Below are 112,650 nucleotides of genomic sequence, written 5' to 3' on the forward strand. Positions count from 1 at the left end.
ACGGCGGTGGGCTGGACGGTCGGCGGCGGCGTCGAGTACGCCTTCACCAACAACTGGACCGTCAAGGCCGAGTACCTCTACATGGATCTCGGCGAGGACTACTACAACAGCATCGGCGACAAGAGCGGCCTCACCGCGAACGTCGTCCGCGCCGGTATCAACTACAAGTTCTGATGCCTGCCTGAACGGTTCCCGTGCCTGGACAAGGGCTCCGATCCATGTGGTCGGGGCCCTTTTTCTTTGGCTTGATCGCCGCCGCCGTTCCGCCGCGCCGCCGCCCGGACGTTCAGCCCTGCGGGCGGGTTGCCTCGAAAGCAGGCACGCGCGCCGCAAAGCCGTCCAGCCATTCGACGAGCGCGGGGTGGTCGGTCCGCCAGCTTCCGGCGAAGCGCAGGTCGAGATAGCCGAGCGCGCAGGCCAGCGCGATCTCGCCGACATGCGCCGCGCCGGTGACGCCGCCGGCCGGCGGGGGCGAAGCCTCGAAGGCGGCAAGCCCGCGCGCGACCTTGCCCGCCTGATTGTCGATCCAGGTGGCGCTGCGCCCTTCTTCCGGCCGGAACCGGGCCTCGTAGACCTGCAGCAGGGCGGCATCCATGATGCCGTCGGCCAGGGCCTGCATCGTCAGCGCGGCAAAGCGCGGCTCCACGCCGGCGGGAATGATGATCCCGCCGCCGGCAATCGTGTCGAGATAGTCGAGGATGACGCGGGAATCGTAGATCGGGCCGCCTTCCTCGCGCAGCAGCACGGGGATCTTCCCGAGAGGATTCTGTTCGCGCAGCGTATCGGCCGGGTTGCTGGTATCGGCCGGCACGACATCGAGATGCACGCCGCACAGAACGGCGCCGATCTTGACCTTGCGACCGAAGGGGGAGGCGGGGGAAGAACGCAGCTTCATCGCGGCACGAGACCTTCTGGGGCGATATCGCCCCGCCGGCATTCGTGCCCGCGACGGCCCGCCCGGCCGGGACGGAGCGCCCGGCTTCGCGGCAGGCTTATCAGTCGGCCGGCTGGAGGTCGATGGCCTTGGGGCCCTTGCCGCGCTTGTCCGGCTCGACCTCGAAGCTCACCCGCTGGCCCTCGGCGAGCGTGCCGAGCCCCGAGCGGGTAACCGCCGAGACATGCACGAACACGTCGCGCCCGCCGTCATCGGGGCGAATGAAGCCGTAACCCTTCTCGGTGTTGAAGAACTTGACGGTACCGGTCGTTGCCATACGCCTGCTCCTTACCCTCGGATGGCCGCACCATCCGCCGGTTCCTTCGCTGGCGATTGTAAAGCAAGACCGATGCCGGATGATGACGGCGGGCGCCGTTTCAGCGTTCCGGCGTGAGCCAGCCGACCCGCACCCGCCCGGTGCCGTCGGTGGAAAGCGCGGGCGCGAGCGCGCCGAGGATGGTCCGCAGTTCCTCGGCGAGGGTGAAGGGCGGGTTCACCACGATCATGCCGCAGCCGCTCATCGTGTCGGCCTGGCGCACCGTGCGCAGGTCGAACTGGATGCTGAGCGTCTTGGGAATGCCGGCCCGCTCGATGTCCCGACGGAAGGCATCGACGGCGCGCACATCCTTGATCGGGTACCAGAGCGCGAAGATGCCGGTGGACCAACGCCGGTGCGCCTCGATGAGGCCCTGCGCCATCCGGTGGAACTCGCCCGCCTCCTCGAAGGGCGGGTCGACCAGCACAAGGCCGCGCCGCTCCCTGGGCGGCAGATAGGCATGCAACGCCTGCCAGGCGTCCGTCGGCAGCACCTTGGCGCGGCCGTCGCGGCCGACCGACTCGGTGAGCGCCGCCCGCACGCCGGGCTGCGTCTCGCAGAACAGCAGCCGGTCCTGCGGGCGGGTCAGCGCCTGCGCGATCAACGGCGAGCCCGGATAGTGGCGCAGATCGCGCGCGAGCGCCTCGTCGTCGGCCGCCGCCGGATTGACCGCGCGCACGGCATCGAGCCAGGGACCGAGCAGGTCGCGGATCGCCGGCGCGAGGGGCGCCCGCAGCACCGCGCCGATACCGCCTTCCCACTCCCCGGTGCGCCGGGCCTCGTCGCCGGTGAGGTCGTAGAGCCCCGCCCCGGCATGGGTGTCGATGACGCGGAACGCGGCATCCTTGCGTCCGAGATAGGCAAGGACGCGCGCCAGCACGACATGCTTGACGACATCGGCGAAATTGCCGGCATGGAAGGCGTGGCGGTAGTTCATGGCGGCTCTACCAGCCCCGGCCGCTCTCGCGCACGGGCGGCATCACGACGCTGGTCGCGCGGCAGGCGCGACGGTCCACCTCCGGGCAGGAGGTGAAGCCGAGCTGCCGGTTCATGCAGATGCGCACCTCGGTGAGGCGGCGCTTGTCGCATTCCACCGACATCATGTCCGGTGCGAGGCCCGGATTGGCGGCGCGGAAGGCGGCCTCCACCTCGCCGGGCGAGACCATGCGGTAGTCGTCGAGGCGGTGGAAGGGGGCGGGAATCGTCACCTTGTCGTAGGCGCGGCGCACCGTCTCGAAATAGCCGGTGGCGGAAAGCCCGGAGCAGGTGCCGTGCTTGCGCCATTCATGCAGCACGAGGCGGCGGCTCGGCATGATGTCGAGCACGTCGCGCAGCACCGGCTCGGGCACGTAGGGCGCCGGGTTGACGCAGGATTCCGGCCAGCCGCGCGTATATTGCGGCCACAGGCCGTGCACCACGAAGGCGAAGGGGCGCACCCGCGAGCATTGCGCCGGCTCGGCACGCTCGCCCATCGCCTCGCAATAGGTCGGCGACCAGGAGAGGGTGAGCACGTAGTAGTCGAAGCGGCCCGGCTCGCCCTTCTGCTGGGCGAGGGAGGGCGTGGCGCCGAACGCCGCCCCGAGAATCAGCGCGGCCAGCAGCAGCCGCGCCGCGAAAAGCAGCTTCACGGCTGGGCCATCCGGCAGTTCGGGGCGTAGGTCCAGGAGCGGTCGAGGCCGTCGACGCACCATTCGACGCCCCAGGAGAAGCCGAGGAAGCCGCCATCCTCGATCAGCGAATAGTAGATGCGGTGACGCTTGCCGTGCACCGCCTTCACGCCGCCGATCTTGCCGCCGACATACTGGCCGCCCGAATACTGGCCATCGGTGGCGGTGTTGCCGGAAATGACGACATCCGCCGAGCAGTAGCGGCGGGGCATGTACTGCTCGCCCCACGGACGGAAGGCGACTTCGCGGATGTGGTCGAAGCTTTCGATCTGCAGGGTCGAATCCCAGAAGCGCGATTCGGTGGTGGCGAAGTGGCGCTGGATGCGCGACAGCGCCGCCGGCGTGTCGCAGGCCGGCACCACGCCGCTGTAGTTCGGGCCGGAGAGCCAGAAGTTCTTCTCGAAGAAGTTCGCGGCTTCGGCGCCGCCGAGCGAGACGGCCAGCATGCCGACGGCGGCGAGACCGGAGATGGCCCGCTTGAACAGGCCCGTTGCACCCTTACCTTCGGCTCGCATTGCGCGTCTCCCCAACCTTGTGCCGGCGAAGATGCGTCGGCCCCGGCGCCGGGTCAATGACGGCGAGGCCACACCCCGCCGGATTCCGGCACCGCCTCCCGCCGCTCAGATGAGGCGGATGACGTAGAGCTTGCGCGTCGTCTCGACGACTTCCCAGATGCCCTTGAAGCCGGGCCGGATGACGAAATTGTCGCCCGCCTTCAACGTCACCGGCGCCTCGCCGTCCTCGTGCAGGATGGAGACGCCCTCGGTGATCGAGCAGAACTCCCATTCCTCGTAGTCCACCCGCCAGGCGCCGGGCGAGGATTCCCATATGCCGGCGAACAGCGCGCCGTCCGGCAGGGTCTCGAAATTCCAGGTGAGGTGACGCGGCGCGCCGGAGACGATGCGCTCGGGCAGCGGTTCGGTCTCCTCGGGAGCGCCGAGGGCGGAAGGATCGAAGCGGAGCAGGAACGACATGGCGGGTCACGCGGGATGAGGGCGAGGCCGCCGGGGCACGCAGCGCGCCCGGCGGCCTCGCGGAGGGTTCAGGAGAAGAAGCCCTTGATGGTGCCCCAGATGCTCTTGGCGGGCGCTTCGCCCGCGGCGGAGGCTTCCACCGGCCCACTGCCGGGCGTCAGCTCGGCCTTGGAGACGACGTCGGGGGTAAGCTCCTTGAACAGGGCGAGCTTGGCGAGGGTGGCGGGGCCGGCGAAGCCGTCGGCATCGAGGCCGTTGGCGGCCTGATAGTCCTTGACCGCCTTGGCGGTGCCGGCGCCGAACTTGCCGTCGGCGGCGATGCCGAGCGCGGTCTGCAGCTTCTTCACCGACTCGCCGGAGGTGCCGACCTTGAGGAGAATCAGCTCGTACAGGCCGAGGGCCGCGAAGGTGTCGGGGCCGGCGATGCCGTCGACCGAAAGGCCGTGCTCCTTCTGGTAGGCCTTCAGCGCTTCCTCGGTCTTCGGGCCGAACTGCCCGTCAGCGGGAACGCCGAGCTTTTCCTGAAGGATCTTCACCGGCGCGCCGGCCAGTCCCTTTTTCAGAATCGACATTGTCAGGTCTCTCCAACTGCGCGGGACGCCCACCCGTACCGCAACGGATCCACGGGCACAGCGCCCGTCGTCGTGGAACAGAGCACAGCTTGGCCGACAGGAAAATGAAAGATCGGTGGCGGGCTCCCTTTGTCCAACGCAGCACGCCGCTACCGCCGGCGGGCCACGGCGGTGGATTCGGAGCGGCGCGGCGGCAGCGGGTGGCAGCGAAGGCTTGCGAGCCCGTGCGTGGCGCCTTTGCGCGAACCGATTCTGCCCCCATATTCCGCGCATGGCCAAAGCAGCACGTCCCGGCGGGTTTTCCGAGCGCTCCCAGCGCGCCTTCGAGCCCGCGCAAGTCTCCACGCTCGATCCCGCCCTTGCCGAGAAGCTCGGCGTGGCGCCGACCTCGGGCGCCTCCGCCACCGTCGCCGCCCTGTCGGCGCTGATCGAGAGCGGGCGCCCGGAGGTCGACGGGCAGGTGTGGGTGCCCCACCGCCCGGCGCGGCCGGAGAAGTCCGAAGGCGGCGTCAAGTTCGTGCTGAAGTCGGACTACACGCCGAACGGCGACCAGCCGCAGGCCATCGAGGAGCTCGTCGCGGCGGCGGAGCAGGGCGAGCGCGATCAGGTGCTGCTCGGCGTCACCGGCTCGGGCAAGACCTTCACCATGGCCAACGTCATCCAGCGGCTGCAGCGCCCGGCGCTCGTGCTGGCGCCGAACAAGACGCTGGCGGCGCAGCTCTATGGCGAGTTCAAGAGCTTCTTCCCGGACAACGCGGTCGAGTATTTCGTCTCCTACTACGACTACTACCAGCCGGAGGCCTACGTTCCGCGTACGGACACCTTCATCGAGAAGGAATCGTCGATCAACGAGCAGATCGACCGCATGCGCCACTCGGCGACGCGCTCGCTGCTGGAGCGCGACGACGTCATCATCGTCGCCTCGGTGTCCTGCATCTACGGTATCGGCTCGGTCGAGACCTACGCCTCGATGACCTTCAAGATCGAGGTGGGCGAGCGCATCGACCAGCGCCAGCTCCTCGCCGACCTCGTGGCGCTTCAGTACAAGCGCACGCAGGGCGATTTCGGCCGCGGCACGTTCCGCGTACGCGGCGATGTGATCGAGATCTTCCCGGCCCACTACGAGGACCGCGCGTGGCGCGTCTCGCTGTTCGGCGACGAGGTGGAGAGCATCCAGGAGTTCGATCCGCTCACCGGGCAGAAGTCGCAGGAGCTAAAATTCGTCAAGCTCTACGCGAACTCGCACTATGTGACGCCGCGCCCGACGCTGATCCAGGCGATCCACGGCATCAAGGCCGAGCTGAAGCACCGGCTCGACGAGCTCAACGCGATGGGCCGCCTGCTGGAGGCGCAGCGGCTGGAGCAGCGCTGCACCTTCGATCTCGAAATGATGGAGGCGACGGGAAGCTGCGCCGGCATCGAGAACTATTCGCGCTGGCTCACCGGCCGCCTGCCGGGTGAGCCGCCGCCGACGCTGTTCGAATATGTGCCGGACAACGCCTTGATCTTCTGCGACGAGAGCCACGTCACCGTGCCGCAGATCGGCGCCATGTACCGCGGCGACTTCCGCCGCAAGGCGACGCTGGCGGAATACGGCTTCCGCCTGCCGAGCTGCATGGACAACCGGCCGCTGCGCTTCGAGGAATGGGAGGCAATGCGCCCGCAGACGGTGCATGTCTCCGCCACGCCCGGCAAATGGGAGATGGAGCAGACCGGCGGCGTCTTCGTCGAGCAGGTGATCCGCCCGACCGGCCTCGTCGATCCGCCGGTCGAGGTGCGCCCGGCCCGCACGCAGGTCGACGACCTCTTGGGCGAGGTGCGGCAGACGGCGGCGAAGGGCTACCGCACGCTGGTGACGACCCTCACCAAGCGCATGGCCGAGGACCTGACCGAGTATCTCCACGAGAACGGCATCCGCGTGCGCTACATGCACTCGGACATCGACACCATCGAGCGCATCGAGATCATCCGCGACCTGCGCCTCGGCGCCTTCGACGTGCTGATCGGCATCAACCTGCTGCGCGAGGGCCTCGACATCCCGGAATGCGGGCTGGTTGCCATTCTCGACGCAGACAAGGAAGGCTTCCTGCGCTCGGAGACCTCGCTGGTGCAGACCATCGGCCGCGCCGCGCGCAACGTCGATGGGCGGGTGCTGCTCTATGCCGACACCATCACCGGCTCGATGGAGCGGGCGATGGCGGAGACCGAGCGCCGCCGCACCAAGCAGGTGGCGTGGAACGTCGAGCACGGCATCACGCCGGAGAGCGTGCGCAAGGCGATCGGCGACATTCTCGAAAGCGTCTATGAGCGTGATCATGTCACGGTCGACGCCGGTCTCGCGGAGGAGGGCGCCACCTACGGCCACAACCTCGCGGCGGTGATCGCGGATCTCGAGAAGCGCATGCGCGCCGCCGCCGCCGACCTCGACTTCGAGCAGGCGGCAAGGCTGCGCGACGAGATCAAGCGCCTGCAGGCGACCGAGCTCGTCCTCTCCGACGATCCGCTGGCGCGGCAGGAGAGCGTCGACGACCGTACCGGCGGCTACAAGGGCGAGCGCAAATACGGGCGCGCCGCGAACCTTCCCGAGAAGAAGGGCGGCGCGGGCGGAAAGGCGGGGCGGCGTTCCTCGCCGGGCCATGTCTCCTCCGGCCACGAGGCGCGGGCCGACGAGGCGCAGGCGCGCTACGATGCCGATGAGACGTCCGGTTCCGCGTCGCGCATCATCCGGCCCTCGCTCGACGACATGGGCCCCGGCACCGACCGCACGGAGCCGCTCGGAGCGGAAGGCTGGACCCGGCCGGAGCGTCCCGATCCGATGACCAAGGGCTACCGCAAGGGCGGGCGTCGCGCGCCGAAGCGGTAAGGCTGCTGGTCGGCGCCCGCCCCGCCAATGCCGGCGAGGGAGCGAATTGACAGCTCCGGTGACGGAGCGTCCACTTCCTCCCGCCCGAATCCGGGTGGGGGGAAGTCATGTCCATCACTGAATCGATTTCGAGCGTCCTCGGGAAATACGCCACCTTCGCCGGCCGCGCCCCGCGTTCCGAGTACTGGTGGTGGGCGGTATTCCTCGTCATCGTCAACTGGGTGACGGGGCTGATCGATTTCGCGATCTTCGGCGAATACGCGATCTACCAGTATGGCGATGCCCGGCTGTTCACGCCGATCACCACGCTGGTCGGCCTCGCGCTCACCATTCCCACGCTTGCCGTGGCTGCACGGCGCTTCCACGACATGGACCGCACAGGCTGGTGGCTGCTGATCGGCCTGACCGGCATTGGCGGCCTGGTCATCTTCTTCTGGTTCATGTTCAAGGGCACCGAAGGTCCCAACCGTTTCGGGCCGGACCCGCTGGCGACCTGACGGCAACAAAAAAGGGCGGCTCGCGTGCCGCCCTTTCCGTTTTCAATGTGAGCGTACTCAGCCCTGCTGGATCGCGGTGAGCTTCCATTCGCCGCCGGGCGTACGGACGAAGGTCCAGAACTCGACGGCCTGCTCCTTGCGGTCGGGATCGCCCAGCACGACGCGGCCGGTGGCCTTGTCGAGGGTGACGTCCTTCAGCTCGTAGCGCATGGCGACGGTGGCGTATTCGCTGCTGCCTTCCGACCAGGCTTCCGAGAGATCTCCCTGCAGGAGCTTCACGTCGGTGACGCGGTTCTCCAGGCCCTCGCGGTCGAGTTCGTCGAGTTCCTCGCCCATATAGCCGGCCATTTCCGGCGTCAGCAGGCGGAACAGCGTCTCGCGGTCGCCGCGGCCATAGGCGCCCTGCACCTCGCCGAGCAGGCGCTCGAAGCTGTCGAAGTCGGAGCCCTCGAGCTGGAGCGGCCGGCCGCGCGGGCCGGTGTCGAAGCCGGCGCGGGGCGCTGCCGCGCCGCTCGCGCCATTGCCGCCCGCCGCACCGCTCGCCATGCCGCCGCCGTTCAGCGCGTCGCGCGCCATCGGGTCGGGGCGTCCGCCGCCGGCATAGGACGGCTGGTTGCGTGAGCGCAGCCAGCCCATGACCAGACGCACGACGATGAAGATCAGCGCGATCTGCAGGAGCAGGCCGAGCAGGCCGGAAAGGCTGCCGAGGCCGGAGAAGAAGCCGGAGCCCATCAGCAGGCCGAAGATGCCGGCGCCGAGCAGGCCGCCCATCAGCCCGCCCATGAAGCCGCCGCGGTTGAAGAAACCACCGGGCTGGGCGCCGGGCGCGCGGGTGGCCGGCGCGCCGAGCTGGTTCTGCGGCGTGGCCGAGCGCTGCATCGGCTGGGCGGAGGGGGCGGTCGGCGTGGGGGCCGGGGTCGACCAGGTGCGCGAGCCTCGGCTGCCGAAGCTCATGCCGCGGCCGGCGCGAGCCTCCGCGAAGTCAGTGGCGACGAGCACGCCGACGGCGAGGAACAGCGCGCCGAGCACGACGCGAAGGGCAGCGGGACGCGGACGCAGGGATCGCAATGGAAGAGCCTCTCTGGATCGTTTCGCGCGACCCGCCTCGTTCGACGTGCCGCAACGTCATCCATATGGGGAGAGGCGGGGGGAATGCCACCCCGAAAAATGCCGCGCCGGACAGCGGCCTGCCGCAGCGCTTGAGGAAAAGGCGCGGCGGGCGGTTTCGACGGGACACACAATCCCGTGAGGCGCGGCGCGGGTAGCGTCGCGCGAAGGGCGCGCCGGCGGATGGACCGGCGGTCGGAACCTCAGAAGCCGAGCTGAGACTCGATGGCGGCGATGGAGCCGACCGGGGCGTTGGCGCTCTGGCCCTTCTTCTCGCCGGCATCGGCGGGACGCAGGGCGGCGACGGTGGCGGGATTGGCGAACGCACCACGGGTTTGACGCTGGGCGGCGGGGGTCTGAACCTCGCTGCGGTTCATGACGGTAGCCATTTCAAAGTCCTTCCTGTTACGCATACGCGTCGTTCGGTCGAAACCGGCCTTCCGGCCGTTCCTCATCGGCACCGTTCAGGGACGATGCCGCGTGTCTATGGTTATGAACCCGTAACTCTGAATCTTCCCTGAGCACGCCGTTCATGCTGGCGGGCATTTCGTTCACAATCGGGGCGACCTTGGGGCAATTGCTGAGATTTTCAGGGGCTGTGGCGCGGCGGCCTCACCTGCTCGGCAGGATATGACGCGCCGGGGCCGGGCGCATGGGCGCAAAAGGCGGCTCCGCCCATGGTCGGTCGGGGATAAAGCGCACGGCATGGGTGTCATCGGCGGCATGCTAATTGCTAAGTAGTGCCTACGACTAAAGGAGTGTCGCCATGTCCGTTGCCCTGACCATCGCCTTGCCCGATGCCGAGCTCGAAGCCGATGGCGATCTCGACCTGTCGCTGCGCGAGGACATCCGCATGCTCGGCCGGGTGCTGGGCGATACGCTGCGCGACCAGGAAGGCGAGCCGATCTACGAGCTGGTCGAGCATATCCGCCGCGTTTCCACCCGCTTCCACCGCGAGGAGGACGAGGGCGCGCGCCACGAGCTCGAGGCGATACTGAGCGATCTCGGCGCCGACCAGACGATCAGCATCGTGCGCGCCTTCTCCTATTTCTCCCATCTCGCCAATATCGCGGAGGACCAGAACGTCATCCGCCGCATGCGCGCGGCGGCGATGGGCGGGCGTGCGCCGGGGCCCGGCACGGTGGCGCGGGCGCTGGGGCGTGCCCAGGAGGCCGGCATTTCCCCGGCCGGGCTGCGCAGCTTTTTCGCGACGGCGCTGGCGAGCCCGGTGCTCACCGCGCATCCGACCGAGGTGCGCCGCCGCTCCACCCTGACGCACGAGATGAGGATCGCCGAACTTCTGGCCGACCGCGCCCGCCTCGATCCGACGCCGGAAGAGCAGGAGCTTGCCGCCGACGAGCTGCGCCGGCGGGTGCTGACGCTGTGGCAGACCAATCTGCTGCGCAAGACCAAGCTGACCGTGCTGGACGAGGTGGCGAACGGCCTCGCCTATTACGACTACACCTTCCTGCGCCAGCTCCCGACGCTCTACGCGGCGCTGGAGGACCGGCTCGCCGCCATGGAGGGCGGGACGCGCGAGGGGCCGGAGATCGCCTCCTTCCTGCGCATCGGCAGCTGGATCGGCGGCGACCGCGACGGCAATCCCTTCGTCACCGCCGACGTCACCCGCGAGACGCTGCGCATGCAGAGCGCGCAGGCGGTGCGCTTCTATCTGGAGGAGCTGGACGCGCTCGGCGGCGAGCTGTCGATCAGCACCATCCGCGTGAAGGTGTCGGACGAATTGCTGGCGCTCGTCGATGCCTCGCCCGACCTCTCTCCGCACCGGCGCAACGAGCCCTACCGCCTCGCCGCCAGCGCCATCGCCGATCGACTGCGCGCCACCGCCTTCCGGCTGGAGGTGGCCGATCTCGTCGGCATCACCGAGAAGCCGGCGGCGGTCGCCTATGCCTCCGCCGCCGAACTGCGGGCCGATCTCGACGTCATCGACAATTCGCTGCGGGCCCACAAGTCGGCCGCCGTCGCGCACGGCAAGCTGCGGGCGCTGCGCCGGGCGGTGGACTGCTTCGGCTTCCATCTGGCGGTGCTGGATTCGCGCCAGAATTCCGACGTGCACGAGCGTTGCGTCGCCGAGCTGTTCGAGGTCGCCGCGCCCGGCACCAACTACAAGGGCCTGCCCGAGGGCACGCGCGTGGCACTGCTGCTGCGCGAACTCACCACCGCCCGCCCGCTCACCTCGCCCTTCGTCGCCTATTCCGACGAGACGGTGGGTGAGCTCGCCATGCTGCGCACCTGCGCGCGCATCCACGAGATCTACGGCCGCGAGGCGATCCAGACCTGCATCATCTCCAAGGCCGAAGGGGTCTCGGACATGCTGGAGCTGGCGCTGCTGCTCAAGGAGGTCGGCCTCGTCGATCCCGCCGGCACGGCGGCGGTGAACATCGTGCCGCTGTTCGAGACCATCGAGGATTTGCGCAACGCCGCGAAGGTGATGGAGCAGATGTTCCGCCTGCCGGAATACCGCAAGCTGGTGGACAGCCGCGGCGGCGTGCAGGAGGTGATGCTCGGCTATTCGGACAGCAACAAGGACGGCGGCTTCGTTACCTCCGGCTGGGAACTCTACAAGGCCGAGATCGAGCTGATCGAGGTGTTCAAGCGCCACGGCGTGCGGCTGCGGCTGTTCCACGGTCGCGGCGGTTCGGTCGGGCGCGGCGGCGGGCCGAGCTACGACGCCATCCTCGCCCAGCCGGGCGGGGCGGTGCAGGGGCAGATCCGCGTCACCGAGCAGGGCGAGATCATCTCGTCCAAGTACTCCAATCCGGCGGTCGGGCGCGGCAACCTCGAAATCCTCACCGCCGCGACCATGGAGGCGACGCTGCTCTCCGGCGACGCGAAGGCGCCGCGCGAGGAGTACCTCACCGTCATGGAGGAGCTGTCGGAGGCGGCGTTCCGTGCCTATCGGGCACTGGTCTACGAAACCCCGCGCTTCGAGGACTATTTCTGGGAATCGACCGTCATCAACGAGATCGCGACCCTGAACATCGGCTCGCGTCCGGCCTCGCGCAAGAAGACGCGGCGGATCGAGGATCTGCGCGCGATCCCATGGGTGTTCTCCTGGGCGCAGTGCCGGCTGATGCTGCCGGGCTGGTACGGCTTCGGCACGGCGATCCAGTCCTGGCTGCAGCGCCACCCGGATGGGCTGCCGCTGCTTCAGGAGATGTACCGGGAGTGGCCGTTCTTCCGCACCCAGCTCTCCAACATGGACATGGTGCTTTCCAAGAGTTCCATCGCCATCGCCTCGCGCTACGCCGCGCTGGTGGAGGATGCGGAGCTGCGCGAGAGCATCTTCGGGCGCATCCGCGCCGAGCATCACGCATCGATCGACGCCCTGCTGACGATCTCCGAGCAGCCGGGGCTTCTCGGCTCCAATCCGCTGCTCGACCGCTCGATCCGCGCGCGCTTCCCCTATATCGACCCGCTCAACCACGTGCAGGTCGGCCTGCTGCGCAAGTACCGGGCGAACGACACCGACGAGAAGGTGCTGCAGGGCATCCAGCTCACGATCAACGGCATCTCGGCCGGGTTGCGGAACAGCGGGTGAGGGGGGCGAGCGGCGCCCTGCATCGTCCCGGCTTTCCGACAGGATCACCGTCATGCCCGGCCTTGGCCCGGCCATGACGTTGCTTTGCTGCGCCGTGCTCCCGGACCGTGGTGGAGCCGGAGAGCCGGGATCGTTTGACGATAGAGAATGGAAGATGATTCCGGATATTGCCTGACGGCAACTCCGGGATGACGCCGGCGGTGCCGGACTTTCGCCGAAGCCGGACTATGAGCATAATCGATCTCGACCGAGCTTCTCGAAAAAGCTGTCGCTGCCGCCCGTTCCCTTCTCCCCGTGGTGCAGGATGAAATCGCCCGCTCCACGCTGTTGCTTGCGGAAGAGGAAGCCGAGCTCGTGCCGCCGCCGGGGAGGCCGCGCGCGGGGCAGGACTGCTGTTCCCCGGCGCCGGCGTTGGATTATGCTGCACGTCGCACCACGCTTCCGCCGTTTCCTTCCGGGTCCGCCATGTATACGCCCCCCGCCTTTCGCGAAGACGACCCCGCCATCCTGCGCCGGATCATGCGCGAGACCCGGCTGGCGACGCTCGTCACCGCCACGGCCGACGGGCTGATGGCGACGCCCCTGCCGCTGTTCCTCGACGAAAGCGAGGGGGAGCATGGGGTGCTCTACGGACATCTTGCCAAGGCGAATGCGCAGTGGCGCACCCCTGTCGTCGGCGAGGCGCTCGTGCTGTTTTCCGGTGTGGACGCCTACATCACGCCGAGCTGGTACGCGGCCAAGGCCGAGCACGGCAAGGTCGTGCCGACCTGGAACTATGAGGCCGTGCACGCCTATGGCCCGGCGGAGTTCTTCGACGATCCGGCCCGGCTGCTTGGTGCCGTGACCCGGCTGACCGAGCTTCACGAGCAGGCGCGGGCCCTGCCCTGGGTGGTGGGCGACGCGCCGGAAGCCTTCATCGCCGCGCAACTGAAAGGCATTGTCGGCGTGCGGCTGCCGATTTCCCGCATCGAGGGCAAGCGCAAGATGAGCCAGAACCGCTCGGAAGCCGACCGCGCCGGCGTGGCGGCGGGGCTGGCCGGGAGCGAACGCCCGACCGAGCGGCAGGTGGCCGGGATGATCCCCACCCAGCGCGACTGACGCGGTGCGAGCGAAGACGATCGGCACACGCGGGAGAGCGATCACCCGGTGATCGGCGGCGTCGCCTCCGGCGGCAGGTTGGGCGGCACGCGGGCAAGGCGCAGGGCGGCCTTGATGAGGGCGGCGTTGTCCGCCGCTTCCTGGCCGTCCGGCAGGTGCTTGCCGTCTTCCAGTCCGATGCGGCTGTCCAGCTCGCGCATCAGGGCGTCCTGATAGAGCGGCCAGACGGTGGCCTCGTAGCCATGCTGGAGGACCGGGACATCGAGGCTGGCGCGGGCCAGCACGGTGCGGATGGCGGCGGCGATCGCCAGCCCCTCCGCCTCGTCCTGCTCGTTGATCTCAATGAGGATGCGCAGGCAGCGCCGGGCCTCGTCGAGCTTCACGAAGCGCTCGGCGTCGGCTTGCGACCACAGGCCGGCTTCCACGCCGATGCCGCGCGACAGGGCGAGCGCGATCATCTCCGGCGCATCCGCCTCGATCAGGTTCACCGAGACGTAGTCCGGCAGCACGGTCCAGCGCCTCACCGCCTCCAGCCGGCCGAGATCGCCCGACACGATGCCGGCATGGGTGGAGAGGCCGATCGGCGTGTCCGGCACGCGGGCGCGGACCGCCTCGAGTGCGGCCGCGACGCTGGTCGGATCGAGCGTCTCGGCGCCCAGCGCGTCGCGCGGATGCAGGTGCAGCTCGGTGGCGCCGGCCGCGACGACGGCCGCCGCATCCGCCGCGAGCTGGGCGGGGGTGAGGGGTGTCTGGGGATGGAATTCACGTGTCCGGGAGCCGTTCAGGCAGGCTTGCAGCATTGGCGGTCTCCTGTTCTGCCCGACATCAACCCGCGAGAAAGCCTTTCCGTTTCAGACGCTGCACGGCGCGTTCCAGCGCCTGGAGAAATTCCGAGCGGTCCCGGGTCGAGAAGGGGCGGGGGCCGCGGGTGATCTCGCCGGCCTCGCGCAGGTCCTGCATCAGGTTGCGGGTGGCGAGCTGCATGCCGATGCTCGAGGCGGTGAAGGGCTTGCCGGTCGGGCCGATGGCCTCCGCGCCCTTCGCCACCACGCGCGCCGCCAGCGGCACGTCGGCGGTGACGACGAGGTCGCCCTCTTCCACCCGCTCGGCGATCCAGTCATCCGCCACGTCGAGCCCGGCCGGCACGATGACGCGCTCGACCTCGGCGTCGCGCGGGACGGCGATGTAGCTGTTGGCGACGAGGAAGACCTTGATCCGGTGGCGGGAGGCGACGCGGTAGGTCTCATCCTTCACCGGGCAGGCATCGGCGTCGATATAGATGAGGATCGGCTTCGACAAAGTATTCCGTGTTCGGTTGTGGCGACGCCAAGCAAGAAGGGCTGCCCTTGCGGGCAGCCCTTCCCATGTCAGACCGCGGTCCGGCCCGGTAACTGCCTAGAAAGGCAGCGCGAAGTGTCGCATCACGCGGCACGGACCTCGCAAGAGGCAAGTGTCCAGGTCACGGATACCGACGACCGCAGATCAAGACGATCAGACACTGGATCACCTCCTTTCGATTGTTGACGACAATTGGAGATTAGACCGATTCGCGCATTCGTCACGCGTTCATTGCGGTGCGGGAGCCGAATCCGCTGTTCACTTCGCGTTACGGGCGGCAATCTCGGGTGTGCGCCCATGAGGAGAGGAAACGCCATGCGACAGGAACGGACCTGGCGGGAACGGGCCCGGTGGCAGCGCGCCGTCATGGCGGCGCCGGCAATCCTGCTGCTCTCCGTCCTGCCGCTGCGCGCGCAGCAGGCCTCCGACGCGCCGGCGCCGGAGGCGGCCTCGCCCGTCCTCGCCGGGCAGAAGACGGCGACCGGCCGGAGCTGGATGGTGACGGCGGCCAACCCGCTGGCCGCGCAGGCCGGCGCGGTGGCGTTGCGGGCGGGCGGCAACGCCATCGACGCGATGGTCGCGACGCAGCTCGTCCTCGGCCTCGTCGAGCCGCAGTCCTCGGGCCTCGGGGGCGGCGCCTTCCTTGTCTACTGGGACGCGGCGGCGAGGCGGCTCACCACCTTCGACGGGCGCGAGACGGCGCCGCGCGCGGCGACGCCGACGCTGTTCCAGGACGACAGGGGCGAGCCGCTCGCCTTCCTGCAGGCCATGGTCGGCGGGCGCTCGGTCGGCACGCCCGGCACGCCGCGCCTCATCGAGACCGTGCACCGGCGCTATGGAAAGATCGCCTGGGGCCAGCTCTTCCGTCCGGCCATCCGCCTTGCCGAGGAAGGGTTCGACGTCTCCCCGCGTCTGGCTTCCCTGATCGCCGGCGATGTCGAGACGCTGCGGAGGGATCTCGCGGCCCGCGCCTATTTCCTTGATGCCGACGGCGCTCCGCTCAAGGCCGGCACGCGGCTGAGGAACCCGGCCTATGCGCGCACGCTGCGGCTGCTCGGCCAGTACGGCGCCGATGCCTTCTATGGCGGCCCGCTGGCGCAGGAGATCGTGCGCGCGGTCCGCGAGGCCGCCAGTCCCGGCCTTCTGTCGCCGGGCGACCTGCGCGAATATCGGGTGAAGGAGCGCACGCCCGTCTGCGGCGCCTATCGCGGGCTAGACGTGTGCGGCATGGGCCCGCCGAGCTCGGGCGGGCTCACGCTCGGGCAGATCCTCGGCATGCTGGAATCCTATGATCTCAAGGCATTGGGCCCGAGCTCGCCGGAGGCGTGGCGGCTGATCGTCGACGCCTCGCGCCTCGCCTTCGCCGACCGCGAGCGCTACATGGCCGACGAGGACTACGTGCCGATGCCGACGAGGGGCCTGCTGGCGCGGGATTATCTCGGCGCCCGTGCGAGGTTGCTGGCCGGCGACGACGCGCTGCCGGAGGTCGCGCCGGGCACCCCGAAATGGGACCACGCCATGGCCGGGCCGCGGGCCGACGGGGCGGCGCCGGAGCTGCCCTCGACCACGCAGATCACCATCGTGGATGCGGACGGCAACGTGGTCTCCATGACCTCGACCATCGAGGCCGGCTTCGGCTCGCGGCTGATGGTCGGCGGCTTCCTGCTCAACAACGAGCTGACCGATTTCTCCTTCCGCTCGCAGCGCGACGGCGTGCCGGTCGCCAACCGGGTCGAGCCGGGCAAGCGGCCGCGCTCGTCCATGACGCCGACCATTGTTCTGCGGGAAGGCCGGCCGGTGCTGGCGCTGGGCTCGCCCGGCGGCAGCCAGATCATCGGCTATGTCGCCAAGACGCTGATCGCCCATCTCGACTGGGGCCTGAGCCTGCCGGACGCCATCGCCGCGCCGAACGTGCTGGCGCGCTTCGATGCGGTGGAGATCGAGCAGGGCAGCGCGGCGCAGGCGCTGGAGCCGGGGCTGCGGGAACTGGGCTTCCCGGTGACGATCGCCCCGATGACGTCCGGCGTGCAGGCGGTGGCGATCACGCCGGACGGGCTGGTGGGCGCGGCCGATCCGCGTCGCGAGGGCGTGGCGATCGGGGAGTGAGGCCCGCGCGGGCGTGTCGAGGTGCGGCCGGCGCCCGGTTCGTCAGTGGCTGATCATCCACGGCCGGGCCGAGGGGAAGCTCTTGGCGCCGGAAGCGGTGGTGGCGGTGCGGTTCTTCTTCGTGCGGCTCTTCATGCCGGAGCAGCAGGAGCAGCCGGAGGCGTGCCTGGCGCGCTCCTGCTTGGCCTTGTAGGCGTCGACGCTCATCGGCGCGTGGCTCGACTGCTCGTTGGTCGCGTGGGCGACCCTGCGTTCGCGCGACATGGAGGAGAAGTGCGGCGCGGTCAGCATCACGCGCGGTGCCATCGCGCCGCAATCCGGACAGGGCTGAGGGTCCTGATACTCGCTCATCGGCCGCAGCTCGGTGAAATCGCCGCACGTGTCGCACTGATATTCATAGACGGGCATGAGCGTTTCCTTGGGCGTTTCCACGACGGGGAAAGTGCGGGGCGACGCGAGCGTCGCCAAACCTCAGAAGGAAGAATGCGGGGCGACGCTTGGCGTCGCCAAATTCTCAGCAGGGAAGGATGCGGGGCGACGCAAGCGTCGCCCCGCGGGCCGGACTCAAGCGGGGGTCAAAGGTCCGGCGAGATCGGCATGTCGACCGAGCCATCGATGAACTTGGTCGGGCCGGCAGCCGAAGGCTTGATGTCGAAGTCGAAGATCTCGGTGGGCAGCCACAGCGTGGCGCAGGAATTGGGAATGTCGACCACGCCCGAGAGATGGCCCTGCACCGGCGCGACGCCGAGGATGGAGTGCGCCTGCGCGCCCGAATAGCCGAACTTCTTCAGGTATTCGATGGCGTTGAGGCACGCCTGACGATAGGCGACGTTGGCGTCGAGATAGTACTGCTTGCCTTCCTCGTCGACCGAGATGCCCTCGAAGATCAGGTAGTCCTTGTAGTTCGGGGTGATCGGCGACGGCTTGAAGATCGGGTTCTTGATCCCGTACAGCGCCATGCCGTCCTTGATCAGGTCGACCTTGATGTGCAGCCACGCGCCGAACATCTCGATGGCGCCGCAGAAGGTGATCTCGCCGTCGCCCTGGGAGAAGTGCATGTCGCCCATGGAGAGGCCGGCGCCGTCGACATAGACGGGGAAGTAGATCTTCGAGCCGCGCGACAGGTCCTTGATGTCGCAATTGCCACCATGCTCGCGCGGGGGAACCGTGCGGGCGCCCTCGGCGGCGACCTTGGAATAGGCGTCCGAGCCCTTGGCGAGCTTGCCCAGATGCGCGGTCTTCGGCGCCGGCGGGTTGGCCAGCGGGGGCACGCGGGTCGGGTTGGTGTCGATCAGCGCCTGCTCGCGCGCGTTCCAGGTGTCGAGCAGCTTCTGCGAGGGCAGGGTGCCGATCAGGCCGGGATGGATGAGGCCGGCGAAGCCGACGCCCGGCACGTGGCGCGAGCGGGTGAACATGCCCTCGTAGTGCCAGATCGACTTCTGCGCGAGCGGGAAGTGTTCGGTGAGGAAGCCGCCGCCGTTCTTCTTCGAGAAGAAGCCGTTGAAGCCCCACTCATGGCCCTTCAGCGTGCCGGCGTCGAGGATGTCGACCACCAGCAGGTCGCCCGGCTTGGCGCCCTTCACGCCGATGGGGCCGGAGAGATAGTGCACCGTCGACAGGTCGACGTCGCGGATGTCGTCGGCGGAATCGTTGTTGGCGATGGCGCCGCCCGTCCAGTCCACGGTCTCGACGATGAAGTCGGCACCGGGCTCGACCCAGGTGGCGATCGGAATGTCCGGGTGCCAGCGATTGTGCAGATATTCGTTCTCGGTGGCCGGCTTGGACAGGTCGACCGAAATCAGTGTCTCAGGCATGGCGAACTCCGTTCCCCTTGGGCTGCATGCGGTAGGTCGGAAGGGGCCGGCCCGGGGGCCGGACCCGGGTCTCAGACGGACAGGAACCGGGCGACCTTCGCCTCGTCGACGTCGGCGCGCTGGTTCTCGTGCACGATCTCGCCGTTCTCGATGACGAGCACGCGGTCGGCGATGTCGAGGGCGAAAGAGAGCACCTGCTCGGAGACCACGATGGACAGGCCGCGCTCGTCGCGGATGCGCTTCAGCGTGCGCGCCATCTCGCGGATGATCGAGGGCTGAATGCCTTCGGTCGGTTCGTCGAGCAGCAGCACCTTGGGCGCGGTGGCGAGGGCGCGGGCGATGGCGAGCTGCTGCTGCTGGCCGCCGGAGAGGTTGCCGCCGCGCCGGCCCTTCATCTCCAGCAGCACCGGAAACAGCTCGTAGATGTCCGGCGGCACCTTGCTCTCGCCGCGCGGGATGAGGCCGGTCTCGATGTTCTCCTGCACCGTCATGGTGGAGAAGATCATGCGGCCCTGCGGCACATAGGCGACGCCGTTGGCGACGCGCTCATAGCTCTTGAGCCGGGTGATGTCGGTCGGGCCGACAGAGACCGAGCCGCTCTTGGTCGGCACGATGCCCATGAGCGACTTCATGAGCGTGGTCTTGCCCATGCCGTTGCGGCCCATGATGGCGATGATCTCGTTGGGCGCGACGTTGAAGTTCAGCCCGTGCAGCACTTCGCTCTCGCCGTAGGAGACGTGGAGGTTCGAAACGTTCAGCATCCTCGCCTCCTCAATGGCCGAGATAGACTTCGATGACCTTGGGGTCCGCCTGGACCTTGGCCATCGAGCCTTCCGACAGGATCTTGCCCTGGTGCAGCACCGTGACCTTGTGGGCGATGTCCTCGACGAACTTCATGTCGTGCTCGATCACGATCACCGAGCGGTTCTTGATGATGGTGTTGAGCAGTTCGGCGGTCTTCTTGCGCTCGGACACGCTCATGCCGGCGACGGGCTCGTCGAGCATGAGGAGTTCCGGGTCCTGGATGAGCAGCATGCCGATCTCCAGCCACTGCTTCTGGCCGTGCGAGAGATATTCGGCGCGCTGGTCGAGCTGGTCGGCGAGGAAGATGGTCTCGGCGATCTCCTGCACCCGCTCCTTCACCGCGGCGTCGCGGCGAAAGGTGAGGGCGCCCGGCACCGAGCGGCCCTTGGGGTAGGAGATTTCCAGGTTCTCGAAGACGGTCAGGTCCTCGTAGATCGACGGGTTCTGGAACTTGCGCCCGACGCCGGCGCGCACGATCTCGTGCTCCTTCATCTTCGTCAGCTCGCGGTCCTTGAAGCGGATCGAGCCGGTGGTCGCCTTGGTGCGGCCGCAGATGAGATCGAGCACCGTCGTCTTGCCGGCGCCGTTGGGGCCGATGATCACGCGGATCTCGTTCTCGTCGACATAGAAGGACAGGTCGTTGACCGCCTTGAAGCCGTCGAAGGAGACGGTCAGCCCTTCCACCGCCAGGACGAAGTCCTTGTTCATGGCATCGGTGATGACAGAGGTGTTCATGGCACCGGCTCCTCTCACTCGGCGGCGGCGGGGGCGGCCGTCCCGGAGGGCGGCGCGGCGGGAGGCGTCGGAGTGGGCGGAGTGGCGGCCGGCGGCGTGGCGGCGGGAGGCGTCGCCGTGCGCTTGGCGGCGCCGCCGAACAGCGGGCCGAGATGCGGGGCGACGTAGGTCTGCCACAGGCCGGCGATGCCGTTCGGGAAGGCCAGCACCACGGCGATGAACAGGCCGCCGAGGCCGAACAGCCAGAGTTCCGGGAAGCTCTCCGAGAAGGAGGTCTTGGCCCAGTTCACCAGCAGCGTGCCGTAGACGGCTCCGAGGATGGACAGGCGCCCGCCGACGGCGGTGTAGATGACCATCTCGATGGAGGGCACGATGCCGACGAAGGAGGGCGACATGAAGCCGACCTGCAGCGTGAACATCGCCCCGCCGATGGCCGAGAGCGACGCGGCCAGGCAGAACACGAACACCTTGAAGCTGGCGACGTCGTAGCCGGAGAAGCGCACCCGGTCCTCCTTGTCGCGCATGGCGACGAGGATGCGGCCGAGCTTCGAGGACTTCACGAAATAGGCGACGAGGATGCAGGCCAGCAGCAGGCCGACGCACACGAAGTAGAGGACCGTCTTGGCGCTGTCGGTGCGGATGTCCCAGCCGTTCAGCGTGCGCAGGTCGGTGATGCCGTTGATGCCGCCGGTATAGCCTTGCTGACCGATGATCAGGATGGTCATGATCGCGGCGAGCGCCTGGGTGATGATGGCGAAGTACACGCCGCCCACGCGCCGCTTGAACATGGCGAAGCCGACGATGAAGGCGAAGAGGGCCGGCACCAGGATCACCGCGAGGGCGGTGAAGCCGAGATTGTGGAACGGCTCCCAGAACCAGGGCAGCGCGGTGATCTGGTTCCAGTCCATGAAGTCCGGAATGCCCGGCGTGGTCTGGATCTTGGTGTTCTCGACGCTGGAGGCTTCCAGCTTGAGGAACATCGCCATGCAGTAGCCGCCGAGCCCGAAGAACACGCCCTGGCCGAGCGAGAGAATGCCGGCATAGCCCCAGCACAGCACGAGGCCGAGCGCCACGAAGGCGTAGGTGAGGTACTTGCCGACGAACTGCAGGCGGAAATTGTCCAGCGCCAGCGGCAGGACGACGACGAGGACGAAGGCCAGGACGATGATGCCGATGATGTCCTGAGGTCGCAGGAAGAAGGTGCGGCCGGATGATTTGCTCATGTGCGCCTCCTCAGCGACGGACCTTGATGACGAACAGGCCCTGGGGCCGCAGCATCAGGATGATGACCACGCCGAGCAGCGTGAGGACCTTGGCCATCGAGCCGGAGAGGAAGAACTCCAGGGTCGACTGGGCCTGCGAGATGGTGAAGGCGGAGGCGATGGTGCCGAGCAGGCTCTGCGCGCCGCCGAAGACGACGACCAGGAAGGTGTCGACGATGTAGAGCTGGCCGGAGGTCGGGCCGGTCGATCCGATCATGGTGAAGGCCGAGCCGGCGACGCCGGCGATGCCGCAGCCGAGGCCGAAGGTGTAGCGGTCCACCTTCTCGGTATTGATGCCGACGGCGCCGGCCATGACGCGGTTCTGCACCACGGCGCGGACCTGCTTGCCCCAGGCCGACTTGTACATCAGCAGGGCCACGGCGACGGTGATGGCGATGGTGAGGCCCATGACGAACAGGCCGTTGATCTGCACCTCGACCACGTCGGTGACGGGCAGCGATCCCATCATCCAGCCCGGCAGCTCGACGCCGACCTCGCGGGGGCCGAAAACGGAGCGATAGACCTGCTGGAGAATGAGGCTGAGGCCCCAGGTGGCGAGCAGAGTGTCGAGCGGGCGCTTGTAGAGGCGCCGGATCATCAGCCATTCCACCGCCATTCCGAGCGCGCCGGAGGCGAAGAAGGCCAATATCATCGCGATGAAGAAGTAGATGCCGAACAGGGCGGGAATATAATTCAGAAAGAACTGAGATGTGAAATAGGTGACATAGGCGCCGAGGATCATGAACTCGCCGTGCGCCATGTTGATGACGCCCATCTGGCCGAAGATGATGGCCAGACCCAGCGCCATGAGCACGAAGACCGAAAACAGGATAAGGCCGGCGAAGCCTTGCATCAGGAAGATGGAGCTGAGTTCGCTCAGCGAATATTCGGCAAACATTCAGGAATCCCCCGGCGTGCGCGCGTGCGGCGCGGTCTCCGTCAACGGAAAGAGCCCCGGAGAGGGCGAACCCTCTCCGGGTGGGAGCTTCAGGCGATCACTGGTAGCCCTTCGGGAACGGATCGGGCTCGATGAGGTCGGCGGTCTCGTGAACCAGCTTGAACTGGCCGTCGGCCTGGGCCTGGCCGATACGGGCCTTGGACCACAGGTGATGGTTCGGGTGGATCTTGACGTAACCTTCCGGCGCCTTGGCGAACTCGACATCCACCGATGCTTCGGCAACCTTGTCCACGTCGAAGGACTTGGCCTTCTCCACCGCGGCTTTCCACAGCCAGGGGCCGAGATAGGCAGCCTGGGTGACGTCGCCGATCACCGTCTTGTCGCCCCACATCTTCTTGAATTCGGCGACGAATTCCTTGTTGTTCGGGTTGTCGAGAGACTGGAAGTACTTCATCGAGGAGTAGGCGCCAGCGATGTTCTCGCCGCCGATGCCGTCGATCTCGTCCTCGGTCACCGATATGGTCAGCAGGTTCTGCTTGGAGAGGTCGATGCCGGCGGCCTTCAACTGCTTGTAGAACGCGACGTTCGAGCCGCCGACGACCGCGGCGTAGATCACGTCCGGCTTGGTCAGCTTGATCTTGTTGATCACCGAGTTGAACTGGGTGTGGCCGAGCGGGAAGTATTCCTCGCCCACGACCTTGCCACCCAGCTTGTTTTCGATGTGCTTGCGCGCGATCTTCATCGAGGTGCGCGGCCAGATGTAGTCCGAGCCGATCAGATAGAAGCTCTTGGCGCCCTTCTCCTTGTTGACCCAGTCGAGACCGGCGAGGATCTGCTGGGTTGCTTCCTGGCCGGTGTAGATGACGTTCTTGGACTGTTCGAGGCCCTCATAGAAGGTCGGGTAATAGAGAATGCCGTTATACTGCTCGAACACCGGCAGAACCGCCTTGCGCGAGGCCGAGGTCCAGCAGCCGAACACGGCAGCGACCTTGTCGTTGACGAGCAGCTTCTTGGCCTTTTCGGCGAAGGTCGGCCAGTCGGACGCGCCGTCTTCCTGAATGTACTTGATCTGACGGCCGAGTACGCCACCCGACTTGTTGATCTGGTCGATGGCGAGCTTCTCGGCCTGCACCGAGCCGGTTTCCGAAATCGCCATGGTGCCGGTGACGGAATGCAGGATGCCGACCGTGACGTCCGTGTCGGTGACAGCGAGGCCGGTGGTGTTCACGGCCGACGTCGCGAGCGCCTGGGCGAAGGCGGGCGAGGAAAACAGGCCGGAAGATGCCAGAAGAGGCGCCGCCGGAAGCGCCGCCATTCCCATCAGAAGCTTGCGGCGCGTGCTGGAAAACTTATGAGAATTATCGTTATTCGAAGACATGCGATCCCCTCCACGGGTTTGACGTGGCCTCAACAAGCTTAGCGATGTGCTTGCATTGTCAGGATCGTGGTCGGCGATGACGCGATGCAGCAATACGTCGATTGACGTATAGGGGTTTCGGGGGCGCTCCTACACAGTGACGTCGTAGGATGGGAGGCGCGTGTGCGCGCTTCCCACGTATGTTTTCGCGCGCGCGCGGAAAATAATTACTTTGGTATGCCGGTGTTACCGATGGACGTCCGCTGCCTGAATTGCGCTCATCTGGGCATTTTTTCATCGTCGGCACGCAAACGCCCGAACTTATACAAGAATCGTTTCGTGTCGTTTGGCCCGTTCGGTGCGCGGTCGACTTGACTGGAACGATTTGTGCTTGATGCACGCCGAGGCGCCGCGGGGGCGGGGCCGTTGGTGCAACGAAAACCAGAAAGTGCCCCGGGAGGGTAAGCGCGAAAGCATGTCAGGCGTCGGCTCGGCGAGGCGGAACCCTATGGCGGCGGAACAAAAGATCGTTCGCGTTCGACGCCGTTACAACCAGTGGGTCGTCAACGAGACGCTGGAAGACTATGCGCTGCGCTTCACGGCCAAGAGCGCGCGCCGCTGGTCGGCGCTGCGGGTGGCCAATACCGCGCTGGGGGCGGTGTCCTTCCTGGCGCTGGAGGCCATCGGCGGGGCCATCACGCTGGCCTACGGCTTCCAGAACGCGGTGGCGGCGATTCTCGTCGTGTGCGCCATCATCTTCGCCGCCGGCCTGCCGATCAGCTATTACGCCGCCAAGTTCGGCGTCGATATCGACCTGCTGACCCGGGGCGCCGGCTTCGGTTATATCGGCTCCACTGTCACCTCGCTGATCTACGCCTCCTTCACCTATCTGTTCTTCGCCATCGAGGCGGCGATCATGGCGCTGGCGCTGGAGATGTGCTTCGGCGTGCCGCTGATGGTCGGCTATTTCATCAGCGCGCTGGTGGTGATCCCGCTGGTGACGCACGGCATCACCTTCATCAGCCGCTTCCAGCTCTGGACCCAGCCGGTCTGGCTGCTGCTGAACCTCATCCCCTTCGTCTTCATCTTCGCGCTCAAGGACGATCCGCTCGCCGGCTGGGTGTCCTATACCGGCCGCTACGGCGCGCCGGACGGCTCCTTCGACTTCGTGCTGTTCGGGGCCGCCACCACGGTGGTCTTCGCGCTGGTGGCGCAGATCGGCGAGCAGGTGGACTTCCTGCGCTTCCTGCCGCGCCGCGCGCCGGGGCGCAGCGAGACGGCGCGCAATATGCTGTGGTGGGTGGCGCTGCTGAGCGCCGGGCCGGGCTGGATCATCCCCGGCGGCATCAAGATGCTGGCCGGCTCCTTCCTCGCCTATTTCGCGCTCACGCAGGGCGTGCCTTTCCTGCACGCGGCCGAGCCGACCCAGATGTACCTGCTGGCGTTCAAGACGGTCTTCACGCCGGAGGTGGCGCTGGCCTTCACCGGCGTCTTCGTCATCCTCGCCCAGCTCAAGATCAACGTGACGAACTCCTATGCGGGCTCGATCGCCTGGTCGAACTTCTTCTCCCGGCTCACCCACAGCCACCCCGGCCGGGTGGTCTGGCTGGTGTTCAACGTCACCATCGCGCTGATGCTGATGGCGCTCGGCATCTACAAGGTGCTGGAGCAGATACTCGGCCTCTACGCCATCGTCGCGGTCGCCTGGGTGGCGGCGCTGGTGGCGGACCTCGTGGTCAACAAGCCGATGGGCTGGAGCCCGCCGGGAATCGAGTTCAAGCGGGCGCATCTCTACGACATCAACCCGGTGGGCGTCGGCGCGGTGCTGGCGGGCACGCTGATCGGCGTCATCGCTTTCTCCGGCTTCTTCGGGCCGACGGTGAAGGTGTTCGCGCCCTTCGTGGCGCTGGGCGTGTCCTTCGTGGCGGCGGCGGGCATCGCCTTCGCCACGCAGGGCCGCTACTACATCGCCCGGCGCACCAACAAGAACTGGGACAGCCGCCACACGCTCAAGTGCTGCATCTGCGAACACAAGTTCGAGCCGGAGGACATGGCGCATTGTCCGGTCTATGCCGGGCCGATCTGCTCGCTGTGCTGCTCGCTCGACGCGCGCTGCCATGACCGCTGCAAGGAGGATGCGCGCTTTCCCGACCAGATACTGGCGGCCCTGCGCGCCACCCTGCCGACCTGGATGGTGGCGCAGATCAATTCGCGCATCGGCCATTACATCGGCGTGCTCTCGCTGCTGGCGCTGGTGATCGGCGGCATATTGGGCGTCATCTATTTCCAGGCGACCTTCGCACCGGCGGCCGAGCGCGAGGCGGTCGGCAGCGTGCTGTTCACGCTCTACTTCATCCTGCTCATCATCGCCGGCGTTGCCGCCTGGCTGTTCGTGCTGGCGCAGGAGAGCCGGCGCGTCGCGCAGGAGGAGAGCAACCGTCAGACCGCGCTGCTGATGCGCGAGATCGAGGCGCACAAGCGCACCGACGCCAAGCTGCAGAAGGCGAAGGAGGCGGCCGAGGCGGCGAACCTCGCCAAGAGCCGCTACGTCGTCGGCATCAGCCACGAGCTGCGCACGCCACTCAACGCTATCCTCGGCTACGCCCAGCTACTGGAGCGCGACACTTCCATCCCGCCCCACCGCCGCGACGCCATCCGGGTGGTCCGCCGCTCCGCCGAACACTTGTCCGGCCTCATCGACGGGCTGCTGGACATCTCCAAGATCGAGGCCGGGCGCCTGCACCTCACCCGCGACGAGGTGCGCATCGGCGACTTCCTCGACCAGCTCGTCGACATGTTCCGCCTTCAGGCGACCGCCAAGGGCATCGACTTCGTCTATGTGCGGCCCGAGCGGCTGCCGGCGGTGGTCTATACCGACGAAAAGCGCCTGCGGCAGATCCTCATCAACCTGCTATCCAATGCGATCAAGTTCACCAGTAGCGGACGGGTAGCGCTACGCGTTGGCTACAAGAGCCAGGTGGCCGAATTCGAGATCGAAGACAGCGGCATCGGCATTCCGGCGGCGGACCACAAGCGCATCTTCGAGCCCTTCGAACGGGGTGAGCGGGCGGGCACCTATTCGACCGCCGGCATCGGTCTCGGGTTGACCATCACCAAGCTGCTCACCGAGATCATGGGCGGGGAAATCTCTCTGTCCTCAACGCCTGGCGAGGGGAGCATCTTCCGCGTGAAGATGATGCTGTCGGAGGTGACCAACCCCTCCCGCCTCGGCCCGATCCAGCACCGCAACATCGCCGGCTACACCGGCCCGCGCCGCACCGTGCTGGTCGCCGACGACGACGCCGCCCATCGCGACCTGATGCACGAACTGCTCGTTCCGCTCGGTTTCACCGTGCTCGCCGCTACCGATGGGATACAGGCGCTCGACATGGTCCGCGAATGGACCCCCGATCTTTTGCTGCTCGACATTTCGATGCCGGGGCTTAGTGGCTGGGAGGTAGCGCGACAGTTGCGCGACGAGGGTTTCGCCAAGTTGCGCATCATCATGATCTCCGCCAATGCCGGGGAAATCCACGGCGACGGGCTTGCCCAGCATGACGATCATCTGGTGAAGCCGGTGCATCTGCGCACGCTGCTGGAGAAGATGGCGGCGCTGCTCGATCTCGAATGGGTCGGCGAGGCGGAACTCGTGGCGCGGGCGGTGGAGGAGGCGGTGCCGGCGGGTGCCCTGCGCGCGCCCTCGGGCGTCCATATCGACGATCTCGTGAAGCTCGGCGAGATCGGCTATGTGCGCGGAATCCAGGCCAAGCTGACCGAGATCGAGGGCGCCTCGCCCGACAACAAGGCGTTCGTCTCGCACATGCGCGACCTGATGGAAACCTTCGACCTGAAACAATACATGGCTGTCCTGGAGGCGTTGCGCAGCAATGATGCATAGCGTGGAGCGCCGAGACATCGTCCTCGTGGTGGACGATTCGCCGGAGACCCTCAGTCTCCTCACCGATGCGCTGGAGGCGGCCGGCGCCACGGTACTGGTCGCGGTGGAGGGGGCCAACGCCCTCGCTCTCGTCGAGCGCATCACCCCGGACGTGATCCTGATGGACGCGGTCATGCCCGGCATGGACGGCTTCGAGACCTGCCGCCTGCTGAAGCGCAACAAGTCGGTCGCCCATGTGCCGGTGATCTTCATGACCGGCCTGTCGGAGACCGAACAGATCGTGAAGGGGCTGGAGGCGGGCGGCGTCGACTATGTGACGAAGCCGATCTCGCCGGACGAGCTGATCGCCCGCATCCGGGTGCATCTCGCCAATGCGCGCCAGACCCACAGTGCCCGGGCGGCGCTCGACGCGGCGGGCCGCTACCTGCTCTCCGCGACGCGCGAGGGGAAGGTGTTGTGGTCGACGCCGCAGGCGACGGCGCTGCTGACCTCGATCACCGTCTCGCCGCCTGGCGACAGCCTGGTGCTGCCGGAGCCTGTGCAGCGCTGGCTGGAGGGGCGCAAGGGCGAGGCCGTCTCGGCGCCGGATACCATCGAGCTCCCGGTGGAGGGCACGCCGCGCCGGCTCAAGCTCTCCTATGTCGGCCAGATTGGCCCCGAGGAACTGCTGCTGCGCATCGTCGAGGACGAGGGGCTGTCGCCCGAGCAGGTGCTGAAAGCCAAGCTCAACCTTACCGTGCGTGAGGCGGAGGTCCTGATGTGGCTGGCACGGGGCAAGGCGAACCGCGACATCGGCGAGATCCTCGGCCTCTCACCGCGCACGGTGAACAAGCATCTGGAGCAGGTCTACGCCAAGATCGGCGTGGAGAACCGCGCGGCTGCGACCGCGCTGGCGGTGACGGCGCTCACCTCGAAATAGCCCAGCCCTTCATAGAACCTCACGTGAGCGAAGGGTGGCGTGGTCCGTGGATCACGCCACCCTTCGTCATGTCGTGGCGCGCGTCGCGCCCATATCCGGAAACCAGCACCGGGGCTGAGGCGCGCGCAATTCATGACAAGATAATAATATTTTGAAAGTGACATCAAAAAGATATGAAAAAATTTCAAATTTCTTGCTTTATGGGTAACGGAGTCTAAATTCCCCCGCCAATCCGCGTCAGACGGGGGAATGAAGATGACGATTCGGAAACGTGTTCTGGTGGGGTGTGCTGGCCTCCTGGCGGGGACTGTTTTGCTGGGCAGCCTGGCCGTTGCGCAGCCGCGCTGGGCAGGCAGCGATCTGCAGGGGGCAGTCGACCGCACCTGCATTGTGGAGATCGGCGCCTCGGCTGGCCGGCTCGAACTGCAGAACCTCTGCTACAACCCCAGGGCGGTGCGCATCAGCTGGGGCGACGGGCGCTTCGTCGACTATTGCTTCAACAGCAGCGGTGATGTGCGCTTCGTGGCCAAGCTGTCCGACAGCTACCGGCTCGTGCGCGAGCAGGACATTCTGCTCTGCCAGTGACATGTGCCCGTCGCCGACGGGACCCATCGATGAACGATAGACCGCCATCCGCCTGACCGCGGGTGACGGTTTCCGTTTTGACGCTCAGTCCGCCGGGCCCTCGCCGGTCGGGACGAGCCGATCGAGCTCGTCATCGGTGAAGAGACGAGAGCGGGTGAGAAACCGCACGTCGCGCCCGTTCTCGAGGCTGAACATGCCGCCGCGTCCTGGCACGACATCGATGATCAGCTGGGTGTGCTTCCAGTAATCGAACTGCGACGGGCTCATGTAGAACGGCGCGCCGCCGATCTCGCCCATCCGCACGTCTCGATCGCCGACGATGTAGTCGCCCTGCGGGTAGCACATGGGCGAGGAGCCGTCGCAGCAGCCGCCGGACTGATGGAACAGCAGCGGGCCGTAATCGGCGGTGAGCGTGGCGATCAGCTTCAGCGCCGCGTCGGTCGCGAGAACACGGGGAACGGTGCCGATGGCAGCGTGGGGATCGGCCGTGATGACGTCGGTCATGGGGTCCTCCCGGGAGGCGCCGCGCCGCCGGGTATCCCGGCGTTTCGGCATATGGCGGTTGGGCCGTTCTGATGCGGCCTTGTGCTTGCGAAGATGTGCCGCGCCGTCCCGGTGATCAAGGCCGGAAGGCGCGGCACGCTTTCGTTCCGCCGGTCAGGCGGCGATGTCGAGCACGATGCGGCCGTCGATCTTGCCGGCATGCATGCGCGCGAAGATGTCGTTGATGTCTTCGAGCTTGCCCCGCTCGACGGTAGCCTGAACCTTGCCGTCGGCAGCGAAGTCGAGCGACTCCTGCAGGTCCAGCCGCGTGCCGACGATGGAGCCGCGCACCGTGGTGCCGTTCAGCACCATGTCGAAGATCGGCAGCTCGAAGGCGCCGGGCGGCAGCCCGTTCGCCACCAGCGTGCCGCCACGGCGCATCATGCCGAGCGCCTGCTCGAAGGCCTTGGGCGAGACGGCGGTGACGAGCACTCCATGGGCGCCGCCGATTTCCTTCTTCAGCACCGCGACCGGATCCTGCTCGCGCACATTGACGGTGATGCTGGCGCCGAGCTTGCGGGCGAGGTCGAGCTTGTCCTCGGCGACGTCGACCGCCGCCACGTTGAGGCCCATGGCCCTGGCGTACTGCACCGCCATGTGGCCGAGCCCGCCGACGCCGGAGATCACCACCCAGTCGCCGGGCTTGGTGTCGGTCATCTTCAGGCCCTTGTAGACCGTGACGCCGGCGCACAGCACCGGGGCGATCTCGACGAAGCCGACATTGGCGGGCAGGTGCCCGACATAGTTGGGATCGGCGATGACGTAGTCGGCAAAGCCGCCATTGACCGAGTAGCCGGTGTTCTTCTGCTCCTCGCACAGCGTCTCCCAGCCGCCGAGGCAGTGAGCGCAGTGGCCGCAGGCGGTGTAGAGCCACGGCACGCCGACGCGGTCGCCTTCCTTTACATGCTTGACGCCACGGCCGACGCCGGAGACGTAGCCAACGCCCTCGTGACCGGGGATGAAGGGCGGGTTCGGCTTCACCGGCCAGTCGCCCTCGGCGGCGTGCAGGTCGGTGTGGCAGACGCCGGAAGCCTGGATCCGGACCTGGATCTCGCCCGGGCCGGGCTCGGGGACCGGCACCTCCTCGATGACGAGGGGCTTGCCGAATTCACGCACCACAGCGGCCTTCATGGTCTTGGTCATGTGTCCTCTCACCTCCGCTTCGCCGACGCCGGATGCGTCGGCCGAACATGAAAACGGCGGGACGGAGGCTGGTCCGTCCCGCCGGGTATCGTGTCACATCGCGATGTCGGCGGCTCAGAAGAAGCCGAGCTTCTTCGGGCTGTAGCTGACCAGCATGTTCTTGGTCTGCTGGTAGTGGTCGAGCATCATCTTGTGGTTCTCGCGGCCGATGCCGGACTGCTTGTAGCCGCCGAAGGCCGCGTGGGCGGGATATGCGTGGTAGCAGTTCGTCCACACGCGGCCCGCCTGGATGGCGCGGCCGAAGCGGTAGGCGCGGTTGCCGTCGCGGGTCCACACGCCGGCGCCGAGGCCGTAGAGCGTGTCGTTGGCGATGGAGAGCGCGTCGTCATCATCCTTGAAGGTGGTCACGGACACGACCGGCCCGAAGATCTCCTCCTGGAAGATGCGCATCTTGTTGGTGCCCTTGAACACGGTCGGCTTCACGTAGTAGCCGCCGGCAAGGTCGCCGCCGAAAGTGTTGCGCTCGCCGCCGGTGAGCACCTGGGCGCCCTCCTGCTTGCCGATGTCGATGTAGGACAGGATCTTGTCGAGCTGCTCGGAGGAGGCCTGGGCGCCGATCATCGTCGCCGGGTCGAGCGGCGAGCCCTGCACGATGGCCTCGACGCGCTTCAGCGCCTTTTCCATGAAGCGATCATAGATGCTCTCCTGGATCAGGGCGCGGCTCGGGCAGGTGCAGACCTCGCCCTGGTTGAGCGCGAACATGACGAAACCTTCGATCGCCTTGTCGAAGAAGTCGTCGTCCTCGGCCACCACGTCCTTGAAGAAGATGTTCGGCGACTTGCCGCCCAGCTCCAGCGTGACGGGGATGAGGTTCTGGCTGGCGTACTGCATGATCAGCCGGCCCGTCGTCGTCTCGCCGGTGAAGGCGATCTTGGCGATGCGCGGCGAGGAGGCGAGCGGCTTGCCCGCTTCGAGGCCGAAGCCGTTGACGACGTTGAGCACGCCCGGCGGCAGCAGGTCGGCGATGAGCTCGACCAGCACGAGGATGCTCGCGGGGGTCTGTTCCGCCGGCTTCAGCACCACGCAGTTGCCGGCGGCGAGCGCCGGGGCCAGCTTCCACACCGCCATCAGGACGGGGAAGTTCCACGGGATGATCTGGCCGACCACGCCCAGAGGCTCATGGAAGTGATAGGCGATGGTGTCGTGGTCGATCTCGCTGATGCCGCCTTCCTGCGCACGTACGGCGCCGGCGAAATAGCGGAAATGGTCGATGGCGAGCGGCATGTCGGCGGCCGTCGTCTCGCGGATCGGCTTGCCGTTGTCCCAGGTCTCGGCCAGGGCGAGGAGGTCGAGGTTCTCCTCCATGCGGTCGGCGATCTTGTTGAGGATCAGCGCGCGCTCGGCGGCCGAGGTCTTGCCCCAGGCGTCCTTGGCGGCATGGGCGGCGTCGAGCGCCTTCTCGATGTCGTCCTTGTCGGAGCGGGCGACCTCGCAGATCTTCCCACCGGTGATCGGCGAGGTGTTGTCGAAATAGCGGCCGGCGACCGGCTCGACGAACTTGCCGCCGATGAAGTTCCCGTAACGGGCCTTGAACGGCGACTGCTTGGTGATGGCGATTTCTGGTTTGTTCATATGATCCTCCCAGGCTGGGAGTCTCAAGATTGCACCGGGCGTGCCATGCTTATGCGGCAATGCACAAAATCGTCGTTGCGGCACGGGAAAATATTGAAATTGTTTGGATTGCCCCTGTACTCGCGGCGGCTTGAAGATGAAGCCGATGGACGCGGCCGGAAAACTTGGTAGAAACTGTCGGAAAGAACAACAAGACCTGCGACATGTGTGGCATTTTGCAACACTCCGGGAGGATCGCATGCGCTACGAGGTCTCGCCTCGCGCCGTACTCGCGGCGCGCAAGCAGTTCTTCCAGCACGGCCGGCCCGAGCGGCCGCTGAACGCGCTGGTATCGGAACCGATCCTGCGCTCCTGGCAGCGTTGCGCCGATCAGGGGCTCGACAGCGCCGCCCTGCCGCGTCTGGAGCCCTTGACCGCGCACGAGCTCCGCGCCATCGCCGAGCGGCACGAGAGGCTGCGCCGGCTGTGCCGCCCGGAGATCGAGAGCCTTTATGCCGACGCCATGCAGACCGGCTGCGTGGTTGTGCTCACGGATGCGGAGGGGCTGATCCTCGACGCGCTCGGCAACGCCGATTTCGCCGCGCGGGCAGCGCAGGTGGCGCTGCGCCCCGGCGTGTTGTGGGGGGAGAGTTCGACCGGCACCAACGCGGTCGGCACGGCGCTGGTGGAGGGACGGCCCATCGCCGTTCACGGCGGCGAACACTATTACGACCCGCACGGCATATTGAGCTGTTCGGCGGCGCCGATCCTCGACCCCTACGGCCAGACGGTGGGCGCGCTCGACCTGTCCGGTCCGGCGGCGGTGGACCATCGGCACGCCCTGGGGCTGGTGCGCATGGCGGTGGCGCAGATCGAGCACCGCTTCTTCGACGAGGATTTCGCCGGGCGCCGCATCCTGCGCCTCCAGTCCGACCGGGCGCTGCTCGGCACGGCGCGCGAGGGCGTGCTGGTGTTCGAGGACGACCGGTTGGTGGCGGCGAACCGCACCGGCCTCGGCCTCGTCGGCGCCGACTGGTCGGCGCTCGGCGAGAGGCAGGCGGGAGAACTGCTGGATCATCTGCCGCGCCCGGATGGCGAGGCGCATGCGCTGCGCGGGGCGGACGGCAGCGCACTCTATGCGCGGTTCGACGCGGGACCGGCGATACGGCAGACCGTCGTCCCGGCGCCGCGTCCGCTCCGGCGCGTGGAGGGGCCTCTGCTCGGGGCGGCCGAACGCGAGGCGCTGGCCCGCGCGGTGCGCATGGTGGCGGCGGACGTTCCGGTGCTGATCCGCGGCGAAACCGGCACCGGGAAGGAGCTGGCGGCGCGGGAGGTGCATCGGCTGAGCGCGCGCGCCGAGGGGCCTTTCGTCGCCGTGAACTGCGCGGCGATTCCCGAGACGCTGATCGAGTCCGAGCTGTTCGGCTATGAGGAGGGGGCCTTCACCGGGGCGCGGCGTTCCGGCCGGCGGGGCCTACTGCGCGAGGCCGATGGTGGCGTCCTGTTCCTTGACGAGATCGGCGACATGCCTCTGTCGCTGCAGTCCCGCCTGCTGCGGGTGCTGCAGGAGCGGGAAGTCGCCCCGCTTGGCGGCGGCAAGCCGGTGAAGGTCGATTTCGCGCTCGTCTGTGCCACCCATCGTGACTTGCGGGCGCTGGTGGAGGCCGGCAGCTTCCGCCAGGATCTGTATTTCCGCATCGCCCATTACACGGTGGAACTGCCGCCGCTGCGTGCCATGGAAGATCGGGGCGGCATCGTGCGCGCGCTATGGCGCCGTCTCGTCGATGACGAGCGGCTGACGCTGGCGGAAGGATGCGAGGCGCGCCTTGCCGCCTATGGCTGGCCGGGCAATTTTCGCCAGCTGGCCGGCACGCTCCGGGCGCTGGCGGCGCTGGCTGAGCCCTTCCTGCCGGTGGAGGAGGCGATGCTGCCGCCCGACATCGTCGCCGCGCCGGCCCTGTCCGTACCGGCGGAGGCGACGCTGGATGCGCTGACCGTGGAAGCGATGCGGCGCGCGCTCGATGCCTGCGGGGGCAATGTCTCTCAGGCGGCGCGCAAGCTCGGCATCAACCGTTCGACCCTGTACCGCCGCTTGTTCCACGCCTGAGGCGCGCGCGAGCGGAACCGTGCGGGATGAGCCGTTGGCCGATGATGATCCGTGCCACTGAGGCGGTCAGGCTGCTGAAGGCGCGGTTGCCGCCGCCATTCAGAGCTCGGTCGGCTCGGGGTCCTGCTCGGGCGGGCCGGGGTTTCCCTCGATCCGGTCGCGATAGACCGAGGCGCGGGCGAGCAGCATCAGCGTCACCGGCGTGGTGATGGTGACGAAGAGGGCTATGAGCACTTCGTGCACCAGCGGCCGGCTCTGCAGCACGGAAAAGCAGATCATCGAGCCGATGAGGATCGACCCGGTGCCGAGCGTGGCGCCGAGCGAGGGCGCGTGCAGGCGCGCGTAGAAATCCGGCAGCCGCCACAAGCCGATGGAGCCGATGAGCGTGACGAGCGCCCCGACGACGATGAAGAAGGAGACCAGCAGCGCCGCCCAGAGCGGCAGGTCGGGTGCCTCGCTCATTCGATCACCTCGCCGCGCATGAGGAACTTGGCGAGGGCCACCGTGCCCACGAAGCCGAGCAGGCCGATGATCAGCGCTGCCTCGAAATAGAGAGTCGTGCCGCTGCGGATGCCGAGCGTGAGCAGCATCAGCATGGCGTTCACATAGAAGGTGTCGAGGCCGATGATGCGGTCCTGGGCACGCGGGCCGCGGATGAAGCGCAGCGCCGCGAACGCCATGGCGAAGGCCAGCAGCACCTGCGCCGCCGTGATCGACCAGCCGAGGATCATCGGGCTCATTCGAAGATCTCCATCAGCAGGGACTCGTAGCGCTGTTTGATGATGCGCGCCCACTGCTTCTCGTCGACGAGGTCGAGCACGTGCAGCATCAGGACACGGCTTGCCGGATCGTAATGCACCCACTGGGTGCCCGGGGTGCAGGTCATCACAATGGCGAGGATAGCAAGGCCGTAGCGGTTCGTAAGATCGAGCCGCAGGCTCATGAAGCCGGCATGGGTGCGCCGCTCGTCGCTGCCGAGGATGATGCTGCCGACCGCGACGTTCGAGCGGAACACGTCGACGAAGACCCGTCCGGCAAGGCGCATCGCCGCCACCGGCCGGCGCAGCCCGGTCGGCGGCGGGTCGAGCGCCACCATCAGCCAGCAGCCGCCGAAGGCGACGATGGTGCCGAGCAGAATCTGGCCGGGCGACAGGCTCTGCATCAACAGCAGCCACATCGCCAGCAGGGCGAGGAAGAGCAGGGGGTAGGGCAGGACGCGCTTGAGGGCGGTCATGGCGCGCCTCCCGTGGCGGGCTGCCCGGCGGGCGCGGCACCGGCCGGCTTGGTGCCAAGCACCTCGCGGGCATATTCGCTCGGCCAGTAAAGGATCTGCGCCGTCGATTCCATGTAGCGCATCGTCGGTCCGCCCATCACCGTCATGGTGGCGCACAGGAAGAGCAGGGCTCCGATGGGGATCGCCTCGATGGCCCGCACACGGGGGATCTCGTTCTCCGCCGGCATCCACAGCGTGCGGATGCCGTTGCGCGTCATGGCAATCAGCGTGGCGAGGCCGGAGGCCACCACCAGCGCGACGAAGGCCCAATGCGCTGCGTCGATATCGCCGGCCTCGTTCATCACGGCCGAGAGCATGGCGAACTTGGCGATGAAGCCCGACAGCGGCGGCAGGCCGGCGAGCAGTGCCGTGCAGGCGACGAAGGCGCCGCCCAGCACTGCGATGGTGGCCGGGATGGCGACGCCGACCTCCTCGTCCTCGTCCGCGATGTCCTCCTCGGGATCGCCGAAGATCTCCAGCGTCACGGCCAGCACGTCGGCGCCGGCGGCCTGGCCGCGTTCGATCAGCTCGACCAGCAGGAAATAGGCGCTGATCGCCAAAGTGGAGGTCGCCAGATAATAGAGGGCGCCGGAAATCACCGCGCTGTTGCCGGTGCCGATGGCCGCCAGCAGCGTGCCGGACGACACGAGCACCGCATAGCCGCCAAGGCGTTGCATCGACTGGGAAGCGAGCACGCCGATGCCGCCGAAGGCGATGGTGGCCATGCCGCCATAATAGAGCCAGAGGCCCCCGAAATCCTCCGATGCGCCCGCCTCGTCGCCGAAGCACAGCAGGAACAGGCGCATGATCACGTAGATGCCGACCTTGGTCATGATGGCGAACATGGCCGCGACCGGCGCGCAGGCGGCGGCATAGGTGGTCGGCAGCCAGAAGCTGAGCGGCCACATGCCGGCCTTCACGAGGAAGGCAATGCCGAGCACGGCCGCGCCCGCCTCCATCAAGACCCGCGACTGGGGCGCCAGCGTTGGTACCACACGGCTGAGATCGGCCATGTTGAGGGTGCCGGTGACGCCGTAGATCAGGCTTACGCCGATAAGGAAGAGCGAGGAGGCGATGAGATTGATCGGGATGTAATGCAGGCCCGCCCGCACACGGGCGGTGCCCGAGCCATGCAGCACCAGCCCGTAGGAGGCGGCGAGCAGGATCTCGAAGAAGACGAAGAGGTTGAACAGGTCGCCGGTGAGGAAGGCGCCGTTAAGCCCCATGAGCAGCAGCAGGAACAGCGTGTAGAAGCGCGGTCCCGCATTGTGCCAGCGCGCCATGGCGAAAAGCAGCGTCGCGCTGCCCAGCACGGCGGTGAGCAGCAGCATCAGCGCGGCGAGCCGATCGACCACCAGGACGATGCCGAAGGGCGGGGGCCAGTTGCCGAGCGGGTAGACGAACATCGTCGACCAGCGCTCGTCGCTCGGCGTGTTCACCATGACGAACAGGGTGATCGCGACGGCGAGCAGGGCGAGCACCGTGGCCAGGCTCAGCGACATCTTGAACAGACGTCGGCGCTCGTCGAACAGCAGCATGAAGGCGCCCACCGCCAGCGGCAGCAGGATGGGCAGGATGGCGAGGTGCTCGACGGCGGGCATCGTCATTCCGGCTCCCGTCCGTCGACATGGTCGGTGCCGGTGCGCCCGCGCGCGGCGAGCAGCACGACGAGGAACAGCGCCGTCATGGCGAAGCCGATGACGATGGCGGTGAGCACGAGCGCCTGCGGGATGGGATCGGCGAGGGCGGCCGGGTCGCCCGGCACGTCCGGCTGCAGGATCGGCGGCGCGTCGATGCGCACCCGGCCCATGCTGAAGATGAACAGGTTCACCGCATAGGAGATCAGCGACAGGCCGATGATCACCTGATAGGTGCGCGGGCGCAGGATGAGCCACACGCCGGAGGCGGCGAAGACGCCGATGCCGATGGACAGGATCATTTCCATCATTCGCCCCCTTCCGCCGCCTGGGCGGCCCGGCTGCTGCGCAGCGACTGGTGGGCGAGGGCGATGAGGATCAGCACCGTGGCGCCGACGACCAGCAGGAAGACGCCGAGGTCGAACAGCAGCGCGGAAGCGGTCGGCATCTTCCCGATGAAGGGCAGCTCCACATACTGGAAATGCGAGGTGAGGAAGGGGTAGCCGAACCACCAGGAGCCGACGCCCGTCGCCGCAGAGGTGAGCAGGCCGAGGCCCATCCAGCGCAGCGGCAGCACGCGCAGATGGTCTTCCACCCACCGCGTGCCGCTCGCCATGTACTGCACCACGAAGGCGATGGAGAGCGTGATGCCGGCGGCGAAACCGCCGCCCGGCAGGTCGTGGCCGCGCATGAACAGGTAGACCGCCAGCACCGCGATGACCGGGAAGAGCCAGTGCATGATGAGGCGCGGGATGAGCATGTCGTCGGTGGCGGTGTCGCCGGGCCGGCGATCCGGTGCGGCCTCGTCATAGGCATTCTGGATGCGCTGCTGTTCGGGGCTCTCGATGCTTTCCGGCGCCGGGCGGAAGCGGCGCAGCAGGGCGAAGACGGTGAGCGCGGCGAGGCAGAGCACGACGATTTCGCCCATCGTGTCGAAGCCGCGGAAGTCGACCAGGATGACGTTGACGATGTTGCGGCCGCCGCCTTCCGAATAGGCACGCTCGACGAAGAAGCGCGACACGCTTTCCGGCAGCGGGCGGGTCATCAGGCAGTAGGACAGGAAGGCCATCAGGCCGCCGAGCGAACAGGCAATGGTGAAATCCGCGTAGCGGCGGATCAGCACCTTCAGCGGCGGGCGGTTCGGGTAGACGTTCTCGATGCGCTTGGGCAGCCAGCGCAGGCCGAGCAGCAGCAGCACCGTGGTGACGATCTCGACCAGGAGCTGGGTGACGGCGAGATCCGGCGCGGAAAGCCAGATGAAGGTGATGACGGTCACGAGACCCGAGCCGCCGACCAGCACCAGCGCCGCGAAGCGGTGGTACTTGGCCTGATAGGCGGCGCTCAGCGCGCAGGCGATGCCGACCGCCCAGAGCAGGGCGAAGGCGGGGGCGACGGGCGTTCCCGGCAGGGTGCCGGTGCCCACCGCCCCTCCCGCAAGGAAGGGGGCAAGCGCGGCCACCACCGCCAGACCCACCACGATGCGCATCTGCGGCTGCAGGCGCCGTGTTCCGAGCGCGGCTTCCGCCGCGCGCGCCCACTGCCAGGAGAGCGTAACCAGAACCTTCTCGAAGATGCGCTGGCCCTTGAGCTCGCGCAGTACCGGCGGTCCCTCGATGCCGCTGTCGAGATAGCGGCGCAGCGCCGCGTAAAGCACGACGCCGCCCGCCAGCGCGATGAAGCTCATCAGCAGCGGCAGGGTGAAGCCGTGCCAGAGCGCGAGGCTGTAATAGGGGGCCGTGGCGTTGAGCAGTCCCTGAACGGCGGTGGCGAGGACCGGGCCGACCGTCAGCCCCGGCACGATGCCGATCAGCAGGCAGATCAGCACCAGGAGCTCGATGGGAAAGCGCATCCAGTGCGCCGGCTCGTGCGGCCGGTGCGGAAGGCCGACCGGCGGCGGGCCGAAGAACACGCCGAGGATGAAGCGCAGCGAATAGGTGACGCTGAACACGCCCGCGAGCGTCGCCCAATAGGGCAGGCTGTCGTCGAGCAGCGATCCGGTGTGGTCGGCCACCGCCTCGGCGAAGAACATCTCCTTGGAGATGAAGCCGTTGAGCAGCGGTACACCCGCCATCGCCGCGGCGGCCACCATGGCGAGCGTGGCGGTGAAGGGCATGTAGCGATAGAGACCGCTCAATTTGCGCAGGTCGCGCGTGCCGGTCTCGTGGTCGATGATGCCGGCCGCCATGAACAGCGACGCCTTGAAGATGGCGTGGTTCAGCGTGTGGAAGATCGCCGCTACTGCCGCCAGCGGGCTGCCGAGGCCGAGCAGCAGCGTGATAAGCCCGAGATGGCTGATGGTGGAATAGGCGAGCAGGCCCTTGAGGTCCTGCTGGAAGATGGCGGCGAAAGCGCCGAGCAGAAGCGTGATGAGCCCGGCCGGCACGACGATGTAGAACCACGCGTCCGTACCCGCCATCACCGGCCAGAGCCGCATGAGCAGGAAGATGCCCGCCTTCACCATGGTGGCGGAGTGCAGATAGGCGGAGACCGGCGTCGGCGCCGCCATGGCGTGCGGCAGCCAGAAATGGAACGGGAACTGCGCGCTCTTGGTGAAGGCGCCGAGCAGGATCAGCACCAGCGCCGGTACATAGAGGCTGCTGTCGCGCAGCAGGTCGCCCGAGGCGAGGATCTGGTCGACATCGTAGCTGCCGACGATGCGGCCGAGCAGCAGCACGCCGACCAGCAGGCACAGACCGCCGCTGGCCGTGACGATGAGCGCCATGCGCGCGCCGTCGCGGGCCGCCGTCGTGTGGTGCCAGTAGCCGATGAGCAGGAAGGAGAAGAGGCTGGTCAGCTCCCAGAAGAAGACGAGCTGCACCATGTTGCCGGACACCACGACCCCGACCATCGAGCCCATGAAGGCGAGCAGGAAGGAGAAGAAGCGCGGCACCGGATCTTCGGGCGACATGTAGTAGCGCGCATAGAGCACCACCAGCGCGCCGATGCCGAAGATGAGGATGGCGAACAGCCAGGCGAGGCCGTCCAGCCGCAGGGTGAAATCCAGCCCCAGCATGGGCAGCCAGGCGAGCCAGAGCCGCACCGGACCGTCATCGGCTACCGCAGCGTAGAGCCATACGATGATGGCGACGCCGACCAGCGACACACTTCCGGCCAGAACCGCCGCGGCGTTGCGCGCATGGGTCGGCAGGAACCCCGCGAGCAGGCTGCCCAGGAAGGGCAGGACCAGCGCGACGAGGAGAAGCGTGCCATCGGACATAGGTAGCGGGGGCCTCCCTGTGGGCGAAACCTCGGTGTCTTGCGTGATTTCGCCCATTATGGTTGATTTGGGTGTCTTCACGCAAGGCAGAAACGATGGAATTGGCGCCCGAACAATGCCGCGCCGCACGCGGGCTGCTCGACTGGACGCAGGAGCATCTGGCTGTCCGCGCCGGCGTTTCCAGAAGCACCATCCGCGACTTCGAGCGGCACCGCCACGTGCTGCATCGCGGCACGGAATCGCTGCTCATCCGCACGCTGCAGGAAGCCGGTGTGATGCTGCTTCCGCCCGGCGAGCACGGTCCGGGCGTGCGCATCCGCTGACAGGCCTTCCGCCGCTCTCCCTTCCTATTTCCACATGGCGCGCATGCGGGCGCCGATGTCGATCCGCGCGGTTTCCGCCGCCTGCACGCCGGGCGCGACGGGCTGGGCGGGCGGCCAGCTCGTCGCGGCGAAGCGGTTGAGGATGGTGGGCGGGATGAAGCGGGTGCGCGCGGCGTAGACGTGCCGGTCTCCCCGCGCCGCCTGCCCGTGGGTGAAGAAGCGCTGCGGCAGCATGAGGTGCAGGCTGTCCTTGGCGCGCGTCATGGCGACATAGAGTAGCCGCCGTTCCTCCTCGATCTCCTCGCGCGTGCCGACGCCGAGGTCGATGGGAATGCAGCCATCCACCGCGTTCAGGACGAAGACCGACTTCCATTCCTGCCCCTTGGCGGAATGGATGGTGGAGAGGATGAGATAGTCCTCGTCGAGATGCGGCGGGCCGGCCTCGGCGCTGGTGGCGTCCGGCGGATCGAGGGTCAGCTCGGTGAGGAAACGCTCGCGCGAGGCGTAGCCGCCGGCGATCTGAGCGAGCTGGACGAGATCGGCCTGCCGGCTCGCGGCGTCCTCGTGGAGGCGGTCAAGATGCGGCTCGTACCATTGCCGCACGACGTCCATCTCCCCCGGCCAGCCGGCGGACTTCGTGTTCAGCTCCGCCAGCATGGCAAGGAAGGGCGGCCATTCCTCGGCGGTGCGGGGCGGCGGGGTGGCGGCTTCAAGCGCCGGCAGCAGCGCGCCGACCTCGTTCACCTGATCGAGGATGCGTCCGGCCGTGGCTGGGCCCAGGCCGGAGAGCAGGCGCAGCACACGGAAGCCGGCCACGCGATCGCGCGGGTTTTCGGAAAAGCGCAGGACGGCGAGCACGTCCTTCACATGCGCGGAATCGAGGAACTTCAGCCCGCCGAACTTCACGAAGGGAATGTTGCGCCGGGTCAGCTCCACCTCGAGCGGCCCGCTGTGATGGGCGGCGCGGAACAGCACGGCCTGTGATTTCAGCGCGATGCCTTCCTCGCGGTTCTCCAGCACGCGGGTGGCGACGAAGTTCGCCTGCTCGATCTCGTCGCGCACATTGACGAGAAGGGGCCGCTCGCCGGATGCGCGATCCGACCACAGGTTCTTGGCGTAGCGCTCGCTGGCGAAGTCGATCACCGCGTTGGCGGCGGCGAGGATGGGCTGGGTGGAACGGTAGTTCTGCTCCAGCATGATGGTGTCGGCGCGGGGCGAGAAATGCCCGGGAAAATCGAGGATGTTGCGCACGGTCGCGGCACGAAAGGAATAGATCGACTGCGCGTCGTCGCCGACAACCGTCAGGCCGCGCCCGTCCGGCTTCAGTCCGGTGAGGATGGAGGCCTGGAGCTTGTTGGTGTCCTGATATTCGTCGATCAGCACATGATCGAAGCGGCCGGAGACGGCGGCGGCGAGGGCCGGCTCGCTCATCATCTGCGCCCAGTAGAGCAGCAGGTCGTCGTAATCGAGCACGTTCTGGCGCTGCTTGGCCTCGACATAGGCGGAGAACAGCGCCTTCAGCTCGGCGTTCCAGCCGGCGCACCACGGAAAGGCGCGCCCGATCACCTCTTCCAGCGGCTGCTCGGCGTTCACCGCCCGCGAATAGATGGCGATGAGCGTGCCCTTGGCCGGGAAACGCTTCTCCGTCTTCGAGAAACCGAGCTCGTGGCGGATGAGATTGACGAGGTCGGCGCTGTCCTCGCGGTCGTGAATGGTGAAGCTCGGATCGAGGCCGATCTGCGCGGCATGGTCGCGCAGCAGGCGCGCGCCGATGCCGTGGAACGTGCCGGCCCAGTTCAGCCCCTCGATCAGCGCCTGCGCATCGGTGCCGAGCACCTGCCGGGCGATGCGCTCGACGCGGCGGGTCATTTCCGCTGCCGCGCGGCGTGAGAAGGTGAGCAGCAGGATGCGGCGCGGGTCGGCGCCGTTGACGATGAGATGGGCGACGCGGTGGGCGAGGGTGCTGGTCTTGCCCGATCCCGCGCCGGCGATCACGAGTAGCGGCCCGCCGGCGATGTCGCCGGGGCCGCTGACGCCGTGCTCGACCGCCCGCCGCTGCTGCGGGTTCAGCTTGTCGAGATAGGCGGCGGGCTGCATCGGAAGGCGAATCTCTGGCGACCGGACGGGAGGCCAGTGAGCACGTTTCGCGTTTTGTTCGCAACCGGGAGCGGCCCGGCGGCTTCAAGCATCGTCATGGCCGGGCTTGACCCGGCCATCCACGTCTTTGGGTGTTGAAGAAGTCGTAGATCCCCGGGGCGAGCCCGGGGATGACGGCGGGATGGAGGTCCGCGCCGTGCGCAGTTCGCCTCAGCGCTTGCGCACGAACTCCGTGCGCAGGACGAGGCCCTTGATGCCTTCGTAGCGGCAGTCGATCTCGTCCGGGTTGTCGGTGAGGCGGATCGTCTTGATGACGGTGCCCTGCTTGAGCGTCTGGCCGGCGCCCTTCACCTTCAGGTCCTTGATGAGGACGACGGAATCGCCGTCCGCCAGCGGGTTGCCGGAGGCATCGCGGACCTCGACCGTGCCGGCCTGCGCCGCCAGCATCTCAGAGGCCGGGCGCCATTCGCCGGTAGCTTCGTCATAGACATAGGCATCATTGTCGTCGGCCATCTTCGCCTCCTTCAGTGTCGGGTCGGTTCAGCCGACGGATGGGCGAGGCACGCGGCCCCGCCCGTTGGACGTCACGGTGTCACGGCACCTGCCGGACCGCGCCCTTAGCGGCGCTGGTGGCGAGCGCGGCATAGGCCTTGAGCGCGGTGGTGACGTTGCGCTTGCGCGGGGCGGCAGGCTTCCAGCCCTTCGCCTCCTGCTCCTCGCGACGGGCCGCGAGCTCGGCGTCGTCCACCGCGAGATGGATGCGGCGGTTGGGGATGTCGATCTCGATCACATCGCCCTCGCGCACCAGCCCGATGGTGCCGCCCTCGGCGGCTTCCGGCGAGACATGGCCGATGGACAGGCCCGAGGAGCCGCCAGAGAAGCGCCCGTCGGTGATAAGCGCGCAGGCTTTGCCCAGCCCCTTCGACTTCAGGTAGCTCGTCGGATAGAGCATCTCCTGCATGCCCGGCCCACCGCGCGGCCCCTCATAGCGGATGAGCACGATCTGGCCCGGCTTCACCCGGTTGCCGAGGATGCCGGAGACGGCGTCGTCCTGGCTCTCGAACACGGTGGCGGTGCCGGTGAACTTGAGGATGGACTCGTCCACGCCTGCCGTCTTCACGATGCAGCCGTCCTCGGCGAGGTTGCCGTAGAGCACGGCGAGGCCACCATCCTTGGAGAAGGCGTGCTCGTAGTCGCGGATGACGCCCTTCTGCCGGTCGAGGTCGACATCGTCGTAGCGGGCGGACTGGCTGAAGGCGACCTGGGTCGGCACGCCGCCGGGCGCGGCGCGGTAGAATTCGTGCACCGCCTCGCTGGCGTTGCGCTTCACATCCCAGTGCTCCAGCGCCACGGCGAGCGAGGGCGCATGGATGCTGCCGACGGAGGTATCGAGCAGGCCGGCGCGGTCGAGCTCGCCGAGGATGCCCATGATGCCGCCGGCATGGTGGACGTCCTCGACATGCACATCCGGCACGGCGGGAGCGACCTTGCACAGCACCGGCACGCGGCGCGACAGCCGGTCGATGTCGGCCATGGTGAAGGGCACCTCGCCCTCATGCGCGGCGGCGAGCAGGTGCAGCACCGTGTTGGTCGAGCCGCCCATGGCGATGTCGAGCGTCATCGCGTTCTCGAAGGCCGCGAAGCTGGCGATGGAGCGCGGCAGCACGCTGGAATCGTCCTGCTCGTAATAGCGGCGGGCGAGGTCGACGACGGTGTGGCCGGCCTCGACGAAGAGGCGCTTGCGGTCGGCATGAGTCGCCAGCGTCGAGCCGTTGCCGGGGAGGGCGAGGCCGAGCGCCTCGGTGAGGCAGTTCATCGAATTGGCGGTGAACATGCCCGAGCAGGAGCCGCAGGTGGGGCACGCCGAGCGCTCGATCGCCTGCACGTCCTCTTCCGACACGCGGTCGTCGGCGGCGGCCACCATGGCGTCGACGAGGTCGAGCGCCTTGGTCTTGCCGCCGAGCACCACCTTGCCGGCCTCCATCGGGCCGCCGGAGACGAACACGGTCGGGATGTTGAGGCGCAGCGATGCCATCAGCATGCCGGGAGTGATCTTGTCGCAATTGGAGATACAGACCATGGCGTCGGCGCAGTGCGCGTTGACCATGTATTCCACGCTGTCGGCGATGAGCTCGCGGGACGGCAGCGAATAGAGCATGCCGTCATGGCCCATGGCGATGCCGTCATCCACCGCGATGGTGTTGAATTCCTTGGCCACGCCGCCCGCTGCCTCGATCTCGCGCGCCACCAGCTGGCCGAGATCCTTGAGGTGGACATGCCCCGGCACGAACTGCGTGAAGGAATTGACCACGGCAATGATCGGCTTGCCGAAGTCTCCATCCTTCATGCCGGTGGCGCGCCACAGGCCGCGCGCACCGGCCATGTTGCGGCCGTGGGTCGTGGTACGGGAACGATAGGCGGGCATGGAATTCCTCCAATCTTCTTGGGGCGCTTATGCGCCCGGGTCCGCGCATGCGCAACCATTTACCCCCGCGAAGCGGATCACAGCACCACGATGCGGTTGGGCAGCTCGTCCTTGTGGGTGTCGGGCGGGGCGTGCCGGGCGAGCAGCCGGCCTGCTTCGGCGATGGCGTCCTCCAGCCCTTCGGCCAGCCGCCCCTCGCGCGCGCCAGTGAGAACGCGGGTGCATACGTCCGTCCACGCCGAAGGACCGACGCGGACATGGATCGTGTCGTCGGCCACCACCTCGACCCGGTGATCGGGCAGGGCGACGAAGATCAGCACGCCCGTGCGTCCCTCGGTCTGGTGGATGCCGAGGCTGAGGAAGTGGTCGACGGCCGTGCCCCGCGCGGCGGCCCGCAATACGGCACGCGGAACGCAGGAGTGGCGCAGCGGGGTGAAGGCGAGCAGGGAACCCAGCAGGATGAAGACGCTGGCCTGCAGCGCCAGCAGCTCCGGCACGTCGACCGGCAGGAGCAGGGCGACCGGCCAGGGCAACACCAGCGCGATCACCGCCGCCCACATCAGCGCATAGAAGGGGTGGTCGATCAGCGGGCGGCTGGAGACCACCACCTGAATCTCGCCGGCCGTTCCAGCCTCCGCGCGGGTGATGGCCTCGGCGAGCGCCGCCTGCTGCGCCGCGGTGAGGACGTTCTCGTTGGTCGTGCCCATCACCAGCTCCCCGAAGCCCCGCCGCCGCCGGAAGAGCCGCCGCCACCCGAGAAACCGCCGCCTCCACCGCCCGACCAGCCGCCTCCACCGGACCAGCCGCCGCGCGTGGGGCGGTCGTTCCATTCCCAGTTCGACACGCCGCCGGCGGCAGCGGCATTGCGGCCGCGCCCCACCCGGCGCGAGCGGCCGTAGCGGATCTGGTGATAGAGGACATAGAGCCAGAACAGGAACATCGCGATCCCGAACAGCAGGAACACCCAGTCGTCGAAGGTGAGGGCCGGTTCTTCCGCCTGTCGCGCCCGCGCTTCGGCCTCGGCGGGATCGAGATTGAGCACCTCGAGAACGGCATCCGTCCCCTTGTCGATGCCGCCGGCGAAATCGCCGGAGCGGAAGGCCGGGATGATAGCGGTGCGGATGATGGTGCTGGCCACGGCGTCAGGCAGGATGCCTTCGAGGCCGTAGCCGACCTCGATGCGCACCTTGCGCTCGTTTGGCGCAACCAGCAGCAGCGCGCCGTTGTCCTTGTCGGTCTGGCCGAGCTGCCAGTGGCGGAAGAGCTGGTTGGCATAGTCCTCGATCTCGATGCCGTCGAGCGAGGGGACGGTGGCGACGACGAACTGGTCCGTCGTCTTGCCCTCCTGTGCCGCCAGCTTGGCTTCCAGCGCGGCGCGCTGACCGGCATCGAGAATGCCGGCCGCATCGACCACCCGTCCGCTGAGGGGCGGGAAGGCAAGCTCCGCCCGCGCCGTGCCGGCCAGCACGAGGGCGAGCAGGACCAGCGTGACGGCGAACGCGCGCGCGGCAAAGGGCGCGGCGAGGGATGCGGCCTGGGACCGGGCGGTACGGGCGAGCATGGCGCCGCTCAGCGAGACGTCAGTTGAACTTCACCTGCGGCACCTTCATCTGCTCCTCGGAGATGGTGAAGGTCTCCATCGGCTTGTTGCCGCGGTAGAGCGTCGAGGCCCAGATGATGCCGGGGAAGGTGCGCAGCTCGGTGTTGTAGACGCGCACCGCCTCGATGTAGTCGCGCCGCGCCACGGCGATGCGGTTCTCGGTGCCTTCGATCTGCGCCTGCAAGGCGAGGAAGTTCTGGTTCGACTTCAGGTCCGGATAGGCTTCCGAGACGGCGATCAGCCGGCCGAGCGCGCTGGAGAGCTGTGCCTGCGCGTTCTGGAACTGCTTGAACTGCTCGGGGTCGGTGATGGTGGAGGCGTCGACCTTGATGGAGGTGGCGTTGGCGCGGGCCTCCGTCACCTGGGTCAGCACGTCCTTCTCCTGCTGGGCGTAGCCCTTCACCGTCTCGACGAGGTTGGGGATCAGCTCGGCACGGCGCTGGTACTGGTTCAGCACCTCGCTCCAGGCGGCCTTTGCCTTCTCTTCCTGGGTGGGAATGGTGTTGACCCCGCAGCCGGCGAGGCCGAGCGAGGCCACGGCGAGGAACAGGATGGCGGCGAGGCGGCGTCCGGCGCCAGCGAGGACGAGAGAATTCGACATGTGGGTGCCCCAAGCTCGACGCCGCTCCTGTGCGGCGCCGGATACCTTATAGGCCGCGTGTCCGACACAGGCCATGGGGAAGGTCGGGAGCAGGCCGGATCGCCCGCGCGGGCGCTGCGCGGCGGAGCCCGCCGGCTAGCGCCGGATACGGATCTGCCGGTCCACGCAGCGCCGGCCGACAAGGCATTGAGCCTCGTCGGCGGTCTTAACCCACGCCGGCCGCGTCGTCTGCGACGGCAGGCAGTAGCTGACGTTGACGACGAACAGCTCATAGATGTTCGGCCCCGTGGCGATCACGGCCTGGCCGTTCTTCTGCACCAGCGCCCGCGTGGCGGCGCAGCTCATGGCGAGCGAGTTGGGCAGCGTCTGCGCGAGCGCCGGCGCCGCGGCGAGGAGCAGGGGAATCGACAACAGGGCGGTCCGCATGTTCAGTCTCGTAACCCGACAGGCTCGCGCCCCCTCCGGCAGCGCCGACGGCGCGAGCATCCTGTATCTAGGACGACACCCCTTCGCCGCCAATCCCATCGGTCGATAAGAAAGGACGCAGGGCCAGGAGACCTTGGACGGCGAGGGACAATCGGCGGATTTGGTGGGCCCGGCAGGACTCGAACCTGCAACCAGACCGTTATGAGCGGCCGGCTCTAACCATTGAGCTACAGGCCCTTCCGGCGGCGCAGGGCGAGCGTCGGCGGGCGGCGGAAACTAGCAAATGGCCGTGCGCGCGCCAACCGGCCAGCCATCGCCGTCCACGCCGGCGTGTGCGATACAGCCTCGCCGCAATACCGCCGCCTTCCCGAAGTGGTCTGCGCCGGTGCCGTTTCGTCATGCGGCTGGTTCGAGGAAAGAAGACATGAAGCTGATCCGCGCCTCCCTGTGCGCCGTCGCGCTCGTCGCGACCCTGACGCCGCTCGCCGCGCAGGACCTCTCCACCGGCCCCCGGCGCCCGGTCCTCACCGTCTCCGGCGAGGGCAAGGCGAGCGCTGCGCCCGACATGGCGACTCTCTCTTCCGGCGTGGTGAGCGAGGGCAAGACGGCGCGCGAGGCGCTCGACGCCAATTCCTCCGCCGTCGCGCAGATGATCGCCGCGATCAAGGCGGCCGGCGTGGAAGGGCGCGACGTGTTCACCTCGGGCTTCTCGGTCCAGCCGCAATACGCGCCGCCGAAGAAGGACAGCAGCGAGGCGCCGCGCATCACCGGCTATCAGGTCAGCAACAACGTCACCGTGCGGGTGCGTGATCTCGCCAAGCTGGGCAGCCTGCTGGACGAACTGGTGACCAAGGGCGCCAACCAGATCGGCGGCATCGCCTTCGACATTTCCGAGCCGGGCAAGCTGACGGACGCCGCCCGCGCCGCCGCGGTGAAGGACGCCCGTCATCAGGCGGAGATCATCGCCGAGGCGAGCGGGGTGCGCATCGTGCGCGTCGTGTCGATTTCCGGCGAGGGCGGGCCGCGGCCGATGCCGCGCATGATGTCGGCGCCGGCGATGATGATGAAGGAGGATTCGGTGCCGGTGGAAGCCGGCGAAACCGAGGTCCGCGCCGGCGTCTCCATCACCTATGAGATCGAGCCGCGCTGAGCGGCCTGCGCCAGCCGGCCGCGTCGGACGCGGCCGGAGCCTTCCTTCCGCGCGGTACCAGCAGCTTCAGCCCGCGCGGAAGGATCCGATAGTCGAGCGGCATCCTTTCGCGGCCGAGCTCACCGTCGGTCGAGACCCAGCTGCGGTCACGGTTCGGCCGGTCGAGCGTGATCCGGTGCCCGGTCAGGGTGACGATGCCGGGATTCCCGCGCCAGTTGTCGGTCACCATGTCGGCGCCCGCCTTGAGCAGCGCCAGGCCGCCGCGATCCTCGGCCACGTGAAGTTCGAGGAGACCCTCGTCGAGATGCTCGCGCCGCCAGCCCGGCCCGGTGAAGCGGTTGACCGAGATGAGCGCGGCGAAGGCGCGGTAGCTGTGAGGGATGCCGTCCACCGTCACGTCGAGGTCGAAGCGGCCGGTGCGGCGCAGGGCATAGGCCGCCGCGATCGCCACCGCCAGGAAGCGCCAGAGCTTGCGCCGCCGCACCGTCTCGCGGGCGCGCGCCATCTGGCTGAAGAAACCCATGCCGGAAATGGTGTGGAACGTCCGCCCGTTGAGCGTTCCCAGATCGACTTCGGCGGCTTCGGCCTCGTCCAGCGCGGCGATGGCCGCGGAGAGGTCGCCGGTGGGCATGCCGATGTCGCGGGCGAGCAGGTTCAGGGTGCCGAGCGGCAGGATGCCGAGCACCTTGCCCGACTGCTGGAGGCTGCGCGCAGCGAGGCTCACGGTGCCGTCGCCACCGCCGACGATCACCGTGTCGTGCTGCCCCTGGCCGGAGCTGCGAATGGCGCGCAGGAGCTCCTTTCCGCCCAGCAGACGGACTTCCACCTTCCGCCCGTCGCTCCCCAGCCCTTTCTCCACGAGCCGGCGTACCTCCTCGGCGTTGTGGTCGAGCAGGGTGCCCGCGCGGGCGTTCAGAAGAACCAGGACATGGTGCATGGAGAGACCGGAATCGGCGAGGGGAGAGAGATATTCCCGCGTGATTGCGGCACTGCGAAGAGCTTAGTGAGGTGAGCGAGCGGTAGGTGTAGATTTCCTTCCCGGTGGATGGGGCGGCTCGATTGCGTCGGCCGTGGGGATGCGCCACTGAATCGGTATCGCCGGGGCGCCGGCAGCGGAGATGCGGTTATGGCAGGTGGCGTGTCGATCCTTCGTCTGCGGGCCGGCTTTCTGGTGCTGGCGGCGCTGACGTTCATCTCCTTCAGCGCCGGCCGCTGGGCGGCGACCCTGCTCTCGCTCGGCTGGGTGTGGGCGGCACTGATCGGCATCGCGGTGGCGGCGCTCATTGCGCTCGTCGTCATCAGGCTGGATCGCGTCGCCTATTTCGGTATCGCCGCCGTGGTGACGCTGTTCGGCGCCTACACCGCTTATGACTTCGCGCGCGGTCCCATCGACTGGTCGCAGGGCTGGGCCCTCGTCGCGGCCCTTGTGCCGGGTGCGCTGCTGGCGGCGGCGTTCTGGGATTTCCGCCATCTGGTGGGTGAGATCCGCGCCTGGGCCAACAGCCGGGCCTGAGGGGGCGGCTGCCCCTGTGCTCGGTTGAGGGTATCTAGGTGGGGTGACGGGGCGCCGCTGTCCGTGAGTTGAAGTGGGCCCGCAGCCGGGCGAGCAGGGTGCGGGGACGTCGCGGCCGCTGCTCCGTGCTCGACGGTGACGTCGCGGGCTCGGCCTGTGAAGCCAGCTCGGCATCGCGAGCCCGCTCGAATTGCCGGGCGGCGGAGTCCGGATCGGAAAGGCCACCGAGGCCCGCGGCCAGCGCCGCCGCATAGGCGCGCAGGTCGCCCGCCTCGCCGCTTTCGCTGGCGGCCCGTTCGAGAGCTCGAAGGGCGAGCCGCCGCAGTTCCGGCTGCGGTGCCTCGCGCAGGGCGGCGCCGACATTGCGGCAGAAGGCCGGAACGCCGTTGGCGATGGACCGGGCGAACCACGGTAGTGCGAAGTCGAGCCGACCGGTAAGCTCCAGAAGCAGCCGCGCATAGTCGAACTGGCCGCGATAGTCCTCGCCTTCGGCGCCGCGCCGATACCAGCGCAGGGCCGCCGCCGGACGCGCCGGACGATCCCAGCCATGTTCGACGAAGCGGCCGAGCATGGTCATCGCCTTGGCGTTGCCGCCCCAGGCGGAGCGCATGTACCAGACCCGCGCCTCGCGCCGGTCCGGGGGCACGCCGCGGCCGTCGAGCAGCAGGGTGGCCAAGTTGAACTGTGCCCAGCCATGTCCCGCTTCGGCGGCCTGGCGATAGTGACGCGCCGCCTCGGCGGCATCGGGGGCCGTGCCCCAGCCCAATTCGTGGCAGCGCCCCACCATGTTGACGCCGTCCATGCTGCCGGCGCTCGCGGCGACACGGAACCAGCGAAGGCCCGCCGCCGGGTTGGCCAGCACACCGTGGCCATCCACCAGCATCTGGCCCCAGGCGATCTGGGCGTTCACCAGTCCGTTCAGTGCCGCCGCCTCCACCCAGCGGGCGGCTTCCTCGGGCCGCTCACTGATGCGCGCGCGCAACACATCCGGACCCATTCGCTGGAGCTCTGTGTAGGAAATCCACGCCTCGCGCATGGGCCCGCCGCCATTCTTCGCCTTGCCACCGCCCCCTGCCAGACAAAGGCAATGGGCCTGATATCGTTGTGTCACATAAGGTATCGGCCAGTTTATCGGCAATACGTCCTGCGAACTCTTAGTTTTTAATAATTAAAAACTGTGATTTTGAATTGCTATAGAAGGTCGAGGTTGGAACAGATAAAAAACATAATGTTTGAAGCGGGTTAGAATCGCGTCTAATAGCCCCATAAAGAAGCCAATAAGGGGTTGGGGTCCGATGAAGACATTGAAGACGCTTCGCGATACTACACCAAATGCAGCCGTAACGGCTGGTCTTGCCGTTACCATGTCGGCATTCCCGATGTTCGGCGCCGTGGCGCAGCAGGCGGCCGCGCCGGCCTCCAGCGAGGAACTGCCGACGGTCACGGTGGAAGGCGAGGGTTCTCCTGCCAATACGCTCGAAGCGAACACCGGGCTTTCGCGTCTGCCCGGCACTGTCCAGGACACGCCCCAGACCGTTCAGGTCATCACTCAGGAAGTCATGCAGGAGCAGGGCGTCACGACGCTTGAGCAGGCTCTGCGCAACGTTCCGGGCGTCACCGTCGGCATCGGCGAGGGCGGCGGTGGCATGAACGGCGACCAGTTCCGTATCCGCGGCTTCCAGGCCAAGGGCGACATCTACATCAACGGCCTGCGCGATTTCGGCGTCTATGTGCGCGACAGCTTCGCCTATGAGAGCGTCGAGGTCTTCAAGGGGCCGTCCTCCGAGAGCTTCGGTGCCGGCACCACGGGCGGCGTGATCAACTCCACGCTCAAGCAGGCGCATATCGGTGACAAGTACGACTTCGAGGGCCAGTTCGGCACCGGTCCGCTCTATCGCGGCGTCTTCGACTTCAACAAGCAGCTCGACGCGACGACGGCCGTGCGCATCGTCGGCATGGTCAACGAGCAGGACATCGCCGACCGCGATCATGTCGAGTCGAACCGCTACGGCCTGATGGCGGATGTCGGCTTCGGTCTCGGCACCGACCAGACCCTGCACCTGAACTACCTGTACCAGAACGGCGAGCGCACGCCGGACTACGGCGTTCCGGTCGTCACCCCCGGCTTCGGCGACGTGGCGCGCTTCGGCTCGCTCGGCAAGCCGGTGACGGAATGGGGCGTGCCGCGCTCGACCTTCTATGGAAAGGTCACCGACCGCGACAAGACCGAGACCAATATGTTCACCGCCAACTACAAGCGGGAGGTGAACGACTGGCTGACCATCACCAACGACTCGCGGATCGGCTATTACACCCGCGACTTCGCCACGACCGTGCCGGGCTGCGGCAGCAGCACCACGTCGGAAGCGGCCTATGAGGCGAGCTGCACGGGCCAGTTCTTCAACGGCGGCAATCCGGCGATCTCCTTCGGCGGCGGCAATCCGGGCTTCGACCAGACGAGCTGGAGCGGCCAGAACATCACGACCGCGATCGCCAAGTTCAATACCGGCTTCCTGCGCCATGAACTGGTAGCCGGCATCGACATGTACTTCGTCGACGACGAGCGCACGCTGATCTCGGTGAACGGCTCCAAGGGCACGTCGACGATCTACAACCCGATCTATGCCAACACGACGGGGTACTTCCTCTATCCGAACCCGTTCGGCAATAACGGCCAGCGCGAATCGAGCGCCACCGACTTCGGCGCGTTCGTCAGCGACCGCATCTGGCTGACCGACCAGCTCTCGATCCTGGGCGGCGTGCGCTACGACAATTACTCCTCGGATTACAGCTTCTGGTGCGTCGGTTCGAGCTGCGCCAACGGCAGCAACAGCTGGACCTACGCGGACTCCAGCACCAACTTCTGGAGCCCGAAGGCGAGCGTGATCTGGGAGCCGACCGACAACCAGACCTACTACGTCTCCTGGGCGCGTTCGTTCTCGCCGCAGGGCATGTTCCCGACCAACGACATCACCGTCGTCAACCCGACCCAGAACAACCTCGAGCCCGAGAAGAACGAGACCTATGAAGCCGGCTTCAAGGTCGCGCTGCTCGATGGCCGCCTCGGCTTCACCGGCTCGCTGTTCCGCGTCGACAAGAGCAACGCCTTCTACACCGACCCGGTGACCGGCGACACGGTGGAGACCGGCGAGAACCAGCGCGTGCAGGGCGTCGAGCTCGGCCTGACCGGCAACATCACGCCGGCGTGGACCATCCAGGCCGCCTACGCCTACTACGACAGCGAGATCCAGACCTCGACCACCGCATCCTATATCGGCAACGAGGTGCCCTTCGTCTCGCAGAACAACTTCACGCTCTGGACGACCTATGAGCTGACGAAGGACTGGCTGACCACCGTTCCCGGCAAGCTGCTGGTTGGTGCGGGCGTCACCTATGCCGACCAGTACTACACCAACAGCGCCAACACCGCGATCATCCCCGAGACCTTCTCGCTCGATGCTCTGGTGTCCTACGAATACGAGAACTACCGCGTCGCGCTGAACGCCTACAACCTGACCGACGAGCTGAACTACTCGGCGGGCTGGGGCAACCGTGCGGTGCCGGCTGCGGGACGTACCTTCGTCCTGACCGTCGGGGCCACTTTCTGAGGCTCCTCCCGATCCGATCGACCGTCACATCTGGGGGAGAGCCGGAACCACCGGCTTTCCCCCTCTTTTCATTTCCGGACCCCGACCGATGCTGATCCAGATTCCCGATATCCTGACGCGCGAGGAAGTCGCCCATTGCCGCCGCGTGCTGGAATCCTCGCCATGGGTGGACGGGCGCGTGACCGCCGGCCAGCAGGCGGCCCGGACCAAGCTGAACCTGCAGATCCCGGTGGAGTCCAAGGAGGCGGCGGATCTCGGCGACATCGTGCTGCGCGCGCTGGGGCGCAACCCGGTCTTCAATTCGGCCGTGATGCCGCTGCGCGTCCTGCCGCCGATGTTCAACCGCTACGACGTCGGCATGAAGTTCGGCGCCCATGTCGACGGCTCGATCCGGGCCATTCCCGGCACCGGCATGCGGATGCGCGCGGACGTGTCGACCACGATCTTCCTCACCGAGCCCGAGGACTATGACGGCGGCGAGCTGGTCATCGAGGACACCTACGGCGTACACGAGGTGAAGCTGCCGGCGGGGCACGCGGTGGTCTATCCGGCTTCCAGCCTGCACAGCGTCAATGAGATCACCCGTGGCAGCCGCTGGGGCTCGTTCTTCTGGTCGCAGTCGATGATCAAGGATCAGGAGCGCCGCGCCATGCTCTACGATCTCGACCGCGCCATCATCGGCACGCGCACTAAGCTGCCGGACGAGGATCCGGCCGTGCTGCAGCTGGCCAACGTCTATCACAACCTGCTGCGGCACTGGGCCGAGCTGTGAGCGCTGAGGGCCGCGTCGCGTAGAGCACGCCGAAAAGGCCGGCGCGCCATTGACGCGAGCCGGCCGGCGGCGATGCTCGGTGGCGATTCCTCACCGGACCCATAACCCGATGCCCGCCCTCTCGACGCTTCTGCCGCCTTCGGTCACCCCGATCCTGCTGCTCTTCGCCTCGAACGTGTTCATGACGTTCGCCTGGTACGGGCATCTCAAGCACAAATCGGCCCCGCTGCTCATCGCCATCCTCGCGAGCTGGGGCATTGCCTTCTTCGAGTACTGCCTCGCCGTGCCGGCTAACCGCTATGGTTCGGCGGTCTATTCGACGGTCGAGCTCAAGACCATCCAGGAGGTCATCACCCTCGTGGTCTTTGCCGGCTTCTCGGTGCTGTGGCTGAAGGAGCCCTTCGCCTGGAACCACCTGATCGGCTTCGCGCTGATCGCGCTCGGCGCGTTCTTCATCTTCCAGAAGTGGTGATCAATCCGCGGGGCCGAGGCGCAGCAGCCGGCCTTCGCCGGGATCGTCGGTAAGCAGCCACAGGGCGCCGTCGGGCCCCTGCCGGACATCGCGGATGCGCTCGCCGAGATCGGTCAGCAGCACCTCTTCGTCGACGACCTTCTCGCGCGCCGGATCGAGGTGCAGGCGGACCAGCCGCGTGCCCGAAAGGCCGCCCGCGAACAGGTCGCCCTTCCACGCCGGCAGAAGATTGCCGTTGTAGAAGGCGAGGCCGGACGGCGCGAAGGAAGGGTCCCAGTACTTTACCGGCTGCTCCATGCCGTCCTTGGCGGTGCCTTCGCCGATCTTTGCGCCGCTGTAGTCCCGGCCATAGGTGATGACTGGCCAGCCGTAGTTCTTGCCAGCTTCGGGATGGTTGAGTTCGTCGCCGCCGCGCGCGCCGTGCTCGATGGTCCAGAGCCGGCCGGTGACGGAATCGAGCGCGGCGCCCTGCACGTTGCGGTGGCCGTAGCTCCAGATCTCTGGCCGCGCACTGCCCCGGTCGCGGAACGGATTGTCGCCGGGCACCGATCCGTCCGCGCCGATGCGGACGATCTTGCCGATATGGCTGGAGAGTTGCTGCGCCTGATCGCGCAGCGAATAGCGGTCGCCAAGGGTGACGAAGAGCGTGCCGTCGCCGGCGAAGACGAGGCGCGAGCCGAAATGATTGCTGCCGGTCGCGGCCGGCTGCTGGCGGAAGATCACCTCGACCCCGTCCAGCCGCGCATCGCCGCCGTCCTCGACGAGTCGGGCCCGTGCGACGCTGGTGCCGGAGGCGCCCTCGCGCGGCTCGGCATAGGAGAAATAGACCAGCCGGCTGCTGGCGAAGTCGGGCGCGGGAACGATGTCCAGCAGGCCACCCTGACCGGAGGAATAGACCGGCGGCACACCTTTCACCGGAGCCGAGACGGTGCCGCTGCGGTTGACGATGCGGATCCGGCCGGGGCGTTCCGTCACCAGCATGCGCCCGTCCGGCAGGAAGGCGAGGCCCCACGGGTTTTCAAGGCCGGAGGCGACGGTCTCGACGCTCAGCGGGCCAGCAGAGGAGGGAATGCGTACCGGCTCCTGCGCGATGGCGCTGGCCGTCAGCAGACCGGAGAGGGCGATTGCCGGCAGGAGGCGGGCGAGGGGGCTCAAGGCGGCGCTCCGTGGTTCGACTCCGGAGCGCATGGTTAGAGCACGCCGGCGATGCTGCCAACATCAGTCGGCTGAACAAGCCGTGAGACCCGGCGGAGCGGGGAGGCGGCGCCGGTCAGCCCTGGCGGTGACGCGGCGCGTGGTCCTCGTGCGCAGACTGCAGCGTGTGGCGCAGCATGAAGGTGGTGAGGCCGCACAGGCCGACGAAGGCGGACAGCAGGATGGCGCCGACGGCGATACGGTCGTCGGAGACCGAGCCGTGGACGATCTCGAGCGCGGAGGCGCGCTGCAGGCCGAACATGCAGAGCACGGCGACGATCGCGAAGGTGAGCGAGAGCACGACGCCGGCTTCCATCGCCGCGCGGCGGAGCCGGCGGTGGGCGGTGTGGCGGGGCGCGACGTGCCCGGCGGTGCGCTGCTGCGGCATGGCGAGATTTCCTCCGATCGACGGCGACGGCCCGTCGATGGAGGTAATCTGGACCGGGAACACGGCTCGGCTTCGACGCCACTTTGCGCGACCCGGTGCCATTTCGCGGCTATTTCAGGGCAAATACTTAAGCGATGTTAACGAGTTGCTCGCCGGCAGCCGGGCGCCAGTCCATGCCGACATGGGAAGGCAGCGCGGCAACACGGTCCAGCCACGCGCGCACCGCGGGAAAGGTGCGCAGATCGAAGTCGCCTTCTTCCGCCACATGGGTATGGGCGTAGAGGGCGATGTCGGCGATGGTCAGCGCGCCATCGACGAAGAAGGGCCGGCGGGAAAGATGGCGCTCCATCACGCCGAGGACGGCGTAGCCTTCCTCCATCCAGCGGTCGATGTCGTGGGTACGCAGCTCCCGCCCGCCCTTCACCAGCTTGAGCCAGAAGCGGGCGGCGCCGATGGAGGGCTCATGGCTGTGCTGCTCGAAGAACATCCAGCGCAGCACCTCCGCCCGCGCCAGCGGCTCGTCGGGCAGCAGCGGTGACCCGTCGGCAAGGAAGAACATGATGGCGTTCGATTCGGGCAGGTAGCGTCCGCCCGGCAGCTCCAGCAGCGGCACCCGGCCTTCCGGGTTTTTCATCAGGAAGTCGGGGGTGCGATTTTCGCCACGCAGCAGGTCGACATCGATCAGTTCGAAGGGGACGCCGAGCTTGGCGAGCAGCAGCCGCACCTTGTAGCAGTTGCCCGAGCTCTGCATCGCATAGACCTTGAGCACGCGGCAAACTCCAGCATGGACGACAAAAAAGGCGCAGCGGCAGGATAACGCAGCATGGAACCCGACCGCAGGTAGGGAATCGCTTGCCGGGGCGCAAGGGCTCGACTAGTTGTCGCGCGCAAAACATCCTCAAGGGAGCTCGGCCATGAGCCTGATATCCGCCGCCCTGAAGCGCATCAATCCTTCCCAGACCATCGCCATTTCGAACAAGGCGCGGGAGTTGAAAGCGGCCGGTCGCGACGTGATCGCACTGGCGGCCGGCGAGCCCGATTTCGAGACGCCGGACAACATCAAGGAAGCCGCCATCAAGGCGATTCGCGATGGCCAGACCCGCTATACGGCGGTGGACGGCATCCCCGAACTGAAGGCGGCGATCGTCGCCAAGTTCAAGCGCGAGAACGGCCTCACCTACAAGCCGAGCCAGATCACGGTCGGCACTGGCGGCAAGCAGGTGCTGTTCAACGCGCTGGTGGCGACCGTCGACGCCGGCGACGAGGTGGTCATACCGGCGCCGTACTGGGTCAGCTACCCGGACATCGTGCAGTTCGCCGGGGGCACTCCGGTGCCGGTCGAGACGAAGCTGGAGGATAACTTCAAGCTCCAGCCGGCGGCTCTGGAAGCGGCGATCACGCCGAAGACCAAGTGGCTGATCTTCAACTCGCCGTCGAACCCGACCGGCGCCGCCTATACCCGTGCGGAGATGAAGGCGCTCACGGACGTGCTGGTGAAGCATCCGCATGTGTGGATTCTCACCGACGACATGTATGAGCACCTCGTCTATGACGACTTCGAGTTCGTCACCCCGGCGCAGGTCGAACCCGCGCTGTACGACCGCACGCTGACCATGAATGGCGTCTCCAAGGCCTATTGCATGACCGGCTGGCGCATCGGCTATGCCGCGGGCCCGGAGGCGCTGATCAAGGCTATCGGCACGCTGCAGTCGCAGTCCACCTCGAACCCCAACTCCATCGCCCAGTGGGCGGCGGTCGAGGCACTGAACGGTTCGCAGGACTTCATCGCCGCGAACAATAAGGTGTTCAAGGAGCGTCGCGACCTCGTGGTGTCCATGCTGAACCAGACGGCGGGGCTGACCTGTCCGAAGCCGGAGGGGGCGTTCTACGTTTATCCGTCCTGCGCCGGGCTGATCGGCAAGAGCACGCCAGCGGGCAAGGTGATCGACACCGACGAAACCTTCGCCAGCGAACTTCTGGAGTCCGAAGGCGTGGCCGTGGTGCATGGGTCGGCGTTCGGTCTCGGTCCGGCGTTCCGCATTTCCTATGCCACCTCGACCAAGGATCTTGAGGAAGCATGCCTGCGTATCCAGCGCTTCTGCGGCTCGCTGCGCTGAGGTAAAAATGACTTTATCCGGCCGGGCGACGCGCCCCGGCCGGATAGCCGCCTTCGGCGGCACGGCGCCGGTCCCCAGCCGGTCGCGCGTCTTCTCCAGGGAGAGACAGAATGATCCGTACCGTAATGTCGCGTGGCCTCATCGCCGCCGCGCTCGCTGCCGGCGTCGGCAGCCTCTTTGCCGTGCCGGCCTCGGCGCAGGGCAAGCGCGTGGAAGCCGGCGTGCTGGAGTGCCGCGGTTCCAAGTCGGTGAGCTTCATCATCGGCTCCAAGCGCACGCTGGACTGCGTGTTCCGCAGCACGCGCGGCCGCAGCTACCCCTATGAGGGCACGATCCGTCGCTGGGGCGTCGACCTCGGCGTGACCGGCCGCAATGCGCTGGTGTGGACCGTGCTGGCGCCGTCGCGCGGCGTGCGCTCGGGCGACCTCGACGGCACCTATGCCGGCGTCTCCGGCAGCGTCGCCCTCGGCTTGGGCGTGGCCGGCAACGTGCTGGTCGGCGGCTCGCGCAACACGATCGCGCTGCAGCCTCTCAGCGTCGAAGGCCAGACCGGCGTGAACGTCGCGCTCGGCGTTGGCGACCTGCGTCTGACCTCCCGGTGAGCAGCGGCGCCGTGTGGCGCCCGTTTTCCCGATATGAACGTCCAGGCCCGGCGGTCCCCCGCCGGGCTTTTTCGTAAATCCGCACGACGAGTTGATGGGCGCTCCTGAGCGCGCGGCGCCTGAACGGCGTATCTTCCCGGCAATCGACCGAGGGAGACCGCCATGCTGATCCGCCGCCGGCCTTCATGGGCATTGCCGGAAAGCGCCGCTACACCCGAATCCGTCTATCTCTCCCGCCGCCACCTGCTCGGGGCGGGCATCGGCCTGCTGGCGGCTGCTGGCCTTCCCCACGGTGCCGAGGCCGCGCCGGCCGCCGGCGATCCGGCGACCGATCCGACACGCGACCTCTATCCGGCCAAGCGCAATCCCGCCTACACGCTGGATCATCCCATCACCCCGGAAGAGGTCTCCGGCAACTACAACAATTTCTACGAGTTCGGCTCCGACCGGCGGAACTACCAGGTCGCCGATATCGCCGAGCGCATGCCGCGCCGCCCCTGGACGGTGAAGATCGACGGGCTGGTGGAGAAGCCGCGCGAGGTCGGCATCGACGACATCATCCGCGCCATGACGCTGGAAGAGCGCCTCTACCGCCACCGCTGCGTCGAGGCCTGGTCCATGGCGGTGCCGTGGACGGGCTTTCCGCTGAAGAACTTCGTGGCGTGGGCAAAGCCGTTGTCGGGGGCGAAATATGTGCGCTTCGAGACGTTCGTGAATCCGTCGGTGGCGCCGGGACAGAACCGCTTCATCTATCCCTGGCCCTATGTCGACGGTCTCACCATGGCGGAAGCGACCAACGAACTCGCCTTCCTCGTCACCGGCGTCTACGGCAAGCCGGCGCCGAACCAGTACGGCGCGCCGCTGCGCCTCGCCGTGCCGTGGAAATACGGCTTCAAATCGGTGAAGTCGATCGTGCGCGTCTCCTTCGTCGAGGAGCGGCCCGTGGGGCTGTGGGAGCAGGTGCAGGGGCGCGAATACGGCTTCTGGGCCAATGTGAACCCTGCCGTGTCCCATCCGCGCTGGAGCCAGGCGAGCGAGCGCGACATCGGCACCGGCGAGCGGCGTCCGACCCAGATCTACAACGGTTATGGCGAGCAGGTCGCCGGGCTCTATGCCGGACTGAGCGGCGAGAAGCTGTTCATGTGAACCGATCGCCGCGGCCGCGCTGCGACCCGCAGACAAGAAAAAAGCCGGATCCAAAAGGATCCGGCTTAAGTTTTCGCCACCGAAGTGGCGAACCTTCCAGAGGGGAACAGCCGAAACGAAAACGCATCGGCGTCGCCCACTGATATGGTCAAAGATCGAGCAGCTTGCAATAAATTATGCCTGCATGGCAGGCATGCGTTATTGCATCCAGCTTGTCATGTAGCCGACACTGCCCGCGAAATAAGCGCCCGGGCACCGGAGCGCGAGTCGCCGCGAGGCGTTGGAAACCGGTCCTTTGGGGCTTAATCTTCCCCGCCCCGCATCGTCTCTCCATTCCCGCCGGAGGAGCCGTTCATGCCGACAGGCGACTTTGCACTCCGTCTCTCAGGGGCGCTCGGCGGTCTCGTGCTGGGCCTGTCGGTGGCAGTGGCGACGCCGGCATCCACGCTGGTGGCCATCGCCGATATCGGCTTCACCGATTCGTCCGGCGAGGCGAAGGACCAGAGCGCCGAGCATGAGGCGCGCCGTCTGGAGCTCACCCAGGCTCTGCGGGCCGATATCGGCCGTAACGACCGGCTGGAGAGCCTGTCGCTCGCCTGCGAAGGCGCCTGCCGCCTCGACGGGGAGGGCGTGGAGGCGCTGCGCCAGCGGGCCCGGCAGGCCGGCGCCGCCTATGTCGTGGTCGGCAGCGTGCACAAGATGAGCACGCTCGTGCTCTCCATGCGCGTGGCGGTGCTGGATGTCGCCTCCGGCAAGCTGGTGCTGGAGCGGCTGCTCAGTTTCCGCGGCGACAATGACGAGGGCTGGCGCCACGCCGGCGACTACGCCGCCCGCGAGGTCGCCGGGCGGCTCGCTGTGCGCTGAGGTCGCTCAGAAGTTCCAGCGCTGTGCCTTGGCGACCAGGAAGTCGCGGAACACCTGGATGCGCGCGACCGAGCGCATTTCCTGCGGGTAGACGAAATAGGCTTCCAGCGTCGGCGTCGGGCGCTCCTGGAAGAGCTGCACCAGCGTCGCGGAATCCTCCAGCAGGTAGTCGGGCACGATGCCGATGCCGACGCCGCGCTCCACCGCGCGCTTCAGGCCCAGCACGTTGTTGACCGAGAGGGCCGGCACCCGGCTTTCCTGCCCGTCCTCCAGCCCGGCGCGCTCCAGCCAGTTCAGACCCTGGAAATAGGAGGGGATCGGGCCGCCGAGCAGGATGATGCGGTGCTTGTCGAGCTCGTCCAGCGTGCGCGGGTGGCCGTTGCGCTTCAGATACTCCGCCGAGGCGAAGGCGTGGAAGTGCACCGTGAACAGCTTGCGCTGGATCAGGTCCGGCTGCACCGGCTGGCGCAGGCGGATGGCGACGTCGGCCTCGCGCATGGCGAGATCGAGTTCGTCGTCGGTGAGGATCAGCGTGATGCGGATGTCGGGATAGAGTTCGAGGAACTCGCCGATGCGCGCGGTGAGCCAATGGGTGCCCAGACCCATGGTGGTGGTCACGCGCAGCTCGCCGTTCGGCTTCTCGCGGCTGTCCGTCAGCTTGGCGCGCGCCGCCTCCAGCTTCATGAACACTTCGTGGGCGGTCCGGTAGAGCAGGTCGCCCTGCTCGGTCAGGATCAGGCCGCGTGCGTGGCGGTGGAACAGCGGGATGTTGAGTTCCTGCTCCAGCGCGGAAACCTGCCGGCTGACCGCCGACTGCGACAGCCCGAGAGCTTCGCCCGCATGGGTGAAGGAGCCGGCTTCGGCGGCGACGTGAAAGACCTTGAGCTTGTCCCAGTCCATGTCACGTGCCCGGTTGGCCTTATTGTCCATGCGTCAGGGGCCCTGTTGTCACTCGCGGTCTCACTCGGCGGCGTGCGCGAGCGTTTCGCGCGCCGCGAGGAAGCGTTCGGCCTCCAGCGCGGCCATGCAGCCCATGCCCGCCGCCGTCACCGCCTGGCGGAACGTGTCGTCCGCGACGTCGCCGGCCGCGAACACGCCCTCCACCGAGGTCTGGGTCGAGTGGGGGGCCGTCCAGACATAGCCGCTGGGCTTGAGCTTAAGCTGGTCCTGCACCAACTCGGTGGCCGGCGCATGGCCGATGGCGATGAACACGCCGTCGGCCGTGCGCTCGGCGTAGGCGCCGGTGGCGACGTCCTTCAGCACAACGCCGGTGACGCGGGTGGGCTCATGTTCGCCCTTCACCTCGTGGATGGCGGCGTTCCACACCACCTCCACCTTGGGGTGGGCGAAGAGCCGCTCCTGCAGGATGCGCTCGGCGCGGAAGCTGTCGCGGCGGTGCACGACCGTGACCTTCGAGGCGAAGTTGGTGAGGAACAGGGCCTCTTCGACCGCGGTGTTGCCACCGCCGACCACGATCACTTCCTTGCCGCGATAGAAGAAGCCGTCGCAGGTGGCGCAGGCGGAGACGCCGTGGCCACGATAGGCCTGCTCGGAATCGAGCTCCAGCCAGCGCGCCTGCGCGCCGGTGGCGAGTATGACGGTCTCGGCGATCCACACCGTGCCGGAGTCGGTCTCGGCGCGGAAGGGGCGGCTCGACAGGTCGAGGCGGGTCACGAGGTCGTTGACGATGCGCGTGCCCATCTTCTCGGCCTGCGCCTGCATCTGCTCCATCAGCCAAGGGCCCTGGATCGGATCGGCGAAGCCGGGATAATTTTCCACGTCGGTGGTGATGGTGAGCTGCCCGCCCGGCTGGATGCCCTGGATCAGCACCGGCTCAAGCATCGCCCGCGCGGCGTAGACCGCGGCGGTATAGCCCGCGGGTCCGGAGCCGATGATGAGGACCTTGACGTGATTGGCCTGACTGGACGAGGGCGCCGGCGACATGGAAAGCTCGCTTGGGGTTGAGGCACGGGGAAAGGCCACATGGATGACACATGCGTCCGCCGCAAGGGGCGCCCGGGTCAGCCATGCGAAAATGTAGGGGCTGACCCGACCCGCCGCAAGGCGGGGCGCTCCTATCCATTAGTTTTCCATAAGGAAGATTGCGCGGGACAAGCGCGCAAGATAATTGCTCTGCCCGGCCGCTTCACTATCTTCGCGGCCGACAGGCGCGCCGTCTCGGCCGCCGCAACCGGAGGCGCCGCGTGGTTCGCCGTATCGACGCGATCGACTGGAACATTCTGCGCGAGCTTCAGGGCGATGGCCGCATCACCAATGTGGAGCTGTCCCAGCGCGTCGGCATTTCCGCCCCTCCCTGCCTGCGCCGGGTCCGTGCGCTGGAGGAGGAGGGCATCATCAAGGGCTATCGCGCCCTGCTCGACGAGAAGAAGCTCGGCTTCGACCTGATGGCCTTCGCCATGGTCCATCTCGTGAGCCAGGCCGAGGCGGATCTCTCCGCCTTTGCCGAGCAGGTCGAGCGCTGGCCGCTGGTGCGCGCCTGCTGGATGCTCTCCGGTGAGACCGACTTCATCCTGCTCTGCGTCGCGCCGGACCTTCGGACTTTCCAGAATTTCGTGCTGGAGCTGACGGGCGCGCCGAACGTGCGCAACGTGAAGACCGCGCTCACGCTGAAGCAGACCAAGGACGTCGCCGTGGTGCCGATGGAAGGGGACGCCCCTTGATCGTCGCCACCGCGACCGACACGGCCTATGTCGAACTGACCGGCGTCATGCTAGCCTCGCTCGCCGACAAGGCGGCGGGCGACTTCGAGGCGGTCTACGTGTTCTGCGACGGCGTCTCGGATGCCGACAAGGAGCGGCTGCGGGCCAGCTACGGCCTGCCCAACATCGTCTTCGTCGACATGACGGACGAGATGGTCCGGCACTTCGCGGCCCGGCCAGTGAACCATCACCTCTCGCGCACGGCCTATGCGCGCATCCTGATGCCGCTGAGCCTGAGCGAGGCCACCGGCCGGCTGTTCTACATCGATTGCGACACGCTGGTGAACGCCTCGCTCGCCCCGCTCGCCAGCCTGCCGATGGACGGCTTCGCGCTGGCGGCGGTGGACGACATCGCCCGGCAGGTGCCTGAGCGCCACATCAAGCGCAACCGCGACATCGGCCTGCCCGATGAGATGCGCTACTTCAACAGCGGCGTGCTGCTGATCGATCTCGAGAAATGGCGCGCCGATCGGGTGACCGAGCGCACCATCGAGTTCATCAACTCGCGGCCGACCCTGCCGATGATGGACCAGGACGCGCTCAACGGGGCGCTGCGCGGGGCGTGGCTGCCGCTGGACGAGAGCTGGAACCTGCATCGCCGTCTGGAAAAGGGCGTCTACACGGACGACCCGTCGATCTGGCGCGAAGCCCGCATCGTTCATTTCATCGGGCAGGTGAAGCCCAATTACACCGATTGCAACCATCCGGCGCGCGATCTCTATTTCGAGCATCGTGCCCGTACGCCCTTCGCTTCCGTCCCCTTGAAGACCAAGTTCGGGCGCAAGGTGGAGAAGCGGGCGCGCCGGCTGCGGCGGTTCTTCGGCAAGCTCAAGCGGCGCGTTCTCGGAGCCTAGGGAATGGAATACAGCCTGGTCGACGAATACGCGAAGCTGCATTCGCGCCACCGCTACGGCGCCACCGCGCGCCATGCGCTGGCCGACATGCTGCCGCACATCCTGGCGCTCAAGCCCGCCTCGCTGATCGATTTCGGCTGCGGCCAGAGCAATCTCGCCTTCCTCATCGCGGCCAAGGCCGGCATCCCCGAAATCCATCGCTACGATCCGGCCATTCCGGAAATCTCGACGCTGCCGGGCAAGCGGGTGGAGCTGGCCGTCAATGTCGATGTGATGGAGCATATCCCCGACGAGGAGATCGATACCGTGCTCGCCTCCATCGCGGCGAGCGCCGGCCATGCGCTGTTCGTCATCGATACCGGGCCGGCCAAGATGCTGCTTTCGGACGGGCGCAACGCCCATGTCTCGCAGCATGGCGCCGAGTGGTGGCTGGCGCGGCTCAAGCCCCATTTCCCGAACATCCGCCAGATGCCGATCCACCGCCGCGCCCGCGTGGCCTTCAAGACCTGGGACGGCGAGGTGGGGGGACTGACCGGCCTCGCCGTGCGGGCGCGCGAGCGAGCCATCTACCGCGCCCAGAAGCTCACCCGCTCGGCGCAGCGCAAGCTGTTCGGGACCAAACCGCGGGGAGCTTCCCGGTGAAGCTGCTCGTCCTGCGCGACAAGAAGCCGGGGCATTTCAATCAGGCGGAAGGCGTCGCGCTGGCGGTCGGGCGGCTGGCGCCCATCGAGGTGACGCGGCTCGACATCCGCCCGAGCTGGTTCGCGCATGACGACGTGCGCAAGCTCATCATGCGCCGCTATGGCAAGGACGCGCGCTACTGGCTGCGCGCCATGTACGGCATCGACGCGGACCGCCTGGAGAAGCCGGACGTCATCATCGGTTCCGGTCGTCCGACGATCGCTGCCGGCATCCTCATCAGTCGGGTCTTCGGCGGCGTGCCCTTCCTCTATTCGGGCGGCATCGGCGGCTATGACACGCGCGAGGTGAGCCTGATGGTCGTCGCCTCGCCGCGCGCGGCCGGCAATCCGCGTTCGGCCTGGGCGCTCATTCCCTCCGTCGTCGATCCGTCCGACTACGCGCCGCCGCGCCGCCTCGGCACGCCGGCCGATCTCAAGGGCGCGGAGATCGCCCTGCTGGTCGGCGGCACCGCCTATCGCAAGGAATGGCCCGCGAACGAGTGGGATGCGCTGGTGCGGCTCGTGCGGGAGGTGGCGAAGGAATACGGCGTGCGCTGGCGCGTCTCCACCTCGCGCCGAACCCCCGACGAGGTCGGGGCGCAACTTGCCGCGCTCGACAAGGAAGGCGCGCTCGCCGAGTTCATCGACTACGGCAACGCCGGTCCCGGCTCGGTGCGGGCGCTGTTCGGCGCGGATGCGGTGGCGGTGACGGAGGATTCCATGAGCATGCTGGCCGAGGGGCTGACCGCCGGCCGGCCGGTCATCGGCCTGCGCTCGGCGAAGGTTCATGATGGTTACGCCAGCGAGGCGATCTCGGCCTGGGCGGCGAAGAGCTGGGCGGGGCCGGCGAAAGCGGAAAGCCTCGCCATCCTGCCGCTCGGCACGGTTACCGCCGAGCAGTTCGCGAGGACGCTGGTGAAACTGGAGCCCCCCACCACGGATGTGCGGGGCGAACTCGCCGCGATCATCGCCCCGGTGCTGGGGCTGACGGTGCCGGAAGTACAGGCCCCGGCTCAGCGGGTCGCCCAGACCTCGTCATAGACGGCGTTGATCCGTTTCGCCTCCACCTCGATCGAGTGCGAGTCGAGGATGTGGCGGCGAGACGCCTCGGCGCGCGCCGTGCGGCCGGCTTCGTCGAGCTGCATGAAAGCCTCGACCGCCCCGGCCATCGCCTCGACGTCCCCCGGAGGAATCATGGTGCCGGTCTTGCCCTCGACGACCAACTCCTCGAAGGCGCCAACCATGGTCGCCACCACCGGCACGCCGGAAGCCATCGCCTCCAGCGGCGTGACGCCGAAGCCCTCCCACCGCTGCGGGGCGACATAGAGGTCGAGCGCGCGATACCAGGGCGCGATATCGGAGGTCGCGACCTCGCCGGGGAACAGGATGCGGTCGGCAAGGCCGGCCTTCTCCACCTTCTCGCGTTGCTCGGCGAAGAAGGCGGTGTGTGCGCCGGTGGCACGGCCCAAAACCACGCCGCCCCAGCCGGGATGGTCCGGCAGGATACGGATCAGCGCGTCCACGAAGACATCCGTGCCCTTCTGCGCACGGATGCGGCCGAAGCAGCCGACCATCTTCAGGTCTTCCGGCAGCCCCACCGCCCTGCGGGCCTGCGCCTTGTCGGGGGTGGGCACGAAGGTGCCGGTGTCGATACCGTGGTGGATCACGGTGGAAGGTCGCTGGAGATAGGAAGCCGTCTTCGCCGAGGTGGCGATGACCGCGTCCATGCGCGAGATGAGGAAGCGGCTCCAGCGCGTGTGCCAGCGCTGCGAGGCGGAGGTGAAGACCAGCGTGAGCGGCATGCGCAATACGTCGCGCAGCACGACGCCGGCCAGCATCTCGACATTGCGCCGGGCGTGCCAGATGCGCGTGCGTCGGGATGCGGGACGGCGCCAGAGACGGCGCAGATCGAGAAAACCGATGCGCGGCACGCCGGGGGCGAGACGCGGCCCGAGAGCGGCGATGCCGACATCCCGGGCCTGGTAGGGAACGACACGTTCCAGCGTCGAGGTCACACCGGAAAGGCGGCGCTTGAAATTCGGCGCCACGACTTCGAGCCGTGCCGGATCAACCGCCGTCTTCTCCGTCATGTGTACGTCCGATGCGTTCCGTTCAGGCGAAGCGGACGCCGGCGATCTCGTAGGAGCGGGCGCCCTTGGGCGTGACCACTTCCACGGAGGTGCCAAGTTTCTTGCCGATGAGCGCGCGCGCCAGCGGCGAGGAGATGGAGATGCGGCCGGCCTTCGCGTCGGCCTCCATGTCGCCGACGATCTGCCAGCTCTTCTCCTCTTCCGTGTCCTCGTCGATGAGGGTCACGGTGGCGCCGAACTTGACGATGTCGCCGGTGAGCTTGGCGACGTCGATGATCTCCGCGCGCGAGAGCTTGTCCTCGAGGTCGGCGATGCGACCCTCGTTGAGCGCCTGCTGCTCCTTGGCGGCATGGTACTCGGCGTTCTCGGACAGGTCGCCGTGGGCGCGGGCCTCGGAAATGGCCTCGATGATGCGCGGGCGCTCGACCTGCTGGCGCTGCTTGAGCTCGCTCTCCAGGGCGGCATGGCCGCCAGCGGTCATCGGAATCTTTTCCATTGGTCTTTTCTTGACCTCCCAAAAGCAAACGAAGCCCCCGCGGGGGTTCATCGGGCCGTGGGCCCTCGATGAACCACCCGCGCGGGCTTTCTATTTCCGTCGTTCGCGGCGGTTTGTCTGCGCCGCGAAGGCGCCGTCAGAACCGGCCGGGGTTGAAGTAGTCCTGCAGGGCACGCACTTCCAGATCGCCGCCGATATAGGCCTTGATCCCCCGCGCCGCCGCTATGGCACCTGATAGCGTGGTGTAATACGGCACTTTGTGCAAGAGGGCGGCGCGGCGCAGCGACCGGGAATCGGCCAGCGCCTGCGCGCCCTCGGTCGTGTTGAAGACGAGCTGCACCTCGCCGTTCTTGATCGCGTCGACGATATGCGGACGGCCTTCCAGTACCTTGTTGATCTTGGCGCTGGGCACGTCGTGCTCGGCCAGGAAACGCTGGGTGCCGGAGGTGGCGATCACCTTGAAGCCGAGCGAGACCAAAAGCCGCGCCGCGTCGAGGATGCGCGACTTGTCGTCGTCGCGCACCGAGACGAACACCGTGCCCGAGGTCGGCACCTTGGTGCCGCCGCCGAGCTGGCTCTTGGCGAAGGCGACGGGGAAGGAGCTGTCGAGCCCCATCACCTCGCCGGTCGAGCGCATCTCCGGGCCGAGCACCGTGTCGACGCCGGGGAAGCGCGCGAAGGGGAACACCGCTTCCTTCACCGCCACATGGTCGCCCGCGAAGGGGGTGAGCTTGAACGAAGCGAGATCCTCGCCCGCCATGACGCGGGCGGCGATCTTGGCGAAGGGCTGGCCGACCACCTTGGCGACGAAGGGCACCGTGCGCGAGGCGCGCGGATTGACCTCCAGCACGTAGATCGTGCCGTCCTTGATGGCGTACTGGACGTTCATCAGGCCGCCGACGCCGAGCGCCAGCGCCATCTTGCGGGTCTGCGCCTCCAGCTCGGCGATGGTTTCCGGCTTGAGCGAGTAGGGCGGCAGCGAGCAGGCCGAATCACCCGAATGGATGCCGGCTTCCTCGATGTGCTCCATGATCCCGCAGATGAAGGTGTCCTTGCCGTCGGAGAGGCAGTCGACATCGACCTCGATGGCGTCCGAGAGATAGCGGTCGAACAGCAGCGGATTCTTGCCCAGCAGCGTGTTGATCTGGCCGGTCTTGTCGTTGGGGTAGCGCGCCTTGATGTCGTTCGGCACCAGTCCGGGCAAGGTGCCCAGCAGGTAGTCGCCGAGCTGGCTCTCCTCGTGGATGATCTGCATCGCCCGCCCGCCCAGCACGTAGGAGGGGCGAACGACCAGGGGATAGCCGAGGTCGGCGGTGACGAGACGGGCCTGCTCGACCGAATAGGCGATGCCGTTCGCCGGCTGGCGCAGCTTGAGCTTGTCCAGCAGCGTCTTGAAGCGGTCGCGGTCCTCGGCGAGGTCGATCGCTTCGGGCGAGGTGCCGAGGATCGGGATTTCCGCCTCTTCCAGCGCGCGGGCGAGCTTGAGCGGTGTCTGCCCGCCGAACTGCACGATGACGCCGTGCAGCGTGCCGTTGGCGCGCTCGCGGTCGAGTATCTCGATCACGTCCTCGGCGGTCAGCGGCTCGAAATAGAGCCGGTCCGAGGTGTCGTAGTCGGTGGAGACCGTCTCCGGGTTGCAGTTGACCATGATGGTCTCGTACCCGGCATCCTTCAGCGCGAAGGCGGCATGGCAGCAGCAATAGTCAAACTCGATGCCCTGGCCGATGCGGTTCGGTCCGCCGCCGAGGATCGCCACCTTCTTCCGGTCGGAAGGGCGCGATTCATCGGCGGGCGTGCCGGCGAAGGGCGTCTCGTAGGACGAATACATGTAGGCGGTCGGCGCGGCGAATTCGGCGGCGCAGGTGTCGATGCGCTTGTAGACCGGGCGCACGTCGAGCGCGCGGCGCTGGGCCGAGACTTCCGCCTCGTGCAGCCGGGCGAGGCCGGCGAGGCGCGAATCCGAGAAGCCCATCGCCTTCAGCTTGCGGAAGGCGCCGGCGGTCTTCGGCAGGCCGTGCGCGCGCACCTTGGCTTCCGTCTCGACGATCTCGCGGATCTGTTCGAGGAACCAGGGGTCGATCTTGCAGCCGGCGTGGATTGCCTCGTCGTCGAGGCCGAGGCGCATGGCCTGCGCCACCTTGAGCAGGCGGTCGGGCGTCGGCGTGCCGATGGCGGCGCGGATGGCGTTCTTGTCGTCGCCGAGACCCAGACCCTCGATCTCGATCTCGTCGAGGCCGGTGAGGCCGGTCTCCAGCGAGCGCAGCGCCTTCTGCAGGGATTCCTGGAAGGTACGGCCGATCGCCATCGCCTCGCCCACCGATTTCATCGAGGTGGTGAGGATCGGCTCGGAGCCGGGGAACTTCTCGAAGGCGAAGCGCGGGATCTTGGTGACGACGTAGTCGATGGTCGGCTCGAACGAGGCCGGGGTGGCGCCGCCGGTGATGTCGTTGGCGATCTCGTCCAGCGTGTAGCCGACGGCAAGGCGCGCGGCGACCTTGGCGATGGGGAAGCCCGTCGCCTTCGAGGCCAGAGCCGAGGAGCGCGAGACGCGCGGGTTCATCTCGATCACGATCATGCGGCCCGTCTCCGGGTCGATCGCGAACTGCACGTTGGAGCCGCCGGTCTCGACGCCGATCTCGCGCAGCACGGCGAGCGAGGCGTCGCGCATGCGCTGATATTCCTTGTCGGTCAGCGTCAGCGCGGGAGCCACGGTGATGGAATCGCCCGTATGGACGCCCATCGGGTCGATGTTCTCGATGGAGCAGACGATGATGCAGTTGTCCGCCTTGTCGCGGACGACCTCCATCTCGTACTCCTTCCAGCCGAGCACGCTTTCCTCGACAAGCACCTCGTTGGTGGGCGAGGCGTCGATGCCGCGCTCGATGATCTCGATGTACTCGGACTTGTTGTAGGCGATGCCGCCGCCCAGGCCGCCCATGGTGAAGGACGGGCGGATGATGGCCGGCAGGCCGACTTCCTCCAGCGCCTCCAGGGCCTGCGGCAGCGTCTTGATCTGGCGCGAGCGCGGCGTGTCGAGGCCGATCTTGGTCATCGCGTCGCGGAACAGTTCGCGGTCCTCGGCCTTGTCGATGGCCTCGGCGGTGGCGCCGATCATCTCGACGTCATACTCGTCCAGCACGCCCATCTTGCGCAGCGACAGCGCGCAGTTCAGCGCGGTCTGGCCGCCCATGGTCGGCAGCAGCGCGAAGCCGCCGGGGATCGCGTGGCGTTCCCGGGCGATGATCTTGGCGACGATTTCCGGGGTGATGGGCTCGATATAGGTGGCATCGGCGAGATCGGGATCGGTCATGATCGTCGCCGGATTGGAATTGACGAGGACCACCCGGTAGCCCTCGGCCTTGAGCGTCTTGCACGCCTGGGTGCCGGAATAATCGAACTCGCAGGCCTGGCCGATAACGATAGGGCCGGCGCCGATGATGAGGATGGTGGAGATATCTGTGCGTTTCGGCATCGGATCCCGTGCGGCTCGCGCATTTGTCCGGGCGCACGAAAAAGGACGCGCTGTGCAACGCGTCCTTGGGCGGACCCGGATTGAACTTTCTGGGCGAGGGGAGCCCCCGCAATTGGGGGCTTCCCTTAACCTAGATTCCCCCGAGGGGGAAGGGCACAGGCCCGCGTTGCCGACATGACCTCTTTGCCCCGGACGGACAGCCGCGTCGAACCGTTGTTGACGGTCGGCCCGCCGCCGGGCGCGAGCGCGAACATTCCTGATCGCAGCCGGGAGGGCTTTGCCAAGGGACTGTCGGCGCGCTGGCGCCTAGGCGGCCTTTTTCTTCGCGATCATTTCGACGAAGCGGTCGAAGAGATAATGGCTGTCCTGCGGGCCGGGGCTGGCTTCGGGGTGGTACTGCACCGAAAACACCGGCTTGTCGGTCAGCGCGATACCGGCGTTGGAGCCGTCGAACAGCGAGACATGGGTCTCGGTGGCGGTGGCCGGCAGGCTGTCGCGGTCAACCGCGAAGCCGTGGTTCATCGAGGTGATCTCGACCTTGCCGGTGGTCATGTCCTTGACCGGATGGTTCGCGCCGTGATGGCCCTGATGCATCTTCACCGTGCGCCCGCCCACCGCGAGGCTGATCATCTGGTGGCCGAGGCAGATGCCGAAGGTCGGCACGCCGCGGTCGATGATCTCGCGGATCACCGGCACGGCATATTCGCCCGTCGCCGCCGGGTCGCCGGGGCCGTTGGAGAGGAACACGCCGTCGGGATTGAGGGCGAGGATCTCCTCCGCCGAGGTGGTGGCGGGAACGACCGTCACCTTGCAGCCGGCGCGGGCGAGCAGGCGCAGGATGTTGCGCTTGATGCCGTAGTCGACGGCGACGACGTGGTGCGCCGGCACCTTCTGGTGTCCGTAGCCTTCCGGCCAGGTCCAGGGCGTCTCGTCCCAGGTGAAGCGCTGACTGCTGGTGACCATCGGCACCAGGTCCATGCCGACGAGGCCGGGCCACTGCGCGGCTTCCTTCTTCAGCGCGGGAAGGTCGAACGTGCCGTCCGGGGAATGGGCGATCACCGCATTGGGCATGCCGCCGTCGCGGATCAGCGCGGTGAGCGCGCGAGTGTCGATGCCGGAGATGGCGACGATGCCGCGTGCCTTGAGCCACTGGTCGAAATGGCGGGTAGCGCGGTAGTTCGAGGGATCGGTGATCGCCGAATGTAGCACCACGCCGCGCACGCCCGAGGCGCCGGCCATCGAGACGGTCTCGATGTCTTCCTCGTTGGTGCCGACATTGCCGATATGCGGGAAGGTGAAGGTGATGATCTGCCCGGCATAGGAGGGGTCGGTCAGCACCTCCTGATAGCCGGTCATCGCCGTGTTGAAGCAGACCTCGCCGACCGCGTGGCCCGTGGCGCCGAGGCCGAAGCCCTCCAGCACCGTTCCGTCGGCCAGCACGAGAAGGGCGGTCGGGAGGGGCTCGGCCCACACGTCGTCGCCGGAGTGCGGCTCAGCGCTACCGTTCATTGATCTTGTTCCCTGTCGTTGTGTGCCCTAATTAGTCGGTTGCCGCGCCGGATGCCAGCCTCACGCTGCGTATCTGGGCCTCGAATTGCGGATGGCTGCGCCGGATAGGGGCGCGGCGCGTGGGGCAGGGGCGGACAACCACAGGATCGCGAGCAGCGGTGCGGACCGGAAAGCGAGAATTCCGGCGCGCGGCCTCGCGAATTGCAGGAAGGCATAACGAACGTGTTGCGCGACGAGATCAACAATTCGCTCAAAGACGCCATGAAGGCGCAGGACAAGCGGCGCCTCGGCACGCTGCGCCTCGTCAATGCCGCGATCAAGGATCGCGATATCGAGGCGCGCGGCCATGGCAAGGACCCGCTCTCCGACGACGAACTGCTCGGGCTGCTGGCCAAGATGATCAAGCAGCGCGAGGAATCGGCGAAGGTCTACGAGGAGGCCGGCCGTGTCGACCTCGCGACCCAGGAGCGCGAGGAGATCGCGGTCATCCAGTCCTTCCTGCCGCAGCAGATGACGGAAGCCGAATCGCAGGCCGCGATCGCGGCGGTGATCGCCGAGATCGACGCTCACGGCCTCAAGGACATGGGCCGCACCATGGCCGCCCTGAAGGAGCGCTACATGGGCGTCATGGACTTCGGCAAGGCGAGCGGCACGGTGAAGGCGCTGCTGACGGCGGGCTGATCCGCCGGCTGCAAGTCAACCGTTCCATCACGCCGTCTTCCCCGGGCCCTCTCCAACCCGCGTCCAACGTCGCGTTCTCGCCATGCCGCCTGCCGCTGAACCATCCCCGCACGGGGCCGCGCTCACCTGGGCAGGCTGCTGGCGCGGGGCGAGGGCGATCCTCGCCGTGCTGCCGCCGGTCTTCGTCTTCGGCGTCGCCTTTGGCATCGCCGCGCGCGGCCACGGGCTCGAAGGCTGGATCGCGGCGCTGATGAGTGCGCTGGTCTTCGCCGGCGCCTCGCAGTTCGCGGCGCTGGATCTGTGGACGAAGCCGATCCCCTGGCTGCCGCTGTTGGTCGCGACCTTCGCCATCAATGCGCGGCACATCCTGCTCGGCGCCTCCCTCCGGGCGCTGTGCCGGGGCCTGCCGGCCTGGAAGGTCTATGGCTCGATGACGCTGCTCAGCGATCTCAACTGGGCGGCGCTGATCGCCGCCGAGCGGCGGGGCGAACGCGACCTCGGCTATCTCGTCGGAGCCGGTGCCCTGATGTGGCTGACCTGGGTGACGGCGAGCGTCATCGGTGCGGTGGCCGGCGGACTCACGCTCGACGATGTGAAGACCTACGCCCTCGACCTCGTGCTCGTGACCTTCTTCGCCACGACGCTGGTGGGCCTGCGGCGTGGCCGGATCGACGACCTGCCCTGGCTGGTGGCGGGCCTCGCCGCCATGGGGGCGGTCTGGTTCCTGCCGCCCAACTGGCATGTACTGGCAGGCGGGCTCGCCGGCGGCATCGCCGGCCTCGTGCGCGACGAGATGACGCGGTCATGAGCACTGTCGATGCGCTGCTCATCATCTTCGCCATGACGCTCATCACCTATGCGACGCGCGCCGGTGGCATCTTCCTCGTCGGCTTCGTTCCGATGTCCGCCCGTGTGGAGGCGTTCCTGCGCTATCTCGCGGGATCGGTGCTGGTGGCGATCGTCGTGCCGGCGACGGTGCGCGGCGGCGCGGCGGCCTATGTCGCCGTGGCGGTGGCGGTCGTGGGCACGCTGGTGCTGCGCAAGGCCCTGCCGGCGATCGCGCTCGGCATTCTCGCCGCGGCGCTCTGGCGCGCCTATATGGGGTGAGCTGACGGCTGGGGACAGCGGGGATGATCGCTCGTCCCGGGCAGAAATCCCGCCATCCCGACCTCTTCCGGCGCGGCGGTGCTCCGCCGGCCTGCTATGATGCTTGTCCGACCTCTCGGTGAGACTCGTCCTCCCATGCGCTTTCCGCCCTCGTTCCTCGACGAGATCCGTGCCCGCCTCCCGGTGTCGGAGGTGGTGGGCAAGCGCGTGCAGCTGAAGAAGCAGGGGCGGGAATGGCGGGGGCTGTCGCCCTTCAATCCCGAGAAGACGCCATCCTTCTACGTCAATGACCAGAAGGGCTTCTACCACTGCTTCTCCTCGGGCAAGCATGGCGACCAGTTCGACTTCCTGATGGAGGTCGAGGGCCTGCCCTTTCCCGAGGCGGTGGAACGGCTCGCCGGCATGGCCGGCCTGCCCATGCCGGTGCAGTCGCGCGAGGAGGAGCAGCGCGAGACCCGGCGCAAGACGCTGCATGAGGTGATGGAACTGGCCGCCAGATATTTCGAGGCGGTGCTGCAGAGCCGTGCCGGCGCCAAGGGGCGCGGCTATCTCGCCGATCGCGGCCTCGGTCCGGCAACGCAGGGGCGCTTCCGCCTCGGCTACGCGCTGCCCGAGCGTTTCGCGCTGAAGGAGGCGCTGGGCTCCAAGGGCGTTCCGGTCGAGGACATGGTTGAGGCAGGGCTGCTGATCTCCGCCGAGGACGTGGCGCTGCCTTATGACCGCTTCCGCGACCGCGTGATGTTTCCCATCACCGACCTGCGCGGCCGGGTCGTCGCCTTCGGCGGCCGGGCGCTCGAGAAGGACGTGCCGGCCAAATACCTCAACTCGCCGGAGACCCCGCTCTTCCACAAGGGCTCGCTGCTCTACAACGGCTTCAATGCCCGCGCCGCCGCGCATAACGGCGCGCCGGTGATCGCCGCCGAGGGCTATGTCGACGTCATCGCGCTGGTCGAGGCGGGTTTTGCCGGCGCGGTCGCCCCCCTCGGGACGGCGTTGACCGAGGAGCAACTGGCGCTGCTGTGGAAGATGGCGCCCGAGCCGATCCTGCTGTTCGACGGCGACAAGGCCGGGCGGCGCGCCGCCTATCGCGCCATCGATCTGGCCCTGCCGCATCTCAAGCCCGGCGTGAGCCTGTCCTTCGGCATGCTCCCGGAGGGGCAGGACCCGGACGACCTCGTCCGCTCCGGCGGGCGCGAGGCGGTGGATGGCGTGTTGGCGCAGGCCCGCCCGCTGGCGGATGTCCTGTGGTCGCGCGAGATGGAAAGCGCCAGCGTCGACACGCCCGAGCGCCGGGCGGCGCTGGAGGCGCGCATCGGCGAGATCGTGCGCGTCATCGGCGACGAGACGGTGCGCAAGCATTATCGCGGCGAACTGATGGACCGCTTCCGGCGCCTGTTCTCGCCGGTGATGGTGCCGGGCGACAACCCGCGCCGGGGGGCGGGCGAATATCAGGGCCGCTTCCAGAACCGGGGTGGGCGCCGTCCCAACGGGCGGCCCATGCCCGGCGCTGCGGCGGGTGAGGCAATGCGTCGCTCGGCGCTGGTGCGCGGCGCGGCGGCGGAGATGCCGCGCAACGAAGCTCTGCTCCTGTTCGCGGTCATCAATCATCCCTGGCTTCTGGACCAGTGTGCCGAGGAACTCGCGGACCTGCCGCTGCAGAACCGGGAGGCGGCGGAATTGCGCCGCGCGCTGCTCGACGCTCATATGGACGGGGACACGGACGATGCCGTCAAGCTCGCGGCGCGCCTGGAATCGCAGGGCCACGCGCCGCTTGCCGCGCGCCTCGCCCGTTCCGCCATCGCGCGGCACGACTGGCCGGCCTTCGCGGACGCGGCGCGCTCGGATGTCGAACTATGGTGGCACCAGCGTCTGGTCTTGCACCGGCGCGGTCATGCCCTATCTAAGGATCTGAAAGAAGCCGAGAAACGCCTTGCCGAGGAGCCCACCGACATGAACTGGGCGCGCTTTCTCGACGTACAAAGACAGCTCGCGGCACTTGACGGAACCGAAGCTTTGGTAGAGGGGTTCGGCGCCGCGTCGGGTCGCCCGGCGCGGTCGATGTAGAGGTCCCTTGGGCTGCCCGCCCGCGCGCGTCCCCCGTGCGTGGTGCGTGTAGCCCTGTTTGCGTCTCTCGACCGCCGGCGGGAGAAGCGGGGTTGAACGATCGACAGGACGGGACCGCAAGGCCCCCGTCGCACGCCGGGGGCGGGGCACCGCACGGCGCTTGAGGAGCACACGCATGGCGAAGCAGGCAGCGGAAGCGACGGAAGCCCCCGAGAAGGATGGCGACACCCCGGATAGCCCGTTGCTCGACCTTTCGGACGCCGCCGTCCGGAAGATGATCAAGCTCGCCAAGAAGCGGGGCTATGTCACCTATGACGAGCTGAACGAGGTTCTCCCCTCGGACCAGAACACCTCGGACCAGATCGAGGACATCTACGCGATGCTCAACGAGATGGGCATCAACGTCGTCGAGGCCGAGGAGGCCGAAGCCGAGGCGGAAGCCGAAGAGGGCGCCGAGCCGGCTGAGGACGAGGAAGAGTCCGGCGGCGAGCTGGCCGAGGCGAGCCCGCGTGCCGTCATCCGTTCGGAAACCAAGTCGGAGCCGGGCGAGCGCACCGATGACCCCGTGCGCATGTATCTGCGCGAGATGGGTTCGGTCGAGCTGCTCTCGCGCGAGGGCGAAATCGCCATCGCCAAGCGCATCGAGGCCGGTCGCGAGGCGATGATCGCCGGGCTCTGCGAGAGCCCGCTGACCTTCCAGGCCATCATCATCTGGCGCGATGAACTGGTCGAGGGGAAGGTCCTTCTCCGCGACATCATCGACCTCGAGGCGACCTATGCCGGTCCCGAGGCGAAGAACGGCCCCATCGTCGAGGGCGGCTCGCTGGCGCCCGACGGTGACGAGGAGAGCGAGCCGACCATCGGCGAGAGCATCGCGGCCGACGACGATGACGACATGGAGAACTCCCTGTCGCTCGCGGCGATGGAAGCCGAGATCAAGCCGAAGGTCCTCGAGACCTTCGACAACATCGCGGACGCTTACAAGAAGCTGCGCCGCCTGCAGGACCAGAACGTCGAGTCCAAGCTCCGCAACGAGAGTCTCTCGCCGTCGCAGGACCGCAAGTACAAGACCCTGAAGGACCAGCTGATCGGCGACGTGAAGTCGCTGTCGCTCAATCAGGCGCGCATCGACAACCTCGTCGAGCAGCTCTACGACATCAACAAGCGCCTCGTGTCGCTCGAGGGCCGCCTGATGCGCCTTGCCGAAAGCTTCGGCGTGGCGCGCGAGGACTTCCTCAAGCAGTATCAGGGCTCCGAGCTCGACCCGAAGTGGATCAGCCGGGTGAAGAACCTCACCTCGCGCGGCTGGAAGGGCTTCGTCGGGCAGGAACTCGACGGCATCAAGGACCTGCGCTCGGAAATCCATGCCCTCGCCACCGAGACGGGGCTGGAGATCCAGGAATTCCGCAAGATCGTCCAGATGGTGCAGAAGGGCGAGAAGGAAGCCCGGCAGGCGAAGAAGGAAATGGTGGAGGCGAACCTGCGCCTCGTCATCTCCATCGCCAAGAAGTACACGAACCGCGGTCTGCAGTTCCTGGACCTCATTCAGGAAGGCAACATCGGCCTGATGAAGGCGGTCGACAAGTTCGAGTACCGGCGCGGCTACAAGTTCTCGACCTATGCGACCTGGTGGATCCGGCAGGCGATCACCCGCAGCATCGCGGATCAGGCAAGGACCATCCGCATCCCCGTGCACATGATCGAGACGATCAACAAGATCGTGCGCACCTCGCGCCAGATGCTGCACGAGATCGGCCGCGAGCCGACCCCGGAGGAGCTGGCCGAGAAGCTCGGCATGCCGCTGGAGAAGGTCCGCAAGGTCCTCAAGATCGCCAAGGAGCCGATCTCGCTCGAAACGCCGATCGGCGACGAGGAAGACAGCCACCTCGGCGACTTCATCGAGGACAAAAACGCCATCCTGCCGATCGACGCGGCGATCCAGAGCAATCTTCGCGAAACGACGACGCGTGTCCTCGCGTCGTTGACCCCGCGCGAGGAACGCGTGCTGCGCATGCGTTTCGGCATCGGCATGAACACCGACCACACGCTGGAAGAGGTCGGCCAGCAGTTCTCGGTCACGCGCGAGCGTATCCGTCAGATCGAGGCGAAGGCGCTGCGCAAGCTCAAGCACCCTTCGCGGAGCCGCAAGCTGCGCTCCTTCCTCGACAACTGAGCTCCGGCGATACCGGGCTCCGCCCGCTCCATCAAAAAGGCCGCGTAGTGCGCGGCCTTTTTCGTTTCGATGGGCGCTTCGGCGAGGGTGCCGGGCGCTTCATTCACCCGGGATCGGGTGATGCTGGCGACGGGCCTGCTTGGTGGACGAATCCACATAGGCCAGCGTCGCGGCGAAGCAGCCGAAGGCGATCACGATGAAGGCGAGGAAAATGACGGTTTCGGTGGGCATGGCATCCTCCTTGATGCAGGAAGCCTAGTCCTCGAGATGGTGCCGGCCTTGCGGTAGATCAATCTGTGTCTTCCTCGCGCGGGGGAACGATTTCGGCGAGCTGCGGTTGGCTCGCAGGGGCTGGCTTCGCACAAGGAGCATCCCATGCTGAACCGCCGCACCCTTTTGGCCGCGTCTGGTGCCGCGCTGGCGGCCTCGACCTTCGCCCGCCCGCACATCGCGCGCGCGGCTGCGCCGTTCGTTCAGCCGCCTCTGCCCTATGACGAGAGCGCGCTGGCGCCGACCATCTCGGCGCGCACGGTCGGCCTGCACTATGGCAAGCATCACAAGGGCTACTTCGACAAGCTGAACGCGCTTACGGCCGGCACGCCCTATGCCGACCTCGATCTGGAGGCGGTCATCCGGCGGGCCGCCGACGAGAAGGAAGCCGCCATCTTCAACAATGCCGGCCAGGCCTGGAACCACAATTTCTACTGGCAGCAATTCACTGATGGTCCCGCCGCACCGCCCCCGGCGCTGGTGCAGGCGGCCGAGCGTGACTTCGGCGGCATCGACGCGCTGAAGAAGCAGATCGTGGAGGTCGGCGGCGGCGTCTTCGGGTCCGGCTGGGTCTGGCTCGTCGAGGACGACGGCAAGCTGGCGGTGGTCGGGCTGAAGGATGCCGGCAACCCCGTCGCCGAGAAGATGCGTCCGCTGCTCGGCATCGACGTGTGGGAGCATGCCTATTATCTCGACTGGGAGAACCGGCGGCCCGCCCATATCCAGGCGGTGCTGGACGAGCGGGTCAACTGGTCGTCCGTGGGCGAGCGGCTTGGAGCCTGAAGTCTCTGTCAGGGCACCTGCATGGCGTGATCGACCATCATGGCGAGACCGATCAGCAGCAGGAACCCCAGGAAGAACAGGCCGAACAGCACCATCGAGATGGTGCGTGCGAGGCTCGACACGTTGGTGAGGCCGACCGCGCCGGCCACGAGCGAGACGATCAGGAATATCACCGCGTATTTCAGCATGCGTCACCTTCTCGCTGCGCGACGTAGATCGCTCGCGGCGCCCGTCAACGGCTCAGGCGCCATCGGAGCGCCCGTCCTGCTCGGTCGGAAACGTATCGGCGGTCCGTGACGTCTCCTCCCGGCTGACCGTGGGCCTGACCTGGGGCTTGGCTGAAGACGTCGGAGCCCGCTTGGGCGCTTTCTTCGCGCGGAGCCAGGGCCAGCGCCGGCGCGGAGGCTCGCTCTCCGGGCGCGGCACGGTACCCGTCGGGGTGGAGGCGATCGGCTCGCTCATCGGCTCCGTCGCCACGTCGGGCTTGCGCGCGGGCTCGCGCATGCTCACCCGCCAGACCACGAACAGCAGCAGCAGCGTGTAGGCGCCGGCATTGAAGAAGAAAAGCGCGCCGGGCCCGTAGTGCTGCATGCCGAAGGAGGCGAGAGCGGGCCCGACCACCGACCCGATGCCGTAGAGCAGCAGCAGCCCCGCCGCGGTTTCCACCGCGTCGGAGGCCGGCGTGCGGTCATAGGCATGGGCGGCGGCGAGCGAATAGGCCGGCAGGGCCAGCGCGCCGTAGAACAGGCCGAGCGCGCTGAGGCCCAGAAGCCCGAATTCCATCGCGCCGAGGGTGAGGCTGGCGAGCATCGCGCCGACCAGCAGCGCGGCGAGAATGCGCCGCCGGTCCATGCGGTCGGACAGGAAGCCGATGGGCCATTGAGCCAGCGCGCCGGCCACGACCACCGCGCTCATGAAGGTGGCGGCGCCGTCCGCCGTCAGGCCGCGCCCGATGCCGAAGATCGGCCCAAGGCTCCACAGCGAGCCATTGGTCAGCCCGATGACGAAGCAGCCGACCATGGCCACCGGCGCCGCGCGGAACAGGCGCAGCAGGCGGATGCGTGCCGTTTCGATCGGTGCCGGCTGCCCGCTGCTGGTGATCGCCACCGGCAGCGTTGCCAGCGAGAACAGGATGGCGGCGAGCGCGAACAGCTCGAAGCTGCGCACCGGATAGAGCGTGATCATCATCTGGCCGGCGGTCAGCGCCGCGTAGTCGACCATGACGTAGGCGCTCATCACGAAGCCGCGCGTCTGGTTGGTGGCGCGGTCGTTGAGCCAGCTCTCGATGACGAGATAGAGACCGGCGAAGCAGAAGCCGGTGACGGTGCGCAGCGCGAACCAGAAATAGGGATCGATGAACAGCGGATGGGCGACCATGGTCGCCACCACGCCGGAGGTCAGCGCGGCAAAGGCGCGGATATGGCCGGAACGGCGCACCAGATGCGGCACCACCAGACAGCCGACCACGAAACCGAGGTAGTAGCTCGACCCCAATATGCCGAGATTGATGGCGCTGAAGCCTTCGAAGGCGCCGCGCAACGGCAGCAGCGTGTTCTGAAGGCCGCTCCCGGTTACAAGAAAGAAGACGCCCAGCAGGAGCGCGGCGACAGGGCCGAGAGTCTGGGACATGATGGCACCGGACGGCCAGAAGCTGCGGGGGCGAGGCGGGGCTGTGGAATCTCGAATCCACAAGGATTCGGTTAACCTTGATCTTGGGCGATGTCGAGACGGTGATTGGTATGGTTGAGGCGACGGTGCGACTGAAATCCGGCTATCTGGACGTGGAGATCGCGCCGCTCGGCGCCGAGATGGTGCGGCTCGTCGACAAGCAGGGGCACGACCTGCTCTGGAACGGCGATGCCGCCTTCTGGACGGGCCGCGCCCCGCTGCTCTTTCCCATCGTCGGCCGCCTGCCCAATGACCAGCTCGTGCATGAGGGCGTCATCTACCCGATGGCGCAGCACGGCTTCGCCCGTCGGCGGGTTTTCACGCTGGAGGAGCGCACCAGCTCGTCGGCGCGCTTCGCCCTCCACGCCGACGACGAGACGCGCAAGCAGTATCCCTTCGATTTCACGCTGGCGGTCACCTACACGCTGGTCGAGGCGACGCTGACCATCGAGGCGGTGGTGAGCAATCCGGGGGCCGTTCCTTTGCCGGCGAGCTTCGGCTTCCATCCGGCCTTCCGCTGGCCGCTGCCCTATGGCGGCACCCGTGCCGACCATCGGCTGATCTTCGAGAAGGCCGAGGTCGAGCCGGTCCACCGTCCCGTCGGCGGCCTTCTGTCGGCCGCCACCGAGCCGAACCCGGCGGTGGATGCGGTCGTGGAGCCGGATGACGCCATGTTCGCGCGCGACGCGCTGATCTTCCTCGCGCCGCGCTCGCACCACGTGCGTTTCGGCGTTCCGGGCGAACCGGGGCTGGAAGTGGCCTTCCCCGGCATGCCGCAGCTCGGCCTGTGGTCGAAGCCCGGCGCGCCCTTCCTGTGCATCGAGCCCTGGTCCGGCTACGCCTCGCCGGAGGATGCGCCGGCCGAGTTCACCCGGAAGCCCGGCCTGTCGCTGATCGAGCCGGGCACCTCCAGGAGCTTCGCCATGGCGGTGCGCTGGCTACCGGACGTTGGCCGGTAGCCGTCAGCGGGAATTCCTATCCCCGGCGGGGGCGTTTCGCACGCTTGGGCGGGTTGTCCAGATGGTCGATAGCGCCCGACAATTCGTGGATGAAGCGCTCGCACCAATCGTGGATGGTGTTTCCCTCCACCTTCGCCATGTTGGTCTGCCAGCGTTCCCGACGTTCGTCGAGCGGCATCAGCAGCGCGGCGTTCATCGCGTCGGCCATGCCCTCGATGTCGTAGGGATTGACCAGTATCGCGCCGGTAAGCTCGTCCGCCGCGCCGGCGAAGCGGGAGAGGACGAGCACGCCCGGGTCCTCGGGATTCTGGGCGGCGATATATTCCTTGGCGACGAGGTTCATCCCGTCGCGCAGGGGCGTCACCAGCCCCAGCCGGGCGGTGCGGTAGATGGCGGCGAGGGTGGCGCGCTGGAACGGCCGGTTCAGGTAGCGCAGAGGTACCCAGTCGAACTCGGCATATTCGCCGTTGATGGCGCCGGCCAGTTCCTCCAGCTCGCGGCGCAGCGCGCGATATTCGGCCACCTCGCCGCGCGAGACAGGCGCGATCTGCATCATCGTGACCGTGGAGCGGTGCTGCGGATAGCGGCTGAGCAACTCGCCAAAGGCGGCGAACTTGCCGGGCAGGCCCTTGGAATAGTCGAGCCGGTCCACGCCGACCGCCAGCGCGCGGCCGGCGAGGCTCTCGTGGAGACGGCGTTCCTCGTCGCTGCCGACCGACGCCTTGGCGTCGCGAACGAAGGCTGTCGCGTCGATGCCGATGGGAAAGGCGGCGACGCGGAAGCGCCGTTCGCGCAGGCCCACCACGCCGCCCGGCGCGATCCAGCCCCGCGCTTCCGACGAGATGTAGGTCAGCAGCGCCCGCACATCGTCTTCGGTCTGCAGCCCCACGAGGTCGTATTGCGAGAGGTCCTGCACCAGCGCGGCGTGGGAGGGCAGGCTGAGGAACACGTCCGGCGTCGGCCAGGGAATGTGATGGAAATAGCCGATCCGCCCCTCGAAGCCGCGCTTGCGCAGCTCCGCCGCCAGCGGGATGAAGTGGTAGTCGTGGACCCAGATGATGTCGTCGGGCTGCAGCAGCGGCAGCAGGGCGCGGGCGAAGTGCTCGTTCACCCGCCGGTAGCCCTCCCAGTCCGCGCGGCGGAAGCTCAGGAGGCCGAGCCGGTAATGGCACAGCGGCCACAGCGTGCCGTTGGCATAGCCCGCGTAATGGGCGCGCTGGTCTTCCGGGTCGAGCGTGAGCAGCGCATAGGTCACGCGCCCCGAGCGGAAGACCTTCGGCGTATCCGACGGGTTCGGCTGGGTCTCTCCGCTCCAGCCGAACCACAGGCCGCCGCGCGTGCCGAGCGCCTCGCGCAGCGCGACGGCCAGTCCTCCCGCCTTGGCCGCCCGTTCCTTGGGCGACGCCACGCGGTTCGATACGACTACGAGCCTCGCCAGAACGCTTCCTCCCATGTCTTGGACAGACGCATGGCCGTGTCGATCAGGCCGACCATCGAATAGGTCTGCGGGATGTTCCCCCACAGTTCGAGCGTCTGGTTGTCGATGTCCTCGGAGAGCAGCCCGGCCTCGTTGCGCCGGGCGAGCAGGCTCGTGAACATCTCGCGGGCCTCGTCGCGGCGGCCGATCAGGTCGAGCGCTCCCGCGTACCAGAACGAGCAGATGGTGAAGGAAGTTTCCGGCAGGCCGAAATCATCCTCGCCCGCGTAGCGCATCAGGTAGCCGTTGCGCTTCAGCTCGCGTCCGACGGTCTCCACCGTCGCCACGTAGCGCGGGTCGTCCGGGCGCACGAAGCCGAGCTCGGCGAGCAGCAGCAGGCTGGCGTCGAGCTGGCCTTCCTCCTGCGCGTCGACGAAGCTGCCGAGCTTCTCGTCCCACGCGAAGGCAAGAATCCGGGCGCGGATCTCGTTGGCGTGGTCGGTCCAGAAGGTGGCGCGCTCGGGCAGGTCCAGCACCCGGGCGATGCGGGCGAGCCGGTCGCAGGCGGCCCAGCTCATCACCGCGGAGAAGGTGTGCACCCGCCGCTTGCCGCGCAGTTCCCACAAGCCGGCATCCGGCTCGAAGGCGAATTCCACCGCCCGTGCCCCGACCCCTTCCAGCAGGTTGAACAGCGCCCGGTCGCCACGGTTCGGCAGCCGGTCGTCGAAGAAGGTCTGCGCGGCGGCCAGCACGACATGGCCGTAGCCGTCGTTCTGCACCTGCTCGGCGGCCTGGTTGCCGACCCGCACGGGCCCCATGCCGCTGAAGCCGGGCAGGGCGGGAGCGAAGCGCTCCTCCAGCGGGGTTCCCGGCACGATGGAATAGACCGGCGCGAGCCTCCCCGAGGGTTCGGAGGCGATCACCGTGGTCAGGTAGCGGATGTAGTCCTCCATCGTCCGCGTGGCGCCGAGCAGGTTCAGCGCGCGCACGGTGAAGTAGGAGTCGCGCAGCCAGCAGTGGCGATAGTCCCAGTTGCGGATCGAGTGGGGCGCCTCGGGCACTGAGGTCGTGAGGGCGGCGACGATGCCGCCGGTTTCCTCATAGGCGCACAGCTTGAGCGAGATGGCGGCGCGGATCACCGCGTCCTGCCACTCGAACGGCACGGAGAGATAGCGCACCCAGTCGTGCCAGTAGTCGCGGGTCTTCTCCTCGAAGCCGCGGGTGGTATCGGCGAGGCTGGACGGGAAGGGCTCGTCCGGCCCCAGCACGATGGTCGCCGCCTTGCCGAGCACGAAGGGGCGTTCCTCCATCACATAAACGATGGGCAGGTCGGTGGTGGCGCGCAGGGTGAAGTCGTCGCTCGCGAAGCGCATGTGATTGGAGCCGCGCACCGGCTCCGGTCGCTGCTCGCCCCAGTTGGAATGCGGGCGCAGGCGTATCGTGACCCGGCAGGTGCCGCTTATCGGCTCGATGCGCCGCACCAGCGTCGCCGGACGATAAATGCGGTCATAGAGCTTGAAGCGCGGCGCGAAGTCGGTGATCCGCAGTTGCGCGCCCTGATCGTTTTCGAGGATCGTCTCGATGATGGCGGTGTTGCGCTGGTAGCGCCGCGTCGCCTTGACCTGCCCGTCGAGCAGTACGTCGAAGAATCCCGCCTGCGGCTCCTCGCCGCCGAGCAGCGAGGAAAAGACCGGGTCTCCGTCGATGCGCGGCCAGCAGCACCACGCGACACGTCCATTGCGGTCGATCAGGGCGGCGATGGTGCCGTTGCCGATCGCGGCGAGGTTCAGATTGGAACTCACGGGCTAACGCTCTCCAGCGCTTCGGGAAGTCGGTTCAGCCAGTCGCGCACCTCGCTCGGCGTCGCCAGCCGGTGGTCGGCCTGCTGCGTCGGGCGCGGACCCACCGCAACGGCGAGCCCGCCCGCCTGCCGGGCCGCCCGGAAGCCGTCCTCGTCGGTCACGTCGTCGCCGAGGAAGACAGGCCGGCGCCCGGTGAAGAGCGTGCTCCGCATGAACTGCTCGACCGCGCTGCCCTTGTCGTGCCCGCCCTGCCGGACCTCGATGACGAACCGTCCCTTGAGGAACTCGACGCCGTCCCCGAGGCCGGTCCCGACGTCGATCACCTTCTGCATGATGGCGTCGCCGAATTGCGGGACGGCGCGGAAGTGCACCGCCAGCGACAAGGGCTTGTGCTCGATATAGGTGCCGGGCCAGGTGGCGAGCTCACGATCCAGCGCTTCCTCCAGCGGGTGGCGCCAGCGCGGAATCGGGATCGGTACGGCGGGAGCATCCGGCGCTAGGCGAATCTCCGCGCCATGCTGGCCGGAGGCGGGGAGGCGCGCCGGCGCGAAGCGCCGGTCCATCCAGTCAATGGTGCGGCCGGAGACCAGCGCCACCGCTCCGCCGAGCGTGAGCTGCAGCCGGGTCAGGAGGTCGGGGAGATCCTCGGGGATGGTGATGCCCTCGGGATGGTCGGCATGTTCGATCAGCGTGCCGTCGATATCGAGGAACAATGCCCAGTCCGATTCGGGGTAAGGGTGCATGCCGTTTCCTGATGCGGTTCGTGCTGGCGCCATGCTGCCCCTATACCCGCTGGGCCTCCGATCCATGAGGTAACAACGTATCCTCGCGCCTCTTTGCCGGCGCTGGCATGCCTCCAACGCATGACGGCGGGTGGCGTTCCAATACCGCATCGAAAAATTTGCGCGGGCGCGTTGGCGGCGTCTCTCAGGCGGGGGCCGCAGCGCCGTCCCGACGGTCGAGGACGCTTTGGTCGGGGGCGTGGAGCCGGATACCGTCTCCGCCGTCGACCTTGACCGCGTAAAGCGCCTGATCCGCACCGTCGATAAGCGTGGCGCGGATATCGGCGATGGTCGCGGTACGGGCGGGTGCGCTGAGGTTCGCCACGCCGATGCTCACGGTGAGGCGTCCGGAGGTGCTGGCCTCATGCGCGATGGCGAGCGCGGCGATGGCATCCCGGACATCGCCGGCGACTCTCAGGGCGCCGGAGGCGTCGGTCGTCGGCAGCACCACGAGGAATTCCTCGCCGCCATAGCGTGCCACGATGTCGCCCGGGCGCTTCAGCACGCCGGCCATGGCGTGGCTGACGGCGCGCAGGGCGCCGTCGCCGGCCGGATGGCCGTAGCCGTCATTGTATTTCTTGAAGTGATCAATATCGATCATCAGCACCGAAAGCGCGGCCCGTTCCCGCCGGCAGCGGCCGATCTCGCGTGCCAGCATCTCCTCCAGCGCGTGCCGGTTCCACAGGCCGCTGAGCGCATCGGTGCGCGCCGCTTCGGTGAGCTGCCGGTTCGCCTCGCTGAGCTGCCGGTTGGCGAGTTCCAGCCGGCTTTCCAGCGTCTTCTGTTCCGTGATGTCGGTGAGGGCGATGCACAGGGCCTCGACGCGCGGCGAGCCCTTGTCGCGCATGGGCCGGACCGCGACCAGATAGAAACGCCCGAAGAATGCCAGTTCGTGACTTGGAACAGCCTCGCCCGCATCGAAGGTAGCGAAATCGCGGACCACGTGGGCGTGGACGATGTCCCCGCACAGCTCGGCGATATGCTTGCCCATCATGGTCGCGAGCGGGGCGTGGATCAGCTCGGCATATTCGCGGTTCGCCGCGATGTAGCGCCCGTCGCGGCCGACGAGGCAGGTCGCCACCGGGAAGTTGAAATACAGTTCGCGGAGGTCTTCCGCGGGAATATGCGACAGCATGCGAACGGGCCGGGCGTGGGGGCGGGGAACGGCGTTCGGCACCATGCCCGGCAACGGCCCGGCGTGATTTGACCTATGACAATACGTAGCTACCCGAATGGTGCAATGGCGTGACAGGTGATCCGGCCAAACTTCGGCAAGGCAGTGCCAAGCCTTGCCCTGGCCCCTTCCGGCCTTGCCGCTCGGGGAAGCGCGGTTTACATAGCGCGCAACCCTTTCACCCGGCACCCAAGGCCCGATCGTCGGCGTAGCCGCGACGCGCGCCCCCCACGCGCAAGCGCAGGAACTGGACATGGCTTCCTATCAGTACGTCTACCACATGCACGGCATGACCAAGGCCTATCCGGGTGGCAAGAAGGTGCTGGAGAACATCCATCTCTCCTTCTACCCGGACGCCAAGATCGGCATTCTCGGCCCCAACGGCTCGGGCAAGTCGACGCTGCTCAAGATCATGGCCGGCCTCGACAAGGATTTCACCGGCGAGGCCTGGGTCGCGGAAGGCGCGCGCGTCGGCTACCTGCCGCAGGAGCCGCAGCTCGATCCCACTTTGTCGGTGCGCGAGAACGTGATGCTCGGCGTCGCCAAGCAGAAGGCGATCCTCGACCGCTACAACGAACTCGCCATGAACTATTCCGACGAGACCGCGGACGAGATGACCGCGCTCCAGGATGAGATCGAAGGTCAGGGCCTGTGGGACCTCGACAGCAAGATCGACCAGGCGATGGACGCACTGGGCTGCCCGGAGGAGGGCTCGGACGTCTCGAAGCTCTCGGGCGGCGAGCGTCGTCGCGTCGCGCTGTGCCAGCTGTTGCTCTCGCAGCCCGAGCTGCTGCTGCTCGACGAGCCGACCAACCATCTCGACGCCGAGACCACCAACTGGTTGGAAGGCCATCTGCGCAACTATCCGGGCGCGATCCTCATCGTCACCCATGACCGCTACTTCCTCGACAACGTGACCGGCTGGATCCTCGAGCTCGACCGCGGCCGCGGCATCCCCTACGAGGGCAACTACTCCTCCTGGCTGACGCAGAAGACCAAGCGCATGCAGCAGGAGAACCGCGAGGACGAGGCGCGCCAGCGTGCGCTCGCTTCCGAGCAGGAGTGGATCGCCGCCTCCCCGAAGGCGCGTCAGGCCAAGAACAAGGCCCGCATCCAGCGCTACGACGAGCTCGTCAAGAAGGCGTCCGAGAAGGCGCCCACCACCGCGCAGATCGTCATCCCCGTGGCCGAGCGGCTCGGCAACAACGTCATCGCCTTCGAGGGCCTGTCCAAGGGCTATGGCGACAATCTGCTGATCGATAATCTGTCGTTCAAGCTGCCGCCGGGCGGCATCGTCGGCGTCATCGGGCCGAACGGCGCCGGCAAGACCACGCTGTTCCGCATGATCGCCGGGCAGGAAAAGCCCGACGCCGGCACCATCACCATCGGCGAGAGCGTCAAGCTCGGCTATGTCGACCAGAACCGCGACGCGCTGGACGACAAGAAGACCGTCTGGGAGGAAATCTCCGGCGGCAACGAGGTGCTCTATCTCGGCAAGCGCGAGATCAATTCGCGCGCCTATTGCGGCGCCTTCAACTTCAAGGGCGGCGACCAGCAGAAGAAGGTCGGCATGCTCTCGGGCGGTGAGCGCAACCGCGTGCATCTCGCTCGTATCCTCCAGCAGGGCGCCAACGTGCTGCTTCTCGACGAGCCGACCAACGACCTCGACGTCGAGACGCTGCGCGCGCTGGAAGAGGCGCTGGAGGACTATGCCGGCTGCGCGGTCATCATCTCGCATGACCGCTTCTTCCTCGACCGCATCGCCACCCACATCCTCGCCTATGAGGACGACAGCCACGTGGAGTGGTTCGAGGGCAACTTCCACGACTACGAGGAAGACAAGAAGCGCCGCCTCGGCGTCGACGCCATCATCCCGCACCGGATGAAGCACAAGAAGCTCACCCGCTGACGGGAACGGCCCCGGGGAACGGTCCCGGGAACGACCCCTGCGATCAGGGAAGCCGGCCGGAGTGATCCGCGCCGGCTTTTCGCTTTGGCGGCGCTTCTTCGTTGCGCACTTGGCGCGGGAGCGCGGATGCGGCATGGTCGCGCCCGCTCGATCCGGGGACGACCATGCGCAGCGCTGCCGAGGACTGGAATCCCAAGCTCTATCTGAAGTTCGAGGACGAGCGCACGCGCCCGCCGCGCGATCTGCTCGCGCAGGTGCCGCTCGCCAATCCACGACGCGTGGTCGATATCGGCTGCGGGCCGGGCAACTCCACCGAACTGCTGGTCGAGCGCTGGCCGCAGGCCGAGGTGACCGGCATCGATTCCTCGCCGAACATGGTGGCTCAGGCCACGGCGCGCCTCCCCGCCGCCCGCTTCGAGCAGGCCGATATCTCGAACTGGGCGCCGGCCGAGGGCACCGACGTGCTGTTTGGCAATGCCGTGTTCCAGTGGGTGCCCGACCATCTCGCTGTCCTGGAGCGTCTCCTGCGCGCCCTGCCGGAAGGTGGCGTGCTGGCGGTTCAGATGCCGGACAACGTGAACGAGCCCTCGCATCGCCTGATGGGCGAGACAGCCGCCAGCGGCCCGTGGGCGGCGAAGATCGGCGCGGCGCAGCGCGACGTGCTGCCGACGCCGGCCGAGTATTACGAGCGGCTGAAGCCGTTCGCGCGGCGGCTCGACATCTGGCACACGCTCTACAACCACCCGCTCGACGGCGCGGCGGCGATCGCGGAATGGTTCAAGTCGACGGGGCTGCGCACCTTCCTCTCGCCGCTTTCCGAGGAGGAGCGCGCCGGCTTCCTCGCCGACTACATCGCCCGGGTAGCCAAAGCCTATCCCGAGCGGTTCGACGGCAAGGTCCTGCTGCGCTTCCCGCGCCTGTTCATCGTCGCGGTACGGTAGCGGCGCCTCAGGCGCCCCAGAAGGCTTTCATCTCTTCGATATCCGCCAGCCCGCGCTCATTGCCGTTCTTCAGGCAGGGGCCGATCCATTTCGGGTCCATGAGGCTGTCGACGCGGGTGGTGCCGGGCATAAGCCCCACCACCTTCAGTATCACCTCGGTGCCCTGCGCCTTCAGGTCGCTCACTTCCTGCTGCAGCGTGTTCGGCAGGCTGGAAGTGCGCAGGCCGATCTTGGACGCGTCGGCGCCGCCATCGGTCAGCGAGATGATGAGCGCCTTCTTCACGCCTGCCACCACATCGGAGTGGGTGCTCGTCTGGCAGATACCACCATCCATGCACAGGCGGTTCTTCAGCCAGGTCGGGCCCATCGAGCCCGGCAGCGACGAACTCGCCGCGCAGGCATGGTTCACCTCGATGCCATCGTCGGCGGAAACCACGATGCGTTCGCCGGTGTAGCAGTCGTTCGCCGTGGTGTGCAGCTTGGGGGAGGGCCATTTTTCCACGCCGATCACCCGCTTCACCGCGTTGAAATAGTCGCTTGGTCCATCGGCGTTGCGGGCCGCCATCGCGCCGCGCCCGATCGCCTGGATGGTCGCCGGGTCGGCCGCCACGGCGGTGTCGGCAATGTGACGGGCGCGTATCTGGCTGGCATTCGGCGCCATGGTCGGCACGATCAGGGCGAAGATCTTCGGAAACTCGGTGAAGATGTCGAGCTCCACGCCGAAGCGCCAGAGATGGCCGCTGGTGAGCATGGCGCCAATCAGCGAGCCGGCGGAGGTGCCGACGATGACGTCGGCGGTGGCGAGATCGACGCCCTTGGATTTCAGCGCCTGCATGTAGCCCGCCATCCATGAGGCGAGATAGATGCCGCCGCCGCCGAGCACGAGGCCGCGCTCCTTTCCCGCGCCCAGTGCGGGCTGATAGGGAATGGGGTGGGCGAGGCCGTCATCCCATGGGGCCGCCCCGCCATCCGCCGTGCCCGGCGGCGTTGCCGGCTGCTGGGCCTGCACACGGATGACGGAGGCGGCGAGGAGGGCGGTGGAGCCAGCGGCGATGAGGTCGCGACGTCGAAGCATGGCGGCACTCTGGGCAGGAGGGGCGGGGCAAGAGGGGCGGGGGCCGATAGCTGCATCCTCCGTAGCCGGCGGAAAAACACAAGTGGCGTGGGGCATGGGCGCGGCGGTTCTCATTGTCCGCCCTTTCCGCTATGTCAGGATCATGCGACGCATGCTGACGGGCCTACTTTTCCTTGCCATGAGCGCGACCACGAGCGCGCCCGCCCGCGCCGACGCCGGCTTCGACCGCTGGCTCGCCGCGCAATGGCCGGCGGCGCAGGCCATGGGCATTTCCCGCGCCACCTTCGAACGGGAGACGCGCGGGCTGGAGCCGGACTATTCGCTTCCCGACCTCGCCATTCCCGGCAAGCCGAGGAAGCCGGACGGGCAGGCCGAGTTCGTGCAGACGCCGGCCGCCTATGTCTCCGACAAGGCCATCGGCAACTACGCGGCGCGCGGGCGCAAGCTCGCCGGCCAGTATGCGGCGGAACTCAAGGTGATCGAGCGGCAGTTCGGGGTGCCGGGCTCGGTGCTGCTCGCCATCTGGGCGCGCGAGACCGCCTTCGGCGGCGCGAAGCTGAACCATGACGCGCTCCGCGTGCTGGCGACGCAGGCCTATGTCGGCCGCCGCAAGGACGATTTCCAGCCCGAGTTCCTCGCCGCGCTGAAGATCCTCGACGAGGGGCATGTCACCCGCGCGCAGATGAAGAGTTCGTGGGCCGGGGCGATGGGGCTCACCCAGTTCCTGCCGACCGGCTATCTGACCTATGGCGTCGACCTCGACGGCGACGGCACCGCCAATATCTGGACCTCGGTGCCCGAGGCGCTGGCCGCCACGGCGAGCCTGCTGCGGGAGAAGGGCTGGCAGCCGGGCAAGCGCTGGGCCTATGAGATCGCCGTGCCCGCCGGCTTCGACTGCACGCAGGCCGAGCCCGACGTGACGCTGACCATCGGCGACTGGCTCAAGCGTGGCGTGAAGATCGCGGATGGGCGGCGCGTGCCGCCCTCGGCGATGAAGGACAAGGCGTCGATCATCATGCCCGCCGGCCCCTTCGGCCCTGCGTTCCTCACGCCGGCCAATTACTTCGTGCTGAAGGCCTACAACTTCGCGGACCTCTACGTGCTCTATGTCGGCCATCTCGCCGACCGCATCGAGGACGACAAGCCCTTCGCACAGGGCTGGAAGGACATCGCGCTGGTGAAGACGCGCGACCTCGAGTTCATGCAGAAGGTGCTGACGCGAGAGGGCTATTACGCCGAGAAGATCGACGGCAAGGCCGGCATGAAGACGAGGGCCGCGCTCGGCGCCTACCAGAAGGCCAACGGCCTGCCGCTGGACTGCTGGCCGGACGCGCAGGTGCTGGAGCACATGCGTCGCGGCGGGTAACGCCTGCGGTCCTTGGACGAGCCCGGGCCACGCCTCACCGCGGCATGCGGCTGATCACCCGGATATCGCTGGTGCTGCTGTCCGCCGGGCTGGCGAGGGCGGCCGTGCCGTTGAGGTCGGCGGCGGTGAGCCAGAACACCTCGCCCTCGCTGTCCTCCGTGTCGAGCCAGAGGAAGGGCAGGTTGGGATATTCCGCTTCCAGTATCTCCCGGCCGGTGCCGATCTCGCAGATCAGCCCGCCCTGCGCGCTGAGGTGCCGGGGCGCCTCGGCGAGGATGCGGCGCACGATGTCGAGGCCGTCCGGGCCGCCGGCAAAGGCGAGGCTCGGTTCGTGCCGGTATTCCTCCGGCAGCTCCGCCATCGCCTCCGCGTCGACATAGGGCGGGTTGGTGATGATGAGGTCGTAGATCTCGCCGGTCACCGGCGCGAAGAGGTCTCCCTGCAGAAGCCGCACGCGCTCGCCCATCTCGTGCTCGGCGACGTTCTCGGCGGCGAGCGCCAGCGCATCCGGCGAGAGGTCGACCGCATCCACGCGGGCATTGGGGAAGATCATGGCGGCGAGGATGGCGAGGCATCCCGAGCCGGTGCACAGGTCGAGCACCCGGCCGACGTCTTCCGGCTCCGGCACCAGCGCGAAACCCTCGCCGCCGAACAGCTCACCCGCCAGCAGCTCGCCGATGAAGGAGCGCGGCACGATCGCCCGGCTGTCGGAGCGGAACGGCACGCCGCGAATATAGGTGCGCCCGAGCAGATAGGCCGCGGGCTGGCGCGTGGTGCAGCGCCGGTCGATCAGCGCGGCGAGATGGGTGCGCTCCTCGAGGGTCAGCCGGGCGTCGAGCCACGGCGCGAGGTCGTCGACCGGAAGATGCAGTGATTCCAGTACGATGAAGGCGGCCTCGTCGAGCGCCGTCGTGGTGCCGTGTCCGAAGGTGAGTTCGGCCGCGTTGAAGCGGCTTACCGCATAGCGCACGAAGTCGCGCACCGTGCCCAGTTCGTCCGCAGCCGCCATGTCGTCCTCCCTGTCTCGGTGCAAGCGACAGCACGACGCGCCATCGAAAGCAAGCCGGGGGGTGTTCCCCGCTTGTCATCGGCGCGTCGTGGATCGATAGGATGGGGACAGTCAGCGAATGGGAAATGACGCATGGCCGAAGCGGCGAACGACGAAATCACCCTGGTCATCGACCGCTCGGTGGCGGTCGTGCTGTTCGAGTTCCTCTCCCGCACGGTGGACGATGCCGACGGCGAGGCGCTGGTCGACTTCATCGAGGACGAGGCGGAGATCCCCGCCCTCTGGGCGCTGCTCGCCGGGCTGGAGAGCGTGCTCACCGAGCCGATGGCCGAGGATTACGAACGCCGCGTGCTCGCCGCGCGCGAGGCGGTGATGAAGCGTTTCGGCGGCGCCTTCTCCGGCAAGGGCGGCGACTGACCCTTCCGGGAAAGGGGCAGAGCCGAAAATCCGGCAACTCGCCACCGAGCGGCAGCGCGTGCGCGAGGCGACGAGCGCGAAGTGGGGATCGGAATTGGTAGCCTGATGGCCGGCCGCGAGGCGGCCGGCCCATTTCCGTCAGGCTATTTGAAGACAGAAGGTTGTTTCGCTGCCTTCTCCCGGCGTCGTCGTTACTTCGGAAGCATGGCTGCGGCCTGATTCACCGCGGCGCCGATCTGCTTGCACATCGCTTCCTCGGCGGTGCTCTGGGCCTTCGCCACATCGGCGAGGTTCACTTCCTGCCCCATGGACGACACCGTGCCGTTCTTGCCCTTCTGATAGGCCGCCTCGACCTTCGAAGCGTCCGTCGCGGGAGGAAGCATGCCCATCAGCCGCGTCTGGATGTCGACGGTCGCCGCGTCGACATATCCCTTGCCCTTGCAGTACTCCAGAATGCCCAGCTGGTTCTTGGCCATGGCGACGGCGTCGTCGGCCGAAGGAGGCGTCTGCGCGGAAACGATGGTGGTGCCGAGGGCGACAGTGGCGAGCGTGGTCGCCAGATACTTGTAAAACAACGCTTTCTCCCATGCGCATGAAACCGATCATGCGTACAAGTACTTATATGCCGTTGCCCCGCTTCTGCAATCTGAAGCTGCCATATGCCGGCTAACTTTTTCCATCGCGCGATCCGGGGGCTCGGCGAGGGGCGGTGCCAATCCAGAAGGTGGACGGTCGGCGCCGGAGGGTGTCGCAGCGCCGCGATCGAGCCGATGAAGTCCTATCCCGGACGCGGCTGTTTGCGGACTACGGCGTTGCCGTCGGGGCGAGCGGCGTTCCCGCTGTGGCGGCCGCCGCCGCCGGCGTCGTTTTCGACCGGCTCTTCGGCGATGGGGCGATGTCCGCCGAACGCTGCTGCGCCTCGATATTGGCGATGACGGCGCGGCCGAGCTCGCGGGCGAAGCAGTTGTAGCCCCAGTCGTTCATGTGGAAGCTGTCCTTCCAGAGGAAGGAATCGAAGGCCATGCCGGCCTTCTCGTGCCAGTCGCGCATGAGCGCGAAGCGGTGATAGACGCCCACGCCTTCCTCGGCGGCGATGGTGTCGATCAGCCGGATCATCGGCCCGATATCGGCGTCGGCGAGCACGCGTGGGGCGTATTGCGGATCGACCAGCACGAGGTCGGCGTCGAGCGCGCGCACGCGGGCAATCGCCTCGCGCAGCAGCTTCTCGGCGGTGGCGAGGCCGTCGGTGCGGAACAGCGCGTTGACGCCGGACTGCCAGATCACCAGCGTCGGCCTGGCGGCGGCGACGTCCTTGTCGAACCGCGCCAGCATCTCCGGTGCGTCTTGGCCGTTGATGCCGCGATTGACCACCTTGATGTCGGTATCGGGGAAGCGCTCGCGCAGCATGGCCTGCAGCCGGCTGGGATAGGCGGCGTCCCGCGAGGTCGCGCCCGCGCCGGCGGTGGAGGAGGAGCCGATGGCGACGATGGTGACGGGCTCGCCGGCCCGCAGCCGCGCCGCCGTGCGGGCCAGCGGCACGCTCAGCTTGTCCTGCGCCTTCGGGGAAGGGCAGGTGGCCGGGATCAGGCTCTTCGCCGGCGGCAGCAGGTTCTGCGCGGAGGCGGGCAGGGCCGCCAACCCCAGGGCAGCGGCAAGGAGAATGGCGTGTCGCATGGTGAGGCGCATGTCAGCGGGAACCGAGGGTGCGCATCTCGACGCCGTCGACGATCATGCCGACCAGAAGCCGGCCGATGCAGCGATGGACGTCCTCGAAGAGCGAGGGAGAGGGGCGGGCGCTGTCGAAATCGAAGATGCCCTCGTTCTCCCAGAACCGCATGACGCTGTAGCGGTCGAAGAAGGGTACCCCGCTGGAGCGCGCCGCCCAGCGCAGGGCGATGTTGTAGGGGGCGACGTCGAAGGCGAAGGCCGTGCGGGGACTGTATTGCGGGCTCACCACGATCACGTCCGCGCCCGCCTGATGCGCGTAGCCGATGCCGGTGTTCACCGCGTCCGAGAAGGCGGAGGTGTCGGCGCCGAGGATGGTGTCGTAGGTGCCGGTCTGCCAGATCATCAGCGCCGGCTTGGTCTGCGCCAGCGCCGCGGGCAGGTCGGCGAGGATCGACTCGGCAGTGGCGCGCGGCTGGTTGTGCGTGGTCACGACGACGCCGCCGTCCGGGTAGCGCGCGCGCAGCGTCTCCTCGATGTAGCTCGGGAAGCTGCGCGGCGTGGCGTCCTTCTCGGCGCCGGGCTTGGCGATCTTCTTCACGTTGGTGGCGCTGTTCACCACCAGGATGGTGGTGGGCGTCTTCTTCTCCAGCGAGCGCGCGAGGCGCGGCAGCGGAAAGCCGGCGCGGGTCAGCGCGGAAGGCGCGGCGCACACCTTCGCCGTCTCGGCATGAGCGGCGATGCCGCCCCCCGAGGCGAGGGCCGTTCCGAGAATGATACCTGCAATCCAGCGTTTCACGATCAACCCGACCGATCCGCCATCTTCCGCACCGCAATATCGCGCTCAACGCGAGCATACCACGACAATAGGTAAGAGAGACCTACCATTAAGGAGATGCCTGCCACGCTTAGCACAAGTTGCATGGTCAGCGAGCTGTCGACCTCATTGAGCACGAAGTGAGCAGCGAAGGAAAGGAACACGCCGAAGCAGAAAACCTCGAGCGAATGCTGGCCGGTGCGGATCATCGGCCGCAGCAGGCGCCAGCGCAGCATCGGCGAAGCGACGGGTATCAGCCGCACCACGACGACGGCCAGCGCCAGGAAGTGAAGCAGCCGCAGCGGCGACAGATCCGTCTTGCTGATGGGGTAGATGATCTCGCCGATCGTCTCGGGCACCAGTCCTTCGAGTGGGGGCCACCACCAGCTGATCACCACGACGAGCGAGACCAGCAGGTAGATCACCGCCAGCACGAGTATGACGGGGGACTGTACCAGCCCGCCCAGCCGGTCGCTGCCGCCGAGGCCGCACCAGCCGCCGAACACGAACAGGAACTGCCAGGCGAAGGGGTTGAAGAACCACATGCGGTCTTCGGGATAGGCCGGTAGGTTGAAGCCCCAGTGATTGGCCGCGAGCCACAGCAGCAGCGAGGCCGCCAGCGTCGCGTCCGGCCGCCATTTCAGCGCACACAGGATCGGCGGGAAGGTGGCGAGCAGCACGATGTAGAGCGGCAGCACGTCCATGTTGGCGGGGCGGAACTTCAGCAGCAGCGCCTCGACCAGTGCCACGTCCGGTTCGGCGAGGAACTGCAGCGCGCCCATCTCCTCCGCATAGAGCGGGTTGGAGAAGCTGCCGACGACGTAGGAGATCTCGGCGAGATAGATGACGAACAGGAAGATGAAGGCCACGTAGAGCTGCCACGCCCGCCGCAGGATGCGTGCGGAGGTGACGATCGTGCCGCTGGTGTCGATCTGCCGGCCATAGACCATGGCGGCGGTGTAGCCGGAGATGAAGACGAAGATCTCGGTGGCGTCGGAAAAGCCGAAGTTCCGGTTGGTGATCCAGTTCACCACATTGTTCGGGATGTGGTTCAGGAAGATGAACCACAGCGCCAGCCCGCGGAACAGGTCGAGCCGCAGGTCCCGGCCGGAGGCGACGGAGGGCGGCTGCCTGTCGGGCGCGGCCTGCGCTTCCGGGGAGGTCTGCGGCTCGGGCGGGACCGGCCTTCCGGTCGGCCCCGCGGAATGGACCGCCTCGACGGCGGCAGGCGAACTCACCGCGCCCGGCTCACTTCTTCAGGCCGAAGCCGAGGAAGAGCACCGCGACCCCGTTGAAGATCAGGTCGATGCCGAGCAGCAGCCCGAGCACCCACAGGCCGCTGACCGGCCAGCCGGCGATGATCTCGATGCCGAGCAGGATGGCGATGACGGCCGAAAAGGCGATCCAGCCCCAGCCCTCGGCCGGGCGCAGCTTGAAGGCGGCGATGAGGCGGAACACGCCGCCGACGATCAGCGAGACGCCGAGCAGCAGCGTCAGCATCTCGGCGGCGACCATCGGCACCACGATGGCGACGATGCCGGCGGCGAGGAAGAGCAGGCCGTCGAGCAGCCAGAAGGCGAAGGCGCCCCAGGTTTTCACCTGGAAGGAGTGGATGATCTGGGCGCCACCGGAGATGGCCATCATCACGCCGATATAGAGCACCGAGACCACGGTGCTCAGCACCAGATTGCCCAGCGCGATGGCGCCGGCAATGATCATCAGCAGGCCGAGGGCGACGAACCAGCCCCATTTGGCGCGCAGCTCGGAGAGTTGTCCGGCAACGAGGCCGCCGGGGGTCGGCGTCGGGGAATCCGAAGAAAGAGACATGGTTCGATCCTCACCTTGCTCGCTACGCCGGCTGCACGGTAACGACTTCCAGCCCCCGCAGTCCCAGCGACTCGTCCTGTGACGAGCGGCACATCGTATAAGGATGCGCCGTTCTCCTGTAGTCAGGGAATGTCGCGATTCAGGTTGGCCGGGGCCATTTTATGACAGTTCCTTCCAATTCGCCGGGCGCCGATCTGTTCGGGGAGCCGGTTCCGCTTCCTCCGCAGCGTTTCGAGGCGCGGCTTGCCGGCACCCTGATCGCCGACGGCGCGGGGTTCGAAACCCGCGCGGTGCCCTCTCTTTCCGTCACGCTCGAGGGCGTGCCGGGTGATCGTCATGCGGGCCACGCCCGGCCGGCGGATTCGCGTGTGCCGTGGTATCCGCGCGGCACGCCCATCCGCAATGCGCGCCAGCTGTCCATCGTCGCGCCGGACGAACTCGCCGAGATCGCCCGCCGTCTCGGCGTGCCGGAAGTACGTCCCGAATGGATCGGCGCCAATCTGGTGATCGAGGGCGTATCGCGACTGACGCGGCTGCCGCCGGGCACGCGCCTGCATTTTGCGGGTGGCGCGGCGCTGGCGGTGGAGGGCGAAAACGCACCCTGCCGCCATGCGGGCCGGGCGGTCGGCGACCATTTCCCCTCTCAGGAGGAACTGGACCTCGCCTTCGTGCGGGCGGCGAAGGGGCTGCGTGGCCTCGTCGCCTGGGTCGAGCGGGCCGGCGATCTGCTCGCCGGCACCGGGATCGATGTGCGCGTGCCCGAGCAGCGGCTCTGGACGCGCTAGGCCGGGCCGCTCAGCGGACGGCGACGCCGGTATCGGCGACCGGCATGGCGGCGGTGGCGTTCGGCACCGAGCCGGTGGTCGCCGGCGCGGCCGAGGCCGCGGTCGGCGTATTGCCGGGCAGCACCACGACCTTCGTGCCGACCTTCACCTTGTCGTAGAGACCCTCGACGTCTTCGTTCAGCATGCGGATGCAGCCCGAGGACATGAACTGGCCGATGGTCGAAGGCTGGTTGGTGCCGTGGATGCGGTAGATCGTGCCGCCGAGGTAGAGCGCGCGCGCGCCCATCGGGTTGCCGGGGCCGCCGGCCATGAAGCGCGGCAGGTAGGGCTGACGCTCGATCATCTCCGCCGGCGGACGCCAGTCGGGCCATTCCGCCTTGCGGCTGATCTTCTCCGAGCCCGCCCAGGTGAAGCCCTCGCGGCCCACGCCGATGCCGTAGCGCTCGGCCTTGCCGCCGGGCAGCACGTAATAGAGGTAGGTGTTGGGCGTATCGATGATGAGGGTGCCGGGAGCTTCCTTCGTCACGTAGTCGACGACCTGATGCTTCAGGTGCTCGGGAAGTTCCTTGCGCGGGCCGGTTTCCGGCTGGTCTTCCGGCGGCAGCATGGCGACGCTGGAACCGTTGGCACCGTAGTTGTTTCCGAGGTTCTGCGGCGGCGCGGAAGCGGCGGGCTGGCCCTGCGCCGGCTGGCCGTGGGTCTGCGCGGCGGCGCTGTCGCCGTAGGGCGAGGCCATGCCCGCGGGCGGCTGGCCGGAATAGGCACCCGGCGGATAGCCGGCCGGCTGCTGGTTCGGGTCGCTATAGGGCGCGTTGGCGATCGGCGCCACGCCCGGGGGAATGTTGCCGTTCGCGGCCGTACCGGGCACGCCCGCTGGCTGCTGCTGGGCGTAGGGATCGCGCACGCCGGGAGGCGTCGAGCCATAGGTGTTCGCCTGCGGCGCGGCCTGGGTCTGGGACGAGCCGTACGGGTCGTAGGCGGCGGGGACCTCGACGTCCTCGACCGCGCGGCTGCCCGTGGAGGCCTCATAGGCGGACTGATCCGGCGCCGCCGCATTCTGTCCTTCGGAGGGATAGTACTGCGCGCTGGCGGTGCCGATGGAGGCGAGGACCGAGAAGGCGACAGCGGGAGCGAAACCGAGGCGAACGACCATCATCAAGCCTTAAGGGAATCTGCCGGGACCGAAATGTCCCTCAATGTGTCGTCACGGAATGACGCAGGATCAAGGCAGGTTCAAGACCAGACTGGGACGGGAACGGGCTCCGTGAGCCCTGACATGCGTGCGGTGCATGGCCGATGCATTCATGTCACACATGCTTTAACGGAAACCTGCGCCCGCTGTCAGGTTTCGGCCGATCCGCGCTCGCGGTGCCAGCCGACGACGGCGTCGGGGAAGCAGTCGGTGGAGGCGAAGTAGGGCTTGATGTCGATCAGCGGCGTGCCGTCGAGGCAGTCGAGCCCGATGACCGAGAGTTTTCCTTCCGATATGCCCAGCAGCCTCACCGCGCTCAGCGCGATCGGGTTCGGCCGGGCCGGGCTGCGCAGGGCGAAGGTGCCGCGCCCCTGGCCGTACTGCCTCGGCACCTGCACCACGAGGTCGCGCGGCGCCTTGTCCATGAATAGAGCAGCCAGAGATGCGTGGTACCGTCCAGGCCCATGAGCGCGGGCTGGAAGGTGGGCGCGACCTCGACCGTGCACACCGCTTCCGACTCGCGGGCGTTCTTCGGGCACTTGGCGCGGCTCTTCCAGGGCGTGCGGATGCGTCCGATGAAATGGAGGCCGGCGTCTGGCACGGCCGGCAGTTCCACCGCGACCTCGCCCGGCCGGATGCCGAAGCCGGTCGTTCCGTCCACGCTGTCGCGGTCATGCGTCGTCATGGGCGGCCTTTCCGGTCCGTCGTCGTCGGGGCGCATCCGTCCGGACCCTCTTGCATCATCGTGAGATAAGACATAAAGATATCTTTATATCTTTTTTCGGGAGGTCACGTGTCCGGTTCCCCGCTGGGATTCGCGCTTTTGCTCGACGGCCTCAAGGCGGCCGGCGAGGACACGCGCCTGCGTCTTCTGGCGCTGATCGGCGAGGGCGAGCTGACCGTTTCCGAGCTTACCGAGATTCTGGGCCAGTCGCAGCCGCGAATCTCGCGCCACCTCAAGCTGCTGGCCGAGGCCGGGCTGGTGGAGCGTTTCCGCGAGGCGAGCTGGGTGTTCTATCGCCGCGCCGTCGACATGCCCGGCGCGGCGCTGACCGACGCGCTGCTGGAGCTGATGGCGCCGGACGACGCCATCCTCCTGCGCGACCGCGAGCGGCTGGACGCGGTGCGCGCCGCCCGCGCGGCGCAGGCGCAGGACTATTTCCGCGCTCACGCCCATGAATGGGACGCCATTCGCCGCCTGCACGCGCCGGAGGCGCAGGTCGAGGCGGCGATAAAGGCCGCGCTTTCCGGTCAGCGCATCGGCAGCCTGCTCGATCTCGGCACCGGCACGGGCCGCATTCTCGAGCTCTTCGCCGACGAGATGGAGCGGGGCGTCGGTATCGACCTCTCCGCCGACATGCTCGCCGTCGCCCGCGCCAATCTGGAGCGGGCCGGCGTGCGCAACGCGACCGTCCGGCAGGGCGACATCTACAATCTTGCCTTGCCGCGCGACGCTTTCGACGTGGTGATCATCCATCAGGTGCTGCACTTCCTCGAAGACGCCCCGCGCGCGATCAAGGAGGCGGCCCGGGTGCTGCGGCCGGGCGGGCGCCTGCTCGTCGTCGACTTCGACCCGCACGATCTCGAATTCCTGCGCGAGCAGCACGCCCATCGCCGTCTCGGCTTCGCGCCGGAGATCATGGAGAGCTGGCTCACCCAGGCTGGTCTTTCCCTCCAGTCCCACCGCCTGCTCGCCCCCCAGGGCGACGGCAAGCTCACCGTTTCGCTCTGGCTCGCCCGCGACCCGCGCGTCGTGCTGGCAGAAGCCGAACAGACCCAGGAGGTCGCCTGATGTCGTCGGATGTCGAGCGCCGCAGCCGCCGTTCCGGCGGGCGGCCCATTTCGGTGTCGTTCGAGTTCTTTCCGCCGAAGACGCCGGAAATGGAGGCGACGCTCTGGAACTCCATCACCCGGCTCGCGCCGCTGGCGCCGAAATTCGTCTCGGTGACCTATGGCGCCGGCGGCTCGACGCGCGAGCGCACCCACACCACGGTCGAGCGCATCGTCAAGGAGACCCGGCTCGCGCCGGCGGCGCATCTCACCTGCGTCTCCGCCACGAAGGCGGAGGTGGACGAGGTGGTGCGCGGCTATTGGGATGCCGGCGTGCGCCATATCGTGGCGCTGCGCGGCGATCCGCCGGGTGGGGTCGGGCAGGCCTATGAGCCGCACCCGGAGGGCTATCGGACGACGGCCGATCTCGTCGACGGCATCCGCCGCATCGCCAATTTCGAGGTGTCGGTCTCGGCCTATCCCGAGAAGCACCCGGAGAGCCCGTCCTTCGACACCGATCTCGATATCCTCGCCGCCAAGGTCGAGGCGGGGGCGACGCGCGCCATCACCCAGTGCTTCTTCGACAACGACCTCTATTTCGCCTATCTCGACAAGGTACGGGCGCGCGGCATCGACGTGCCGGTGGTGCCCGGCATTCTGCCGGTGTCGAACTTCAAGCAGGCGAGGAACTTCGCGGAGAAGACGGGGACCTACGTTCCCTCGTGGCTGACTTCGCGCTTCGAGGGACTCGACAACGACCCCGAGACCCGCAAGCTGATCGCCGCCGCGGTGGCCGCCGAGCAGGTCTTCGACCTCGTTGATCGCGGCGTCACCGAGTTCCATTTCTATACGCTCAACCGCGCCGACCTCGTCTACGCCGTGTGCCACCTGCTGGGCATCCGCCCGCCGCAGGAGAGTGCTGGGCAGAGCAACGGTCAGGCGGCGGCGTGAGGAGAGCGGCGTCTTAACCTCTCCCCGTCGGGGAGAGGTCGGCCCGCAGGGCCGGGTGAGGGGTTTTGAACGACCGGATTCAGAGAGCCAGACGTCTGCGACGTGATCAGACCGAGGTCGAAAAGCTCCTCTGGTCGCGTCTTCGCAACCGGCAGCTCGATGGTTGGAAGTTCCGGCGGCAGGTGCCGGTCGATCGCTTCACGGTCGACTTCCCTGCTCCGACGCCAAGCTGGTGATCGAACCCGACGGCGGCCAGCATGCCGCCGAGACCGACGCCGAACGGACCCGGGTGATCGAAGCCAGTGGCTATTTCGTCATCCGGTTCTGGAATAACGAAGTGAACGACAATATCGAGGGCGTTCTGTCGCGGATCCTGGAAATCCTGTCCGCGGAGGCCCCTCACCCCAACCCTCTCCCCGCCGGGAAGAGGGAGTAGGAGCCGCTTCATGTCTGAGACGCATGCCGACACCCTTGCCGCCCTTCGCACGGCCGCTTCCGAGCGCATCCTCGTGCTCGACGGCGCCATGGGCACGATGATCCAGCAGCTCAAGCTGGACGAGGCCGGCTATCGCGGCGAGCGGTTCAAGGCGTGGAGCCGGGACCTCAAGGGCAATAACGACCTCCTGAACCTGACGAAGCCCGACGCGGTGCGCGACATCCATCTCGCCTACTTCACCGCGGGCGCGGACATCGTCGAGACCAACACCTTCTCCGGCACCACCATCGCCATGGCCGATTACGGCATGGAGAGCCTTGTCTACGAGCTCAATTTCGAGGGCGCGCGGCTCGCCAAGGAAGCCGCGAAGCTTGCCGAGGCGCAGGACGGCCGCCGCCGCTTCGTCGCCGGCGCCATCGGCCCGACCAACCGTACCGCCTCGATCTCGCCGGATGTCAACGATCCCGGCTTCCGCGCGACGAGCTTCGACGAGCTTGCCGTCGCCTATGGCGAGCAGGCCGGCGCGCTGATTGATGGCGGCTCGGACATCCTGCTGATCGAGACCATCTTCGACACGCTGAACGCCAAGGCGGCGATCTTCGCCATCGAGCGGCTGTTCGAGGAACGCGGCATCCGGCTGCCGGTGATGATCTCCGGCACCATCACCGACCTCTCCGGGCGCACGCTCTCGGGCCAGACGCCCGAGGCGTTCTGGAACTCGGTGCGGCACGCCCAGCCCTTCTCCATCGGGCTGAACTGCGCGCTCGGCGCCAAGGAGATGCGCGCCCATATCGACGCGCTGTCGCGCATCTCGGACACCTTCGTCTGCGCCTACCCCAATGCCGGCCTGCCCAACGAATTCGGCCTCTATGACGAGAGCCCGGCGGCGATGGCCAGGCTGGTCGGCGAGTTCGCCGCTTCGGGCCTCGTGAACGTCGTCGGCGGCTGCTGCGGCACGACGCCGGACCATATCCGCGCCATTGCCGAGGCGGTGGCGCCGCATGCGCCGCGCGACATCCCCGAGATCGAGCCGCTCCTGCGCCTGTCGGGCCTCGAGCCCTTCGAGCTGACGCCGCAGATCCCGTTCGTGAACGTCGGCGAGCGCACCAACGTCACCGGCTCGGCGCGCTTCCGCAAGCTCATCACCAATGGCGACTACACCGCCGCGCTGGCCGTCGCCCGCGATCAGGTGGAGAACGGCGCACAGGTCATCGACGTCAACATGGACGAGGGCCTGCTCGATTCCGAGAAGGCGATGGTGACCTTCCTCAACCTGCTCGCCGCCGAGCCGGACATCGCCCGCGTGCCGGTCATGGTCGACAGTTCCAAGTGGAGCGTCATCGAGGCCGGGCTGAAGTGCATTCAGGGCAAGGGCATCGTCAACTCGATCTCCATGAAGGAGGGCGAGGAGGCGTTCAAGCACCATGCCCGCCTCGTGCGCGCCTATGGCGCCGCGGTCGTCGTCATGGCCTTCGACGAGAAGGGCCAGGCCGACACCTATGAGCGCAAGGTGGAGATCTGCTCGCGGGCCTACCGCATCCTCGTCGACGAGGTCGGCTTTCCCCCCGAGGACATCATCTTCGACCCGAACATCTTCGCGGTGGCGACCGGCATCGAGGAGCATGCGGGCTATGGCGTCGCCTTCATCGAGGCGACGCGGGCGATCCGCCAGCAACTGCCGCACGCGCACATCTCCGGCGGCGTGTCGAACCTCTCCTTCTCGTTCCGCGGCAACGAGCCGGTGCGCGAGGCGATGCACGCCGTGTTCCTCTATCACGCGATCCACGCGGGCATGGACATGGGCATCGTCAATGCCGGCCAACTCGCGCCCTACAGCGAGATCGAGCCGGAGCTGCGCGAGGCCTGCGAGGACGTGGTGCTCAACCGCCGCGAGGACTCGACCGAGCGCCTGCTGGCGCTGGCCGAGCGCTTCAAGGGCGGCGGTCGCGAGAAGAAGGAAGCCGATCTCACCTGGCGCACCTGGACGGTCGAGAAGCGGCTGGAGCACGCGCTGATCAACGGCATCACCGACTTCGTCGAGGCCGACACCGAGGAGGCGCGCCAGTCCGTCGCCCGCCCGCTGCACGTCATCGAGGGGCCGCTGATGGCCGGCATGAACGTGGTCGGCGACCTGTTCGGCGCCGGCAAGATGTTCCTGCCGCAGGTGGTGAAGTCCGCCCGCGTGATGAAGCAGGCGGTGGCCTATCTCATGCCCTTCATGGAGATCGAGAAGCAGGAGCTCGGCCTGACCGACGCCGCCAGCGCCGGCAAGATCCTGATGGCGACGGTGAAGGGCGACGTGCACGACATCGGCAAGAACATCGTCGGCGTCGTGCTCCAGTGCAACAATTACGAGGTCATCGATCTCGGCGTGATGGTGCCGACCGCCAAGATCCTGGAGACGGCACGCGCCGAGAAGGTGGACGTGATCGGCCTCTCCGGCCTCATCACGCCGTCGCTGGACGAGATGGTGCACGTCGCCTCCGAGATGGAGCGCGAGGGCTTCGAGGTGCCGCTGCTGATCGGCGGCGCCACGACCTCGCGCGTCCACACGGCGGTGAAGATCGCCCCGCAATATGTGCGCGGGCAGGCGGTCTACGTGACCGATGCCAGCCGCGCGGTGGGCGTGGTCTCCAGCCTGCTCAACGACAACACCCGGCCGGACTACGTGGCGAACATCCGCGCCGAATACGCCAAGCTGGCGGACGCCCATGCGAAGAGCGACCGCAACAAGGTGCGGGTGAAGCTGGAGGAGGCGCGCGCCAACCGGCTGGCGCTGGACTTCGGCGCCTACCGGGCACCGGTGCCCACCTTCCTCGGCACGCGCGTGTTCGAGGAATATGACCTCGGCGAGCTGGTGCCCTATATCGACTGGACGCCGTTCTTCCAGTCCTGGGAGCTTGCCGGGCAGTTCCCGCGCATCCTCGACGACGAGAAGATCGGTCCCGCCGCCCGCGCGCTCTATGACGATGCGCGCAAGATGCTGGAGCGGATCGTCGCCGAGAAGTGGCTCACCGCCCGCGCCGTGATCGGCTTCTGGCCGGCCAACACGGTGGGCGACGACATCGTGCTCTACACCGACGAGACCCGCGCCGACGAACGCGCGACGCTGCACACGCTGCGCCAGCAGATGGCCAAGCGGGAGGGGCGCCACAATCTGGCGCTCGCCGATTTCGTCGCCCCGGCGAGTACCGCCGTGGCCGATTACGTCGGCGGCTTCTGCGTGACCACCGGCTTCGGCGAGCAGGAGCGCTCGGACGCCTTCAAGGCGGCGCATGACGACTATTCCGCGATTCTTCTCAAGGCCTTGGCGGACCGTCTTGCCGAGGCGTTCGCGGAACGCATGCATGAGCGCGTGCGCCGCGAATTCTGGGCTTATGCACCGGATGAAGTCCTTGATAATGAGAATCTGATTCAAGAAAACTATCGCGGCATCCGTCCCGCGCCGGGCTATCCGGCGCAGCCCGATCACACGGAAAAGGCGATTCTTTTCAAGCTTCTCGACGCGACTTCTAAGATCGGAGTCGAGTTGACGGAGAGCTTCGCCATGTGGCCGGGCGCCGCCGTCTCCGGCCTCTACTTCGCTCACCCCGACGCTTCCTATTTCGGTGTAGGGCGGATCGAGCGCGATCAGGTCGAGGACTATGCCGCGCGCAAGGGCATGAGCGTCGAGGAGGCCGAACGCTGGCTTGCCCCGGTGCTCAACTACGACCCGCTCAGCACCAAGTCGGTCGCGGCCGAGTAGCGGCGATGGGCGGGGTGGAAGGTCGTGCGAGGCGGGTCCTGAAATGGGGGCTCGCCGTCCTGCTGGTCTGGGCGGCGCTCGCCTATGTGATGCTGCCGCGCCTGTGGACGCATCACGAGCGCCAGCCCGGCATCCGGCACATGCCGATGGTCACGCAGACCAGGCAGGGCATCCCGGGCGATCCCATCGATGTCGGCCTGGTCGGCACGCGGGAGGATGTCATCCGCGCCATGGTCGCCGCGGGCTGGATGCCGGCCGATCCGGTGACGCTGAAGTCCAGCATCGCCATCATCGGTTCGGTGCTGCTGAACCGTCCCGATCCGCAGGCGCCGGTGAGCCCGCTCTACTATGACGGGCGCGTCGAGGACCTCGCCTTCGAGAAGGAGCTTGGGCGCAGCGCCGACCGGCGCGACCACGTGCGCTTCTGGAAGGTGCTCGACAGGGGCGAGGAGGGCGCGCCGGTCTGGCTCGGCTCGGCGACCTACGACCGGGGCGTCGGCCTCAGCCATTACACCGGCGCCGTCACCCACCATATCGGCCCCGATGTCGATGCGGTGCGCGACCTGCTGATCGACGATCTCAAGGCGGTCGGGATGGTGCAGACGGTCTATCAGGTGACGGGCCTCGGCCCGACCCTGTTCGGCCGCAACGGCGGCGGCGATCCCTACTACACGGACGGCGAGATCTGGTTCGCCCGGCTGATGCCGGACGGGCGGAGGAACCCCGATCCGCCGGTCGTCCTCGCCCCGCCGGCGGCGGTCGGCTTCAAGGACGCGCTCTGGGGCCAGATCGCCGGTCTCGTCGGCCCGCAATGAAAAGGGCCGGCGCGTGAGCGGCCGGCCCTCCTCGTCCCGTCGCGGTGCCGCGTCAGCCGGCCGGCTGCCAGATGCTGACCGCGCCGGTGTCGACGGCCTTGGGCAGCAGCCCTTCCCTTAGGAAGGCGTCGGCGATCTTCTGCTGCTCGGCGAGGCCGTCCTTGGTGACGGCGCCGACCTTGTAGCTGCGCCGGCCGTTCGCCACCTCGACCGCCGCGGCGTCGATGTTCCACAGGCTGGCGAGCTGGGCGGCGGCTTCCTTCGGGTTCGCCTTCACCCAGTCGCCCTTGGCCTTGAGCTGGTCGAACAGCACGGCGACGACCTTGTCCCCGTTCCGGGTGAAATCCTCGGAGCCGAGATAGTAGCGCTTGTAGCTGGCCAGCCCGTTCGAGCCATCCGCGAGGATGCGGGCCTTGGATTGGGCCTGCGTGGTGGCGAGGAAGGGGTCCCAGGCCACCCAAGCGTCGACATTGCCGCCGACGAAGGCGGCGCGCCCGTCCGCCGGGGTCAGATAGGCGGGGTCGATGTCCTTGAAGGCGAGGCCCGCCTTGGCCAACGCGGCCAGCAGCAGGTAGTGGCTGCCGGCGCCCTTGGTGACGGCGACCTTCTTGCCCTTCAGATCGGCGACGCTGGCGATCTTGGAGCCTTCCGGCACGAGAATGGCCTGGGCGGAGGGCGAGGGCGCTTCCTCGGCGAAGAACACCGGCTTGGCGCCGGCCGCCTGGGCGAAGACGGGCACCGTGTCGGCGACGTCGGCGCTGAGGTCGATCTTGCCGAGGTTCAGCGCCTCCAGCAGCGGCAGGCCGCTGGTGAATTCGTGCCAGGTCACCGTCACGCCGAGCGGCTCCAGCGCCTTCTCCAGCTCGCCATTCGCCTTCAGCAGGGCGACGAGGGTGGAGGAGCGCTGATAGCCGATGCGCACCGTGTCGGGCGCCGTGTCAGATACCTGGGCGGCCGCCCGCCGGAGATGGGTCAGAAGGCCGGCGCTCGCGGCGGCGCCGGCGGCGAGGCCGAGCAGCGCGCGGCGGGAGAGAGAACGCGGAAAGGGGTTCGTCATCAGTATCTCCACTTAATATACGTTTTTTATATACTGAATGCGAACTTCTCTCCACCTCCAAATTTCCGTGTCCCCTCTCTCAGTTCGCGGCGATGGCCCGTTCGAGGAACTGCGCGACTTCCAGTGCCTGCCGGTCGCGCCCGAAGCGCCCGACGACCTGCACGCCGATGGGCAGGCCAGTGGCGCCGGTCAGGCCGACGACGTTCACGCAGGGCGCGCCGCTCAGCGTCCACAGCCGGTTGAAGGCCGGGGATCCCGTGGAGCCGAGCCCTTCCGGCGCCTCGCCGGTGACGGAGAAGGTCAGCAGCGCGTCGTAATCGGCGAACAGGTCGGCCAGCGCGTGGCGCGACCGCCGGGCGACCCGCCGCGCGGCGTCGTACTGTTCCGGTGTGATGCGCGCGGCGCCTTCGAGATAGGTCGAGAGAGTCGGCGAAAGCTGGTCGCGGTGGCGGTCCCATTCGTCGGCGAAAGCGAGAGCGGCTTCGAAGCCCTGCACGACGGCCTGGGCGCCGTCACCGGCTTCGACCGCTTCTGGCAGGTCGATGGCCGTGACATGGGCGCCCGCCCGCGCGGCGGCATGGGCGGCGGATTCGAGCGCCGCGTGGGCGTCCTCGGCGGCGAGATGCGCGCGCGGGGTCTTCACCAGCGCGATGCGTGGTGCTGCGATCTCACCGTCGAGCGCGAAGTCGCGCCCCGTAAGGGCGCCCGCCGCGAAGGCGATATCGGCGACATGGGCGCCGAACAGGCCGATCGTGTCGAGCGACCAGGAGAAGGGCTTCAGCCCGAGCACCGGCAGCAGCTTGAACGAGGGCTTGTAGCCGGTGACGCCGCAATAGGAGGCGGGACGGATGATGGAGCCGCCGGTCTGGGTGCCGATGGTGATCGGCAGCATGCCGGCCGCCACCGCCGCCGCCGAGCCGGCCGAGGAGCCGCCCGGCGTGTGTGTGGTCCGGCGCGGATTGCGCGTCGCGCTGGGCTGCATGAAGGCGAATTCGGTCGTCACCGTCTTGCCGGCGACGAGGCCGCCCGCCCGCGCGGTCATGCGCACGATGGCGGCGTCCGTGGCGGGGCGGTAGCCGGCATAGAGCTTCGAGCCGCGTTCGGTCGGGAAATCCACCGTGTCGAGAATGTCCTTCACGCCCACCGGAAGGCCGGCCAGCGCGGTTTTCGCGAGGGGGACGCCGCCCGGACCCGTCTTGCGCGCGGCGGCCAGCAGCCCGTCGAGGTCGAGGCTGGCGAAGGCACGGACCTCGACCTCGCGGGCGCGGATGGTCTCGGCGCAGCGTTCGGCGACATCGGCGGGGGACAGGTGTCCGGCGCGGACAGCCTGGGCGAGGGCGGCGGCGGAGAGCATCTCGGTCATGGCCCATGGCTGTGGCATGGGGCCGCGCGGGAGGCAAGCGGTACGCGGGGAGCGCGGTCGAAGCCCATCCGGCGTGCGGCAGCGACATTTGCCGCGCGATTCGGAACATCTGGCATGCCGCGTGCACTAGCTTGTCGGGTGCCGATATTCGCGAGGTGACGCCGATGCAGATCACCCTGACCTGTTCCGCCGAGCTGGCCCGCAAGCTGATGGCCTCGCCGCGGCCGAGCTATTGGGGGAACCTCCACGCCATACTGATCAAGGCGCATGATCCTTCCGAGGGCGTCTACCACTGGCCGCGCGTGGCCGAGACCGACGAGATGAAGGGTCTGGGCGGCGCGGCGGGAAGCGGAGAGACGGACAACGAGCGGTAAGGTCCGCCGCTTCGGCTGCCGTTCCCGGTTGGCCGGTCCCGTCGCCATGGCGACGGCGCACGGTCCTGCCTCCTGCGGTCCCGCCTTTGGGGCCCATCGAAAACGCTTATGGCTGGCAGCGCGTAATTTCGTTTGAGCGCTTGCCTTCGGGGCGCTAAGCGCGGATCGTTCTCAACGGGTTGGGGCGTATTCGCATGAACATCCTGTCGATCCAGTCCTGGGTGGCCTATGGGCACGTGGGCAATGCCTCGGCCATGTTTCCGATTCAGCGGCTCGGGCACGAGGTGTGGGGCATCCACACCG

At 67.6% G+C, this 112,650-nt stretch carries 104 protein-coding genes, 1 tRNA gene and 2 pseudogenes (2 of these 107 cut by a window edge); 43 read left to right on the forward strand and 64 right to left on the reverse strand.

Annotated features, from left to right (window positions below; translation table 11 throughout):
* Window positions 1-174 carry the final stretch of an outer membrane protein gene (locus FO470_RS07240; protein WP_144342279.1) on the forward strand. The gene continues 471 nt to the left of window position 1, outside the view, so only the last 174 of its 645 coding nucleotides appear in the window; the start codon falls outside the window, past its left edge; the stop codon is at window positions 172-174.
* Window positions 175-286: 112 nt separating this feature from the next.
* Here FO470_RS07240 and FO470_RS07245 read toward each other — a convergent pair whose 3' ends face one another.
* From FO470_RS07245 to FO470_RS07275, 7 genes are all read right to left on the reverse strand, one after another.
* On the reverse strand, window positions 287-895 hold the full coding sequence (locus tag FO470_RS07245; protein ID WP_144342280.1) for a glutathione S-transferase family protein: 609 nt from the start codon (window positions 893-895) through the stop codon (window positions 287-289).
* Window positions 896-995: 100 nt separating this feature from the next.
* Window positions 996-1,211, reverse strand: coding sequence for a cold-shock protein (locus FO470_RS07250; protein ID WP_144342281.1), 216 nt, complete (start codon window positions 1,209-1,211; stop codon window positions 996-998).
* Window positions 1,212-1,311: 100 nt separating this feature from the next.
* On the reverse strand, window positions 1,312-2,187 hold the full coding sequence (locus FO470_RS07255; RefSeq protein WP_144342282.1) for a 23S rRNA (adenine(2030)-N(6))-methyltransferase RlmJ: 876 nt from the start codon (window positions 2,185-2,187) through the stop codon (window positions 1,312-1,314).
* Between the two features lie 7 nt (window positions 2,188-2,194).
* A complete protein-coding gene (locus tag FO470_RS07260; RefSeq protein WP_246659507.1) occupies window positions 2,195-2,878 on the reverse strand; it encodes a ribonuclease T2 in 684 nt (227 codons plus the stop codon).
* The gene (locus FO470_RS07265) at window positions 2,875-3,432 is read right to left on the reverse strand and encodes a hypothetical protein (protein ID WP_144342284.1); all 558 of its coding nucleotides are present in this window, start codon (window positions 3,430-3,432) and stop codon (window positions 2,875-2,877) included. The genes FO470_RS07260 and FO470_RS07265 overlap by 4 nt, the downstream gene beginning before the upstream one ends.
* Before the next feature lie 105 nt (window positions 3,433-3,537).
* Window positions 3,538-3,891 carry a cupin domain-containing protein gene (locus tag FO470_RS07270; protein ID WP_144342285.1) on the reverse strand — a complete coding sequence of 118 codons (354 nt, stop codon included), beginning with the start codon at window positions 3,889-3,891 and terminating at the stop codon, window positions 3,538-3,540.
* Window positions 3,892-3,959: 68 nt separating this feature from the next.
* On the reverse strand, window positions 3,960-4,463 hold the full coding sequence (locus FO470_RS07275; RefSeq protein ID WP_144342286.1) for a peptidoglycan-binding domain-containing protein: 504 nt from the start codon (window positions 4,461-4,463) through the stop codon (window positions 3,960-3,962).
* 271 nt (window positions 4,464-4,734) lie between these two features.
* Here FO470_RS07275 and uvrB point away from each other — a divergent pair, with 271 nt between their 5' ends.
* Window positions 4,735-7,326: an excinuclease ABC subunit UvrB gene (gene uvrB / locus FO470_RS07280; RefSeq protein ID WP_144342287.1), complete on the forward strand. Its 2,592-nt coding sequence runs from the start codon at window positions 4,735-4,737 to the stop codon at window positions 7,324-7,326.
* A 107-nt stretch (window positions 7,327-7,433) separates the two neighbouring features.
* Window positions 7,434-7,823 (forward strand): DUF805 domain-containing protein, encoded by a 390-nt coding sequence (locus FO470_RS07285; RefSeq protein ID WP_144342288.1) that lies wholly within the window; start codon window positions 7,434-7,436, stop codon window positions 7,821-7,823.
* Between the two features lie 57 nt (window positions 7,824-7,880).
* Here FO470_RS07285 and FO470_RS07290 read toward each other — a convergent pair whose 3' ends face one another.
* Together FO470_RS07290 and FO470_RS07295 are read right to left on the reverse strand one after the other, a co-directional pair.
* Complete coding sequence (locus FO470_RS07290; protein ID WP_144342289.1) at window positions 7,881-8,891, reverse strand: Tim44 domain-containing protein; 1,011 nt, start codon at window positions 8,889-8,891, stop codon at window positions 7,881-7,883.
* A 242-nt stretch (window positions 8,892-9,133) separates the two neighbouring features.
* Complete coding sequence (locus tag FO470_RS07295) at window positions 9,134-9,319, reverse strand: hypothetical protein (protein ID WP_144342290.1); 186 nt, start codon at window positions 9,317-9,319, stop codon at window positions 9,134-9,136.
* A 377-nt stretch (window positions 9,320-9,696) separates the two neighbouring features.
* Between FO470_RS07295 and ppc the strand changes: the two genes are divergently transcribed.
* Window positions 9,697-12,489, forward strand: a complete 2,793-nt coding sequence (gene ppc, locus FO470_RS07300; protein WP_144342291.1) for a phosphoenolpyruvate carboxylase — start codon at window positions 9,697-9,699, stop codon at window positions 12,487-12,489.
* 465 nt (window positions 12,490-12,954) lie between these two features.
* Window positions 12,955-13,587, forward strand: coding sequence for an FMN-binding negative transcriptional regulator (locus FO470_RS07305; protein ID WP_144342292.1), 633 nt, complete (start codon window positions 12,955-12,957; stop codon window positions 13,585-13,587).
* Window positions 13,588-13,628: 41 nt separating this feature from the next.
* Here FO470_RS07305 and FO470_RS07310 read toward each other — a convergent pair whose 3' ends face one another.
* Window positions 13,629-14,387: a 3-keto-5-aminohexanoate cleavage protein gene (locus tag FO470_RS07310; RefSeq protein ID WP_144342293.1), complete on the reverse strand. Its 759-nt coding sequence runs from the start codon at window positions 14,385-14,387 to the stop codon at window positions 13,629-13,631.
* Between the two features lie 25 nt (window positions 14,388-14,412).
* Window positions 14,413-14,886, reverse strand: coding sequence for a YaiI/YqxD family protein (locus FO470_RS07315; RefSeq protein WP_144342294.1), 474 nt, complete (start codon window positions 14,884-14,886; stop codon window positions 14,413-14,415).
* 405 nt (window positions 14,887-15,291) lie between these two features.
* On the opposite strand from FO470_RS07315, the gene ggt reads away from it, so the two are divergent.
* Window positions 15,292-17,031, forward strand: coding sequence for a gamma-glutamyltransferase (gene ggt / locus FO470_RS07320; RefSeq protein ID WP_144342805.1), 1,740 nt, complete (start codon window positions 15,292-15,294; stop codon window positions 17,029-17,031).
* A gap of 42 nt (window positions 17,032-17,073) precedes the next feature.
* On the opposite strand, the gene FO470_RS07325 is transcribed toward ggt, so the two are convergent.
* The 7 genes from FO470_RS07325 to urtA form a co-directional block, all read right to left on the reverse strand.
* Window positions 17,074-17,439 carry an FmdB family zinc ribbon protein gene (locus FO470_RS07325; RefSeq protein ID WP_144342295.1) on the reverse strand — a complete coding sequence of 122 codons (366 nt, stop codon included), beginning with the start codon at window positions 17,437-17,439 and terminating at the stop codon, window positions 17,074-17,076.
* A 167-nt stretch (window positions 17,440-17,606) separates the two neighbouring features.
* Window positions 17,607-18,845 (reverse strand): formamidase, encoded by a 1,239-nt coding sequence (gene fmdA / locus FO470_RS07330; protein WP_144342296.1) that lies wholly within the window; start codon window positions 18,843-18,845, stop codon window positions 17,607-17,609.
* A 71-nt stretch (window positions 18,846-18,916) separates the two neighbouring features.
* The gene (urtE, locus tag FO470_RS07335; protein ID WP_144342297.1) at window positions 18,917-19,606 is read right to left on the reverse strand and encodes an urea ABC transporter ATP-binding subunit UrtE; all 690 of its coding nucleotides are present in this window, start codon (window positions 19,604-19,606) and stop codon (window positions 18,917-18,919) included.
* Between the two features lie 10 nt (window positions 19,607-19,616).
* The gene (urtD, locus tag FO470_RS07340; RefSeq protein ID WP_144342298.1) at window positions 19,617-20,384 is read right to left on the reverse strand and encodes an urea ABC transporter ATP-binding protein UrtD; all 768 of its coding nucleotides are present in this window, start codon (window positions 20,382-20,384) and stop codon (window positions 19,617-19,619) included.
* A 14-nt stretch (window positions 20,385-20,398) separates the two neighbouring features.
* Window positions 20,399-21,607, reverse strand: a complete 1,209-nt coding sequence (urtC, locus tag FO470_RS07345) for an urea ABC transporter permease subunit UrtC (protein ID WP_144342299.1) — start codon at window positions 21,605-21,607, stop codon at window positions 20,399-20,401.
* A gap of 10 nt (window positions 21,608-21,617) precedes the next feature.
* Window positions 21,618-22,544 carry an urea ABC transporter permease subunit UrtB gene (gene urtB, locus FO470_RS07350; RefSeq protein WP_144342300.1) on the reverse strand — a complete coding sequence of 309 codons (927 nt, stop codon included), beginning with the start codon at window positions 22,542-22,544 and terminating at the stop codon, window positions 21,618-21,620.
* A 97-nt stretch (window positions 22,545-22,641) separates the two neighbouring features.
* Window positions 22,642-23,922, reverse strand: a complete 1,281-nt coding sequence (gene urtA / locus FO470_RS07355; protein WP_144342301.1) for an urea ABC transporter substrate-binding protein — start codon at window positions 23,920-23,922, stop codon at window positions 22,642-22,644.
* Between the two features lie 487 nt (window positions 23,923-24,409).
* On the opposite strand from urtA, the gene FO470_RS07360 reads away from it, so the two are divergent.
* The 3 genes from FO470_RS07360 (at window position 24,410) to FO470_RS07370 (ending at window position 29,303) form a co-directional block, all read left to right on the forward strand.
* On the forward strand, window positions 24,410-27,799 hold the full coding sequence (locus tag FO470_RS07360; RefSeq protein WP_144342302.1) for a hybrid sensor histidine kinase/response regulator: 3,390 nt from the start codon (window positions 24,410-24,412) through the stop codon (window positions 27,797-27,799).
* A complete protein-coding gene (locus FO470_RS07365; protein ID WP_144342303.1) occupies window positions 27,789-28,718 on the forward strand; it encodes a response regulator transcription factor in 930 nt (309 codons plus the stop codon). The genes FO470_RS07360 and FO470_RS07365 overlap by 11 nt, the downstream gene beginning before the upstream one ends.
* Window positions 28,719-28,967: 249 nt before the next feature.
* Window positions 28,968-29,303 carry a hypothetical protein gene (locus FO470_RS07370; RefSeq protein WP_144342304.1) on the forward strand — a complete coding sequence of 112 codons (336 nt, stop codon included), beginning with the start codon at window positions 28,968-28,970 and terminating at the stop codon, window positions 29,301-29,303.
* A gap of 84 nt (window positions 29,304-29,387) precedes the next feature.
* On the opposite strand, the gene FO470_RS07375 is transcribed toward FO470_RS07370, so the two are convergent.
* The 3 genes from FO470_RS07375 to adh form a co-directional block, all read right to left on the reverse strand.
* Window positions 29,388-29,807: a DUF779 domain-containing protein gene (locus tag FO470_RS07375; protein WP_144342305.1), complete on the reverse strand. Its 420-nt coding sequence runs from the start codon at window positions 29,805-29,807 to the stop codon at window positions 29,388-29,390.
* Window positions 29,808-29,960: 153 nt separating this feature from the next.
* Window positions 29,961-30,989, reverse strand: coding sequence for an alcohol dehydrogenase AdhP (gene adhP, locus FO470_RS07380; RefSeq protein WP_144342306.1), 1,029 nt, complete (start codon window positions 30,987-30,989; stop codon window positions 29,961-29,963).
* Between the two features lie 114 nt (window positions 30,990-31,103).
* The gene (gene adh / locus FO470_RS07385; protein WP_144342307.1) at window positions 31,104-32,621 is read right to left on the reverse strand and encodes an aldehyde dehydrogenase; all 1,518 of its coding nucleotides are present in this window, start codon (window positions 32,619-32,621) and stop codon (window positions 31,104-31,106) included.
* Window positions 32,622-32,859: 238 nt separating this feature from the next.
* Between adh and FO470_RS07390 the strand changes: the two genes are divergently transcribed.
* On the forward strand, window positions 32,860-34,707 hold the full coding sequence (locus FO470_RS07390; protein WP_144342308.1) for a sigma-54-dependent Fis family transcriptional regulator: 1,848 nt from the start codon (window positions 32,860-32,862) through the stop codon (window positions 34,705-34,707).
* Window positions 34,708-34,806: 99 nt separating this feature from the next.
* On the opposite strand, the gene mnhG is transcribed toward FO470_RS07390, so the two are convergent.
* From mnhG to FO470_RS07420, 6 genes are read right to left on the reverse strand one after another with little or no spacing between them, the layout of a single operon-like run.
* On the reverse strand, window positions 34,807-35,169 hold the full coding sequence (gene mnhG / locus FO470_RS07395) for a monovalent cation/H(+) antiporter subunit G (protein ID WP_144342309.1): 363 nt from the start codon (window positions 35,167-35,169) through the stop codon (window positions 34,807-34,809).
* On the reverse strand, window positions 35,166-35,447 hold the full coding sequence (locus tag FO470_RS07400; RefSeq protein ID WP_144342310.1) for a K+/H+ antiporter subunit F: 282 nt from the start codon (window positions 35,445-35,447) through the stop codon (window positions 35,166-35,168). The genes mnhG and FO470_RS07400 overlap by 4 nt, the downstream gene beginning before the upstream one ends.
* Window positions 35,444-35,941 (reverse strand): Na+/H+ antiporter subunit E, encoded by a 498-nt coding sequence (locus FO470_RS07405; protein WP_144342311.1) that lies wholly within the window; start codon window positions 35,939-35,941, stop codon window positions 35,444-35,446. Before FO470_RS07405 ends, FO470_RS07400 begins: the two co-directional genes overlap by 4 nt.
* Window positions 35,938-37,581 carry a monovalent cation/H+ antiporter subunit D gene (locus tag FO470_RS07410; protein WP_418655048.1) on the reverse strand — a complete coding sequence of 548 codons (1,644 nt, stop codon included), beginning with the start codon at window positions 37,579-37,581 and terminating at the stop codon, window positions 35,938-35,940. The genes FO470_RS07405 and FO470_RS07410 overlap by 4 nt, the downstream gene beginning before the upstream one ends.
* A gap of 2 nt (window positions 37,582-37,583) precedes the next feature.
* Window positions 37,584-37,925 carry a Na+/H+ antiporter subunit C gene (locus FO470_RS07415; RefSeq protein ID WP_144342806.1) on the reverse strand — a complete coding sequence of 114 codons (342 nt, stop codon included), beginning with the start codon at window positions 37,923-37,925 and terminating at the stop codon, window positions 37,584-37,586.
* Window positions 37,925-40,834 (reverse strand): monovalent cation/H+ antiporter subunit A, encoded by a 2,910-nt coding sequence (locus tag FO470_RS07420; RefSeq protein WP_144342313.1) that lies wholly within the window; start codon window positions 40,832-40,834, stop codon window positions 37,925-37,927. The genes FO470_RS07415 and FO470_RS07420 overlap by 1 nt, the downstream gene beginning before the upstream one ends.
* Before the next feature lie 95 nt (window positions 40,835-40,929).
* Between FO470_RS07420 and FO470_RS07425 the strand changes: the two genes are divergently transcribed.
* Window positions 40,930-41,157 (forward strand): helix-turn-helix domain-containing protein, encoded by a 228-nt coding sequence (locus FO470_RS07425; protein WP_144342314.1) that lies wholly within the window; start codon window positions 40,930-40,932, stop codon window positions 41,155-41,157.
* Window positions 41,158-41,181: 24 nt separating this feature from the next.
* Here FO470_RS07425 and FO470_RS07430 read toward each other — a convergent pair whose 3' ends face one another.
* From FO470_RS07430 to FO470_RS07465, 8 genes are all read right to left on the reverse strand, one after another.
* Complete coding sequence (locus tag FO470_RS07430) at window positions 41,182-43,254, reverse strand: ATP-dependent helicase (RefSeq protein WP_144342315.1); 2,073 nt, start codon at window positions 43,252-43,254, stop codon at window positions 41,182-41,184.
* A 210-nt stretch (window positions 43,255-43,464) separates the two neighbouring features.
* Window positions 43,465-43,767, reverse strand: coding sequence for an alkylphosphonate utilization protein (locus tag FO470_RS07435; protein WP_144342316.1), 303 nt, complete (start codon window positions 43,765-43,767; stop codon window positions 43,465-43,467).
* Between the two features lie 79 nt (window positions 43,768-43,846).
* Window positions 43,847-45,679 (reverse strand): dihydroxy-acid dehydratase, encoded by a 1,833-nt coding sequence (gene ilvD / locus FO470_RS07440; protein WP_144342317.1) that lies wholly within the window; start codon window positions 45,677-45,679, stop codon window positions 43,847-43,849.
* Window positions 45,680-45,756: 77 nt separating this feature from the next.
* Window positions 45,757-46,386, reverse strand: a complete 630-nt coding sequence (locus tag FO470_RS07445; protein ID WP_144342318.1) for a TPM domain-containing protein — start codon at window positions 46,384-46,386, stop codon at window positions 45,757-45,759.
* Window positions 46,386-47,240: a TPM domain-containing protein gene (locus FO470_RS07450; protein WP_144342319.1), complete on the reverse strand. Its 855-nt coding sequence runs from the start codon at window positions 47,238-47,240 to the stop codon at window positions 46,386-46,388. Before FO470_RS07450 ends, FO470_RS07445 begins: the two co-directional genes overlap by 1 nt.
* 19 nt (window positions 47,241-47,259) lie before the next feature.
* A complete protein-coding gene (locus FO470_RS07455) occupies window positions 47,260-47,880 on the reverse strand; it encodes a LemA family protein (RefSeq protein WP_144342320.1) in 621 nt (206 codons plus the stop codon).
* A gap of 135 nt (window positions 47,881-48,015) precedes the next feature.
* Window positions 48,016-48,306, reverse strand: a complete 291-nt coding sequence (locus tag FO470_RS07460; RefSeq protein WP_144342321.1) for a hypothetical protein — start codon at window positions 48,304-48,306, stop codon at window positions 48,016-48,018.
* A 161-nt stretch (window positions 48,307-48,467) separates the two neighbouring features.
* Window positions 48,468-48,543: transfer RNA gene (locus FO470_RS07465), tRNA-Ile, on the reverse strand.
* 187 nt (window positions 48,544-48,730) lie between these two features.
* Between FO470_RS07465 and FO470_RS07470 the strand changes: the two genes are divergently transcribed.
* On the forward strand, window positions 48,731-49,456 hold the full coding sequence (locus tag FO470_RS07470; RefSeq protein ID WP_144342322.1) for an SIMPL domain-containing protein: 726 nt from the start codon (window positions 48,731-48,733) through the stop codon (window positions 49,454-49,456).
* Here the strand turns inward: FO470_RS07470 and FO470_RS07475 are convergent.
* Window positions 49,431-50,393 (reverse strand): diacylglycerol/lipid kinase family protein, encoded by a 963-nt coding sequence (locus FO470_RS07475; RefSeq protein ID WP_144342323.1) that lies wholly within the window; start codon window positions 50,391-50,393, stop codon window positions 49,431-49,433. The two genes, FO470_RS07470 and FO470_RS07475, sit on opposite strands and share 26 nt — an antisense overlap.
* Before the next feature lie 201 nt (window positions 50,394-50,594).
* Here FO470_RS07475 and FO470_RS07480 point away from each other — a divergent pair, with 201 nt between their 5' ends.
* Entirely contained in the window at window positions 50,595-50,969 is a 375-nt protein-coding gene (locus FO470_RS07480; RefSeq protein WP_244616692.1) for a hypothetical protein, read from the forward strand.
* Between the two features lie 34 nt (window positions 50,970-51,003).
* Here the strand turns inward: FO470_RS07480 and FO470_RS07485 are convergent, their stop codons facing one another.
* Window positions 51,004-51,966 carry a tetratricopeptide repeat protein gene (locus tag FO470_RS07485; RefSeq protein WP_246659508.1) on the reverse strand — a complete coding sequence of 321 codons (963 nt, stop codon included), beginning with the start codon at window positions 51,964-51,966 and terminating at the stop codon, window positions 51,004-51,006.
* 367 nt (window positions 51,967-52,333) lie between these two features.
* On the opposite strand from FO470_RS07485, the gene FO470_RS07490 reads away from it, so the two are divergent.
* The 3 genes from FO470_RS07490 to FO470_RS07500 all read left to right on the forward strand — a co-directional run bounded on the left by FO470_RS07490 (window position 52,334) and on the right by FO470_RS07500 (window position 55,821).
* Window positions 52,334-54,577 (forward strand): TonB-dependent receptor, encoded by a 2,244-nt coding sequence (locus tag FO470_RS07490; RefSeq protein ID WP_244616687.1) that lies wholly within the window; start codon window positions 52,334-52,336, stop codon window positions 54,575-54,577.
* A gap of 88 nt (window positions 54,578-54,665) precedes the next feature.
* Entirely contained in the window at window positions 54,666-55,349 is a 684-nt protein-coding gene (locus FO470_RS07495; protein WP_144342327.1) for a Fe2+-dependent dioxygenase, read from the forward strand.
* A gap of 109 nt (window positions 55,350-55,458) precedes the next feature.
* Window positions 55,459-55,821 carry a DMT family protein gene (locus FO470_RS07500; RefSeq protein ID WP_144342328.1) on the forward strand — a complete coding sequence of 121 codons (363 nt, stop codon included), beginning with the start codon at window positions 55,459-55,461 and terminating at the stop codon, window positions 55,819-55,821.
* On the opposite strand, the gene FO470_RS07505 is transcribed toward FO470_RS07500, so the two are convergent.
* From FO470_RS07505 to FO470_RS07515, 3 genes are all read right to left on the reverse strand, one after another.
* The gene (locus tag FO470_RS07505; protein ID WP_144342329.1) at window positions 55,822-57,009 is read right to left on the reverse strand and encodes a PQQ-dependent sugar dehydrogenase; all 1,188 of its coding nucleotides are present in this window, start codon (window positions 57,007-57,009) and stop codon (window positions 55,822-55,824) included. It abuts the gene before it with no gap.
* A gap of 82 nt (window positions 57,010-57,091) precedes the next feature.
* Window positions 57,092-57,403, reverse strand: a complete 312-nt coding sequence (locus FO470_RS07510) for a hypothetical protein (protein WP_144342330.1) — start codon at window positions 57,401-57,403, stop codon at window positions 57,092-57,094.
* Window positions 57,404-57,530: 127 nt separating this feature from the next.
* Window positions 57,531-58,154 carry a glutathione S-transferase family protein gene (locus tag FO470_RS07515; protein ID WP_418655049.1) on the reverse strand — a complete coding sequence of 208 codons (624 nt, stop codon included), beginning with the start codon at window positions 58,152-58,154 and terminating at the stop codon, window positions 57,531-57,533.
* Window positions 58,155-58,317: 163 nt separating this feature from the next.
* On the opposite strand from FO470_RS07515, the gene FO470_RS07520 reads away from it, so the two are divergent.
* The 4 genes from FO470_RS07520 (at window position 58,318) to FO470_RS07535 (ending at window position 62,132) form a co-directional block, all read left to right on the forward strand.
* Window positions 58,318-59,520, forward strand: a complete 1,203-nt coding sequence (locus tag FO470_RS07520) for a pyridoxal phosphate-dependent aminotransferase (protein ID WP_144342332.1) — start codon at window positions 58,318-58,320, stop codon at window positions 59,518-59,520.
* Window positions 59,521-59,630: 110 nt separating this feature from the next.
* Window positions 59,631-60,122 carry a DUF992 domain-containing protein gene (locus tag FO470_RS07525; protein WP_246659509.1) on the forward strand — a complete coding sequence of 164 codons (492 nt, stop codon included), beginning with the start codon at window positions 59,631-59,633 and terminating at the stop codon, window positions 60,120-60,122.
* Between the two features lie 162 nt (window positions 60,123-60,284).
* Window positions 60,285-61,268, forward strand: a complete 984-nt coding sequence (msrP, locus tag FO470_RS07530) for a protein-methionine-sulfoxide reductase catalytic subunit MsrP (protein ID WP_144342333.1) — start codon at window positions 60,285-60,287, stop codon at window positions 61,266-61,268.
* 354 nt (window positions 61,269-61,622) lie between these two features.
* On the forward strand, window positions 61,623-62,132 hold the full coding sequence (locus FO470_RS07535) for a DUF2380 domain-containing protein (RefSeq protein WP_144342334.1): 510 nt from the start codon (window positions 61,623-61,625) through the stop codon (window positions 62,130-62,132).
* Window positions 62,133-62,138: 6 nt separating this feature from the next.
* On the opposite strand, the gene FO470_RS07540 is transcribed toward FO470_RS07535, so the two are convergent.
* Together FO470_RS07540 and trxB are read right to left on the reverse strand one after the other, a co-directional pair.
* The gene (locus tag FO470_RS07540) at window positions 62,139-63,032 is read right to left on the reverse strand and encodes a LysR family transcriptional regulator (RefSeq protein WP_186291879.1); all 894 of its coding nucleotides are present in this window, start codon (window positions 63,030-63,032) and stop codon (window positions 62,139-62,141) included.
* A 60-nt stretch (window positions 63,033-63,092) separates the two neighbouring features.
* Window positions 63,093-64,076, reverse strand: coding sequence for a thioredoxin-disulfide reductase (trxB, locus tag FO470_RS07545; RefSeq protein ID WP_144342336.1), 984 nt, complete (start codon window positions 64,074-64,076; stop codon window positions 63,093-63,095).
* Between the two features lie 260 nt (window positions 64,077-64,336).
* Between trxB and FO470_RS07550 the strand changes: the two genes are divergently transcribed.
* Genes FO470_RS07550 through FO470_RS07565 form a run of 4 tightly spaced genes read left to right on the forward strand, consistent with a single transcriptional unit; the run spans window position 64,337 to window position 67,427 of the window.
* Complete coding sequence (locus tag FO470_RS07550) at window positions 64,337-64,813, forward strand: Lrp/AsnC family transcriptional regulator (protein ID WP_144342337.1); 477 nt, start codon at window positions 64,337-64,339, stop codon at window positions 64,811-64,813.
* The gene (locus tag FO470_RS07555) at window positions 64,810-65,706 is read left to right on the forward strand and encodes a glycosyltransferase family 8 protein (RefSeq protein ID WP_144342338.1); all 897 of its coding nucleotides are present in this window, start codon (window positions 64,810-64,812) and stop codon (window positions 65,704-65,706) included. Before FO470_RS07550 ends, FO470_RS07555 begins: the two co-directional genes overlap by 4 nt.
* Window positions 65,707-65,709: 3 nt before the next feature.
* Entirely contained in the window at window positions 65,710-66,348 is a 639-nt protein-coding gene (locus tag FO470_RS07560) for a methyltransferase domain-containing protein (protein ID WP_144342339.1), read from the forward strand.
* Window positions 66,345-67,427, forward strand: coding sequence for an ELM1/GtrOC1 family putative glycosyltransferase (locus FO470_RS07565; RefSeq protein WP_144342340.1), 1,083 nt, complete (start codon window positions 66,345-66,347; stop codon window positions 67,425-67,427). The genes FO470_RS07560 and FO470_RS07565 overlap by 4 nt, the downstream gene beginning before the upstream one ends.
* Here FO470_RS07565 and FO470_RS07570 read toward each other — a convergent pair.
* The 4 genes from FO470_RS07570 to carA form a co-directional block, all read right to left on the reverse strand.
* Entirely contained in the window at window positions 67,400-68,476 is a 1,077-nt protein-coding gene (locus FO470_RS07570; protein WP_144342341.1) for a glycosyltransferase family 4 protein, read from the reverse strand. The two genes, FO470_RS07565 and FO470_RS07570, sit on opposite strands and share 28 nt — an antisense overlap.
* Window positions 68,477-68,498: 22 nt before the next feature.
* Complete coding sequence (gene greA / locus FO470_RS07575) at window positions 68,499-68,972, reverse strand: transcription elongation factor GreA (RefSeq protein ID WP_144342342.1); 474 nt, start codon at window positions 68,970-68,972, stop codon at window positions 68,499-68,501.
* Between the two features lie 136 nt (window positions 68,973-69,108).
* Complete coding sequence (gene carB / locus FO470_RS07580) at window positions 69,109-72,444, reverse strand: carbamoyl-phosphate synthase large subunit (RefSeq protein ID WP_144342343.1); 3,336 nt, start codon at window positions 72,442-72,444, stop codon at window positions 69,109-69,111.
* Window positions 72,445-72,750: 306 nt separating this feature from the next.
* Window positions 72,751-73,953, reverse strand: a complete 1,203-nt coding sequence (gene carA / locus FO470_RS07585) for a glutamine-hydrolyzing carbamoyl-phosphate synthase small subunit (RefSeq protein ID WP_144342344.1) — start codon at window positions 73,951-73,953, stop codon at window positions 72,751-72,753.
* Window positions 73,954-74,175: 222 nt separating this feature from the next.
* On the opposite strand from carA, the gene FO470_RS07590 reads away from it, so the two are divergent.
* From FO470_RS07590 to rpoD, 5 genes are all read left to right on the forward strand, one after another.
* The gene (locus tag FO470_RS07590; RefSeq protein WP_144342345.1) at window positions 74,176-74,634 is read left to right on the forward strand and encodes a GatB/YqeY domain-containing protein; all 459 of its coding nucleotides are present in this window, start codon (window positions 74,176-74,178) and stop codon (window positions 74,632-74,634) included.
* Window positions 74,635-74,716: 82 nt separating this feature from the next.
* Window positions 74,717-75,442, forward strand: coding sequence for an AzlC family ABC transporter permease (locus FO470_RS07595; RefSeq protein ID WP_144342346.1), 726 nt, complete (start codon window positions 74,717-74,719; stop codon window positions 75,440-75,442).
* Window positions 75,439-75,741: an AzlD family protein gene (locus tag FO470_RS07600; protein WP_144342347.1), complete on the forward strand. Its 303-nt coding sequence runs from the start codon at window positions 75,439-75,441 to the stop codon at window positions 75,739-75,741. The genes FO470_RS07595 and FO470_RS07600 overlap by 4 nt, the downstream gene beginning before the upstream one ends.
* A 135-nt stretch (window positions 75,742-75,876) precedes the next feature.
* Window positions 75,877-77,805, forward strand: coding sequence for a DNA primase (gene dnaG, locus FO470_RS07605; RefSeq protein ID WP_144342348.1), 1,929 nt, complete (start codon window positions 75,877-75,879; stop codon window positions 77,803-77,805).
* A gap of 175 nt (window positions 77,806-77,980) precedes the next feature.
* Window positions 77,981-79,978 carry an RNA polymerase sigma factor RpoD gene (gene rpoD, locus FO470_RS07610; RefSeq protein ID WP_144342349.1) on the forward strand — a complete coding sequence of 666 codons (1,998 nt, stop codon included), beginning with the start codon at window positions 77,981-77,983 and terminating at the stop codon, window positions 79,976-79,978.
* A gap of 99 nt (window positions 79,979-80,077) precedes the next feature.
* Here rpoD and FO470_RS19770 read toward each other — a convergent pair whose 3' ends face one another.
* Complete coding sequence (locus FO470_RS19770) at window positions 80,078-80,209, reverse strand: hypothetical protein (protein WP_272482968.1); 132 nt, start codon at window positions 80,207-80,209, stop codon at window positions 80,078-80,080.
* 144 nt (window positions 80,210-80,353) lie between these two features.
* Here FO470_RS19770 and FO470_RS07615 point away from each other — a divergent pair, with 144 nt between their 5' ends.
* Entirely contained in the window at window positions 80,354-81,031 is a 678-nt protein-coding gene (locus FO470_RS07615; protein WP_144342350.1) for a superoxide dismutase, read from the forward strand.
* Between the two features lie 8 nt (window positions 81,032-81,039).
* Here the strand turns inward: FO470_RS07615 and FO470_RS07620 are convergent, their stop codons facing one another.
* Together FO470_RS07620 and FO470_RS07625 are read right to left on the reverse strand one after the other, a co-directional pair.
* Entirely contained in the window at window positions 81,040-81,219 is a 180-nt protein-coding gene (locus tag FO470_RS07620; RefSeq protein WP_144342351.1) for a DUF1328 domain-containing protein, read from the reverse strand.
* A 52-nt stretch (window positions 81,220-81,271) separates the two neighbouring features.
* On the reverse strand, window positions 81,272-82,660 hold the full coding sequence (locus FO470_RS07625) for an MFS transporter (protein ID WP_144342352.1): 1,389 nt from the start codon (window positions 82,658-82,660) through the stop codon (window positions 81,272-81,274).
* 110 nt (window positions 82,661-82,770) lie between these two features.
* Here FO470_RS07625 and FO470_RS07630 point away from each other — a divergent pair, with 110 nt between their 5' ends.
* Window positions 82,771-83,658: an aldose 1-epimerase family protein gene (locus FO470_RS07630; protein ID WP_144342353.1), complete on the forward strand. Its 888-nt coding sequence runs from the start codon at window positions 82,771-82,773 to the stop codon at window positions 83,656-83,658.
* A gap of 16 nt (window positions 83,659-83,674) precedes the next feature.
* On the opposite strand, the gene FO470_RS07635 is transcribed toward FO470_RS07630, so the two are convergent.
* From FO470_RS07635 to FO470_RS07650, 4 genes are all read right to left on the reverse strand, one after another.
* Window positions 83,675-85,096, reverse strand: coding sequence for an alpha,alpha-trehalose-phosphate synthase (UDP-forming) (locus tag FO470_RS07635; protein WP_144342808.1), 1,422 nt, complete (start codon window positions 85,094-85,096; stop codon window positions 83,675-83,677).
* On the reverse strand, window positions 85,081-86,877 hold the full coding sequence (locus FO470_RS07640) for a glycoside hydrolase family 15 protein (protein ID WP_144342354.1): 1,797 nt from the start codon (window positions 86,875-86,877) through the stop codon (window positions 85,081-85,083). The genes FO470_RS07635 and FO470_RS07640 overlap by 16 nt, the downstream gene beginning before the upstream one ends.
* Window positions 86,874-87,620, reverse strand: a complete 747-nt coding sequence (gene otsB, locus FO470_RS07645) for a trehalose-phosphatase (RefSeq protein WP_144342355.1) — start codon at window positions 87,618-87,620, stop codon at window positions 86,874-86,876. The genes FO470_RS07640 and otsB overlap by 4 nt, the downstream gene beginning before the upstream one ends.
* Window positions 87,621-87,804: 184 nt before the next feature.
* Window positions 87,805-88,794 carry a GGDEF domain-containing protein gene (locus FO470_RS07650; protein ID WP_186291881.1) on the reverse strand — a complete coding sequence of 330 codons (990 nt, stop codon included), beginning with the start codon at window positions 88,792-88,794 and terminating at the stop codon, window positions 87,805-87,807.
* 292 nt (window positions 88,795-89,086) lie between these two features.
* Between FO470_RS07650 and ettA the strand changes: the two genes are divergently transcribed.
* Window positions 89,087-90,742, forward strand: a complete 1,656-nt coding sequence (gene ettA, locus FO470_RS07655; protein WP_144342357.1) for an energy-dependent translational throttle protein EttA — start codon at window positions 89,087-89,089, stop codon at window positions 90,740-90,742.
* A gap of 164 nt (window positions 90,743-90,906) precedes the next feature.
* The gene (gene tam / locus FO470_RS07660; protein WP_144342358.1) at window positions 90,907-91,683 is read left to right on the forward strand and encodes a trans-aconitate 2-methyltransferase; all 777 of its coding nucleotides are present in this window, start codon (window positions 90,907-90,909) and stop codon (window positions 91,681-91,683) included.
* 7 nt (window positions 91,684-91,690) lie between these two features.
* Here the strand turns inward: tam and FO470_RS07665 are convergent, their stop codons facing one another.
* Entirely contained in the window at window positions 91,691-92,758 is a 1,068-nt protein-coding gene (locus tag FO470_RS07665) for a patatin-like phospholipase family protein (RefSeq protein ID WP_186291882.1), read from the reverse strand.
* A gap of 151 nt (window positions 92,759-92,909) precedes the next feature.
* Here FO470_RS07665 and FO470_RS07670 point away from each other — a divergent pair, with 151 nt between their 5' ends.
* Window positions 92,910-94,124 carry a lytic murein transglycosylase gene (locus FO470_RS07670; protein ID WP_418655045.1) on the forward strand — a complete coding sequence of 405 codons (1,215 nt, stop codon included), beginning with the start codon at window positions 92,910-92,912 and terminating at the stop codon, window positions 94,122-94,124.
* A gap of 34 nt (window positions 94,125-94,158) precedes the next feature.
* Here FO470_RS07670 and prmB read toward each other — a convergent pair whose 3' ends face one another.
* Window positions 94,159-95,133: a 50S ribosomal protein L3 N(5)-glutamine methyltransferase gene (gene prmB / locus FO470_RS07675; protein ID WP_144342361.1), complete on the reverse strand. Its 975-nt coding sequence runs from the start codon at window positions 95,131-95,133 to the stop codon at window positions 94,159-94,161.
* 132 nt (window positions 95,134-95,265) lie between these two features.
* On the opposite strand from prmB, the gene FO470_RS07680 reads away from it, so the two are divergent.
* Complete coding sequence (locus tag FO470_RS07680; protein ID WP_144342362.1) at window positions 95,266-95,550, forward strand: hypothetical protein; 285 nt, start codon at window positions 95,266-95,268, stop codon at window positions 95,548-95,550.
* Between the two features lie 191 nt (window positions 95,551-95,741).
* Here the strand turns inward: FO470_RS07680 and FO470_RS07685 are convergent, their stop codons facing one another.
* The 5 genes from FO470_RS07685 to FO470_RS07705 all read right to left on the reverse strand — a co-directional run bounded on the left by FO470_RS07685 (window position 95,742) and on the right by FO470_RS07705 (window position 99,859).
* Window positions 95,742-96,125, reverse strand: coding sequence for a pore-forming ESAT-6 family protein (locus FO470_RS07685; RefSeq protein ID WP_200837736.1), 384 nt, complete (start codon window positions 96,123-96,125; stop codon window positions 95,742-95,744).
* 229 nt (window positions 96,126-96,354) lie between these two features.
* Entirely contained in the window at window positions 96,355-97,236 is an 882-nt protein-coding gene (locus tag FO470_RS07690; RefSeq protein ID WP_246659510.1) for an SGNH/GDSL hydrolase family protein, read from the reverse strand.
* Window position 97,237: 1 nt separating this feature from the next.
* Window positions 97,238-98,014 (reverse strand): SGNH/GDSL hydrolase family protein, encoded by a 777-nt coding sequence (locus FO470_RS07695; protein WP_244616681.1) that lies wholly within the window; start codon window positions 98,012-98,014, stop codon window positions 97,238-97,240.
* 2 nt (window positions 98,015-98,016) lie between these two features.
* Window positions 98,017-99,270, reverse strand: coding sequence for an OpgC family protein (locus FO470_RS07700; protein ID WP_186291883.1), 1,254 nt, complete (start codon window positions 99,268-99,270; stop codon window positions 98,017-98,019).
* Window positions 99,271-99,280: 10 nt separating this feature from the next.
* Complete coding sequence (locus tag FO470_RS07705) at window positions 99,281-99,859, reverse strand: HdeD family acid-resistance protein (protein ID WP_144342363.1); 579 nt, start codon at window positions 99,857-99,859, stop codon at window positions 99,281-99,283.
* A 161-nt stretch (window positions 99,860-100,020) separates the two neighbouring features.
* On the opposite strand from FO470_RS07705, the gene FO470_RS07710 reads away from it, so the two are divergent.
* Window positions 100,021-100,644 (forward strand): MOSC domain-containing protein, encoded by a 624-nt coding sequence (locus FO470_RS07710; RefSeq protein ID WP_144342364.1) that lies wholly within the window; start codon window positions 100,021-100,023, stop codon window positions 100,642-100,644.
* Between the two features lie 10 nt (window positions 100,645-100,654).
* Here FO470_RS07710 and FO470_RS07715 read toward each other — a convergent pair whose 3' ends face one another.
* A complete protein-coding gene (locus FO470_RS07715) occupies window positions 100,655-101,800 on the reverse strand; it encodes a L,D-transpeptidase (RefSeq protein WP_144342365.1) in 1,146 nt (381 codons plus the stop codon).
* Window positions 101,801-101,985: 185 nt separating this feature from the next.
* Window positions 101,986-102,521, reverse strand: a pseudogene (gene tsaA / locus FO470_RS07720) (tRNA (N6-threonylcarbamoyladenosine(37)-N6)-methyltransferase TrmO).
* Between the two features lie 108 nt (window positions 102,522-102,629).
* On the opposite strand from tsaA, the gene FO470_RS07725 reads away from it, so the two are divergent.
* The 5 genes and pseudogenes from FO470_RS07725 to FO470_RS07745 all read left to right on the forward strand — a co-directional run bounded on the left by FO470_RS07725 (window position 102,630) and on the right by FO470_RS07745 (window position 109,553).
* Window positions 102,630-103,628 carry an ArsR/SmtB family transcription factor gene (locus FO470_RS07725; RefSeq protein ID WP_144342366.1) on the forward strand — a complete coding sequence of 333 codons (999 nt, stop codon included), beginning with the start codon at window positions 102,630-102,632 and terminating at the stop codon, window positions 103,626-103,628.
* Entirely contained in the window at window positions 103,628-104,557 is a 930-nt protein-coding gene (gene metF / locus FO470_RS07730; RefSeq protein WP_144342367.1) for a methylenetetrahydrofolate reductase [NAD(P)H], read from the forward strand. The genes FO470_RS07725 and metF overlap by 1 nt, the downstream gene beginning before the upstream one ends.
* Window positions 104,558-104,622: 65 nt before the next feature.
* Window positions 104,623-104,993 (forward strand): annotated as a pseudogene (locus tag FO470_RS07735) (endonuclease domain-containing protein).
* 10 nt (window positions 104,994-105,003) lie between these two features.
* Window positions 105,004-108,738 (forward strand): methionine synthase, encoded by a 3,735-nt coding sequence (metH, locus tag FO470_RS07740; protein WP_144342368.1) that lies wholly within the window; start codon window positions 105,004-105,006, stop codon window positions 108,736-108,738.
* Between the two features lie 5 nt (window positions 108,739-108,743).
* On the forward strand, window positions 108,744-109,553 hold the full coding sequence (locus FO470_RS07745) for an LssY C-terminal domain-containing protein (protein WP_144342369.1): 810 nt from the start codon (window positions 108,744-108,746) through the stop codon (window positions 109,551-109,553).
* Between the two features lie 52 nt (window positions 109,554-109,605).
* On the opposite strand, the gene FO470_RS07750 is transcribed toward FO470_RS07745, so the two are convergent.
* A complete protein-coding gene (locus FO470_RS07750; RefSeq protein ID WP_144342370.1) occupies window positions 109,606-110,610 on the reverse strand; it encodes an aliphatic sulfonate ABC transporter substrate-binding protein in 1,005 nt (334 codons plus the stop codon).
* Window positions 110,611-110,689: 79 nt separating this feature from the next.
* On the reverse strand, window positions 110,690-111,973 hold the full coding sequence (locus FO470_RS07755; protein ID WP_144342371.1) for an amidase: 1,284 nt from the start codon (window positions 111,971-111,973) through the stop codon (window positions 110,690-110,692).
* A 164-nt stretch (window positions 111,974-112,137) separates the two neighbouring features.
* Here FO470_RS07755 and FO470_RS07760 point away from each other — a divergent pair, with 164 nt between their 5' ends.
* Both FO470_RS07760 and pdxY read left to right on the forward strand, forming a co-directional pair.
* The gene (locus tag FO470_RS07760) at window positions 112,138-112,347 is read left to right on the forward strand and encodes a hypothetical protein (protein WP_144342372.1); all 210 of its coding nucleotides are present in this window, start codon (window positions 112,138-112,140) and stop codon (window positions 112,345-112,347) included.
* Window positions 112,348-112,541: 194 nt separating this feature from the next.
* Window positions 112,542-112,650: the start of a pyridoxal kinase PdxY gene (gene pdxY, locus FO470_RS07765; RefSeq protein WP_144342373.1), read on the forward strand. It continues 740 nt past the right edge of the window; 109 of the gene's 849 nt are visible here — the first part of the coding sequence; the start codon lies at window positions 112,542-112,544; its stop codon lies beyond the right edge, outside the window.

Origin of the sequence: Ancylobacter moscoviensis, assembly GCF_007559435.1 — a bacterium.
Taxonomy (GTDB): Bacteria; Pseudomonadota; Alphaproteobacteria; order Rhizobiales; family Xanthobacteraceae; genus Ancylobacter; species Ancylobacter moscoviensis.

Coding starts and splice junctions, on each gene's coding strand:
- FO470_RS07245 (WP_144342280.1), bottom strand. CDS start 895: ATGAAGCTGCGTTCTTCCCCCGCCTCCCCCTTCGGTCGCAAGGTCAAG.
- FO470_RS07250 (WP_144342281.1), bottom strand. CDS start 1,211: ATGGCAACGACCGGTACCGTCAAGTTCTTCAACACCGAGAAGGGTTAC.
- FO470_RS07255 (WP_144342282.1), bottom strand. CDS start 2,187: ATGAACTACCGCCACGCCTTCCATGCCGGCAATTTCGCCGATGTCGTC.
- FO470_RS07265 (WP_144342284.1), bottom strand. CDS start 3,432: ATGCGAGCCGAAGGTAAGGGTGCAACGGGCCTGTTCAAGCGGGCCATC.
- FO470_RS07270 (WP_144342285.1), bottom strand. CDS start 3,891: ATGTCGTTCCTGCTCCGCTTCGATCCTTCCGCCCTCGGCGCTCCCGAG.
- FO470_RS07275 (WP_144342286.1), bottom strand. CDS start 4,463: ATGTCGATTCTGAAAAAGGGACTGGCCGGCGCGCCGGTGAAGATCCTT.
- uvrB (WP_144342287.1), top strand. CDS start 4,735: ATGGCCAAAGCAGCACGTCCCGGCGGGTTTTCCGAGCGCTCCCAGCGC.
- FO470_RS07285 (WP_144342288.1), top strand. CDS start 7,434: ATGTCCATCACTGAATCGATTTCGAGCGTCCTCGGGAAATACGCCACC.
- FO470_RS07295 (WP_144342290.1), bottom strand. CDS start 9,319: ATGGCTACCGTCATGAACCGCAGCGAGGTTCAGACCCCCGCCGCCCAG.
- ppc (WP_144342291.1), top strand. CDS start 9,697: ATGTCCGTTGCCCTGACCATCGCCTTGCCCGATGCCGAGCTCGAAGCC.
- FO470_RS07305 (WP_144342292.1), top strand. CDS start 12,955: ATGTATACGCCCCCCGCCTTTCGCGAAGACGACCCCGCCATCCTGCGC.
- FO470_RS07310 (WP_144342293.1), bottom strand. CDS start 14,387: ATGCTGCAAGCCTGCCTGAACGGCTCCCGGACACGTGAATTCCATCCC.
- ggt (WP_144342805.1), top strand. CDS start 15,292: ATGGCGGCGCCGGCAATCCTGCTGCTCTCCGTCCTGCCGCTGCGCGCG.
- FO470_RS07325 (WP_144342295.1), bottom strand. CDS start 17,439: ATGCCCGTCTATGAATATCAGTGCGACACGTGCGGCGATTTCACCGAG.
- fmdA (WP_144342296.1), bottom strand. CDS start 18,845: ATGCCTGAGACACTGATTTCGGTCGACCTGTCCAAGCCGGCCACCGAG.
- urtE (WP_144342297.1), bottom strand. CDS start 19,606: ATGCTGAACGTTTCGAACCTCCACGTCTCCTACGGCGAGAGCGAAGTG.
- urtD (WP_144342298.1), bottom strand. CDS start 20,384: ATGAACACCTCTGTCATCACCGATGCCATGAACAAGGACTTCGTCCTG.
- urtC (WP_144342299.1), bottom strand. CDS start 21,607: ATGAGCAAATCATCCGGCCGCACCTTCTTCCTGCGACCTCAGGACATC.
- urtB (WP_144342300.1), bottom strand. CDS start 22,544: ATGTTTGCCGAATATTCGCTGAGCGAACTCAGCTCCATCTTCCTGATG.
- urtA (WP_144342301.1), bottom strand. CDS start 23,922: ATGTCTTCGAATAACGATAATTCTCATAAGTTTTCCAGCACGCGCCGC.
- FO470_RS07360 (WP_144342302.1), top strand. CDS start 24,410: ATGGCGGCGGAACAAAAGATCGTTCGCGTTCGACGCCGTTACAACCAG.
- FO470_RS07365 (WP_144342303.1), top strand. CDS start 27,789: ATGATGCATAGCGTGGAGCGCCGAGACATCGTCCTCGTGGTGGACGAT.
- FO470_RS07370 (WP_144342304.1), top strand. CDS start 28,968: ATGAAGATGACGATTCGGAAACGTGTTCTGGTGGGGTGTGCTGGCCTC.
- FO470_RS07375 (WP_144342305.1), bottom strand. CDS start 29,807: ATGACCGACGTCATCACGGCCGATCCCCACGCTGCCATCGGCACCGTT.
- adhP (WP_144342306.1), bottom strand. CDS start 30,989: ATGACCAAGACCATGAAGGCCGCTGTGGTGCGTGAATTCGGCAAGCCC.
- adh (WP_144342307.1), bottom strand. CDS start 32,621: ATGAACAAACCAGAAATCGCCATCACCAAGCAGTCGCCGTTCAAGGCC.
- FO470_RS07390 (WP_144342308.1), top strand. CDS start 32,860: ATGCGCTACGAGGTCTCGCCTCGCGCCGTACTCGCGGCGCGCAAGCAG.
- mnhG (WP_144342309.1), bottom strand. CDS start 35,169: ATGAGCGAGGCACCCGACCTGCCGCTCTGGGCGGCGCTGCTGGTCTCC.
- FO470_RS07400 (WP_144342310.1), bottom strand. CDS start 35,447: ATGAGCCCGATGATCCTCGGCTGGTCGATCACGGCGGCGCAGGTGCTG.
- FO470_RS07405 (WP_144342311.1), bottom strand. CDS start 35,941: ATGACCGCCCTCAAGCGCGTCCTGCCCTACCCCCTGCTCTTCCTCGCC.
- FO470_RS07410 (WP_418655048.1), bottom strand. CDS start 37,581: ATGCCCGCCGTCGAGCACCTCGCCATCCTGCCCATCCTGCTGCCGCTG.
- FO470_RS07415 (WP_144342806.1), bottom strand. CDS start 37,925: ATGGAAATGATCCTGTCCATCGGCATCGGCGTCTTCGCCGCCTCCGGC.
- FO470_RS07420 (WP_144342313.1), bottom strand. CDS start 40,834: ATGTCCGATGGCACGCTTCTCCTCGTCGCGCTGGTCCTGCCCTTCCTG.
- FO470_RS07425 (WP_144342314.1), top strand. CDS start 40,930: ATGGAATTGGCGCCCGAACAATGCCGCGCCGCACGCGGGCTGCTCGAC.
- FO470_RS07430 (WP_144342315.1), bottom strand. CDS start 43,254: ATGCAGCCCGCCGCCTATCTCGACAAGCTGAACCCGCAGCAGCGGCGG.
- FO470_RS07435 (WP_144342316.1), bottom strand. CDS start 43,767: ATGGCCGACGACAATGATGCCTATGTCTATGACGAAGCTACCGGCGAA.
- ilvD (WP_144342317.1), bottom strand. CDS start 45,679: ATGCCCGCCTATCGTTCCCGTACCACGACCCACGGCCGCAACATGGCC.
- FO470_RS07445 (WP_144342318.1), bottom strand. CDS start 46,386: ATGGGCACGACCAACGAGAACGTCCTCACCGCGGCGCAGCAGGCGGCG.
- FO470_RS07450 (WP_144342319.1), bottom strand. CDS start 47,240: ATGCTCGCCCGTACCGCCCGGTCCCAGGCCGCATCCCTCGCCGCGCCC.
- FO470_RS07455 (WP_144342320.1), bottom strand. CDS start 47,880: ATGTCGAATTCTCTCGTCCTCGCTGGCGCCGGACGCCGCCTCGCCGCC.
- FO470_RS07460 (WP_144342321.1), bottom strand. CDS start 48,306: ATGCGGACCGCCCTGTTGTCGATTCCCCTGCTCCTCGCCGCGGCGCCG.
- FO470_RS07470 (WP_144342322.1), top strand. CDS start 48,731: ATGAAGCTGATCCGCGCCTCCCTGTGCGCCGTCGCGCTCGTCGCGACC.
- FO470_RS07475 (WP_144342323.1), bottom strand. CDS start 50,393: ATGCACCATGTCCTGGTTCTTCTGAACGCCCGCGCGGGCACCCTGCTC.
- FO470_RS07485 (WP_246659508.1), bottom strand. CDS start 51,966: ATGGGTCCGGATGTGTTGCGCGCGCGCATCAGTGAGCGGCCCGAGGAA.
- FO470_RS07490 (WP_244616687.1), top strand. CDS start 52,334: ATGTCGGCATTCCCGATGTTCGGCGCCGTGGCGCAGCAGGCGGCCGCG.
- FO470_RS07495 (WP_144342327.1), top strand. CDS start 54,666: ATGCTGATCCAGATTCCCGATATCCTGACGCGCGAGGAAGTCGCCCAT.
- FO470_RS07500 (WP_144342328.1), top strand. CDS start 55,459: ATGCCCGCCCTCTCGACGCTTCTGCCGCCTTCGGTCACCCCGATCCTG.
- FO470_RS07505 (WP_144342329.1), bottom strand. CDS start 57,009: ATGCGCTCCGGAGTCGAACCACGGAGCGCCGCCTTGAGCCCCCTCGCC.
- FO470_RS07510 (WP_144342330.1), bottom strand. CDS start 57,403: ATGCCGCAGCAGCGCACCGCCGGGCACGTCGCGCCCCGCCACACCGCC.
- FO470_RS07515 (WP_418655049.1), bottom strand. CDS start 58,154: ATGCAGAGCTCGGGCAACTGCTACAAGGTGCGGCTGCTGCTCGCCAAG.
- FO470_RS07520 (WP_144342332.1), top strand. CDS start 58,318: ATGAGCCTGATATCCGCCGCCCTGAAGCGCATCAATCCTTCCCAGACC.
- FO470_RS07525 (WP_246659509.1), top strand. CDS start 59,631: ATGATCCGTACCGTAATGTCGCGTGGCCTCATCGCCGCCGCGCTCGCT.
- msrP (WP_144342333.1), top strand. CDS start 60,285: ATGCTGATCCGCCGCCGGCCTTCATGGGCATTGCCGGAAAGCGCCGCT.
- FO470_RS07535 (WP_144342334.1), top strand. CDS start 61,623: ATGCCGACAGGCGACTTTGCACTCCGTCTCTCAGGGGCGCTCGGCGGT.
- FO470_RS07540 (WP_186291879.1), bottom strand. CDS start 63,032: ATGGACTGGGACAAGCTCAAGGTCTTTCACGTCGCCGCCGAAGCCGGC.
- trxB (WP_144342336.1), bottom strand. CDS start 64,076: ATGTCGCCGGCGCCCTCGTCCAGTCAGGCCAATCACGTCAAGGTCCTC.
- FO470_RS07560 (WP_144342339.1), top strand. CDS start 65,710: ATGGAATACAGCCTGGTCGACGAATACGCGAAGCTGCATTCGCGCCAC.
- FO470_RS07570 (WP_144342341.1), bottom strand. CDS start 68,476: ATGACGGAGAAGACGGCGGTTGATCCGGCACGGCTCGAAGTCGTGGCG.
- greA (WP_144342342.1), bottom strand. CDS start 68,972: ATGGAAAAGATTCCGATGACCGCTGGCGGCCATGCCGCCCTGGAGAGC.
- carB (WP_144342343.1), bottom strand. CDS start 72,444: ATGCCGAAACGCACAGATATCTCCACCATCCTCATCATCGGCGCCGGC.
- carA (WP_144342344.1), bottom strand. CDS start 73,953: ATGAACGGTAGCGCTGAGCCGCACTCCGGCGACGACGTGTGGGCCGAG.
- FO470_RS07595 (WP_144342346.1), top strand. CDS start 74,717: ATGCCGCCTGCCGCTGAACCATCCCCGCACGGGGCCGCGCTCACCTGG.
- FO470_RS07600 (WP_144342347.1), top strand. CDS start 75,439: ATGAGCACTGTCGATGCGCTGCTCATCATCTTCGCCATGACGCTCATC.
- dnaG (WP_144342348.1), top strand. CDS start 75,877: ATGCGCTTTCCGCCCTCGTTCCTCGACGAGATCCGTGCCCGCCTCCCG.
- rpoD (WP_144342349.1), top strand. CDS start 77,981: ATGGCGAAGCAGGCAGCGGAAGCGACGGAAGCCCCCGAGAAGGATGGC.
- FO470_RS19770 (WP_272482968.1), bottom strand. CDS start 80,209: ATGCCCACCGAAACCGTCATTTTCCTCGCCTTCATCGTGATCGCCTTC.
- FO470_RS07615 (WP_144342350.1), top strand. CDS start 80,354: ATGCTGAACCGCCGCACCCTTTTGGCCGCGTCTGGTGCCGCGCTGGCG.
- FO470_RS07620 (WP_144342351.1), bottom strand. CDS start 81,219: ATGCTGAAATACGCGGTGATATTCCTGATCGTCTCGCTCGTGGCCGGC.
- FO470_RS07625 (WP_144342352.1), bottom strand. CDS start 82,660: ATGTCCCAGACTCTCGGCCCTGTCGCCGCGCTCCTGCTGGGCGTCTTC.
- FO470_RS07630 (WP_144342353.1), top strand. CDS start 82,771: ATGGTTGAGGCGACGGTGCGACTGAAATCCGGCTATCTGGACGTGGAG.
- otsB (WP_144342355.1), bottom strand. CDS start 87,620: ATGCACCCTTACCCCGAATCGGACTGGGCATTGTTCCTCGATATCGAC.
- FO470_RS07650 (WP_186291881.1), bottom strand. CDS start 88,794: ATGCTGTCGCATATTCCCGCGGAAGACCTCCGCGAACTGTATTTCAAC.
- ettA (WP_144342357.1), top strand. CDS start 89,087: ATGGCTTCCTATCAGTACGTCTACCACATGCACGGCATGACCAAGGCC.
- tam (WP_144342358.1), top strand. CDS start 90,907: ATGCGCAGCGCTGCCGAGGACTGGAATCCCAAGCTCTATCTGAAGTTC.
- FO470_RS07665 (WP_186291882.1), bottom strand. CDS start 92,758: ATGCTTCGACGTCGCGACCTCATCGCCGCTGGCTCCACCGCCCTCCTC.
- FO470_RS07670 (WP_418655045.1), top strand. CDS start 92,910: ATGCTGACGGGCCTACTTTTCCTTGCCATGAGCGCGACCACGAGCGCG.
- prmB (WP_144342361.1), bottom strand. CDS start 95,133: ATGGCGGCTGCGGACGAACTGGGCACGGTGCGCGACTTCGTGCGCTAT.
- FO470_RS07680 (WP_144342362.1), top strand. CDS start 95,266: ATGGCCGAAGCGGCGAACGACGAAATCACCCTGGTCATCGACCGCTCG.
- FO470_RS07690 (WP_246659510.1), bottom strand. CDS start 97,236: ATGCGCCTCACCATGCGACACGCCATTCTCCTTGCCGCTGCCCTGGGG.
- FO470_RS07705 (WP_144342363.1), bottom strand. CDS start 99,859: ATGTCTCTTTCTTCGGATTCCCCGACGCCGACCCCCGGCGGCCTCGTT.
- FO470_RS07710 (WP_144342364.1), top strand. CDS start 100,021: ATGACAGTTCCTTCCAATTCGCCGGGCGCCGATCTGTTCGGGGAGCCG.
- FO470_RS07715 (WP_144342365.1), bottom strand. CDS start 101,800: ATGATGGTCGTTCGCCTCGGTTTCGCTCCCGCTGTCGCCTTCTCGGTC.
- metF (WP_144342367.1), top strand. CDS start 103,628: ATGTCGTCGGATGTCGAGCGCCGCAGCCGCCGTTCCGGCGGGCGGCCC.
- metH (WP_144342368.1), top strand. CDS start 105,004: ATGTCTGAGACGCATGCCGACACCCTTGCCGCCCTTCGCACGGCCGCT.
- FO470_RS07745 (WP_144342369.1), top strand. CDS start 108,744: ATGGGCGGGGTGGAAGGTCGTGCGAGGCGGGTCCTGAAATGGGGGCTC.
- FO470_RS07750 (WP_144342370.1), bottom strand. CDS start 110,610: ATGACGAACCCCTTTCCGCGTTCTCTCTCCCGCCGCGCGCTGCTCGGC.
- FO470_RS07755 (WP_144342371.1), bottom strand. CDS start 111,973: ATGACCGAGATGCTCTCCGCCGCCGCCCTCGCCCAGGCTGTCCGCGCC.
- FO470_RS07760 (WP_144342372.1), top strand. CDS start 112,138: ATGCAGATCACCCTGACCTGTTCCGCCGAGCTGGCCCGCAAGCTGATG.